Origin of the sequence: Tardiphaga sp. 768_D3_N2_1, assembly GCF_052076105.1 — a bacterium.
Lineage (GTDB): Bacteria > Pseudomonadota > Alphaproteobacteria > Rhizobiales > Xanthobacteraceae > Tardiphaga.
This window is the reverse complement of sequence record NZ_CP197245.1, coordinates 3,622,476-3,737,818: the sequence shown is the minus strand read 5'-3', so window position 1 is coordinate 3,737,818 and position 115,343 is coordinate 3,622,476. Positions and strand designations below refer to the sequence as shown.

Annotated in this window: 93 protein-coding genes, 1 pseudogene and 2 riboswitches (2 of these 96 cut by a window edge); of the genes and pseudogenes, 51 read left to right on the top strand and 43 right to left on the bottom strand. The window is 62.2% G+C overall.

Features of this window, described 5'->3' with window-relative positions:
- The 7 genes from AB8A27_RS17585 to AB8A27_RS17555 all read right to left on the bottom strand — a co-directional run.
- A protein-coding gene (locus tag AB8A27_RS17585) for a molybdopterin guanine dinucleotide-containing S/N-oxide reductase (RefSeq protein WP_441243008.1) crosses the window boundary here: on the bottom strand, positions 1–2,108 show its 5' portion. Its footprint begins 235 nt before the window's first position; only the first 2,108 of its 2,343 coding nucleotides appear in the window; it begins with the start codon at positions 2,106–2,108; its stop codon lies beyond the left edge, outside the window.
- Between the two features lie 27 nt (positions 2,109–2,135).
- Entirely contained in the window at positions 2,136–3,764 is a 1,629-nt protein-coding gene (gene mdlC / locus AB8A27_RS17580; RefSeq protein ID WP_441243007.1) for a benzoylformate decarboxylase, read from the bottom strand.
- A gap of 355 nt (positions 3,765–4,119) precedes the next feature.
- Positions 4,120–4,971 (bottom strand): FAS1-like dehydratase domain-containing protein, encoded by an 852-nt coding sequence (locus tag AB8A27_RS17575; RefSeq protein ID WP_441243006.1) that lies wholly within the window; start codon positions 4,969–4,971, stop codon positions 4,120–4,122.
- Positions 4,972–4,996: 25 nt separating this feature from the next.
- Positions 4,997–6,091, bottom strand: coding sequence for a CaiB/BaiF CoA transferase family protein (locus tag AB8A27_RS17570; protein ID WP_441243005.1), 1,095 nt, complete (start codon positions 6,089–6,091; stop codon positions 4,997–4,999).
- A gap of 9 nt (positions 6,092–6,100) precedes the next feature.
- Positions 6,101–7,276: an acyl-CoA dehydrogenase family protein gene (locus AB8A27_RS17565; protein WP_439092019.1), complete on the bottom strand. Its 1,176-nt coding sequence runs from the start codon at positions 7,274–7,276 to the stop codon at positions 6,101–6,103.
- 66 nt (positions 7,277–7,342) lie between these two features.
- Complete coding sequence (locus AB8A27_RS17560; protein ID WP_441243004.1) at positions 7,343–8,614, bottom strand: cytochrome P450; 1,272 nt, start codon at positions 8,612–8,614, stop codon at positions 7,343–7,345.
- Between the two features lie 45 nt (positions 8,615–8,659).
- Complete coding sequence (locus tag AB8A27_RS17555) at positions 8,660–9,856, bottom strand: cytochrome P450 (RefSeq protein ID WP_441244943.1); 1,197 nt, start codon at positions 9,854–9,856, stop codon at positions 8,660–8,662.
- Between the two features lie 260 nt (positions 9,857–10,116).
- On the opposite strand from AB8A27_RS17555, the gene AB8A27_RS17550 reads away from it, so the two are divergent.
- Positions 10,117–11,289 (top strand): isovaleryl-CoA dehydrogenase, encoded by a 1,173-nt coding sequence (locus AB8A27_RS17550; protein ID WP_441243003.1) that lies wholly within the window; start codon positions 10,117–10,119, stop codon positions 11,287–11,289.
- A 971-nt stretch (positions 11,290–12,260) separates the two neighbouring features.
- Entirely contained in the window at positions 12,261–13,334 is a 1,074-nt protein-coding gene (locus AB8A27_RS17545) for an NAD(P)-dependent alcohol dehydrogenase (RefSeq protein WP_441243002.1), read from the top strand.
- Positions 13,335–13,384: 50 nt separating this feature from the next.
- Here the strand turns inward: AB8A27_RS17545 and AB8A27_RS17540 are convergent, their stop codons facing one another.
- Positions 13,385–14,128, bottom strand: coding sequence for an SDR family oxidoreductase (locus tag AB8A27_RS17540; protein WP_441243001.1), 744 nt, complete (start codon positions 14,126–14,128; stop codon positions 13,385–13,387).
- 105 nt (positions 14,129–14,233) lie between these two features.
- Here AB8A27_RS17540 and AB8A27_RS17535 point away from each other — a divergent pair, with 105 nt between their 5' ends.
- A complete protein-coding gene (locus AB8A27_RS17535) occupies positions 14,234–15,514 on the top strand; it encodes a Zn-dependent hydrolase (RefSeq protein ID WP_441243000.1) in 1,281 nt (426 codons plus the stop codon).
- Here the strand turns inward: AB8A27_RS17535 and AB8A27_RS17530 are convergent.
- Positions 15,511–17,496 (bottom strand): putative bifunctional diguanylate cyclase/phosphodiesterase, encoded by a 1,986-nt coding sequence (locus tag AB8A27_RS17530; RefSeq protein WP_441242999.1) that lies wholly within the window; start codon positions 17,494–17,496, stop codon positions 15,511–15,513. The genes AB8A27_RS17535 and AB8A27_RS17530 overlap by 4 nt on opposite strands.
- Positions 17,497–17,766: 270 nt before the next feature.
- Here AB8A27_RS17530 and AB8A27_RS17525 point away from each other — a divergent pair, with 270 nt between their 5' ends.
- A complete protein-coding gene (locus AB8A27_RS17525) occupies positions 17,767–18,279 on the top strand; it encodes a tyrosine phosphatase family protein (RefSeq protein WP_441242998.1) in 513 nt (170 codons plus the stop codon).
- Here the strand turns inward: AB8A27_RS17525 and cobS are convergent.
- Both cobS and cobT read right to left on the bottom strand, forming a co-directional pair.
- Positions 18,272–19,036, bottom strand: a complete 765-nt coding sequence (cobS, locus tag AB8A27_RS17520) for an adenosylcobinamide-GDP ribazoletransferase (protein WP_441242997.1) — start codon at positions 19,034–19,036, stop codon at positions 18,272–18,274. The two genes, AB8A27_RS17525 and cobS, sit on opposite strands and share 8 nt — an antisense overlap.
- On the bottom strand, positions 19,037–20,092 hold the full coding sequence (gene cobT, locus AB8A27_RS17515; RefSeq protein WP_441242996.1) for a nicotinate-nucleotide--dimethylbenzimidazole phosphoribosyltransferase: 1,056 nt from the start codon (positions 20,090–20,092) through the stop codon (positions 19,037–19,039).
- A gap of 99 nt (positions 20,093–20,191) precedes the next feature.
- Positions 20,192–20,382: riboswitch (cobalamin riboswitch) on the top strand.
- 109 nt (positions 20,383–20,491) lie between these two features.
- Here cobT and AB8A27_RS17510 point away from each other — a divergent pair.
- From AB8A27_RS17510 to AB8A27_RS17485, 6 genes are all read left to right on the top strand, one after another.
- Positions 20,492–20,941, top strand: a complete 450-nt coding sequence (locus AB8A27_RS17510; RefSeq protein WP_441242995.1) for a DUF1636 domain-containing protein — start codon at positions 20,492–20,494, stop codon at positions 20,939–20,941.
- Positions 20,938–21,468: a bifunctional adenosylcobinamide kinase/adenosylcobinamide-phosphate guanylyltransferase gene (cobU, locus tag AB8A27_RS17505; RefSeq protein ID WP_441242994.1), complete on the top strand. Its 531-nt coding sequence runs from the start codon at positions 20,938–20,940 to the stop codon at positions 21,466–21,468. Before AB8A27_RS17510 ends, cobU begins: the two co-directional genes overlap by 4 nt.
- Positions 21,469–22,482 carry a cobalamin biosynthesis protein CobW gene (gene cobW, locus AB8A27_RS17500; RefSeq protein WP_441242993.1) on the top strand — a complete coding sequence of 338 codons (1,014 nt, stop codon included), beginning with the start codon at positions 21,469–21,471 and terminating at the stop codon, positions 22,480–22,482.
- Positions 22,483–22,497: 15 nt separating this feature from the next.
- Positions 22,498–26,220 carry a cobaltochelatase subunit CobN gene (gene cobN / locus AB8A27_RS17495; RefSeq protein ID WP_441242992.1) on the top strand — a complete coding sequence of 1,241 codons (3,723 nt, stop codon included), beginning with the start codon at positions 22,498–22,500 and terminating at the stop codon, positions 26,218–26,220.
- A complete protein-coding gene (gene cobO, locus AB8A27_RS17490) occupies positions 26,217–26,846 on the top strand; it encodes a cob(I)yrinic acid a,c-diamide adenosyltransferase (protein WP_441242991.1) in 630 nt (209 codons plus the stop codon). Before cobN ends, cobO begins: the two co-directional genes overlap by 4 nt.
- A 167-nt stretch (positions 26,847–27,013) precedes the next feature.
- Complete coding sequence (locus AB8A27_RS17485; protein WP_441244942.1) at positions 27,014–28,477, top strand: cobyric acid synthase; 1,464 nt, start codon at positions 27,014–27,016, stop codon at positions 28,475–28,477.
- Here AB8A27_RS17485 and cbiB read toward each other — a convergent pair.
- Together cbiB and AB8A27_RS17475 are read right to left on the bottom strand one after the other, a co-directional pair.
- Entirely contained in the window at positions 28,474–29,442 is a 969-nt protein-coding gene (gene cbiB / locus AB8A27_RS17480) for an adenosylcobinamide-phosphate synthase CbiB (protein ID WP_441242990.1), read from the bottom strand. The two genes, AB8A27_RS17485 and cbiB, sit on opposite strands and share 4 nt — an antisense overlap.
- On the bottom strand, positions 29,442–30,326 hold the full coding sequence (locus AB8A27_RS17475; protein WP_441242989.1) for an ABC transporter substrate-binding protein: 885 nt from the start codon (positions 30,324–30,326) through the stop codon (positions 29,442–29,444). The genes cbiB and AB8A27_RS17475 overlap by 1 nt, the downstream gene beginning before the upstream one ends.
- On the opposite strand from AB8A27_RS17475, the gene cobD reads away from it, so the two are divergent.
- Positions 30,318–31,304 (top strand): threonine-phosphate decarboxylase CobD, encoded by a 987-nt coding sequence (cobD, locus tag AB8A27_RS17470; protein ID WP_441242988.1) that lies wholly within the window; start codon positions 30,318–30,320, stop codon positions 31,302–31,304. The two genes, AB8A27_RS17475 and cobD, sit on opposite strands and share 9 nt — an antisense overlap.
- A 12-nt stretch (positions 31,305–31,316) precedes the next feature.
- Here the strand turns inward: cobD and AB8A27_RS17465 are convergent, their stop codons facing one another.
- From AB8A27_RS17465 to AB8A27_RS17445, 5 genes are all read right to left on the bottom strand, one after another.
- Positions 31,317–32,099: an ABC transporter ATP-binding protein gene (locus AB8A27_RS17465; protein WP_441242987.1), complete on the bottom strand. Its 783-nt coding sequence runs from the start codon at positions 32,097–32,099 to the stop codon at positions 31,317–31,319.
- Entirely contained in the window at positions 32,096–33,121 is a 1,026-nt protein-coding gene (locus tag AB8A27_RS17460) for a FecCD family ABC transporter permease (RefSeq protein ID WP_441242986.1), read from the bottom strand. Before AB8A27_RS17460 ends, AB8A27_RS17465 begins: the two co-directional genes overlap by 4 nt.
- Positions 33,115–35,070, bottom strand: coding sequence for a TonB-dependent receptor plug domain-containing protein (locus AB8A27_RS17455; RefSeq protein WP_441242985.1), 1,956 nt, complete (start codon positions 35,068–35,070; stop codon positions 33,115–33,117). The genes AB8A27_RS17460 and AB8A27_RS17455 overlap by 7 nt, the downstream gene beginning before the upstream one ends.
- Positions 35,071–35,102: 32 nt before the next feature.
- Positions 35,103–35,306, bottom strand: a riboswitch (cobalamin riboswitch).
- A gap of 48 nt (positions 35,307–35,354) precedes the next feature.
- Complete coding sequence (locus tag AB8A27_RS17450) at positions 35,355–36,143, bottom strand: alpha/beta fold hydrolase (protein WP_441242984.1); 789 nt, start codon at positions 36,141–36,143, stop codon at positions 35,355–35,357.
- A gap of 3 nt (positions 36,144–36,146) precedes the next feature.
- On the bottom strand, positions 36,147–37,442 hold the full coding sequence (locus AB8A27_RS17445; RefSeq protein ID WP_441242983.1) for an O-acetylhomoserine aminocarboxypropyltransferase: 1,296 nt from the start codon (positions 37,440–37,442) through the stop codon (positions 36,147–36,149).
- A gap of 137 nt (positions 37,443–37,579) precedes the next feature.
- Between AB8A27_RS17445 and AB8A27_RS17440 the strand changes: the two genes are divergently transcribed.
- The 6 genes from AB8A27_RS17440 to AB8A27_RS17415 all read left to right on the top strand — a co-directional run bounded on the left by AB8A27_RS17440 (position 37,580) and on the right by AB8A27_RS17415 (position 42,625).
- Positions 37,580–37,795 (top strand): hypothetical protein, encoded by a 216-nt coding sequence (locus AB8A27_RS17440; protein ID WP_092152131.1) that lies wholly within the window; start codon positions 37,580–37,582, stop codon positions 37,793–37,795.
- A 69-nt stretch (positions 37,796–37,864) separates the two neighbouring features.
- Positions 37,865–38,212 (top strand): hypothetical protein, encoded by a 348-nt coding sequence (locus tag AB8A27_RS17435; RefSeq protein ID WP_441242982.1) that lies wholly within the window; start codon positions 37,865–37,867, stop codon positions 38,210–38,212.
- A gap of 1,163 nt (positions 38,213–39,375) precedes the next feature.
- Positions 39,376–39,789 carry a DUF3830 family protein gene (locus tag AB8A27_RS17430; protein ID WP_441242981.1) on the top strand — a complete coding sequence of 138 codons (414 nt, stop codon included), beginning with the start codon at positions 39,376–39,378 and terminating at the stop codon, positions 39,787–39,789.
- The gene (gene puuE, locus AB8A27_RS17425; protein ID WP_441242980.1) at positions 39,789–40,724 is read left to right on the top strand and encodes an allantoinase PuuE; all 936 of its coding nucleotides are present in this window, start codon (positions 39,789–39,791) and stop codon (positions 40,722–40,724) included. The genes AB8A27_RS17430 and puuE overlap by 1 nt, the downstream gene beginning before the upstream one ends.
- Before the next feature lie 24 nt (positions 40,725–40,748).
- Positions 40,749–41,636 (top strand): 2-oxo-4-hydroxy-4-carboxy-5-ureidoimidazoline decarboxylase, encoded by an 888-nt coding sequence (uraD, locus tag AB8A27_RS17420; protein WP_441242979.1) that lies wholly within the window; start codon positions 40,749–40,751, stop codon positions 41,634–41,636.
- Between the two features lie 215 nt (positions 41,637–41,851).
- Positions 41,852–42,625 (top strand): substrate-binding domain-containing protein, encoded by a 774-nt coding sequence (locus tag AB8A27_RS17415; protein WP_441242978.1) that lies wholly within the window; start codon positions 41,852–41,854, stop codon positions 42,623–42,625.
- Between the two features lie 185 nt (positions 42,626–42,810).
- Here AB8A27_RS17415 and AB8A27_RS17410 read toward each other — a convergent pair whose 3' ends face one another.
- On the bottom strand, positions 42,811–44,205 hold the full coding sequence (locus AB8A27_RS17410; protein WP_441242977.1) for a nucleobase:cation symporter-2 family protein: 1,395 nt from the start codon (positions 44,203–44,205) through the stop codon (positions 42,811–42,813).
- Between the two features lie 219 nt (positions 44,206–44,424).
- Here AB8A27_RS17410 and pucL point away from each other — a divergent pair, with 219 nt between their 5' ends.
- Positions 44,425–45,264: a factor-independent urate hydroxylase gene (pucL, locus tag AB8A27_RS17405; protein WP_441242976.1), complete on the top strand. Its 840-nt coding sequence runs from the start codon at positions 44,425–44,427 to the stop codon at positions 45,262–45,264.
- Between the two features lie 169 nt (positions 45,265–45,433).
- On the opposite strand, the gene AB8A27_RS17400 is transcribed toward pucL, so the two are convergent.
- Positions 45,434–48,040: a molybdopterin-dependent oxidoreductase gene (locus tag AB8A27_RS17400; RefSeq protein WP_441242975.1), complete on the bottom strand. Its 2,607-nt coding sequence runs from the start codon at positions 48,038–48,040 to the stop codon at positions 45,434–45,436.
- Positions 48,037–48,858 (bottom strand): FAD binding domain-containing protein, encoded by an 822-nt coding sequence (locus tag AB8A27_RS17395; protein ID WP_441242974.1) that lies wholly within the window; start codon positions 48,856–48,858, stop codon positions 48,037–48,039. The genes AB8A27_RS17400 and AB8A27_RS17395 overlap by 4 nt, the downstream gene beginning before the upstream one ends.
- Positions 48,859–49,015: 157 nt before the next feature.
- Here AB8A27_RS17395 and AB8A27_RS17390 point away from each other — a divergent pair, with 157 nt between their 5' ends.
- The gene (locus tag AB8A27_RS17390; RefSeq protein ID WP_441242973.1) at positions 49,016–50,365 is read left to right on the top strand and encodes an 8-oxoguanine deaminase; all 1,350 of its coding nucleotides are present in this window, start codon (positions 49,016–49,018) and stop codon (positions 50,363–50,365) included.
- Between the two features lie 66 nt (positions 50,366–50,431).
- Here AB8A27_RS17390 and AB8A27_RS17385 read toward each other — a convergent pair whose 3' ends face one another.
- From AB8A27_RS17385 to AB8A27_RS17370, 4 genes are read right to left on the bottom strand one after another with little or no spacing between them, the layout of a single operon-like run.
- Positions 50,432–51,511, bottom strand: coding sequence for a BMP family ABC transporter substrate-binding protein (locus AB8A27_RS17385; protein ID WP_441242972.1), 1,080 nt, complete (start codon positions 51,509–51,511; stop codon positions 50,432–50,434).
- 50 nt (positions 51,512–51,561) lie between these two features.
- The gene (locus AB8A27_RS17380) at positions 51,562–52,479 is read right to left on the bottom strand and encodes an ABC transporter permease (protein ID WP_441242971.1); all 918 of its coding nucleotides are present in this window, start codon (positions 52,477–52,479) and stop codon (positions 51,562–51,564) included.
- A complete protein-coding gene (locus AB8A27_RS17375) occupies positions 52,466–53,557 on the bottom strand; it encodes an ABC transporter permease (RefSeq protein WP_441242970.1) in 1,092 nt (363 codons plus the stop codon). Before AB8A27_RS17375 ends, AB8A27_RS17380 begins: the two co-directional genes overlap by 14 nt.
- Positions 53,541–55,109, bottom strand: coding sequence for an ABC transporter ATP-binding protein (locus AB8A27_RS17370; RefSeq protein WP_441242969.1), 1,569 nt, complete (start codon positions 55,107–55,109; stop codon positions 53,541–53,543). Before AB8A27_RS17370 ends, AB8A27_RS17375 begins: the two co-directional genes overlap by 17 nt.
- Positions 55,110–55,702: 593 nt before the next feature.
- Between AB8A27_RS17370 and AB8A27_RS17365 the strand changes: the two genes are divergently transcribed.
- Positions 55,703–56,749 carry a hypothetical protein gene (locus AB8A27_RS17365; protein ID WP_441242968.1) on the top strand — a complete coding sequence of 349 codons (1,047 nt, stop codon included), beginning with the start codon at positions 55,703–55,705 and terminating at the stop codon, positions 56,747–56,749.
- A gap of 67 nt (positions 56,750–56,816) precedes the next feature.
- Here the strand turns inward: AB8A27_RS17365 and AB8A27_RS17360 are convergent, their stop codons facing one another.
- Positions 56,817–57,314, bottom strand: a complete 498-nt coding sequence (locus AB8A27_RS17360) for a nucleoside deaminase (protein ID WP_441242967.1) — start codon at positions 57,312–57,314, stop codon at positions 56,817–56,819.
- A gap of 144 nt (positions 57,315–57,458) precedes the next feature.
- Here AB8A27_RS17360 and AB8A27_RS17355 point away from each other — a divergent pair, with 144 nt between their 5' ends.
- The 4 genes from AB8A27_RS17355 (at position 57,459) to AB8A27_RS17340 (ending at position 63,303) form a co-directional block, all read left to right on the top strand.
- Positions 57,459–58,727 carry an allantoate amidohydrolase gene (locus AB8A27_RS17355; RefSeq protein ID WP_441242966.1) on the top strand — a complete coding sequence of 423 codons (1,269 nt, stop codon included), beginning with the start codon at positions 57,459–57,461 and terminating at the stop codon, positions 58,725–58,727.
- A 4-nt stretch (positions 58,728–58,731) separates the two neighbouring features.
- Complete coding sequence (locus AB8A27_RS17350; RefSeq protein ID WP_441242965.1) at positions 58,732–59,607, top strand: dihydrodipicolinate synthase family protein; 876 nt, start codon at positions 58,732–58,734, stop codon at positions 59,605–59,607.
- 143 nt (positions 59,608–59,750) lie between these two features.
- On the top strand, positions 59,751–62,078 hold the full coding sequence (locus tag AB8A27_RS17345; protein WP_441242964.1) for a xanthine dehydrogenase family protein molybdopterin-binding subunit: 2,328 nt from the start codon (positions 59,751–59,753) through the stop codon (positions 62,076–62,078).
- Positions 62,079–62,235: 157 nt separating this feature from the next.
- A complete protein-coding gene (locus AB8A27_RS17340) occupies positions 62,236–63,303 on the top strand; it encodes an alcohol dehydrogenase (RefSeq protein ID WP_441242963.1) in 1,068 nt (355 codons plus the stop codon).
- A gap of 67 nt (positions 63,304–63,370) precedes the next feature.
- Here the strand turns inward: AB8A27_RS17340 and AB8A27_RS17335 are convergent, their stop codons facing one another.
- From AB8A27_RS17335 to AB8A27_RS17325, 3 genes are all read right to left on the bottom strand, one after another.
- Entirely contained in the window at positions 63,371–64,693 is a 1,323-nt protein-coding gene (locus tag AB8A27_RS17335; RefSeq protein ID WP_441242962.1) for a dicarboxylate/amino acid:cation symporter, read from the bottom strand.
- A gap of 162 nt (positions 64,694–64,855) precedes the next feature.
- On the bottom strand, positions 64,856–65,227 hold the full coding sequence (locus AB8A27_RS17330; RefSeq protein WP_089265251.1) for a helix-turn-helix domain-containing protein: 372 nt from the start codon (positions 65,225–65,227) through the stop codon (positions 64,856–64,858).
- Between the two features lie 630 nt (positions 65,228–65,857).
- Positions 65,858–67,114, bottom strand: coding sequence for a serine hydrolase domain-containing protein (locus AB8A27_RS17325; RefSeq protein ID WP_441242961.1), 1,257 nt, complete (start codon positions 67,112–67,114; stop codon positions 65,858–65,860).
- Between the two features lie 152 nt (positions 67,115–67,266).
- On the opposite strand from AB8A27_RS17325, the gene AB8A27_RS17320 reads away from it, so the two are divergent.
- A complete protein-coding gene (locus AB8A27_RS17320; RefSeq protein ID WP_441242960.1) occupies positions 67,267–68,178 on the top strand; it encodes an intradiol ring-cleavage dioxygenase in 912 nt (303 codons plus the stop codon).
- Positions 68,179–68,205: 27 nt separating this feature from the next.
- Here AB8A27_RS17320 and AB8A27_RS17315 read toward each other — a convergent pair whose 3' ends face one another.
- Positions 68,206–68,721 carry a hypothetical protein gene (locus tag AB8A27_RS17315; RefSeq protein WP_441242959.1) on the bottom strand — a complete coding sequence of 172 codons (516 nt, stop codon included), beginning with the start codon at positions 68,719–68,721 and terminating at the stop codon, positions 68,206–68,208.
- Positions 68,722–69,137: 416 nt separating this feature from the next.
- Between AB8A27_RS17315 and AB8A27_RS17310 the strand changes: the two are divergent.
- The 7 genes and pseudogenes from AB8A27_RS17310 (at position 69,138) to AB8A27_RS17280 (ending at position 77,162) form a co-directional block, all read left to right on the top strand.
- Positions 69,138–70,453 (top strand): annotated as a pseudogene (locus AB8A27_RS17310) (CmpA/NrtA family ABC transporter substrate-binding protein).
- Between the two features lie 53 nt (positions 70,454–70,506).
- Complete coding sequence (ntrB, locus tag AB8A27_RS17305; protein WP_441242958.1) at positions 70,507–71,400, top strand: nitrate ABC transporter permease; 894 nt, start codon at positions 70,507–70,509, stop codon at positions 71,398–71,400.
- Between the two features lie 24 nt (positions 71,401–71,424).
- Positions 71,425–72,219, top strand: coding sequence for an ABC transporter ATP-binding protein (locus AB8A27_RS17300; RefSeq protein ID WP_092146288.1), 795 nt, complete (start codon positions 71,425–71,427; stop codon positions 72,217–72,219).
- Between the two features lie 74 nt (positions 72,220–72,293).
- Complete coding sequence (locus AB8A27_RS17295; RefSeq protein ID WP_115029961.1) at positions 72,294–72,719, top strand: globin family protein; 426 nt, start codon at positions 72,294–72,296, stop codon at positions 72,717–72,719.
- 85 nt (positions 72,720–72,804) lie between these two features.
- Complete coding sequence (locus tag AB8A27_RS17290; RefSeq protein WP_441242957.1) at positions 72,805–73,230, top strand: globin family protein; 426 nt, start codon at positions 72,805–72,807, stop codon at positions 73,228–73,230.
- Positions 73,231–73,239: 9 nt separating this feature from the next.
- Positions 73,240–74,457, top strand: coding sequence for an NAD(P)/FAD-dependent oxidoreductase (locus tag AB8A27_RS17285; protein ID WP_441242956.1), 1,218 nt, complete (start codon positions 73,240–73,242; stop codon positions 74,455–74,457).
- Positions 74,457–77,162, top strand: coding sequence for a molybdopterin-dependent oxidoreductase (locus AB8A27_RS17280; protein WP_441242955.1), 2,706 nt, complete (start codon positions 74,457–74,459; stop codon positions 77,160–77,162). The genes AB8A27_RS17285 and AB8A27_RS17280 overlap by 1 nt, the downstream gene beginning before the upstream one ends.
- A gap of 18 nt (positions 77,163–77,180) precedes the next feature.
- On the opposite strand, the gene AB8A27_RS17275 is transcribed toward AB8A27_RS17280, so the two are convergent.
- The 9 genes from AB8A27_RS17275 to AB8A27_RS17235 all read right to left on the bottom strand — a co-directional run bounded on the left by AB8A27_RS17275 (position 77,181) and on the right by AB8A27_RS17235 (position 89,449).
- Positions 77,181–77,993, bottom strand: a complete 813-nt coding sequence (locus tag AB8A27_RS17275) for a carbohydrate ABC transporter permease (protein WP_441242954.1) — start codon at positions 77,991–77,993, stop codon at positions 77,181–77,183.
- A 2-nt stretch (positions 77,994–77,995) separates the two neighbouring features.
- A complete protein-coding gene (locus AB8A27_RS17270; RefSeq protein WP_441244941.1) occupies positions 77,996–78,862 on the bottom strand; it encodes a carbohydrate ABC transporter permease in 867 nt (288 codons plus the stop codon).
- A gap of 89 nt (positions 78,863–78,951) precedes the next feature.
- Entirely contained in the window at positions 78,952–80,274 is a 1,323-nt protein-coding gene (locus AB8A27_RS17265; protein ID WP_441242953.1) for an ABC transporter substrate-binding protein, read from the bottom strand.
- A gap of 171 nt (positions 80,275–80,445) precedes the next feature.
- On the bottom strand, positions 80,446–81,231 hold the full coding sequence (locus AB8A27_RS17260) for an IclR family transcriptional regulator (protein ID WP_441242952.1): 786 nt from the start codon (positions 81,229–81,231) through the stop codon (positions 80,446–80,448).
- A gap of 27 nt (positions 81,232–81,258) precedes the next feature.
- The gene (locus AB8A27_RS17255) at positions 81,259–82,026 is read right to left on the bottom strand and encodes an SDR family NAD(P)-dependent oxidoreductase (RefSeq protein WP_441242951.1); all 768 of its coding nucleotides are present in this window, start codon (positions 82,024–82,026) and stop codon (positions 81,259–81,261) included.
- Positions 82,026–83,753 carry an FAD-dependent oxidoreductase gene (locus AB8A27_RS17250; RefSeq protein ID WP_441242950.1) on the bottom strand — a complete coding sequence of 576 codons (1,728 nt, stop codon included), beginning with the start codon at positions 83,751–83,753 and terminating at the stop codon, positions 82,026–82,028. Before AB8A27_RS17250 ends, AB8A27_RS17255 begins: the two co-directional genes overlap by 1 nt.
- 6 nt (positions 83,754–83,759) lie before the next feature.
- Positions 83,760–84,965 carry an ABC transporter substrate-binding protein gene (locus AB8A27_RS17245; protein ID WP_441242949.1) on the bottom strand — a complete coding sequence of 402 codons (1,206 nt, stop codon included), beginning with the start codon at positions 84,963–84,965 and terminating at the stop codon, positions 83,760–83,762.
- Positions 84,966–85,161: 196 nt separating this feature from the next.
- Entirely contained in the window at positions 85,162–86,085 is a 924-nt protein-coding gene (locus tag AB8A27_RS17240) for a response regulator (RefSeq protein WP_441242948.1), read from the bottom strand.
- The gene (locus tag AB8A27_RS17235) at positions 86,075–89,449 is read right to left on the bottom strand and encodes a hybrid sensor histidine kinase/response regulator (protein WP_441242947.1); all 3,375 of its coding nucleotides are present in this window, start codon (positions 89,447–89,449) and stop codon (positions 86,075–86,077) included. Before AB8A27_RS17235 ends, AB8A27_RS17240 begins: the two co-directional genes overlap by 11 nt.
- 176 nt (positions 89,450–89,625) lie before the next feature.
- Between AB8A27_RS17235 and urtA the strand changes: the two genes are divergently transcribed.
- From urtA to AB8A27_RS17175, 12 genes are all read left to right on the top strand, one after another.
- Entirely contained in the window at positions 89,626–90,885 is a 1,260-nt protein-coding gene (gene urtA / locus AB8A27_RS17230) for an urea ABC transporter substrate-binding protein (protein WP_441242946.1), read from the top strand.
- Positions 90,886–91,034: 149 nt separating this feature from the next.
- On the top strand, positions 91,035–91,961 hold the full coding sequence (gene urtB, locus AB8A27_RS17225) for an urea ABC transporter permease subunit UrtB (RefSeq protein WP_441242945.1): 927 nt from the start codon (positions 91,035–91,037) through the stop codon (positions 91,959–91,961).
- Between the two features lie 34 nt (positions 91,962–91,995).
- Positions 91,996–93,141 carry an urea ABC transporter permease subunit UrtC gene (gene urtC / locus AB8A27_RS17220; RefSeq protein ID WP_441242944.1) on the top strand — a complete coding sequence of 382 codons (1,146 nt, stop codon included), beginning with the start codon at positions 91,996–91,998 and terminating at the stop codon, positions 93,139–93,141.
- A 10-nt stretch (positions 93,142–93,151) separates the two neighbouring features.
- Positions 93,152–93,907: an urea ABC transporter ATP-binding protein UrtD gene (urtD, locus tag AB8A27_RS17215; RefSeq protein ID WP_441242943.1), complete on the top strand. Its 756-nt coding sequence runs from the start codon at positions 93,152–93,154 to the stop codon at positions 93,905–93,907.
- Between the two features lie 10 nt (positions 93,908–93,917).
- Positions 93,918–94,607, top strand: a complete 690-nt coding sequence (gene urtE / locus AB8A27_RS17210; protein WP_441242942.1) for an urea ABC transporter ATP-binding subunit UrtE — start codon at positions 93,918–93,920, stop codon at positions 94,605–94,607.
- 49 nt (positions 94,608–94,656) lie between these two features.
- Positions 94,657–95,886: a formamidase gene (gene fmdA, locus AB8A27_RS17205; protein WP_441242941.1), complete on the top strand. Its 1,230-nt coding sequence runs from the start codon at positions 94,657–94,659 to the stop codon at positions 95,884–95,886.
- A 77-nt stretch (positions 95,887–95,963) separates the two neighbouring features.
- Positions 95,964–96,305, top strand: coding sequence for an FmdB family zinc ribbon protein (locus AB8A27_RS17200; RefSeq protein ID WP_441242940.1), 342 nt, complete (start codon positions 95,964–95,966; stop codon positions 96,303–96,305).
- A gap of 205 nt (positions 96,306–96,510) precedes the next feature.
- Entirely contained in the window at positions 96,511–97,350 is an 840-nt protein-coding gene (locus AB8A27_RS17195; protein ID WP_441244940.1) for an aldo/keto reductase, read from the top strand.
- A gap of 188 nt (positions 97,351–97,538) precedes the next feature.
- The gene (locus tag AB8A27_RS17190; RefSeq protein ID WP_441242939.1) at positions 97,539–98,492 is read left to right on the top strand and encodes a DMT family transporter; all 954 of its coding nucleotides are present in this window, start codon (positions 97,539–97,541) and stop codon (positions 98,490–98,492) included.
- A 247-nt stretch (positions 98,493–98,739) separates the two neighbouring features.
- Complete coding sequence (locus AB8A27_RS17185; RefSeq protein WP_441242938.1) at positions 98,740–101,154, top strand: bifunctional diguanylate cyclase/phosphodiesterase; 2,415 nt, start codon at positions 98,740–98,742, stop codon at positions 101,152–101,154.
- 535 nt (positions 101,155–101,689) lie between these two features.
- Entirely contained in the window at positions 101,690–102,448 is a 759-nt protein-coding gene (locus tag AB8A27_RS17180; RefSeq protein ID WP_441242937.1) for a helix-turn-helix domain-containing protein, read from the top strand.
- 127 nt (positions 102,449–102,575) lie between these two features.
- Positions 102,576–103,109: a cupin domain-containing protein gene (locus AB8A27_RS17175; RefSeq protein WP_092147099.1), complete on the top strand. Its 534-nt coding sequence runs from the start codon at positions 102,576–102,578 to the stop codon at positions 103,107–103,109.
- 37 nt (positions 103,110–103,146) lie between these two features.
- Here AB8A27_RS17175 and AB8A27_RS17170 read toward each other — a convergent pair whose 3' ends face one another.
- Positions 103,147–103,608: an Lrp/AsnC family transcriptional regulator gene (locus AB8A27_RS17170; RefSeq protein WP_441242936.1), complete on the bottom strand. Its 462-nt coding sequence runs from the start codon at positions 103,606–103,608 to the stop codon at positions 103,147–103,149.
- Positions 103,609–103,763: 155 nt separating this feature from the next.
- Here AB8A27_RS17170 and AB8A27_RS17165 point away from each other — a divergent pair, with 155 nt between their 5' ends.
- Positions 103,764–106,148, top strand: coding sequence for a transketolase (locus AB8A27_RS17165; RefSeq protein WP_441242935.1), 2,385 nt, complete (start codon positions 103,764–103,766; stop codon positions 106,146–106,148).
- A gap of 194 nt (positions 106,149–106,342) precedes the next feature.
- On the opposite strand, the gene AB8A27_RS17160 is transcribed toward AB8A27_RS17165, so the two are convergent.
- On the bottom strand, positions 106,343–106,579 hold the full coding sequence (locus tag AB8A27_RS17160) for an Lrp/AsnC ligand binding domain-containing protein (protein WP_068735543.1): 237 nt from the start codon (positions 106,577–106,579) through the stop codon (positions 106,343–106,345).
- Positions 106,580–106,732: 153 nt separating this feature from the next.
- Between AB8A27_RS17160 and thiD the strand changes: the two genes are divergently transcribed.
- On the top strand, positions 106,733–107,533 hold the full coding sequence (gene thiD, locus AB8A27_RS17155) for a bifunctional hydroxymethylpyrimidine kinase/phosphomethylpyrimidine kinase (protein ID WP_441242934.1): 801 nt from the start codon (positions 106,733–106,735) through the stop codon (positions 107,531–107,533).
- Positions 107,534–107,559: 26 nt separating this feature from the next.
- Here thiD and AB8A27_RS17150 read toward each other — a convergent pair whose 3' ends face one another.
- Entirely contained in the window at positions 107,560–109,287 is a 1,728-nt protein-coding gene (locus AB8A27_RS17150) for a methyl-accepting chemotaxis protein (RefSeq protein ID WP_441242933.1), read from the bottom strand.
- Between the two features lie 492 nt (positions 109,288–109,779).
- Between AB8A27_RS17150 and AB8A27_RS17145 the strand changes: the two genes are divergently transcribed.
- Genes AB8A27_RS17145 through AB8A27_RS17130 form a run of 4 tightly spaced genes read left to right on the top strand, consistent with a single transcriptional unit; the run spans position 109,780 to position 113,397 of the window.
- Entirely contained in the window at positions 109,780–110,439 is a 660-nt protein-coding gene (locus AB8A27_RS17145) for a class I SAM-dependent methyltransferase (RefSeq protein WP_441242932.1), read from the top strand.
- Between the two features lie 56 nt (positions 110,440–110,495).
- The gene (locus AB8A27_RS17140; RefSeq protein WP_441242931.1) at positions 110,496–111,293 is read left to right on the top strand and encodes a UDP-2,3-diacylglucosamine diphosphatase; all 798 of its coding nucleotides are present in this window, start codon (positions 110,496–110,498) and stop codon (positions 111,291–111,293) included.
- Between the two features lie 14 nt (positions 111,294–111,307).
- Positions 111,308–112,357, top strand: coding sequence for a glycosyltransferase family 4 protein (locus tag AB8A27_RS17135; RefSeq protein ID WP_441242930.1), 1,050 nt, complete (start codon positions 111,308–111,310; stop codon positions 112,355–112,357).
- A 53-nt stretch (positions 112,358–112,410) separates the two neighbouring features.
- Positions 112,411–113,397, top strand: a complete 987-nt coding sequence (locus AB8A27_RS17130; RefSeq protein WP_441242929.1) for a threonine ammonia-lyase — start codon at positions 112,411–112,413, stop codon at positions 113,395–113,397.
- A gap of 15 nt (positions 113,398–113,412) precedes the next feature.
- Here AB8A27_RS17130 and AB8A27_RS17125 read toward each other — a convergent pair whose 3' ends face one another.
- Positions 113,413–114,666 (bottom strand): hypothetical protein, encoded by a 1,254-nt coding sequence (locus AB8A27_RS17125; RefSeq protein WP_441242928.1) that lies wholly within the window; start codon positions 114,664–114,666, stop codon positions 113,413–113,415.
- Between the two features lie 76 nt (positions 114,667–114,742).
- Here AB8A27_RS17125 and AB8A27_RS17120 point away from each other — a divergent pair, with 76 nt between their 5' ends.
- Positions 114,743–115,343, top strand: the 5' end (the start) of a protein-coding gene (locus AB8A27_RS17120) for an MFS transporter (RefSeq protein WP_441242927.1). Its footprint extends 617 nt past the window's final position; 601 of the gene's 1,218 nt are visible here — the first part of the coding sequence; the start codon lies at positions 114,743–114,745; its stop codon lies beyond the right edge, outside the window.

Sequence of the window (115,343 nt, the reverse complement as noted above, 5' to 3'; positions counted from 1 at the left end):
GTCGGCAACTGGATCACACCGGCCATCACGTCTTCGGTGACGGTGACGGAGGCTAGGCAGGCGCCGCGCTGGTTGAACAGCCTGATGATATCGCCGTCCTTGATGCCGCGCGCGTCCGCATCGATCGGATGCATGCGTGCGACCTCGCGGCCGCGGCGCTTCTCGGCGCTGCTATGCCCGCCAAAATCGAGCTGGCTGTGCAGGCGTGACGCAGGCTGGTTGGCGACGAGCTGCAGCGGATTGGTCGCATCGATCGCGTCTTCCGGCGGCAGCCAGACGGGATGGCCCGGGCAGTCGTCGTAACCGAAGCTGGCGATGGTGTCGGACGTGATCTCGATCTTGCCGCTGGTGGTCGGCAGCGGCTTGCCCTCGGGGTCTTCACGGAACGCGCGCAGCGTGCCGCCGTCGAGCGGCAGTTGCGGCAGCAGCACTTCGCCCGCCGCCCAGAAGGCGTCGAAGTCCGGCGCCTCATAGCCCTTGGCTTTGAGCCCGTCATAGGTCGGCTGATAGAGATGCTGCAGCCACTCACGCGGCGTGCGGCCTTCGGTGAACTCATCGGCCTTGCCCAGCCGCTCGGACAGGCCAGTGAAGATCGTATAGTCGTCGCGCGCATCGCCGAACGGCTCGGCCATCTGATGCATCGCGACCATCAGCGGATCGGTCTGCGACGAGCCGATGTCCTCGCGCTCCAGCGACATGGTGCAGGGAAGTACGAAGTCGGCATGGCGCGCCGTCGCGGTCCAGGCGAGGTCGTGCACCACCAGCGTATCGACGCGTGCGAAGGCCTTGCGCAGGCGATTGAGGTCCTGGTGATGGTGGAACGGATTGCCGCCGGCCCAATAGACCAGCTTGATATCCGGATAGGTCATGTGCGCGCCGTTATATTCGAACGGTGCGCCGGGATTGAGCAGCATGTCGCTGACGCGCGCCACCGGGATGAATTCGGTGACGTTGTTCTTGCCCTGCGGCAGGCCGGCGATCGGCACCGCGTTCTGCCGGCGCCCATAGTTTGCGATGGCGCCGAGCGCATAGCCGAAGCCGCCACCGGGCAGGCCCGATTGTCCGAACATCGCTGATAGCACCGAGGCCATCCAGACCGGCTGCTCGCCATGCTTCGCGCGCTGCAGCGAATGCGCGACCACGAATAGCGCACGCTTGCCGGGCAGGCGGCGCGCGAGCTTGAGGATATCGTCGGCCTTGAGGCCGGTGATGCCGGCAGCCCAGGCCGCATCCTTCGGCTGGCCGTCGCTGCGGCCCATCAGATAGTCTTCGAAAATATCCCAGCCATGGGTATGGCTGGCGAGGAAGGCGCGATCATGCGTGCCGTCCATCACCGCGGTATGCGCGATGCCGAGCATCAGCGCCACGTCGGTACCCGGGCGCGCGGCGACCCAGTCCTGGTTCACTTCATCCGGCAGGTCGCTCTTCAGCGGCGAGATCAGCACGAGTTCGGCGCCGCGCTTGCTCAGGGCCACCATGTCGCGATGTTCGGTATGCTTGCTGATACCGCCGCCGGCGACGCGCGAATTCTTGGTGTTCATGCCGCCGAAGGCGAGAATGATATCGGTGTGTTCGACGATCTCGTCCCAGCCGATATTGCGGCGGGTCATGTCTTCGTAGTTGCCGAGGATGTGCGGAATGAGAACCGTCGATGCGCCGGCCGAGTAGCTGTTGACCGACTTCACATAGCCGCCGAGTGCGACGTTCAGAAAGCGATGGATCTGACTCTGCGCGTGATGGAAACGTCCCGCGCTCGACCAGCCATAGGAGCCGCCATAGATCGCCTTCGCGCTATGGGTATCCTTGACGCGCTTCAGCTCGCCCGCGAGCAGGTCGAGCACCTCGTCCCATTCCATCTCCACGAACGCGTCGCGGCCGCGGCGGTCGTCCGGGCCGGGACCGTTTTCGAGCCAGCCACGGCGCACCATCGGCTTGGCGATGCGCGCCTTGTGGCGAAGCGCCTCGGGAAAATTCTGGATGATCGGATTCGGATCGGGATCGATCGGATGCGGCGTGATGACCAGCTTGCCGTCGACCCACTGTCCGGAAAAGGCACCCCAGTGTGAGCTGTGCGATTTCTTGGCGTTGTCGTTCGGCAGCTTTGTCATGCCTGACCTTCCGTCATGATGGCGTCATCAGTGCTTCTGTCCATAAAGCACGGGAACGGCCGAGTCGACGATGACTTCCACAAGGCTGACGCCCGGATGTTGCAGGCTTTGCCCGAACGCGGCGGCGAGTTCCGAAGACTTGCTGACACGGGCCGCATGCGCGCCCATGCCTTCGGCAATTTTGACGAAATCTATTCCGGGCAGGTCCAGCCCGGGAACATTGCGCACCTGCATTACCTGGCTGAACGAGCGCATCGCGCCGTAACCGGAATTGTTGATGACCACGACCGTTAAAGGCAATTTGCGCTGCGCGGCGGTCCACAGCGCCTGGATCGAATACATCGCCGAGCCGTCGCCGATCAGACACAGGGTGCGGCGATCCGGATAGCCCAGCGCCATGCCGACAGATGCAGGCAGCGAGTGGCCGAGACCGCCTGACGACATGGTGTAGAAACTGTTTGCACCGCGCATCGGAAGATACTTCTGCATCGCCGGGCGATGCGAGGGTGCTTCTTCCACCAGCATCGCATCCGATGGCATGGCCCGCGATAGCGTATGCAGCAGAAAATCTATCGGAATCGGGTCAGCCCCCGCAGGCGGCGGCGGCAGGATGCGACCCTTGGCGACTGGGCGCTTCGTCTCCGGCAGCAGATCAAGCAGCAGCGTCAGCGCCGGCTTCATGGTCGCGATGATGCTGGTGCCGATCGGCGCCACGGCGGCGGAGTCTGCATCGTCGGTGATCTGGAAGATCGTGGTATCGCCATCGAAGATTGCGGCATGGCCTTCCACATGGAAGGTGAAGACCGGGGCGCCGATGACGACGACGAGATCATGCTCGCGCAATGCGTCGGAGAGCTGGGCCGGCGAGGCATGCAGGAAGCCGGCGAATTGCGGATGACGCTCCGGGAAACTGCAGCGTGCCGAGAACGGGCTGACCCAGACGGCGGCCTTGGTTTTCTCCGCGACTGATATCATCAGATCGACGGCTGCTGCACGGTCGATACCAGGGCCGACGATGAGCGCCGGGTTCTTGCTCTTGCCGAGTGCGGCAACGAGTTCCTGCATCGCCTGCGGATCCGGCCCGAGCTCGCGGCTGACATGGCGCGCCTCGATCGGTTGGGCCTGATGCGTCCAGTCGTCGATCGGCACCGAGACGAAGGTCGGGCCACAGGGCGGCTGCATCGCCACGTAATAGGCGCGCGCGATCGCGGCAGGCACATCCTCGGCACGTGCGGGCTCAACGCTGTATTTGACATAGGGCCGCGGAAATTCCGAGGCGCGCTCGGCATAGAGAAACGCCTGCAGCGGCAGGATGCTGCGCGCCTGCTGGCCGGCGGTGATCACCATCGGCGTCTGGTTGCGATGCGCGGTATAGATATTACCCAGCGCATGGCCGACGCCCGCTGCGGAGTGCAGATTGACGAAGGCGGCATTGCGCGTCGCCTGCGCATAGCCATCGGCCATGCCGATGACGGAGGCTTCCTGCAGGCCAAGCACGTAGTCGATATCGTCCGGCCAGTCGGACAGGAACGGCAATTCGGTGGAACCGGGATTGCCGAACACTTTGGTGATGCCGAAGCCGCGCAACAGGTTCAGCGTGGCGTCCTTGACGCTCACGGGAGTACGGGCGGCGGTTGTCTTGCTGTCGCGGGCCAAGGCGGTTTCCTCATGCGTCCAGGCAGTTGTCTGCCGTGTGGTGTTGACTCATCAACAGCAGGAGGGGGCGCGGAGTCAATCGGGGACGTGGGGGCAAGACCGCAGGGAGGCAGCGGAGGCGCGCTGTCGCTCCCTCTCCCCGCTCTTGCGCGGGGAGAGGGGTGGGGTGAGGGGCGTGGCACAGGGCCAGCGAAACGTGGGGAATATGCAAGTCGGAAAGAGGAGCGATCCGATAGGTGGGAGGCTGGTGCTTCGACAGCGTGCCGCCCCTCACCCGACCGGCTTCGCTGCGCTTCGCCGGTCGACCTCTCCCCGCGCAGAGCGGGGAGAGGTTAAGTCAGCGCGTCGTTGCGGTTTACCAGCTCGCCGTCGCCTTCATGGTCGGCGCGCCCTGATGATTGGCGGTCCAGACCTCGAGACCATCAGCGGTCTCATTCGCATTCACCGTGAAATCCGCGCCATCGAACAGCGGCGACACGCCGCGATAGCTGAATTTCGCGGGCGCCTTGCCACCCTTGAGCTTGGCTGCGAACTCCACCAGCAGCGCCGCCTGCAGCGGCCCATGAAACACCAGACCGGGATAGAATTCGACCTTGGTGACATAGTCGCGGTCGTAATGGATGCGGTGGCCGTTGAAGGTCAGCGCGCTGTAGCGAAACAGCAGCACGGGATCGGCATAATGCGTTTCCTGATGCTTGGCGGCCGGAACTTCCTTCGGCGCGGGAGCCGGCGGCGCCATGCTGGTCGGCATGTCCCTGTAGACGATGTCCTGCCGTTCGCGGATGGCGAGGCCGCGCTTGGTGGTGATCAGGTGCTCGACATTGACGAAGCACAGCGCCCCGGTGGAGCCGGTCTTCAGATTGACGTCGAGGATTTTCGAGGAGCGCGTCACCTCATCGCCGACAAGCAGCGGCTCGATGAACTGCACTTCGCCGCCCGCCCACATGCGGCGCGGCAGCGGCACCGGCGGCAGGAAGCCGCCGCGCGCGGGATGACCGTCGGGCCCGAGCTTGTCCATCGCCGCGACCGGCTGCGCCAGGCACCACTGCGTGGTGAAGGGCGCGGCGTCGCCGGGCTTCGGCGTGCCGATGTCGAGAAACAGCGTCGCGCGTAGGCCCTTCACGAGCTGCGCGGTGACCACATCGGAGGCCTCGTCGGTGCGACCGATCCACTGCTTGAGATGATCGATGTCGAGTGTGTCGGTCATGACGACCTCCGTGTGATCTTGAAGATTACTTCTGCACTTCGCCGATGCCGGGCACGGCGCCATAGCTGCGCGGCGCGTCGACCCAGATCGCGGCGGGCGCCGGATAGGACACTTCGCCATTCGGCGTGTTGACGGTGATGCGGCGCAGATGCGGATGGGTGGTGAGATCCGCCATGGTGTTCACTTCGGCAAAGGCGATATCGGCGTCGGTCAGGCGCTTCAGGAGTTCGTCGCGGCTGAGCGATCCGAAGATGTCGCTGACGGTCTGATCGGTGAAGGCACGGTTGCGCACGCGCTCGACGCCGTTGACGAGGCGCGGATCGGCGGCGAGGTCGGCATTGCCCAGCACCTTGGCGCAGAGCACCTTCCATTCGCGCTCGCTCTGGATCGAGATCAGGATGTCCTTACCGTCCTTCGAGCGAAACACGCCATAGGGCGCGATGGAGGGATGCGCGAGACCCATGCGCTTCGGCTCGTTGCCGGCCTCGGCATTGAGCAGCGGCACGGTGAGCCAGTCGGCCATCACGTCGAACATGGAGATGCGGATATCGGCGCCTTCACCCGACACCGAACGGCCGATCAGCGCTTCCAGGATCGCGGCATGCGCGGCCGCGCCCGTGGCAACATCGACGATGGAAACGCCGACGCGCGAGGGGCCTTCGGGACCGCCGGTGATCGACGCCAATCCGCTCTCTGCCTGGATCAGGAGGTCATAGGCCTTGCGATGGGCATAGGGGCCGGTGTCGCCATAGCCGGTGATAGTGCAGCAGATCAGCCGCGGATAATCCTTGCGCAAGCGTTCGCGGGTGAAGCCGAGCTTGTCCATCGAGCCCGGCTTGAGGTTCTGCAGCAGCACGTCGGCATTGGCGATCAGCTCTTCCATCGCCTTGCGGCCTTCCGGCGTCGCAAGATCGACCACGACGGAATCCTTGCCGCGGTTGAGCCAGACGAAGTAGCTGCTCTGGCCTTTCGCCGCGGCATCGTAGCCGCGGGCAAAATCGCCTTCGGGGCGCTCGATCTTGATGACATGCGCGCCGGCATCCGCGAGACGCGAACTGCAGAATGGTGCAGCCACCGCCTGTTCAACGGCGATGACGGTCAGTCCCTTGAGCGGCAGCATATGTCTATCTCAATACGAGCGCGGCATGCCGAGCACATGCTCGGCCACGAAGGACAGGATCAGGTTCGTCGAAATCGGCGCCACCTGATACAGACGCGTTTCGCGGAATTTGCGCTCGACGTCGTATTCCTCGGCGAAACCGAAACCGCCATGGGTCTGGATACAGGCATTGGCCGCCTCGAAGGACGCATCGGCCGCGAGCATCTTGGCCATATTGGCCTCGGCGCCGCATTCCATGCCGGCTTCATATTTGCGCAGCGCTTCCTTCACCATCAGCTCGGCCGCACGCATATTGGCGTAGGCCTTGGCGATCGGGAACTGGATGCCCTGGTTCTGGCCGATGGGTCGGCCGAACACCTGGCGCTCCTTGGCATAAGCGCTCGCCTTGGCGATGAACCACTTGGCATCGCCGACGCATTCGCTGGCGATCAGGATGCGTTCGGCATTCATGCCGGAGAGAATGTAGCGGAAGCCCTTGCCCTCTTCGCCGATCAGGTTTTCCTTCGGCACCTTCATGTCGGTGAAAAACACTTCGGTGGTGGCGTGGTTCATCATGGTGCGGATCGGGCGGATCTCGAGGCCGTTTTTCTTGGCCTCTTTCATGTCCACCAGAAACACCGACAGGCCGTCGGTGCGCTTCGCCGCCTGTTCCTTCGGCGTGGTGCGTGCGAGCAGCACCATCAGGTCGGAATATTCGGCGCGGCTGGTCCAGATCTTCTGGCCGTTGACGACGTAGTCGCCGTTGTCGTCCTTCTTCGCCACCGTCTTCAGCGAGGATGTGTCCGTGCCCGAGGTCGGCTCGGTGACGCCGAAGGCCTGCAGGCGAACTTCGCCGGTCGCGATCTTCGGCAGCCACTTGGCCTTCTGCTCGTCATTGCCATGACGCAGCACCGTGCCCATCGTATACATCTGCGCGTGGCAGCCGCCGCCGTTGCAACCGGCGCGCTGGATCTCTTCGAGGATCGCAGCAGCAGCCGACAGCTTGAGGCCGGAGCCGCCATATTCCTCGGGGATCAGCACCGACAGGTAGCCGGCTTCCGTCAGTGCGTCGACGAAAGCCTTCGGATAGGCCATTTCGCGGTCGAGCTTGCGCCAGTATTCACCGGGGAACTGTGCACACAGTTTGGCAACGGCATCGCGGATATCGTGGAATTCGTCCTGTTCCGCGGGATGGTGTTTCGTCAAGGAATTGAGCTTCTCTTCTTGAGGGGAAAATTATGATCCTGACCGGCATTACGTGATCCTCCGGTCTTACGTAATTTTAACCGGGAGGGTCTCGTAGCCTTTAACGAAGCTCGAATACACGCGCTTGGGTTCCCCCACAACTTCGATGTTCTCGAACCGTTTCAGTATCTCCTCCCAAACGATCCTCAATTGCAACTCCGCCAGGCGCATGCCCACGCAACGGTGTATGCCAAAACCGAATGACAGGTGAATCTTGGGCCGTGCGCGGTCGATGATGAATTCGTTGGGGCGCTCGATCACCTCCTCGTCGCGGTTGCCCGAGACGTACCACATCACCACCCGGTCGCCCTTCCTGATGGTCTTGCCGCCGAGTTCGGTATCCTGCAGGGCGGTACGGCGCATATGCGCCAGCGGCGTCTGCCAGCGGATCACTTCGGGGACCATGGTCTCGATAAGCGACGGATTGTCGCGCAACTTCTGATACTGATCGGGGTTCTCGTTCAGCGCCAGCACCGAGCCCGTCATGGTGTTGCGGGTGGTATCGTTACCGCCGACGATCAGCAGAATGATATTGCCCATCAGCGTGTCGGCGTCCATGAAGCGCGTGGCGTCGCTATGCGCCATCATGGAAATCAGGTCATTCCGCGGGTCGGAATTCACGCGCTCGTTCCAGAGCTTCTGGAAATAGGCGGCGCATTCGTCCATCTCGCGGCGGCGCTCTTCCTCGGACGAGACGATGCCACTCTTGGGCAGCGCGGTGGACACGTCCGACCAGCGTGTCAGCTTGCGGCGCTCTTCCCACGGGAAGTCGAACAGGGTCGCCAGCATCTGCGTGGTGAGTTCGACCGAGACGCGCTCGACCCAGTCGAAGGTCTCGCCGCGCGGCAATCCGTCGAGCACCTTGCACACGCGCCCACGGATCAGCACCGCCATCTCGTCGAGATGGGTTGGCGTGAACATCGGCGTCACGGTCTTGCGCTGTGCGCTGTGCTTCGGCTCATCCATGGCGATGAAGCTCGGCCAGTCATAGCCTTCCGGCACGTCGCGGATCGCGATGCCGCCATGCTTCACGTCGGACGAGAAGATGCCGTGATTGGTGTCGACATGCATGATGTCGTGATACTTGGTCACCGACCAGTAGGGCTCGATCGGCGCATTGGTGCAGTAATGCACCGGCTCTTCCTTGCGCAGCCGTTCGAAGAACGGCCACAGCGTATCGGTCGCGAACAATTTCGGCGCGCCGGGATGGAAGTCCTTCAGCGGCATGGAATAGGCGATCTCGCGCGCGACGCGCTGGATCTCGGCTTTGTCAGGATTGATCCTGGCTTGGATATTCATGGCGTCTGCTCTCCGAAAATCGATCCTTCGCCGTTGCGCTCGCGGTTAGCCCGCGATGCGCACCGGCAGTGTTTCGTAGCCCTTCACAAAACTCGAAAAGACGCGGCGCGGCTCGCCGACGACTTCGATCCTGTCGAAACGCTTGATGATTTCTTCCCACACAATCTTCAATTGAAGTTCGGCAAGTCTGAGGCCGACGCAGCGGTGGATGCCGAAGCCGAATGACAGGTGGCGGTTCGGGCGCACGCGGTCGATGATGAATTCGTTGGGGTTTTCGATGACCTCGTCATCGCGGTTCCCCGAGACGTACCACATCACGACCTTGTCACCCTTCCTGATCTGCTTGCCGCCGAGCTCGGCGTCCTGCAGCGCCGTGCGTCGCATATGTGCGAGCGGCGTCTGCCAGCGGATGATCTCCGGCACCATGCTCTCGATCAGCGCTGGATTGGCGCGCAGCTTGTCATATTCGCCGGGGAATTGATTGAGCGCATAGACGCCGCCGGACATCGAATTGCGCGTAGTGTCGTTGCCGCCGACGATCAGCAGGATGATGTTGCCGAGGAAGTTCTCGGGATCGAGATGTCGCGTCGCCTCGCTATGCGCCATCATCGATATCAGGTCGCTCTTTGGCGGCGCGTTGAGCCGTTCCTGAAACAGCCGGCCGAAATATTCGCCGCATTCGCCGAGTTCCTTCTGGCGCTGCGCTTCGGCTTCCGCTGTCGGCGGCAGCATGGTGGCGACGTCGGACCAATGGGTGAGCTTGCGGCGGTCTTCCCACGGGAAGTCGAACAGGGTTGCCAGCATCTGTGTGGTAAGTTCGATCGAGACGCGGTCGACCCAGTCGAAGGTCTCGTTGCGGGGCAGGGAGTCCAGCACCTCGGCGGTGCGACTGCGGATCAGTCCCGAGAGTTCGTCCATATGGTGAGGCGCGAACATCGGCGCCACGGTCTTGCGCTGGGCGCTGTGATGCGGCGGATCGGTGGCAATGAACATCGGCCGGCGAAATTTCACGCCGGCGTCGCGGATGGTGATGCCGCCGAATGCCGCAGCGGACGAGTAGGTCGCGTGATTGGTCTCGACCGCCATGATGTCGTTGTATTTGGTCACCGACCAATACGGTCCGAACATGCTATCCTTGCAATAGTGGACGGGATCCTCGCGGCGCAGCCGTTCGAAATAGGGCCAGAACGTATCGGTGCGGAACAGTTCGGGATTGCCGGGATCGAACTCATCGAGCGGCATCCCGTAAGCTTGGGCGTGGGCGGCGGCTTGGGCGGCTTCGTTGCTGTCGGAATCCTGGACGCGATCGAGCATCGGTTCTCTCCCCTGGCATGCCTTCCGTGGTTGGTCCCGGAGGGCTTATTTGGATGAATTACAACCCGTTGCGGGGCCAAGAGCAAGGACCACTTTATGCCTCTTCTCAGCCCGTTCGGCCCGTGACATGGTGATTTCAATCAACAAAACCGGTGCGCTTGCGCGCCGTTCTGACCGGAGGCGACCCTGTGATTTCGAACGCTCAACGGATGTTCAATTTCGATCTCGGCGAAACCGCGGACGCGATTCGCGAGACCGTGCGTGACTTCTCCCAGAACGAGATCGCGCCGCGCGCCGAAGCCATCGACAAGACCAACCAGTTTCCCATCGATCTCTGGCCCAAACTGGGGTCGCTCGGGCTGCACGGTATCACGGTGGAGGAAGAGTTCGGCGGCGCCGGGCTCGGCTATCTCGAACATGTCATCGCGGTGGAGGAAATCTCGCGCGCCTCGGCGTCGGTGGGCCTGTCCTATGGCGCGCATTCCAATCTCTGCGTCAATCAGCTGCGTCGCAACGGCAACGAGGCGCAGAAGCGCAAATATCTGCCGAAGCTGATTTCCGGCGAACATGTGGGATCGCTGGCCATGTCCGAGCCGGGTTCGGGCTCGGACGTGGTGTCGATGAAGACCCGCGCCGACAAGAAGGGCGATCGCTACGTTCTCAACGGCAGCAAGATGTGGATCACCAACGGTCCTGTCGCTTCGACGCTGGTGGTCTATGCCAAGACCGATCCGGCTGCCGGCCCGCGCGGCATCACGGCCTTCATCATCGAAAAGGGGATGAAGGGTTTCTCGACGGCGCAGAAGCTCGACAAATTGGGCATGCGCGGCTCGGATACTTGCGAACTCGTCTTCGAGGATTGCGAAGTGCCCGAGGAGAACGTGCTCGGCACCGTCGGCCGCGGCGTCAATGTGTTGATGTCCGGCCTCGATTATGAGCGTGCGGTGCTCGCGGCAGGTCCGCTGGGGATCATGCAGGCCTGTCTCGATGTCGCGCAGCCTTATGTGCATGAGCGCAAACAGTTCGGCGAGCCCATCGGCAACTTCCAGCTCGTGCAGGGCAAGATCGCCGACATGTATGTCGCGCTGAGCTCGGCGCGCGCTTATGTCTATGCGGTGGCGAAAGCCTGCGATCGCGGCGAGACCACCCGCGAGGATGCCGCCGGCGCCATCCTCTACGCGTCGGAACGCGCCACCCAATGCGCACTCGACGCAATCCAGCTGCTCGGCGGCAATGGCTATATCAACGACTATCCCACCGGCCGCTTGCTGCGCGACGCCAAACTCTACGAAATCGGCGCCGGCACCAGCGAGATCAGGCGAATGCTGATCGGGCGGGAGCTGTTTGCGAAGAACGGGTGAGGTTTCTCGCGCCGGCATCCCGGGACGTGGGCCTTGGCTCGTCATTCCGGGGCGCACGAAGCGGCAAAGCCGCGTAGTGCGAACCCGGAATCCTCGAGTGTTTGGCGCGGTCGACGACTCCCATGCTGGGATTCCGGGTTCGCGTCCGGCAAGAGCCGGCCGCGCCCCGGAATGACGAGTATGGGGCGGGTCCGCGCTTGACGTGCCCAAACATTTTTTCCTATTCATCGTTGACAATATTCCATTAAGGTTTATATTCCCCTCTGTCCTGCCCCACCGAGAGGGGCGATCGCGATCGTCACGTTCGCGGGGCAGGGTGCGGTGGACGCCGGAGATGCGGCGTTACGCGGTTCATGGGTGACGTCTGTCTTCGGGCAGGACGGATCTGCGCCAGCACTGCCACTGGCAAGGACACGACCGGTCTTGAGATGGAAAGATCCCTGGACAGTGTGACGGACGACCAAGTCAAAATGCGTCCGGCCTAAGTGCTTGAGGCTCCCTTCCCATCGCCTTGGGACTTTAATTCGGTGATCGGATCGTTCGCTGAGGCAAAGTGCAAGCAAGTCGAAAAAACACCGCAGGCGGAACGCTGGGCACTTGCCTGACGCTTCCGAAAGTCCTGATGCACACTCACTTGCGGAAGACCGCATTCGCATCAGGCCCAAGGGTGCAACGGGCACCCGGCGTTCCGCACGCCCTCTTTCAGGAGGGTGGGAATGCGAAACACGACGGCGCCCCCGCGCCGCTAACAACAGGGGCGATGAGGCATGTCTGAAGAACAGGACTCTCCGGAACAGTGGCTGTTTGACAAATTGAATCAAGAGCGACGCAGAAGCGCGGCTGTTTGTCTGCACTTCAGAGAAATTCAAAAGGCACCGCCGCTTGATCCACCTCAATCCTGTCACGGCAAAATGCGCAGATGATGGGCTCATCGCGTCGATCGACGCAGCGTCGCAAGCAGGAGCAGGATCATGCCGAAAATGAAGGCTGCGATATTTGTCGAACCGGGTCGTATCGTTCTGGATGACAAGCCGATCCCCGATGTCGGCCCACTCGATGCGTTGATGCGCATCACGACTACCACGATCTGCGGCACCGATGTGCATATCCTCAAGGGTGAGTATCCGGTCGAGAAAGGGCTGACCATCGGGCACGAGCCGGTTGGTATCATCGAGAAGCTCGGCAGTGCCGTCACCGGCTATCGCGAGGGCCAGCGCGTCATTGCCGGTGCGATCACGCCGAGCGGCCACAGCTACGCATGTCTCTGCGGCTGCTCATCGCAGGATGGCGCTGGAACGAAGCACGGTTTCAAGGCGGCCGGCGGCTGGCGGTTCGGCAACACGATCGATGGCGCGCAGGCCGAATATGTTCTGGTGCCCGATGCCATGGTCAATCTCAGTCCGGTGCCCGACGCGTTGACGGATGAGCAGGTGCTGATGTGTCCGGACATCATGTCGACGGGATTTGCCGGCGCGGAGCGCGGCGGCATCAGGATCGGCGACACGGTGGTAGTGTTCGCGCTGGGGCCGATCGGCCTCTGCGCGCTCGCCGGTGCGAAGCTGATGGGCGCAACCACGATCATCGGTGTCGATACGGTGCCCGCGCGCATCGAGGTCGCCAAACGGCTCGGCGCCGATATCGTCGTCGACTTCAAGAAGGGTGATCCGGTCAAGCAGATCATGGATCTCACCGACGGCCGCGGCGTCGATGTGGCCATCGAAGCGCTCGGTACGCAAGGCACTTTCGAATCGGCGCTGCGCGCGCTGCGGCCGGGCGGCACCCTGAGCAGCCTTGGCGTCTATTCGACGGATCTGCAGATTCCCCTGAGCGCCTTTTCAGCAGGCCTTGGCGATAACACGATTGTCACCAGCCTGTGCCCCGGTGGCAAGGAGCGGATGCGACGGCTGATGAACGTCGTCGCCTCCGGCCGCGTCGACCTGACACCGCTGGTCACGCATCACTACAAACTGGACGATATCGAGAAAGCCTACGACCTGTTCTCGCATCAGCGCGATGGCGTGCTGAAGGTCGCAATCACGCCATGAGGCGGAAGGCAGCCGGCGCGAACAGGTTGCGCCGGCTGCCTTTGATGCGCTCACATGGCTAGGAACGAGCGATTCCAGGTCGGGCTGATCAGCACCTCATTGATACAGACATGCGGCGGCATGCTGGCGATGAAGGCGATGGTCTTGCCGAGATCGTCCGGCTGCAGCATCCGCGCCATCACCTCGTCGCTCGGCGGCACCGGGCGGTTCTTCATGATGTCGGTGGCGACCTCGCCGGGCGAGAGACAGCAGGCGCGCAAGCCGTTGACGCATTCGTCCATGTTGAAGGAATGGGTGAGCGCCAGCACGGCGTGCTTGGTGGCCGTATAGGCCGGCCCCGTCATCTTCGACACGATGCGCCCGGCCCATGAGGCGACATTGATGATGCAGCCGTCCTTCTGCGCGCGCATCGTCGGCAGCACCGCGCGCATGCAATACATCACGCCGTTGAGATTGATGTCGACGATCTGGTCCCAGCCGTCCTGCGTCACATCTTCCCAGCTGCGTTTCGGCAGATTGACGCCGGCGCTGTTCACCAGAAGGTCGATACGGCCATGTTTGGCGAGGATGGCTTGCGCCACCTTGTTGACGTCGTCGACATTGCTGACATCCAGCGCCATCGCCTCCACCGGCTTGCCGCCGGCGCCGAGTTCATCGGCGACGCTCTTCAGCACATCGGCACGGCGGCCTGAAATGACGACCGTCCAGCCATCCGCCAGCAGCGCCGCTGCGCCCGCCTTGCCAATTCCGGTGCCGCCGCCGGTCACCCATGCGATCCTGGTCTTGCTGCTCACGATTTTCTCCCCGATCGTTTCTTGCTTCACGATGTCCATCGTTTCTTGCTTAACGATGGCCAAAGTGTTCAACAATAATTGCGCCGGCGCCAGTGCCGCCAACTCATGAGCCTCATGCCGATCATGCCGACCGATACCAAGCCGCCCATCGATCAGAACCGCCTCTGGGACGACCATATGGCGCTTGCCGCCATCACCGATCCCGACAAGCCGTGGACGCGGCGATCGTTCTCGCAGCGCTTTCTCGACGGGCGCGCCTGGCTGCGCGAGCAATTCATCGCCACTGGCATGACGGTGCGCATGGACGCCGGCGCCAACATGATCGCCCGGCTTGAGGGCAGCGTTCCCGGCCTGCCGCCGATCATGCTCGGCTCGCATTCCGACACGGTGCCATCCGGTGGTCGCTTCGATGGCATTTCCGGCATCCTCACGGCGCTGGAGGCCGTGCGTGCGCTGCAGGCGTCCGGCTATACGCCCCGGCATCCGATCGAGATCGTGGATTTCCTCGCCGAGGAACCCAGCGAATATGGTCTGTCCTGCGTCGGCAGCCGCGCCATGGTCGGCGAGCTCGATGCGAAAATGCTGACTTACACCAACGCGGCCGGTGAAACGCTGGCCGATGCCATCAAGCGCGTCGGCGGCGATCCGGCGGCCATCGCCGCGATGCAGAAGCCGGAATTTGTCGGCTATCTCGAATTGCATATCGAGCAGGGCGTGGTGCTGGAAAGCAAGAAGCTCGATCTCGGTCTCGTCACCGGCATCGCCGGCATCACCCGCGTCGAGATCGTGCTGCAGGGCGCTGCCGATCATGCGGGCTCGACGCTGATGGAATATCGCAGGGATGCGAGCCTTCCCGCCGCCGAGCTCGTGCTGCTGGTCGCGCAGCAGGCCAATGCCTTTGCCGCGCGCAAACAGGGGCACTTCGTTGCCACCACGGGAATCCTCGAGATCAGCCCGAACGCCGCCAATGTCGTGCCCGGTGGCGCGCGCATGATTCTCGATATTCGTGCCGAGAAGGCCGCGCTGGTCGATGAATTCGTGGCACTGCTCGACCGCGAGAGCCTTGCCATTGCGGGGCGTGCCAGGGTCGCGCGCGAACGCTTCGCACTGATCTCGCAAAATCCTCCCGCGCCTTGCGACGATCATCTGCTCGATGTTCTCGGACGCAGCGCCACCAAGCTCGGCTATTCAACGACACGGCTGGCCTCGGGGGCAGGTCACGATGCGGCTTTCATGTCGCATATCGGCCGCAGCGCGATGCTGTTCATTCCGTCAAAGGACGGCAAGAGCCATTGCCCCGAGGAATGGTCGGAGCCGGAGCAACTGGCCGTCGGGGCGGCAACGCTGTTCGAGGCGGTGCGGCTGCTCGACGGACAGAACGACTAGCTGGCGGTGCGGTCGGCCAGCATGCTGGATTGAGCAGAGGCGAGATAACCCCCGACCTGCTCGATGTTCATGGGCTTGGCGAAGAAGTAGCCCTGCATGAAACGGCAGTGCTCCCTGCGCAGGAAGTCGACCTGTTCACTGTTCTCGACGCCTTCGACGATGCAGTCGTGACCGAGGCCGTTGCACAGTCCGAGCATGGTGCGCAGGATCAGGCGCGCGGCAGAATCCGTCTCGATCTTGCTGATGAAGCTGCGATCGATCTTGACCTTGTCGAGCGGCAATTCGCGAATACAGCTCAGGCTCGAATAGCCGGTGCCGAAATCGTCCAGCGAGATGCGGGCGCCCAGAGTCTTCAGGGCATTCAATGCTTCGGTCGCCTGTGCGAGATTGCCCATCACGGCCGTTTCGGTGATCTCGAAGTCGATGCGGCTGGCCTTCACCTTGCTTTGCTGGACAACGGCAATGATCTTGAGGATCGACAGGGGAGAGGCGACGTCGACCGCTGAGAGGTTGAACGAAATCCGGATGTGCTCCGGCCATGTCGCTGCGCCTTCCAGAGCCTTGCGAAGTAGCAACGGGGTCAACTGGCCGATCATGCCGGAGCGTTCGGCGGCGACAATGAAGCTCATCGGCGGAACATTGCCGAGCTCCGGGCTCTTCCAGCGCGCCAGGGCTTCGAAGCTCGCGGGTTGTCGTGTTTCTGCGTCAATGATCGGCTGATAGGCGATCCACAGTTCCTGCTCGAGGTTGGCACCGGCCAAAGCCCGGCTCACAGAGGAGGCCTCGCGGATATCGGCTTCATGTTCTGCAGAAAACCGGACGGCCTTGCCACGCTTGTGCTGCTTGGCAAAGAACAGCGCATAATCGGCGCGCTCGAACAAATCCTGCGCGGTCTTGGCTGCGTCCGGAAATTCCGCATATCCGATCGAACAGCTGATGCGTACTGTAATGTCATCAATCTCGAACGGGACGTCGAACAGGTTTTCGATGCTTTCTTCCGCTTCAGCAATTGCGTCCGGGTCCAGCAATTGTTCGCTGAACATGACGAATTCGTCGCCGCCCAGTCTGGCCAGAAACACGTGAGGAGCGAGATGCGCGCGCAGCCTGTCCGCAACTTCGACCAGCAGGCGATCACCCATGCGGTGCCCGTGGATGTCGTTGATCGGCTTGAAGCCATCAAGATCCAGGATACCAAGCAGCAGGCCGCCGGTATGCGCAGAGTTGATGATGCCGCGCTCAAGCTCGGCAAAGAAATTCCGGCGATTGGGGAGACCGGTGAGGCTGTCGATATTAGAATTCCGAAAGTTCCTGTCGCTCAGCACCTGCAGTTCGGCCTGCTTGATACGCAGCGCTTTCTCCGAATTCACCCGCTTCTCGAAATCGGAGTAATTGCCGAGCAGCATGAAGAGAATGGCAAAGATGACCACGACGAAGTTGAAGGCGATGGAGGTAAAGACCGTATTGTCGCTTGATCCGAAGAAGAACGCGAAGGGCACGACAACAAGCGTCGTCACGATGAGCGCTGCCGAGCGTAGATGCATGAGGCAGAAACTGCAGCCGATCGATGTCACGGCCATAAAGAAGGCAACGTGACTTTTGCTATAGGCGTCGCCGTAGGGAAAAAGGCTGAGGCTCCAGGCAGAGAACGCGACGCCGAGAATGCTGGCGAAGATGATCGAGCCGGTAAGTTTCTCCACGGCCTGGTCGAGTGACAGCGTGATGTTCCGCGCTCTCAGCCAGCTCAGCATCCGGATCACGCAGATTGCAACGAATGCAGCGGGGAGATACACGGTCAGTAGATGCGGCGCAGTACCATAAAAGGTAATCGCAAGTGCCGTCGTGTTGACGACCACCAGCGCATACATGATCGGCACCTGACGGGTGAAGGCAGCGAGCTTCGCCTCCACCAGTTCGGGGTTTTCGCGGGGCACGCGGAAGATCGTTCCGATCTGTGATGCCGCCATTTCGAAGTAGTTCAGCATCGTGCCGTCCTGGACTCTGCGTTGGTGAGTTAGATACCTATCGCAACTTCTTTAAAATTGGCCTGCCTCGGTCGCCGAAAGTTCGAGTGAGTAATAGATTGTTTTGATTGGTGTATTTTCCCTGTTTGCGATAACGCAGGTGCGAAAAGGTCGGGAGTGGTATTAAGAAACCGACCTTGCATCAGCGACATCGCTGCGGCATGAGGCTGAAGGAGGTCTATTTGCTGCAGGTGCGAGAAGAGGCATGACAACAGCGAGCAGGATGTTCGAATGATCTATGTGAGCTCGCTCGGAGGCCTTGCTGCTGTGGCAAATGCGCTGCCAGCCTTCGATCTGTTGACCCTTCTGTCACCTACAGCGAGCGAGCGCGACTGGAGCGGGTTGGCGCGTGAGCGGCATGTGGAGCTGGCTTTTCACGATATCGTCGAAGCGACGCCGGACCTGATCGTGCCCGATGCTGATGCCGTAAATGCGATTCTCGAATTCGGTCGCAGCAGCGTCGCCGATCGCCCGATGCTGATTCACTGCTGGGCTGGTATCAGTCGCTCAAGTGCCGCGGCTTACGCCATCGCCTGTGATCGGAATCCCGGCTATGAGGCGGCGATTGCAGATGAACTACGCAAACGTTCGCCTTATGTGACTCCGAACAAACTGATGGTGCAATTGGCTGACGAACAGCTTGGCCGCGAGGGACGTATGATCGAAGCCATTGCGCGCATCGGTCGCGGTGCGGACGCCTTTGAAGGTGAGCCTTATCGCTTGCCGTTGAACTGGCCTATTTGATCAGGGCTGCGACGCCGAGCAGAAAGCCAATCTCGAACAGCTGCTCGACGGCACCGAGCACGTCGCCAGTGTAGCCGCCGATCATCCGGCGCGACCATAGCGCGAGAAGTGCGGCAAGCGCTGCGCCGAGCAGAAGACCCGCAGAAAGCGATGCGACCGAGATGAGCGCAAGCGGGGCCGATGCGAGTGCGACGACGGTGAGCGCAAAGATCAATTCCTCGGACCGCACGGGTGCGTCGGCATAGGAGACCTTCATCGCACTGGTATCGCCGCTATAGGGCAGGCGGTTCATCACAAAAGCGGGGACGGCGCGTGCAGCGGCATGGGCGGCGATCAACGCCGCCGCACCTGCCCACATCGGCAATATGGCGAGCGCCGCAATACGCAGTGCCACGCCGAGGCCGAGTGCCAGCGCCCCATAAGTGCCGATGCGGCTGTCCTTCATGATCGCGAGGCGCTTCTCGACAGTCCACCCCCCGCCGAAACTGTCGGCTGTGTCGGCCAGGCCATCTTCGTGTAGCGCGCTGGTGATGACCATACTTGTTGTAATCGCCAGCAAAGCCGCGATCAGCGGTGACCAGAATTCGCTGGCAACGAGGAGCACGATCGCGGAGGCGGCGCCAATGCCGAGGCCGACGATCGGAAAATACTTCATTGCACGCGCAAGCCAGTCAGCCTCCTGCGCGTCGCCAGTTGCCGGTACCGGCAGCACCGTCAGGAAACGGATCGCATTCAGCAGATGCGGATCCGGTCTCATCTAGATCTTTCCGGCCAGTACGTCGTCGAGGCTGGCGACATCGGTCAGCATGCGCGCGGCGGCACGGACCAGCGGCACCGCAAGCAGTGCACCGGTGCCTTCACCGAGGCGCAGGCCGAGATCGAGCAGCGGCCTGGCATCGAGCGCGCTGAGTACGATGTCGTGGCCGCGTTCGGCCGAACGGTGCGCGAAGACGCAGTAGTCGCGTGCAGCCGGACGCAGGCTAACGGCGAGCAATGCCGCGGCGCTGGAGATGAAGCCGTCGATGATCACCGGCCGCCGTTGCGAAGCCGCGCCGAGGATCGCTCCGGCCATGCCTGCGATTTCCAGTCCGCCGAATTGGGCCAGCACATCCAGCGGCGCGGTTGCATCGCTGCGCGCCGCCGCCTTCGCGATCGCTGCGCGCTTGCGCGCCATGCCGGCGTCATCCTGCCCGGCGCCAACGCCGATACAGTCATTCAGTAGCGCTGGCGCAAGCCGATGAACGACCAAAGCCGACGAAGCCGTATTGCCGATTCCCATCTCGCCGAGCGCGATGATGTCTGCGCCGGCCTTGATCTCGCCGACGGCGATCCGGTAGCCGCGCGATAGCGCATCGGCCGCCTGTTCTGTCGTCATTGCCGGCTCGCGTGCGGCATTAGCCGTGCCCATACGCACCTTGGCGTCGATCAGCTTTGGATGCACGGGCAGTTCGGCAGCGACACCGATATCGATTACGCGAACGTCGATGTTATTCGCCATGGCGAAAGCATTGGCCGTGGCGCGGCCGGCCAGATAGGTCATCACCATCGCGACCGTGACCGCCGACGGATATTGCGACACGCCTTCGGCCACGAGTCCGTGATCTCCGGCAAATACCAGCAGCACGGCATTGTCGCCGCGCGGCTCGCCGGGATGCCGGATCATGCCGAGCTGCAGCGCCAGGTCCTCGATTCGTCCCAGCGAGCCCGGCGGCTTTGCCTTGCCGTCGATGACGGCGCGGATACCTGCCGCGATCTGCGGGTCAACAGGCGCAATGGCGGGCGGTTGCCACAATGGCTGGGAATGGGCGGGCATCGGGTTCCTTTTCGCGGCCTAACTGACGCAAGACGACCTGCAAGGTCAACAGGTCCGGACGACAGTCCGCCGGCGCGGTTGACCCCGGCGCACCCGGCAGATAGCGTCTTTGGCGATGGTCCTTCCGCGTGGAAGGTGAAAAGGGAAGCCGGTTTGAAGCCGGCGCTGCCCCCGCAACTGTAAGCGACGAGCCCGCGCCGGTGCCACTGGGAATTCTTCAGAATTCTTGGGAAGGCGGCAGCAGGCTGTGACTCGCAAGCCAGGAGACCTGCCATCACGAACTGTGCTTTGGAGGCGTCGTCGGGGCGGGGTGCACCGGACGGGAGCGAACCGACGGCCAAGCCGTCGGCGCGATCCAACAAAGCTCGTAGGCCCGCGAGGGCATGAACTGAGCATGTAATGGATCACGACAGCGCCGATATCTCTGGCGAACAAATTTCGGTCGAACCGCCACGCCCTGTGCCGTCCGGTCCCGTTGTCGTGAGCGTGTGCATCAGCTGCAAGGCCGCCGAAACCGGCATGATCGTCGGGCCGGACATGTTCGATGCTGTGAAGGCCGCGCTCGGCGATGGCGATGCCGCCGTGATGGTGCGTCCGGTGCAGTGCCTCAGCGTCTGCAAGCGGCCGGCGACGGTCGCGGTGACAAGCCCTGATGGTTACACGTTCCTGTTCGGCGATCTGCAGACCGATAGCGGCAGCGCGGCGCTGGTGTCCTTCGTCGAGTCCTATCAAAGGGCCGATTACGGTCTTGTACCGTGGCGTGAACGTGCCGAGGTGCTGCGCAAGGGCATGGTCGCGCGCGTGCCGCCGCTGCGCTGGTCGCCTGAAGATGGGCGTGCGCCGAAATGACCGCCGCGACAACGACACTGGTGCTGGGTGGTGCGCGTTCCGGCAAGTCGGCTTTCGCCGAGAGACTGGTTGATGGCATCGGCCTGACGAAAATCTATCTGGCCACCGCAACGGCCGGCGATGATGAGATGCAAAATCGCATCGCGCAGCATCGCAAGCAGCGCGGCGAGGGCTGGATCACCGTGGAAGAGCCGCTGGCTCTGGTCGATGCGCTGACGCGTGAAGCGACGGTCGGCCGCGTCGTGCTGGTGGATTGCCTGACACTGTGGCTGTCGAACCTGATGTTAGCCGAGCGCGATCCAGAGATTGAAGCGAAGCGTCTGGTGCGCTTCCTCGATGTCTCGCGCTATCCGATAGTCTTCGTCTCCAATGAAGTTGGCCTCGGCCTCGTGCCGGAGACACCGCTCGGCCGCGCCTTTCGCGATGCGCAGGGCCGGCTCAACCAGATCATCGCGGCCGCCGTGCCGAATGTTGCTTTCATCGCAGCCGGGCTTCCGCTCTGGCTCAAGCGTTCCCAGGAGAATTGAATGTCCCGCGTTCCCGTCACCGTCCTCACCGGATTTCTCGGCGCCGGCAAGACCACGCTGCTGCGTTCGCTGCTGACTCAGGCCGATGGCCGCCGCATCGCCGTGATCGTCAATGAATTCGGCGATGCCGGTTTCGACGGTGGCCTGGTCGAGGAATGCGCGGCGAAGGCCTGCGCTCCCGGCGATATCGTCGAACTCACCAATGGCTGCATCTGCTGCACCGTGGCCGATGACTTCGTGCCGACCATGGACAAGCTGCTGTCGCGTGAACGCCCGCTTGACGCCATTGTCATCGAGACATCCGGTCTCGCACTGCCGCAGCCGTTGCTGAAGGCATTTGCCTGGCCCGTGGTAAAGACCCGCGCGACCGTCGATGGCGTCGTCACCATCGTCGATGCGCTGGCTTTATCGGAAGGCCGCGTCACGCTGGATGAGGACGCCGTTGCCGAACAGCGCGTCAAAGACGAGGGCATCGAGCACGACGATCCGATCGAGGAAGTGTTCGAGGATCAGCTTGCTTGCGCCGATCTTGTCGTACTGTCGAAGAGCGATCTGGTTGCTCCGGAGAAACTTGCCGAGATTGAAGCCAAGCTGAAGACTGTGCTGCGTCCGGGTGTCAGCATCGTGCGCTCCAAGGGCGATCTCGCGCCCAAGGTGCTGATCGGCCTGAATGCCGCAGCCGAAGACGACATGGCTGCCCGTGTCGGTCATCACGGTGAGGAAGAAGAGCACGACCATGACGATTTCGACAGCATCGTCGTCAAGCCGACGGCTGCGGCCAGCATCGACGCAATGCGCGCGCGCATCAGCGACGCGCTTGGCCTCGATGGTGTTTTGCGCGTGAAGGGTCATGCGCGCATCACCGACAAGCCTGCGCCGATCGTCGTTCAGGCCGTCGGCGCCCGCGTCGACCTCGCCTTCGCGCGGCCGGACGTGACACAAACCGAACATCTGGTTGTGATCGGCCTCAAGGGATTTGACGGCGACGCGGTGCGAAAGGCTCTCGCCGGGTAACGCAGGTTCACCCGCATGCATCTGAAGCTCGACACGTCCGGCAGTATTGACGACGGCGACGTTGCCCGCGATCTCGGGCAGGACACCGCCGACATCGTCGTGCTGTCGGCGGCAGACAGCGACTTGGCAGCGTTCAATGCCGCGCATGCCATGCTGCCTGGCGATTTCCCGAGCGTGCGGCTCACAAATATGCTGGCGCTCGGCCATCCCGCGTCGATCGATCTCTATGTCGAGCGTACGCTCGCCAGGGCGAAGATCGTGGTGTTGCGCATGCTTGGTGGCATCAGCTACTGGCCACATGGCGTCGAAAGCCTGCGCAGCGACGCGCTGAGCCGCGGTGCCAAGTTCGCGTGCCTCCCCGGCGAGATGGACTGGAATGCCGAACTGGCTGCGCGTGGTACGGTCAGTAGCGATGACACCCACGCGCTGTGGCGCTATTGCAGCGAAGGCGGCGTCGATAACGCGCAACTGGCGCTGCGCTATGCCGCACATCTGATTGGCCATGGCGAGCAACCTCCTGCCGCGCGCCCGATGCCCTCGGCCGGCTTCTGGCCGAATGAGCCTGCGACGAGTGATCGACCCAACGCCATCGTAATCTTCTATCGCGCGCTCGTCGCTGGTGGCGACACCGCTGCGATCAACGCACTGCGTCTGTCGCTGCGCGCGCGCGGTCTGAATGCCGTCTGCCTCTACGTCACCAGCCTGAAGGACGAGCGCTCCGCCGCCTTTCTGCGTGCCGCGCTGGCGGCCTATCCGCCCGATATCATCATCAACGCGACGGCTTTTGCGACGGCAACGGCTCATGACGATGCGGGCGTCCTCTCCGCCTCAGGCTGTCCGATCCTGCAGGTCGCACAGGCCGGTATCTCGCACGCCAGCTGGGAAGCCTCGACGCGTGGTCTCACGCCGCGCGATCTGGCGATGCATGTGGTGCTGCCGGAAGTCGATGGCCGCATCTTCGCCAATGCCATCGCCTTCAAGGAACGCGGCATCAGCGACGGCGGCTTTGTGCCGACGACGCTGCAGCCGGTGCAGGATCGCATCGATGCGACGGCCGATCTCGCAAGGGCATGGGTGCGCTTGCGACGGGCCTCCGCGAGCGAGCGGCGCGTTGCGCTAATCCTCGCGAATTATCCCAATCGCGATGGTCGGCTTGCCAATGGTGTTGGGCTCGATACACCGCAGAGTCTGATCGATGTGATCGCTGCGATGGGTGAAGCAGGATACCTCACGGATGGCGCGCCCGACACGGCGACCATTATGATGCAGCTGCTGCAACAGGGGCCGACCAATGCGCTTAACGGGCGCGCTGAGCGAAGCGGTGGCGTGACTTGGCCGCTGGCTGACTATCACGCGGCCTTTGCGACGCTGCCGGCTACAGTGCAGTCCGCCATCGAAGCGCGTTGGGGTAAAGCCGAGAATGACCCGCACGTTATCGATGGCGCCTTCCGTCTCGGCCTGCACCGCTTCGGCAATATCACCGTCGGCGTACAGCCCGCGCGCGGCTACAATATCGATCCGAAAAGCACCTATCACGATCCCGATCTGGTGCCGCCGCATCACTATCTCGCCTTTTATCTCTGGCTACGCAGCGACTTTGATACGCATGCGGTGGTCCATCTCGGCAAGCACGGCAATCTCGAATGGCTGCCGGGCAAGAGCGCTGGGCTTTCGGCCGAGTGCCTACCGGATGCGGTGCTCGGTCCGCTGCCGCATCTCTATCCTTTCATCGTCAACGATCCCGGCGAAGGTATTCAGGCCAAGCGCCGGGCGTCGGCCGTAATTATCGATCATCTGACGCCGCCGATGACCCGCGCCGAACTGCACGACGATCTGGCGCAGCTGGAGAACCTGGTCGACGAATACGCCATGGCGAGCGATCTCGATCCCAAGCGCGCGGCGGTCATCGCCGAGGACATCCTATCGCTCGCCCGCGCGCAGCAGATCGATGCCGACGTCAATGTCACCCGCGACACGCCGACCGGCGAAGCGCTGCGTGCGCTCGACGCGCATCTGTGTGATCTCAAGGAAATGCAGATCCGCGATGGGCTACATATCTTCGGCCGCTTGCCGGAGGAGGCATCGCGCAACGATTTGCTGGTTTCGATCGCCCGGCTGCCGCGTTCCGACATCAAGCCGCAAGATGCGTCCTTGCATCGCGCGCTGGCCGCCGATCTCGGGCTTGGTGCGTTCGATCCGCTCACCCGCGATATGGCCGATGACTATCTCGGCCCGCGCCCCGGTATTCTTGTCGATATCAGCGATGCAGTGTGGCGTACCACAGGTGACACCGTTGAGCGGATCGAAGGGCTGGCGTTGCAGCTTGTCTCCGGCAAGCTCGATTGCGATCCCGTATGGACCCGCACAGCACAGGTTCTGGATTGGATCGCTGCGAAACTGCGTCCAGCCATTGATGCCTGTGGCAGCGCCGAGATGACGGCCTTTCTCGAGGGCCTCGACGGCCAGTTCGTTCGCCCCGGCCCATCCGGCGCGCCGACGCGCGGGCGCCCCGATGTATTGCCGACGGGGCGCAACTTCTTTGCCGTTGATGTCCGCGCGGTGCCGACGCCCTCGGCGTGGCGTATCGGGCAACTCGCGGCCGAACGGTTGATCGAGAGCTATTGGCAGGAAGCCGGCGAGTGGCCGCGCGCGATCGCGCTGTCGGCCTGGGGTACGGCCAATATGCGCACTGGCGGCGACGATGTGGCTCAGGCGCTGGCGCTGATCGGCGCCCGGCCGCTGTGGGAGGAAACCTCGGGCCGCGTCACGGGCTTTGCGATCACGCCGCTGTCTGAACTGAAACGCCCGCGCGTCGATGTGACCTTCCGTGTCTCCGGCCTGTTCCGCGACGCGTTCCCGACCCAGATGGATATCATCGGCTCCGCCGTGAGTGCCGTGGCCGAACTCGACGAACCCGATGACGCCAATCCCATTGCGGCCAATGTCCGCGCGCGCGCCCGCACGCTTGAAGCCGGCGGCATGACTTGCGAGATCGCTCGGCGACAGGCAACGCGCCGTGTGTTCGGCTCCAAACCGGGTGCCTATGGCGCAGGATTGCAGGCGCTGATGGATGAAGGCGGCTGGAGCAATCGCGCTGACATTTCCGACGTCTATCTCGATTGGGGCGGCTATGCCTATGGCAGCGGAACCGACGGTGAGGATGCACGCGGTGAATTTGCCGAGCGGCTGAAAAGCGTCGACCTCGTTGCGCAGGCGCAGGACAACCGCGAGCACGATATTCTGGATTCCGACGACTACTACCAGTTCATCGGCGGTCTCGCGGCGACAGTGCAGACATTGCGTGGCTCGGCGCCGCGCATCGCCCATATCGATACGTCACGTCCGGAAGCGCCGATTGCCCGGCCGCTCGCGCATGAGATCTCGCGTGTCGTGCGCGGCCGCGGCGCCAATCCGAAATGGATCGCTGGCGTGATGCGTCATGGCTATAAAGGCGCGTTCGAGATTGCGGCCACGGTTGATTATTTGTTCGGCTTCGCGGCCTCCACCAATGCCGTCGCCAATCACCATTTCGATCAGCTGTTCGCGTCCTATCTGGAAAACGATGAGGTTCGTAGCTTCATGGCCTCCGCGAATCCCGCGGCGCTGCGCGAGACGGCAGCACGCTTTGCCGAAGCCATTCGTCGGGGCCTGTGGACGCCGCGCTCCAACAGCGCGCAACATCTGATCACCGAAATTCTGCCGCAGGCACATCAAGAGATCGCAAAGGAAATCGCATGACCGGGACCGCCCACGACGAAGCCGCCGAGAACGCGCGCCACAAGGAGAAGGCTGCCAAGCACAAGGTGGCGAAAGACAAGATCATGGCGGGGAAGACCGCCGAGAAGGGCCTGTTGATCGTCCATACCGGGACCGGCAAGGGCAAGACATCGGCCGCGCTTGGCATGGTGTTCCGTCATATCGGCCACGAGATGCCGGTCGCCGTCGTGCAGTTCACCAAGTCGCCGTCATGGGACACCGGCGAAGCGCGCGTGTTGGCGAAATTTCCCGAACTCGTCACGCTGCACATCATGGGCGAGGGATTTACCTGGGAGACGCAGGACCGCGAACGCGACATCGCCGCGGCAACCGCCGGCTGGGAACGCGCCAAGGAACTGATTCGCGATACCCGTCACCGCATGGTGCTGCTGGATGAACTCAACATCGTGCTGCGTTACGACTATCTCGACCTCAATGAGGTGCTGACCTTCCTGCGCGACGAGAAGCCGGCGGATAAACACGTCGTCATTACCGGCCGCAATGCCAAGCCCGAACTGATCGAAATGGCTGACCTCGTCACGGAGATGATGCTGGTCAAACATCCGTTCCGCGCCGGCATCAAGGGCCAGAAGGGCGTGGAATTCTGAACCTTGGGCGCGCAGAACCTCTCCATCTGTCATCCCCGCGAAGGCGGGGATCCATAACCACGGTCGCGATAAATGAAACTGCTTTGCTCGTGCCGAGTGAACATGAACTCGGTGTTTATGGGTCCCCGCCTTCGCGGGGACGACATGCTGAAAGGCCTGTGACCATCATGAACCTCACCACGCCCGCGCTGATGATCCAGGCGACCGGCTCCAATGCCGGCAAGTCGACGATCGTTGCCGGGCTTGCGCGGGCGCTGGTGCGGCGTGGCCTCAAGGTCGCGCCGTTCAAGCCGCAGAACATGTCGAACAATGCAGCGGTCGCGGTCGATGGCGGCGAGATCGGGCGCGCGCAGGCGGTGCAGGCGCGCGCGGCGAAGCTGCCGCCGAGCGTGCACATGAACCCTATACTGCTGAAGCCCGAGACCGATACCGGCGCGCAGGTCATCGTGCAGGGGCAGCGTTGGGGCACGCTGCGTGCAAAGAACTATCTGGAAAGAAAATCCGCATTGCTCCCCGCGGTGCTGGAGAGCTTCTCGCTGCTTGCCGACGAGGCTGACATCGTTCTCGTCGAAGGTGCTGGTAGCCCGGCCGAGATCAATCTGCGCAAGGGCGACATCGCCAATATGGGGTTCGCAGCGGCAGCCAATATTCCCGTGGTGCTCGCCGGTGATATCGATCGCGGCGGCGTCATCGCGAGCTTGGCCGGTACGCATCTGGTGCTTGAGGCCGAGGAACGCGCGCGCATCCACGGTTTCATCGTCAACAAGTTCCGTGGCGATCCCAGCCTGTTCGACAATGGTCTCACGGCAATCACGCGACTAACGGGATGGCCGTCCATCGGCGTGTTGCCATGGCTGCCGCAAGCTGCGTTCCTGCCTGCCGAAGACGCGGTCGATCTCGATCGCCGCCATGTTTCATCATCGACACGCATCATTGCGGTGCCGGTGCTGGCACGCATCGCCAATTTCGACGATCTCGATCCGCTGGGCATGGAGCCGGGTGCGAAGCTGGTCTTCGTGCGGCCCGGCGAAGCCATTCCCGGCAATGCCGATGTGGTCATCCTGCCGGGCAGTAAATCCACCATCGGCGATCTCGCCTTCCTGCGCGCGCAGGGCTGGGACATCGACATCAAGGCGCATATGCGCCGCGGTGGTCATGTGCTCGGCCTGTGCGGCGGCTATCAGATGCTCGGCCGAACGATTACCGACCCCGAAGGTGTCGATGGTTCGCCGGGCACCGTCGACGGGCTGGGTCTGCTCGATATCGCGACGCTGATGAGGGCTGACAAGTCGACGACGTTTGTGTCCGGTACGCATTGCGCAACGGGAGCTGCAATCGAGGGCTATGAAATTCACCTCGGCCGGAGTGAAGGAGCCGATTGCGCGCGGCCTTTGGTTATGATCGATGGACGGCCTGATGGCGCAGCTTCAGTCGATGGGCGCGTGCAGGGCACTTATGTCCATGGACTGTTCACCGGCGATGCCTTCCGCAAGGCGTGGCTGGCCAATCTCGGCATTGCCTCCTCGCTGGCCTATGATGCGCAGATCGAAGCCGCGCTCGATGCGCTGGCCGATCATTGCGAAAAGCATCTGGATATCGATCGGCTGATCGAGATCGCCCGCAGCCGTTAGAGCAATAGCGCCAGCGCGGCATAGATCGCCACCTGCAAGACGCAGGCGGCGACGAATACGCGAAGTGCGCGGCCGATGTCGTCGGGCGCTGCGGTTCGACCTTCTGCATTGAGATAGGGATCGTTGACGGCGCCCTCGGCATAGACGCGAGGTCCAGCTATTGCGATTCCGAGCGCGCCGGCCATGGCGCTTTCCGGCCAGCCGGCGTTGGGCGAGCGATGTTTGGAGGCGTCGCGTAGCATGACACGGAACGATGTCGTGATCGATCCTTTGACGATCGGGGCGACGATAGCTACGAGCAGTCCCGACAGGCGCGCAGGGATCAGATTGACGAGATCATCCAGCCGCGCAGCAGCCCAGCCAAAATCCTGATATCGCGCGCTGCGATGACCGATCATCGAGTCCGCGGTATTGATCGCCTTGTAGGCGATCAGGCCGGGCAATCCGAGCAGCGCCAGCCAGAACACCGGCGCGACAATGCCGTCGGAGAAATTCTCGGCGGTGGATTCGATGGCGGCGCGCGACACACCGGATTCGTCGAGCCGCTCGGGATCGCGCCCGACAATCATCGCGACAGCCTGCCGTGCCGCAGGCAAGCCGCCGTCGGCGAAAGCGCGATGGACGCGGGCCACATGCTGATACAGGCTGCGCTGGGCAATCAGCACGGAGGCGATCAGACCCTTCACCAGAATTCCGAACGGACCTGGCTCAAATACGTCCTCGAGCACGCCGTCGATGACAATGGCTCCCGCGACCAGCAAGATCACGGTTACTACACCCATGGCCCTGCGCCTGGCACGTGACCAGTTCTCCCGATTGAACCGGCTTTCCAGATATCCGATGACATTGCCGATCCAGACGACCGGATGCGGAACGCGTCGCCATAGCCAGTCGGGATCGCCGATCACCGCATCGAAGGCGAGAGCCGCGATGACGACGTAGAGCGTGTCATCCGAGGCCAGCATCAATGGTCCACACGCTGAAGCTCTGTGGCCAGGCGATCCAACGCCTGCGCCAGAGTAGGGCCGCCGCAAACAGTGAGCTTTTCCGGGATCACGATACGTTTGGACGCGGGATAGAATTTCTCCAGCGCCGGATGCAGCAGGAAGGCGCGGCCTTCGTCTTCGGCATAATCGTTGCTGTCGGTCACCAGCAGAAAATCCGGCTTCAGGCTGACGATCGCTTCCAGCGAGGCATAACCGCCGGCCTTGAGACCGAGTTCACCGCCAGCATTTGTCAGGCCAGCCGCCGAGAGCAGTGATGTCGTAAGATTGTCTCCGCCAGATACCCAGCCACGGCGCGAGACCGCCAGAACGCGAAATGGTTTGCGCCGCGCCGTTTCCCGCGCATGCGCCATCGCAGCATCGAGTTTTGCGATCTCCGCATCGGCACGGTCCGGATGTTTCACCAGGGCACCCATCTGGCGCAGCTGCTTCTTCACGTCCTCGAATGAGCGCGCCGGATCGAACTCGACCACGCGCAGACCTTTGTCCTTCAACAATTCGCGCGTCGCGCGTTTGGTATACCGGCCTGCCACGACGATATCGGGCTTGAGAACCAGCACGTCCTCGGCTTCGCCTGACAGATGCGGAAATTGCGCAGCTTTTGTCGCGTCCCAGGATCGCGCGGGATCGCGCGCATAGGGACTGAGACCCAGGATCTGCTCGGGATCGGCAAGGGTGGCGAGCAGTTGGTCGGTACAGAGATTGATCGACGCGATGCGTGGTTGCTCGGCTGAATATGCGGGAGCTGATGCGCAGACGCTGCCGAGCAACGCTGCAGCCATGAGCACGTCACGTACCCCCTCGCGCTTGGCGCTGGAAAATGGCATGACACGCGCATGAAACATGGTGGCGATCTCACGCAGGCGATGGCGGAATTCGGCGGTGCGCCGGATCAATGGCTCGATCTCTCGACCGGGATCAATCCATGGCCGTGGCCCATTGCTGTTAACCTGCCGAGCCATCTTTGGGAACGCTTGCCGGCGCGCACCGATGAACAGCTGTTGCTGTCCGCCGCGCGTAGCGCTTACCACGTGCCCGATAACGTCGATGTCGTTGCCGCAGCTGGTACGCAGTCGCTGATCCAGTGGTTGCCGCATCTCGCCGCGCCCGGAGCTGTCGCCATTGTCGGGCCGACCTATAACGAGCATGTCGCGGCCTGGCGTGCCGGCGGACATGAGGTTGGCGTGATCGGCAGCCTCAGCGCGTTGCCTGATCATGCCAAGCATGTGGTGATCGTCAATCCCAACAATCCCGACGGGCGCGTCGCCACGCGCGATGAACTCGCCGATGTTGCGGCGATCCTGCAGCGGCGCGGCGGCTGGCTGGTGATCGATGAGGCCTTCGTCGATGTCGATCCAGCGCTCAGCGCCGTCAATCTGTGTGCGAAGTTGCCGGTGGTGATCCTGCGCTCGTTCGGGAAATTCTACGGCCTTGCAGGTCTGCGTCTCGGTTTCGCGCTTGCGGCTCCGCTGATCGCGCAGCGCATCGCAACTGCTATCGGCCCCTGGGCCTGTTCCGGTCCGGCACTGTTCATTGGCGCGGCCGCATTGCGCGACGAGCTCTGGGCTTCGCGCGCCCGCGTCGCGCTGGTCGTCCAGGCTATCAAGCTCGACAAGGTTCTGTCCGATGCCGGTTTCGAGATTGTCGGCGGCACGCCGCTCTACAGGCTGGCGCGACATGCCGACGCCCTGAAATGGCATTCGGCGTTGGCCCGGCAGCAGATCTGGTGTCGCCGCTTCGACTGGGGCCATGAGCTGCTGCGCTTCGGCTTGCCGCCCGATGCGGCTGCTCTGAGCCGGCTTGCTTCTGCGCTGGCGAAATAGCCGCCACATCGCTCAGACTCCCGCCCAGGGCAGGATAATCGTTTCGTCTCGATGTTCGGCGCGATAGGTGCTGATGCGAAATACATCGGCCACGATATCATCGGACAGCGCCTGCTGTGGCGCACCCTGTGCGGCGAGGCGCCCGTCGGACATCACCAGCACCGTATCGGCGAAGCGCGCGGCTAGTCCGAGATCGTGCGTCACCACGATCACCAGCACGCCGCTGTCGGCGACGTCGCGCAGATTTTTCATGACATCGATCTGGTAACGCGGATCGAGCGATGCGGTCGGCTCGTCGGCCAGTACGATCGGCGCCTCGACCGCAAGGACGCGTGCAAGCGCGACGCGGCTGCGTTCGCCGCCGGAGAGTTCGGTGACGCGGCGATTGGCAAAGGCGACGATGTCGGTCGCCCGCATCGCGCGTTCGACCGCAGCCTTGTCGGATGATGTCAGCCGCGCCGGATCGGTTGCGCCGTGCGGATAGCGGCCGAGGGCGACGACGTCCTTCACGTCGAGCGGCCAGTGGACGACATGGCCCTGTGGCAGATAACCGAAGCGCTTTGCGCGCTCGCGCAGCGGCAGCGAAGCCAGTGTATCGCCGGCGACATGGATCGCGCCGGTGGACGGCTGCAGTCCTGCCAAAGCGCGCAGCAGCGTCGTCTTGCCGGCGCCGTTCGGGCCTACCAGGGCGACGAGGTGCTGTCGGTATAGCGAGAGCGAGACATTGTGCAGCACTTCACGCCCGGAGAGCGTGACGCTCAGATGGCTCGCGGTCAGCAGCGCCTGATCGCTCATGCGACGCCTCCGCCCAGAGCGCGACGCTCGCGCATGATGAGATAGAGGAAGAACGGTACGCCGATGATCGAGGTCAGGACGCCGACCTTGATATCGGTGGTCGATGGAATGATGCGCACGGCGATATCCGCGGCCAGCAACAGCGCTGAGCCGGTCAGCGCGCTCGGGATCAGCAGGCGCGCGGGATCGTGGCCGATGATCGGGCGCATCAGATGCGGCGCCACGAGACCGATGAAGCCGATCGTGCCCGTGACTGCGACAGCGCCACCAACGCCGAGCGCAACGCCGAGGATCACCAGCAGGCGCAGACGGCTCACATTGACGCCGAGGCTCTGCGCAGTCTCTTCGCCAAGGCTGAGCGCACGGAAGGCCGAACGCTGGCTCATCAGAATGATCGCGCCGGCGACAATGAATGGCAGCGCCAATGTGACGTGACGGAAGCTGCGGTCTTCCAGCGAGCCGAGCAGCCAGAACGCGATTTCGAGTGCGGCGAACGGATTGGGCGAGAGGTTCATCACCAGTGCCGTCGCGGCACCCGCGAGGCTGGAGATTGCGAGACCGGCGAGGATCAGTAGCAACAGGCCGGCATTGCGGCCGGCGATCCCAAGCAGCACGAAGACGGACAAGAATGCCATTGTAATGCCGGCAACCGGCAAGGCCCATGAGCGGACATCGGCCCAGCCGAGCGAAATCATCAGCACCGCACCGAACGCTGCGGCTTGCGGCGCACCGAACAGCGAAGGCGAGGCGAGGGGATTGCGCAGCAATCCCTGCAGCGCGGCACCGGAGAGACCGAGAATCGCACCGATGGCCAGTGCGAGGACCGCGCGCGGAAGGCGGATCTCGCGCACGATGGTCTGCTGCACGTCGCTGCCGCCGCCGAACAGTGCATCGAGCACTGTCAGCGGCGAAAGTTTGACTGGTCCGGTACCGAGCGAGCCGAGGGCCAGCAGCGTGACGAGGCCGACGAGCGCGATTGTCGCGATCGTCCGGCGGCGTGCTGCTGGCGCCGTGCTCACCATGTGGCGTTGAAGCCTGCGTAAGCCGCAGGTCCTGTGGTGCCGAAGTTCAGGACTTCCTGATAATGCTCATTCAGGATGTTCTCGCCGCGAGCGAAGACCTTCCAGTTCGCATCGATCTTGTACTCGGTATAGAGGTCGACGCGGGTATAGGCATCAACCTGACCGACCTGATTGGCGCTGCTGAAACGCTTCGACACGGTGGTGACACGCGGCTCGATCATCCACTTGTCGGTGGGCGTGATCGTGAGTGCGAAGCGGGCGAAGTTCTTCGGCCGCCGCGCCAGCACCGTGTCGGTGCCGAGGTCCTGGGCGTGCAGATAGGTGTAGGCCACGTTGAACTTCACCCAGCCCGGAATGACGTCGATATTGCCACCGACTTCGAGGCCGCTGGTCTCGGCGCGGGCGACGTTGACATAATAGCCAAGTGGACGAGACGCATCGGAAACAAAGTTGATCAGATTGCTGTAGTCGGTGGAAAAGCCTGTGACCGACAGCACGACGCGGCCGTTGAACAGGCTCTGGTCGATACCGGCATCGTAGCCGAAATTGGTTTCCGGCGTGAGGTTCCTGCTGCCATAGGTCACGTCGTAGAGCTGGAATAGCGTTGGCGCTTTCGCGCCGGTGCCGGCGCTGGTGTGAAATTTGGTGCCGGTTTCCGCAATATTGTAGGCGGCAGTGGCGCGCCACGTCTCGAAGCGGGCGACGTCGACGACGTCGTCGACGCGGCCGCCGAGCGTGACGTTGAGCCGCTCGCCGATCGGCACCGACCACAACGCGAAGAGCGAGTTAGTATCCTGCTGTTTTGACAGCAAAGGTGTCTGAGGACCCGCGATAGGCGTGATGTTCGTGCTGTAGGTCTGCGCAGTCTCTGTCTGCGTCTTAGCGCCATAGACGAGGGAGCCGAATGCGCCGAGCTTCAGGGTTGCCTGATATTCGGCACCGAGACTGTTGCCGACATAATCCGAGATCTTCGTGGTGGTGTTCTGCGGCAGCATGTTGGTCTTGTAGCTGACGTCGGTGAACGAGCGCTCGGTATGGGTGTTCGACACGGTGACATTGTGAGTCAGAATGCCACCGAATGAATCGATGCCGACGCGGCCATAGACGGTCTGCAGCAGACGCGTTGCTGCAGACGGCGTATCCGGAAGCGTTCCGGTTGCCGCGTCATAGGCCGAGCGCGTGAACGAGTGGACGATACCCGACTCCAGCCGGATGCCTTCGCCTGCATCGTAGCCGATGCGGGCCGAGCCGCCGACGCGGTCGAAACTGTCGTTTTCGAGATTCGGAAACTTCGCTTCAAGTGCAGGGATACGGTAGCCGTAACGCGAGAAGCCGTTGCTGTGCTGGCCGCCGCCGGTGAAGGCATAGGACCACGGGCCGTTGGAGCCGGTCAGCGATCCCTGCGTCACGACCGTGCCGTAGCTGCCGGCTTCGGTGCGGACGTTGAATTGCGCGGGACCGGAGCCCTTCTTGGTGATGATGTTGACCACGCCGCTCATGGCGTCCGAGCCATAGAGTGCGCTCTGCGGTCCCTTCAGGACTTCGATGCGTTCGATGGCCGAGGGCGTGAACATCGCGAATTCGAAATCGCCCGATGCTGCGGTGGGATCGTTGACGCGGATGCCGTCGATCATCACCAGCGTCTGGCCGGTATTGCCGCCGCGCAGGCGCACATTGGCGGTGCCGCCGGGACCGCCGTTCTCCGTGATGTCGAGACCGGGCACGGTGCGCAGCGCATCGACCAGCGAGCCAGGATTGCTGGTCGCGATGGTTTCGCCTGACACGACGCTGATCGAACTGCCGGTGCGATTGAGCTGCTCGGGTGTTCTGTCCGCAGTCACCACGATCTCAGAGAGCTGCTCGGCACTGGACTGCGCATGCGCAGCACTGTGAGAACAGGACAGAACAACAACGGCTGCAGTGCCTGCAGCCAAATTCCGGATAGTCATTTAACCCCTTCCGTCGACCCACCGTCGAACGAGTGTGAAACTCGTTACCGGCCGGTCTCCTGGCTCGCGGTGGTCTCCCGGTCCGCCTTCCCGAATCTGCGTTGCAAATTCAGTGGCTTTGTGGACCCGGAATGGCCGCTTACAGTTGCGGGGGCAGCCGCGGCATTGGGGATATCTCCCCGCACCGCATTCCCGTTTCACCTCCTCGCGGAGGCACCGATAACTGAGAGGACAGGAAGCACAGCGCGCAGCGCGGTGCAACAGCCATCGACCCGTTCCAGACTCTATTGCGCGATCTGTAGCGCGGCGAGCACGTCGTCGGGACGTTCGACCATCATCATGTGGCCGGTGCCGGGCAGAATCACCGTCCGGGCGTTTTTCAATGCGGCGGCGAGGGTTTTGCCGGCCTTGGCGGGAGTCATCATGTCCCGCTCGCCGAGGATGAGCGTGACGGGGATATCGAGCTGGCCCGCAGCGGTCAGCGCATTCTGGTATGTATTGCAGGCGTTGAGATCGGCGAACAACACGCCCGGTTTTGTGGCTTCGAGCACGCGCTGCGCACCGCTATGCATCCACAACCCCGGCGCGAGGCTGCCGCCGAGCTCGGCGCGAAAGCCGAGACCCCAGATCGACACCATGTCGATGGCCGAATGCTGGTTGGCTTCGGCGTCCTTCAACAGATCCGGACCGACGGTCATCGTCCCTGCCGTGCCCATCAGATCGAGGCGCGTGACTTTACTGGGATGCCGCGCTGCGGCCTCCAGCGCGATCAGCGAGCCCATGGAATGGCCGATCAGTCGTGCGGTCTTTGCGCCGGATGCGTCGATCAATGCTGCAGTCCAGTCGGCGAGATCGGCGATGGTCGTGATCGCTTCGCCTTTCGAGCGACCGTGGCCCGGCAGATCCGGCGCCAGCACGGCGAAGCCGTGATGCGCGAACCAGCGGGTATGCAGGGCCCAGGTCGAGTGATCGAAGCCGGCGCCGTGGATCATCACGACGACCGGGAGCGATGGATCGAATGTGCGGCCGCCATTCGCGATATAGGTCTCGTGACCGTTGACGGTGAGTTGCATCGCTCAGCCCTTCTGCGAGATGCGCAGCGCCTGCGCGAGGTCATCGATGATGTCATCGGCGGATTCGATGCCGATGGAGAGGCGGATCAGCTCCTCGCCGATGCCGGCAGCCTTGAGCTGCTCCGCGTCCATCTGCTGATGCGTGGTGCTTCCGGGATGAATGACCAGCGTCTTGGCATCGCCGACATTGGCGAGATGGCTGGTCAGTTTCAGCGCCTCGATGAATTTGCGCCCGGCATTGCGGCCGCCCTTGATGCCGAAGGAGACGATGGAGCCGGCGCCGCGCGGCAGCAGGCGTTTCGCCAGCGCATAGTCCGGATGAGTCTCCAGCGACGGATGCAGCACCCAGTCGACCGCCTTGTTTGCCGTGAGCGCCGCCAGCACTGCATGTGTATTGGTCATGTGGCGCTCCATGCGGATACCCAGCGTCTCGACGCCTTGCAGCAGCTGGAAGGCATTGGTCGGCGAGAGACACGCGCCGAAATCGCGCAGGCCTTCGGTGCGGGCGCGCATGATGAAGGCGGCATTGCCGAATTGCTCGTCGAAGACGATGCCGTGATAGCCGGCATAGGGTTCGGTGAGTTGCGGGAACTTGCCGGAGGCGTGCCAGTCGAAGTGGCCGCCGTCGACGATGACGCCGCCGATGGCGATGCCGTGGCCGCCGATCCACTTGGTGGCAGAATTCATCACGATGTCGGCGCCGAGCTCGATCGGCCGCGACAGGAACGGCGTCGCGAAGGTGTTGTCGATCAGCAGCGGGATCTTCGCGGCATGGGCGATGTCGGCGACGGCGGGAATGTCGAGCACTTCGAGGCCGGGATTGCCGATGGTTTCGCCGATGATGAGTCTGGTGTTCGGCTTGATCGCCGCCTTGAAGGCGTCGAGATCGCGCGGCTTGACGAAACTCGTGGTGATGCCGAAACGCGGCAGCGTATGCGCCAGCAAGTTGATGGTGCCGCCATAGAGCGAGGACGATGCCACGATGTGATCGCCGGCATTGAGCAGCGTGGCAATGGCGAGATGCAACGCCGCCATGCCTGACGCGGTGCACACCGCGCCGACGCCATTCTCGAGCGCGGCGAGGCGCTCTTCCAGCACTGCCGTCGTCGGATTGGAGATGCGCGTATAGATGTGGCCGGCACGTTCGAGATTGAACAGCGCAGCGGCGTGATCCGAATCCTGAAACACATAGGACGTGGTCTGGTAGATCGGCACGGCGCGCGCGCCGGTGATCGCGTCCGGATGCTGGCCGGCATGCAGACTCAGCGTTTCGAAAGCGGGCGGTTTGGGTGCTGGCATGGTGATTTCATCCCTGGACGCGATTTGCGCCATCTATGGCACGAATCGGATGCGAGTGTGAGTCGGCGATCTTTCAACGCATGGAACGAAATGCGGAGTGGCGACTTGTATGGGGTCAATCATGCGGGGGATTCGTCGTGAAGAAATTGCTGCTGTGCACTGTGGTTGCGGCTCTCGCGTTCTCGTCGGTTGCGGCCGAGGCGAAAGGCTGTATCAAGGGCGCGATCATTGGCGGAATCGCCGGCCACTATGCGGGACATGGCAAGGTCGGCGTTGTTGCGGGATGCGTGATCGGACGCCACGAGGCCAACAAGGCCGATGCCGAGCGAGCGCAGAAGGCGCAGCATCCATAAATACCGAACGAGAATGATCGCATCTGGATCAGCGTTGTTCTCAACGCTGGACGATGTTGCTAAAATTTGATGGACTGGACCGGTTCAGTAGAGCCTCACCTTCATCGGTCGGGGGTCTTTTCGTCTCTGTTACGAGGCCGGACGAAAATGGGCGTAGACGTAGTGCTGCATCGGGATGTGTTTTGGCTCGGCAAACAATGGGCCGTCACCGGCTATGGAATTCAGGCTGTCAGCCAGAAGTACAAAATGAAGTTCGATATCGAAGTGTCGCAGATCTGGAACGAGGATCTGGATGCATTGATGCGCGATGAGCCATGGTTCGACGCAGCGGATTTTGCAGAGGCCGTCAGCATTGCGCGCAAGCGAGCGCAGGAAAGTCCGTTGACGTTCAAGCCACCGTTGAGTGATGAACGATAGCGCTTCGTTGCGAGGTGTTGTTGTCATGGCCGGATGGCGCGAAGCGAGCTTCGCGAGATGTTCCGGCCATCCAACCAGAAGCACCGTCCTTATGAGTCGTCATGGCCGGACTTGTTCCGGCCATCCACGTCTTCCTTCGTGTGTGGCCAAGGCGTGGATACCCGGCATTCGCCGGGCATGACGGCGGAGTGTGAGGTGACGGCTGTGCGTCGTTGCCTATTCGAATTTCAAACAGCCACTGTTCTGGAGAGCCTTGTCCTTTAGACATGCGACATCACCCCTGTTGTTAGCGGCGCGGGGGCGCCGTCGTCTGTTGCATTCCCGCCCCCTTGTGAGAGGGCGTGCGGAACGCCGGGTGCCCGTTGCACCCTTGGGCCTGATGCGAATGCGGTCTTCCGCAATCTGGAGTGCATCAGGACTTTCGGAAACACGAGCAATTGCCCGACGTTCCGCCTGCGGTGTTTTTTCGACTTGCTTGCACTTTGCCTCAGCGAACGATCCGATCACCGAATTAAAGTCCCAAGGCGATGGGAAGGGAGCCTCAAGCACTTAGGCCGGACGCATTTTGACTTGGTCGTCCGTCACACTGTCCAGGGATCTCTCCATCTCAAGGTCGGCCGTCTCCTTGCCAGTGGCAGTGCTGGCGCAGATTCGTCCTGCCCGAAGACAGACGTCACCCATGAACCGCGTAACGCCGCATCTCCGGCGTCCACCGCATCCAGCCCCGCGAACGTGACGATCGCGCTCGCCCCTCTCATCGAGGCCGGACGAAGGGGAATATAAACCTTGTAGGTATACTGTCAACAAGAAATAGGAAAAAATGTTGGCCGACTTCTGGCCGCCTTCAACTCGTCATTCCGGGGCGCGGCCGGCGCTTGCCGGACGCGAACCCGGAATCCCAGCATGGGAATCTACAGACAGTGCAAAACACCCCGGGATTCCGGGTTCATGCTCTGCCGGCTTCGCCGGCGACGCACGCCCCCAAGGCAAACCAATTGGTTTGCCCCGGAATGACGAGAGTGGGTCGGAGCCCCCGGAATGACGAGCGGGAGAAGGAACGCAGTCTTCGGGCACACCGATGAAAACTGCGGCTTGCTTCTTTCGCCCCCTGCTGCAATCTGGATGGATCACTGTCAGTCACTCCAATGTACGAGACCCCACGGATGAGCCAGCTCAAAGTCCATGTCGGCGATTTCACCTTCGACGCGAAGTTCGAGGAGAAGGATGCTCCGAAGACCGTCGCCGCCTTCAAGAAGGCGATGCCGTTTGTCAGCCAGGCCATCCATGTGCGCTGGAGCGGCGAGGGCGTCTGGATGCCGCTCGGCGATCTCGATTTCGGCGTGCCCTATGAGAACCACACCTCGTTCCCGGCGCCGGGCCACATCATCCTGTATCCGGGCGGCATCAGCGAGACGGAGATCCTGCTGGCCTATAGCGGCGTGCATTTTGCCAGCAAGATGGGCCAGCTCGCCGGCAACCACTTCATTACGCTGACCTCGAACCTCGAAAACCTCAAGGAAATGGGCAAGACTGTGCTCTGGAAGGGTGCGCAGAACGTCCGTTTCGAGATGGTCTGATGACCGCAGGCGATTATCCCCGCGATCTCCGCGGCTACGGCCGCAATCCGCCCGATCCGAAATGGCCGGGCGGCGCCCGCGTGGCGGTGCAGTTCGTCGTCAATTTCGAAGAGGGCGGCGAGAACAACATCCTGCATGGTGACCGTGCCTCGGAAGCGTTCCTCTCGGACGTGCTGGGTGCACAGCCCTGGCCGGGCCAGCGTCACGCCAATATCGAATCCATGTTCGAATATGGCTCGCGCGCCGGCTTCTGGCGGCTGTGGCGGATGTTCACCGAACGCAACATGCCGACCACGGTGTTCGGCGTGGCGACAGCTCTGCAACGCAATCCCGAAATCGTCGCCGCCATGCAGGAGGCGAAATGGGATATCGCCAGCCACAGTCTGAAGTGGATCGAGCACAAGGACATGTCGGAGCCTGAGGAGCGCTTCGAGATCGCTGAGGCGATCCGCGTGCATACGGAGGCCACGGGCGCGCGCCCGACCGGCTGGTACACCGGGCGCAGTTCGATCAACACCATTCGCTTGCTGATGGAAGCCGGCGGCTTCAAGTATCTGTGCGATTCCTATGCGGACGATCTGCCTTACTGGATCAAGGGGCCCAGCGAACCGCAGCTCATCATTCCCTATACGCTTGATGCCAATGACATGCGTTTCGTCAATCCGCAGGGTTTCGGCGGCGGCGACGAGTTCTTCACTTACCTCAAGGATTCGTTCGACGTGTTGTACGCCGAAGGCGCGACGTCGCCGAAGATGATGACGGTGGGCCTGCATTGCCGCGTCGTCGGTCGTCCCGGCCGTGCGGCCTCGCTGATGCGGTTCCTCGACTACATCGGCAGCTTCGAGCGCGTCTGGGTGCCGACGCGTCTTGATATCGCCGAACACTGGCACGCCAATCTGAAACATCTCGCCGCCGACGCCCGTGCCATCGGATAGACCAGGATTGGGATAAGCCCCGTCATGACAGAGAAGACGCTCGACGAACTCAACAGCTGCAGCAAAGCGGATTTCGTCGCAGCGCTGGCGAATATTTTCGAATATTCGCCATGGATCGCGGAGAAGGCCGCCGACAGCCGGCCTTTCGCGGGTGTGAAGCAGTTGTTCGCCGCTATGCGCAAGGTGGTGGAAGAAGCAGCGTCAGGCCAGCGGCTGGCGCTGATCAAGGCGCATCCGGACCTTGCCGATAAAACGCAGCGCGGCGATCTCCTGACGGCGGAATCCAATGCCGAACAGAACAGCGTCGGGCTCGACCGGCTGTCGGAGGCGGAATATGTCGCCTTCGATCGCGTCAACAATGCCTATCGCGCGAAGTTCGGCTTCCCCTATATCGTCTGCGTGCGGCGCCACACCAAGGATTCCATTCTGGCGGATTTCGAGAAGCGATTGCCGAACGATCCGGCCGCCGAGGTGGCGGCGTCGATCGACGAGATCTGCAAGATCGCGGCATTGCGTACCGATCTCTTGGTCGACGGGCCGGATCGCCTGCAGGTCCATGGCCGGCTCTCCACCCATGTGCTCGATACCCATAGCGGCCGGCCCGCAGCGGGCATTTCAGTCGAGCTTGTCGAATTGTCGAAGCTCGGTATCAGCCGCATGATTGCGCGCACGCTGACCAATCACGACGGCCGCACCGATGTGCCGCTGATCGGCGGCAGGCCGGTGCCGATCGGATGTTATGAACTGACTTTCAAGGTCGGGAGTTATTTTGCGGAACGTGGCGTGTCGATGTCGGATCCGCCGTTCCTCGACGAGATCCCGCTGCGGTTCTCGGTCTATGAGCCCGAAGGCCATCTCCACGTCCCGCTGCTGGTGACGCCGTGGAGCTATGGGACCTATCGGGGAAGCTGAGGGCGTTCTTTCTCCGCTTGTCGTCCCCGCGAAGGCGGGGACCCATACACGCTGGAGAGGCGGTGAAGACGTTTTCGTTGTGGCTCTGCCGCTTTACTCACTCTGACCGTGGTTATGGGTCCCCGCCTTCGCGGGGACGACAGATTGAGAGGACCCATCCTACATTCGACCCAAATCGGTCGTCTCATAACAAATAAAAATCAGGGAGAAACACCATGCGCCACATTAGCCGCCTGCTGCTGGTCGCGGCATTTGCGTCCATCACCACAGCCAGCGCCTTCGCCTCCGAAGTCCATGTGATGATCTCCGGCGGTTTCACGGCGGCCTACAAGGAGCTGGTGCCGCAATTCGAGAAGGCGACGGGCCATACGGTCGTCACGGCCTATGGGCCGTCGATGGGCGAGACGCCGCAGGCGATCCCGATGCGGCTGGCGCGCGGCGAGCCGGCCGATGTGCTGATCATGGTGGGCTATGCGCTCGGTGATCTTGTCAGCAAGGGCAAGGTGATTGCCGACAGTCGCGTCGATCTCGCGGATTCCCCGATTGGCGTCGCGGTGAAGGAGGGCGCGCCGAAGCCGGACCTGTCCTCGGCGGATACGCTGAAGGTGGCGCTGCTGAAGACCAGGGCCGTGGCCTATTCGGACAGCGCCAGCGGCGTCTATGTCAGCAAGGAGATGTTCGAGAAGCTCGGCATTGCAGACGCCATGAAGGACAAGGCGCGCAAGATTCCGGCGACGCCGGTGGGCGAGATTGTCGCCAGGGGCGAGGCGGAAATCGGCTTTCAGCAGATCAGCGAATTGAAGCCGGTCAAGGGCATCGAGATTGTCGGCCCGCTGCCGGCTGAGCTGCAGAAGATCACCGTGTTCTCCGCGGGCCTCGCGAGCAATGCGCCGCAGCCTGATGCGGGCAAGGCGCTGATCGCGTTTCTGTCATCGAAGCAGGCTGCGCCGGTGATCGTGGCGAGTGGGCTTGAGCCCAAGGTGAAGTAGGGCAAAGCGTGCGTTAGGCCGCACGCGTTGTTCTCTCGTTCGTCATGCCCGGGCTTGACCCGGGCATCCACGCCTTGACGGGAGGAAAAGACTTGGCTGCGGGAAAGTAAGACGTGGATGGCCGGGACAAGCCCGGCCATGACGTGGAGAGGGAAATGCGTCGAGGTGAGCTGGACGTCAACTCACTAATGCGTCGCAGCCGCCGCCACACCAGCCGCTTCGGCCTTCGCAGTCTCCGCGCTGCTGACGCCGTTGAAGAATGCATTCAGGATCACGGCGACCAGCGCACACAGAAGAATGCCCGACTCCAGCAGCGGATGCAGGTCGTGCGGCAGGTTCTTGAAGAAGTTCGGCGACACCAGCGGGATCATGCCGAAGCCGACGGAGATGGCGACCACGAACAGGTTGCGCTGGTTGGTCTTGAAATCGACCGCAGTGAGGATGCGCGCGCCGGTCGCAGCGACCATGCCGAACATCACGAGGCCTGCACCGCCGAGCACCACCTGCGGTACGGACTCCACCAAAGCGGCCATCTTCGGCAGCAGGCCGAGCACCAGCATGATGCCGCCGCCGGCAATGGTCACCCAGCGCGAGCGCACGCCTGTGACGCCGACAAGGCCGACATTCTGCGAGAACGACGTATAGGGAAAGGTGTTGAAGATGCCGCCGAGCAACGTGCCGACGCCGTCGGCGCGCAGGCCCTTGGTCAGTGCGTCCCTGTCGACTTTCCGGTCGGTCATCTCGCCGAGCGCCAGGAACATGCCGAGCGACTCGATCATCACCACGATCATCACGATACACATGGTGACGATCGGGACGAGATGGAATTGCGGCATGCCGAAATGGAACGGCAGCACGATATCGACCCAGCCGGCGGTGCCGACCTTGTCGAAATGCATCACCCCGAGCAGGCTGGCGAGGATGGCGCCGGCGACGATGCCGAGGAGCACCGAGACATTGGCCAGAAAGCCGGTGCCCCATTTGATGAGAGCGAGGATCACGACAAGCACGAACAGCGCGATGCCGAGGCCCTGCAACTGGCCATAGGCGGGATTGGGAAATGTATGCGGAACGCCGTCGATCATCTTGGTGAACATGGGTAGTCCGCCACCCGCCCAGTTGATGCCAACGCGCATCAGGGAGATGCCGATCACCATGATGATGGTGCCGGTGACCACGGGGGGAAACAGCGGCAGCAGCCGGCTGATGAAAGGCGCGACAATGATGCCGAAGATTCCGGCAGCGATGACCGAGCCATAGATACCGAGCAGGCCGATATCCGGGGCGGCGGCCATGGACAGCATCGGGCCGACCGAGGCGAAGGTGACGCCCATCATGACCGGCAGGCGGATGCCGACGCCGGGAAAGCCGATACACTGGACCAAAGTCGCAAGGCCGCAGGCGAACAGGTCGGCGGAGATCAGGAAGGCGACGTCCTGAGGTGGCAGCTTCAGGGCGCGGCCGATAATGAGCGGCACCGCCACGGCACCGGCATACATGACCAGAACGTGCTGCAGGCCGAGCGCGAGCAGGCGCGGCGTCGGCAGCATTTCGTCGACGGGATGGACGCTCACTGTCATTGATCTAGCCCCTTGCTTAGGTGATGAAATATCGTGGCAATATGATCGTCAGATACAAACCCCGTGCCAGACGCCGCCGAACGTCATTCCGCCTCGGTGCTGTGGTGAGCGGTGGCACGAAGGTTGCTCGAAAGTGAGCATTGCTCAATATATTGCCCGGCGACCGGGGTTTCCTGGTCGTCAACAAGGCTGGTCGCCAACACAGACTGGAGGTCGCGCGTGCCGCTCATCAAGAACAGATATGGAAAAGGCCGTGTCCGCATCATGCGGATCCATCGCGACGGCGACAAGCAGGACGTCAGCCAGCTCAGCCTCAAGGTGATGCTGGAGGGCGATTTCGGCCGTGCCTATACCGATGCCGACAACTCCACCTCGACATCCACCGACACGATCAAGAATATCGTCAACGTGACGGCGCGGGAGAATACGGGCCTGCAGACCGAACCGTTCTGCCAGGTGCTGGCCAAACGCTATCTCGATCTTTATCCGCAGGCGGCGTCGGTCACCATCACCGCGCACGAAACCAAGTGGACCCGGCTGTCCATCGACGGCGTGCCGCATCCGCATAGCTTTGTGCGCGACGACAATGGCAAGCCATTCGTCGAACTGTTCGCAACGCGCGATGGCATGGCCATGAGCTCGGGGCTCGACAATTTCGTCTTCATGAAGTCGACCCAGTCCGGCTGGGAGAACTACTACACCGACAAGTATTCGACGATCCAGCCGACCAATGACCGTATCGCCGCGACGTCCATGGTCGCGTCATGGAAATGGTCGGGCGTGCCGTCGGACTACAAGGCGACCAATGCCAGGATTCTCGATGTGCTGCTGAAGGAATTCGCGACGACCTATAGTCCGAGCGTGCAGAACAGCCTGTATCGCATGGGCGAGAAGGCGCTGGCGGCCGTTCCCGAGATTTCCGAGATCAGCATGGCGTGCCCGAACCTGCATTTCATCCTGATGAATCTGTCGGCCTTCGAACTCGACAACAACAACGACGTCTTCCTGCCGACGGAAGAACCGCACGGGCAGATCGAATGCACGGTGGGGCGGGGGTAGCAGGCAGACCGGACCCTGCGCTCTCCAGGCGTCGTCCCCGCGTAGGCGGGGACCCATACACGCGGGAGGGTTGATAAAGGCTAGGTCGTGGTGGCTCTGCCGTCTCAATCACGCTGACCGTGGCTATGGGTCCCCGCCTTCGCGGGGACGACACCTTTACTGATGTCGACTACTTCCCGAACTTCTTCCGCAGCTCCGGAAAAATCCTGTCCGGCTTGAACGGCACCTGCGTGAACCGGATGCCCGTCGCGTCGAACAGTGCGTTGCCCATGGCGGCCGCAACGGGATTGTAGGGGCTTTCGCTCATCGACTTCGCGCCCAATGGCCCGATCGCATCATGCGTGTCGGCGAAGTATACTTCGGTGCGCGGCACGTCCGCGAATGACGGCAGATGATAGTCGCGGAATTTCGGATTGACGACGCGGCCGCGGTCGTCGATCACCATCTCCTCATACAGCGTGGCGCCCAGCGACTGCGCAGCGCCGCCTTCGATCTGGCCGCGGAGCTGCATCGGATTGGCGACGGCGCCGGCGTCCGCAGCCTGCACGCTCTTGAGAACCTTGATTGCGCCGGTGCCCTTGTTCACCGCGACGCGAAATCCCTGGACATTGAAGGCGACGGAACGCGGGGTGCCGCCTGACGTTCCGGTGGCGCTGCGTGCATTGCTGTCCGCCTTCATAGCCGCCACCAGCTTTTGCGCGGCGTCATGGGTGGCTTTGCCGGCGACGAATGTGCCGGCGCTGCCATAGGCGCCGGTGTCGTGGCCGCCGTTCCGCGTATCCGACTGGTGCAGATGAATCTGCTCGACCGTGCAGCCGAGTGTCGTGGCCGCGATCTGCCGATGCACCGTCGCGGTGCCATTGCCGAATTCGGCGGTGCCGACCGTGAGATCGTAACCGCCGTCGTCGCGTCTGGCGATGACGACTTCGGCGATATGGCCCTGCGGCGGCACGGTATCGATCATGGTGAGCGCGATGCCGTCGCCGATCAGCCAGTCGTCATCGAGATCGTGTTTGGTCTGGATCTCCATCGCGCGCTCGACGAGGTCGAGGCACTGGTCAAGGCCATAGCTGCCGATCTTCACGTCGTCATAATGCGTGCCGGCTGGCGACAGCATGGGATCGCCGGGCTTGATCACGTTGTGGCGGCGGAAATCATACGGGCTGATGCCGAGCTGCGCGGCGAGATCGTCGATGGCGGCTTCCACCGCGAACAGCGTTTGCGGCAGACCGTAGCCGCGAAACGCACCGGCCGGCACCGTATTGGTATAAGCGACGACTGCATCGACCTTCTTGTTGGCGCAGTTATAGACGCCGAGCGATTCACCGCAGGCGTGAAACAGCACCGGGCCGGCGTGATTGCCATAGGCGCCGGTGTTGGAGAGCACATCGAGCTGCAGCGCGGTGAGCTTGCCATATTTATCGGCGCCGGCCTTGACTGTGACGCGCATTGGATGCCGCGTCGATGTGGCGATAAACTGCTCCTCGCGGGTCAGTTCCCATTTCACCGGGCGACCGGTCTTGAGTGCGGCCAGCGCGAGAATGTCCTCGACGAACATTTCCTGCTTGCCACCGAACCCGCCGCCGACGCGTTCGCAGAACACGCGGACCTTGTCGGAGGGAAGGTCATACAATTGAGCCAGCGCACGGCGTGTCAGGAATGGCGTCTGCGTGCTTGAGCGAATATTGAGGATGCCGTCTGCATCCAGCCAGGCCATGCCGCCATGGGTCTCGAGATGGCCGTGCTGCACGCGCTGTGTCGTGAAGGTGCCCTCATAGATGACGGCGGACGCCGCCAGTGCCGCGGCGACGTCGCCGAATTCGCCATGCGTTTCGGCGACGATGTTTCGGATAGCATTGCTGACGCGATGCACCGGGGTCTTGTCGGGATGGATGAGCGGCGCGCCAGGAGCGATGGCGGCGACGGGATCGAACACCGCAGGCAGGATGTCATAGACGACATCGATCTTACGACATGCTGCCTCCGCAATCGCTTCGCTCTCCGCGACGACGGCAGCCACCTTCTGGCCGATGAAGCGTACGGTATCGTCCAGCACCCGCGTATCCTCGGGGTCCATGGCATCGATCTCGTGGCGCGCGGTCGAGAACAGCGTGGTCAGAGTATCCGCATGCGTCAGCACTGCATGGACGCCCGTCATCGCAATTGCTGCCGACGCATCGATCGAGAGAATACGGGCATGCGGATGCGGCGAGCGCAGCATCTTGATATGCAGCAAGCCGTCCATGGCGACGTCGAATGTGTAGCGCGCTTTGCCCGTGACCACCTGGGGACCGGCGGGCGCGGGCAGGCTGCGGCCGAAGGCGGTGCCGGGCGCGGCGTCTTCCACATTCGACTTGCCGTCGAGCGCGTCCTCGATCGTGCGATAGCCTGTGCAGCGACACAGATTGCCCTTCAATGACGCTCCGAGATCGGCGCGCTGTGCCTGATTGAGCGAGGCGCAGGTCACGATCATGCCGGATGTGCAGAAGCCGCACTGGAATCCCTGCGCGTCCAAGAACGCCTGCTGCATCGGATGGATGCCGCCTTCGGACGCGAGACCTTCGATGGTGGTGACGGCATGACCTTCGGCGCGGAAGGCAGGAATGATGCAGCTATGTACCGGTTCGCCATCGAGAAGCACCGTGCAGGCGCCGCAGTCGCCGGCATCGCAGCCTTTCTTGACGCCGAAATGGCCGAGCTGGCGCAGGAATGTGCGCAGGCATTGGCCGGCTTGCGGCTGCTGTGAAAAGCTGTGGCCGTTGATCTCGAAACTCATGGCTTGGCGCCCTGCAGCTCGGCGCGGATCGCTTCCGCGAGCCGCAGCGTCATCTGTTTGCGCCAGGCCGGTTTGCCGTGAACGTCGTCGTGATAGAGATTGTCAGGAATCTGGTCGAGGATCGCTTCCTCGAGCGTGTCGGCATCCGGCAGCGCTGGCAGCGCAATCCGGATCGGACGTTTTGTCGATGCCGTGATCGTCAGCCGCAGGCCATCCTCATCAAGGCTGCCTATCAGCAGTGCGGCAGATCGCCCGACCGGCGTCAGCGAGATTTGTCGGAACGCGGAGCGGCGCCTGAATGCCGCGAGAGGAATGGCAATGCTGCGCAAGAGATCGCCTGGCATCAGCACGTTAGTTTGATTGCCGGTGACGAAGTCCGCCACGTCGATCGTGTCTGCGCTGCCATCGGCCTTCCAGATCGTGCAGACACCGTCGAGCGCGGCGGTGAGCGCGATCATCGGGCCGGCGGGCAGCGACATGCAGAGATTGCCGCCGACTGTTGCGGTCTTCCAGATCTTGAAAGAAGCAAGGAAAGCACGGCAACATTGATTGATCAGGGGCGATGCGATCCAGTCGGGCGGACAGGGCAGCGCGTCGAGCTGTGCCACCGTGCAGGTCGCGGCGATCTGCAATTCAGTATTGGTGACGGTAAGGGCCGGCCATTTGAGATCGGTGAGGTCGATCAGCCGCGTCAGGTGGGTCTGTGGTTCGGAGAAAAGCCAGGTGCCCCCGGCGAGCCATGCATCCCCGGCACTCCATGTCGGTAGCTGTTCCCGCGTCGTGGGGCGGGCAACGGACGTGACCGTATTCAAATCCATAGGGCGGTTATGCTTTCACTCGGCAATGACCCCTTGAAGTATCACTGTGAACCTTGCAAGACCGACGCCAAGTCGCCGACAATTGCAGAACAAATTGAAGTATTCGTGGCTGGTCCCTGAATTGCAAGACGGGGGCAGTGAGCGAAGGAGACGAGCCATGACAGAAACGCAGGCCATCTGGATCAAGGATCCGCTCGGCATTTTCGCCGAGGGCGCCGAGCGCGGCATTGTCGTTCGGGGCGGTCGGATTGTCGAACTGGTACCTGCCGGTGGTACGCCCGCGACGGTCGATATCGCGACCTATGATGCCAGCGCCCATGTGGTGCTGCCAGGGCTGATCAATACGCATCACCATTTCTATCAGACGCTCACGCGCGCCTTGCCGGCGGCTCTGGACCGCGAGCTGTTTCCATGGCTGCAGGCGCTCTATCCGGTCTGGGCGCGGCTGACGCCGGAAAATCTCCATCTCGGCGTCAGCGTGGCGATGGCGGAATTGCTGCTGTCGGGCTGCACCACGACCACGGATCACCACTATGTGTTTCCTGCCGGCCTTGAACAGTCCGTCGATATCGAAGTGGCGGTGGCGCAGCGGCTCGGCATGCGCGTGCTGCTGACGCGGGGATCGATGAACCGCTCGGTGAAGGACGGCGGATTGCCGCCGGACAGCGTGGTGCAGGACGAAGACACGATCCTGGCCGACAGCGAACGTGTGGTGGCGACATTCCATCAGCGCGGCGAGGACGCCATGGTGCAGATCGCGCTCGCGCCGTGCTCGCCGTTTTCGGTCACGACATCGCTGATGGCGAGCACTGCGGCACTGGCCGACAAGCTCGACGTCCGCCTGCATACGCATCTCGGCGAGACCGAAGACGAGAACCGCTATTGCGAGGAGATCTATGGCTGTCGTCCGCTGGATTATCTGGAACAAACCGGCTGGCTGAACAGGCGCACCTGGCTGGCCCATGGCATCCATTTCAATGGGGCGGAGATGCTGCGGCTCGGCAAGGCCGGCACCACCATCAGTCATTGCTCCTGCAGCAACCAATTGCTGGCCTCCGGCTGCTGCCCGGTCTGCGAGATGGAGGACGCGGGCGTCGGTATCGGCCTCGGCGTCGATGGCTCCGCGTCGAATGACGGATCGAATCTGATTCAGGAAGTGCGTGCCGCATTTCTGCTACAGCGGGCGCGTTACGGCGTCGGGCGTGTCAGCCACAAGGACGCATTGCGCTGGGCGACGAAGGGCTCGGCGGCTTGTGTGGGACGGCCCGAGCTCGGCGAGATCGCGGTCGGCAAGATGGCCGATCTCGCATTGTTCAAGCTGGACGAGCTGCGCTTCTCCGGCCATGGCGATCCCCTGGCGGCGCTGGTGCTGTGCGGTGCGCATCGCGCGGATCGGGTGATGGTGGGCGGTGCGTGGCGCGTCATCGACGGCGCGATCCCGGGGCTGGACGTCGGCGATCTGATCCGCCGGCATAGTGCTGCGGCGAAGGCGATGCAGACGGGGTAGCTGTTGTGGTTGTCACCAGCCCCTCGGTCGTCATGGCCGGGACAAGCCCGGCCATGACGGAGTCGCCTACTTCCCCGGGATCTTGTCGTCGATGCCCTTCACATAGAAGTTCATGCCGAGCACCTGGCCGGGGTCCAGCGCGTCGCCGCCCTTGCATTCCACTTCCTTGCCGTCCTGACCCAACACCGGGCATTTGAACGGCTTCAGCGTGCCGGCGATGATGGCGGCTTCGGTGTCCATGGCCATCTTCTTCACGTCGTCCGGCATGTTGGTATAGGGCGCCATCACGACCATCTTCTCCTTCAGGCCGGCCCAGGTGTCTTCCGACTTCCAGGTGCCGTCGAGCGCTGCCTTGACGCGTTCCACGTAATAGGGACCCCAGTTGTTGGTGACGGCTGTGAGCTGCGTCTTCGGGCCGAACTTGATCATGTCGGAGTCCTGGCCGAAGGCGAGGGCGCCGCGTTCGGATGCGACCTGCATGGCGGCCGGCGAGTCCGTGTGCTGCATGATCACGTCGGCGCCCTGATCGAGCAGCGCCTTGGCGGCATCGGCTTCCTTGCCGGGATCGAACCAGGTGTTGACCCAGATGATCTTGATCTTGATATCCGGATTGATCTTCTGCGCCGCCAGCATGGTGGCATTGATGCCGGAGATGACTTCCGGGATCGGGAATGAACCGATATAGCCCAGCACGCCCTTCTTCGACATCTTGGCGGCGATCTGGCCCTGGATGTAGCGGCCCTCGAAGAAGCGGCCGGAATAGCTCGACATGTTCTTGTCGCGCTTGAAGCCGGTGGCGTGTTCGAACATCACCTTGGGATGGCGCTTGGCGACCTTCAGCGTCGGGTCCATATAGCCGAACGACGTGGTGAAGATCAGCTGGTTGCCGGCACGCGCGAGCTGTTCGATGGAGCGCTCGGAGTCAGGGCCTTCGCTGACATTTTCGAGATAGGTGGTCTCGATCTTGTCGCCGAATTCCTTGATGAGCATCTGGCGGCCGACTTCATGCTGATAGGTCCAGCCGAAATCGCCGACGGGACCGATATAGACGAAGCCGACTTTCAGCTTGTCGGCAGCGACGGCTGCACCCAATCCGAGGCCGGTGGCCAGCAGCATGGCGGCCGCTGCAAGTGCTTTCCTGTTCATACGCGTCTCCTGTCTGTCGAAAGATGTTCTGTCGTGCGTCGTCGAATGTGTTAGCGGTCAGGTACGAACACGGTGCCGAGTGCAGCTGGCGCCGTGGAGCCGCCGCTGCGGGTGCGCGAGATCAGCACCAGCACGACGACCGTTGCGAGATAGGGCAGTGCGGACATCAGTTGCGAGGGCACGCCGACGCCCCAGCCCTGCGCATGCAGTTGCAAGATCGATACCGCGCCGAACAGATAGGCGCCGATGACCAGTCGGCCCGGCAGCCATGAAGCGAACACCACCAGCGCCAGCGCGATCCAGCCGCGGCCGGCGGTCATGCCCGGCACGAAGAACGGCGTATAGGCCAGCGGCAGATAGGCGCCGGCCAGACCTGCGCAGCCACCGCCGAACATCACGGCCAGGGTCCGTATCTTCAGCACGGGATAGCCGAGCGCATGCGCCGAGACGTGATTGTCGCCGATGGCGCGCAGGATCAGTCCGGCACGGGTGCGATAGAGGAAGTACCAGATGGCGACGATCAGTGCGATCGAGACATAGACGAAGGCGTCTTCACCGAACAGGATCTTGCCGACGAAGGGGAGCGTGGTCAGGCCGGGAATATACAGACGTGGTGCGGTGGCGATGCGCTCGCCGACGAAGCCGGCGCCGATCAGGCCGGAGACGCCGACGCCCAGGATCGTGAGCGCGAGACCGGTGGCGACCTGATTGACGGCAAGGCCGAGCGCCATCAGCGCGAATACCAGCGACAGCGCGATGCCCGCGAAAATTCCGCACAGCGCTCCAATGAGCGTCGAGCCGGTTGCCCACGCGCCGGCAAAGCCGCAGGCGGCGCCGACGATCATCATGCCTTCGACGCCGAGATTGAGCACCCCGGCGCGCTCCACCAGCAGCTCGCCGGATGCGGCCAGCAGCAGCGGTGTCGACGCCGCGAGGACGGCAAGAATGATGGCCTCAAGCAGCTCCATCGGCGGCCTTTCGCTGCGGCACAATGAGCCTGATCCGGTACAGGATCAGGCTGTCACAGGCGAGCACATAGAACAGCAGGATGCCCTGAAACACCTTGGTGATATCGAGTGGGATCTTCATGGCGATCTGCGCTTGCTCCCCGCCGATAAATGTCAGCGCCAGGAAAAGCCCTGCAATTAGTATTCCAACCGGGTTGAGCCGTCCGAGAAATGCAACGATGATCGCGGTGAAGCCGTAGCCGGGCGAAATGCCGGGCTGCAGATGGCCGACGGGACCGGCGACCTCGATGATCCCCGCGAGGCCCGCCAGCGCGCCCGAGATCGCGAAAGTCAGCAATACGAGCTGGTTCGACGAGAAGCCGCCGAAGCGCGCCGCGCGGGGCGCCGCGCCAACCACGCGGATTTCAAAGCCCTTGATGGTGCGGCCGAGCAGGACAGCGGCGGCAACGACAATCACGAGCGCGATGACCGTGCCGAGATGCAGCCGCCCGCCCTCGAGCAGCAAGGGCACGGTGGCGACCGGATCGAATTCGGCCGTGGTCGGGAAGTTGAAGCCGGCGGGATCGCGCCATGGGCCGCGGACGAGATAGTCGAGCAGCAGGTCGGCCACATAGACCAGCATCAGGCTGACCAGAATTTCACTGGCGCCAAACCGCACCTTGCAGATCGCCGGGATCAACGCATAGAGCGCGCCTGCGATAGCGCCGAGCAACAGCATGGCCGGCAGCACCCAGGCGCCCGCGTCGGTGCCATGGGTCTTCACCGCGAGCCAGCTCCCGGCCACGGCGCCGACCAGGAATTGTCCCTCCGCGCCGATGTTCCAGACATTGGCGAGGTAACAAAGTGAGAGGCCGATGGCGATCATGACCAGCGGCGCGGCTTTCACCGCGAGCTCCTGCAGCGAATAGGCATCGGTGAGCGGCGTGATGAAATAGACGTTGAGCGCGGCGATCGGATTCTTGCCGATGATCACGAACAGGATGCTCATGGTCACGATGGTGAGCCCGATGGCGATGAGCGGCGATACCAGTGCGATGACCGTCGATCGCTCCGCGCGCTTCTCAAGCACCAACTGCATCGGGCACGTCCTTTGGCGTGAGTGCGCTGCCGCCCATCAGCAAGCCCAGCGTTTCCCTGTCCGCGTCTGCCGTCATCAGTGGCTCAGACAGATGACCGTGGAACATCACGGCGATGCGGTCGGCGATTTCCACGAGTTCGTCAAGGTCCTGACTGGTGACGAGGATGGCCGCGCCGGCAGCGGCGAGATCAAGCAGCGCCTGACGGATGACGGCGGCGGCGCCGGCATCGACGCCCCATGTCGGCTGGCTGACCACGAGCACGATGGGATTGCGCAATATCTCGCGGCCGACGATGAATTTCTGCAGGTTGCCGCCGGAGAGGCTGGCGGCTTCCGGATCGCGCTTGGCCTTGCGGACATCGAAACTTTCGGTGGCGCGATCAACGGTCGCGAGGGTCGCCGCCGTATTGATGAAACCGTTGTGCACCATGCCCGATGCGGCATGGCCGGTGAGCAGCGCGTTCTCCGACAGCCGCATGCGCGGTGCCGTGCCGTGGCCGAGGCGTTCCTCAGGCACGAAGGCCGCGCCGAGCTTGCGGCGTGCAGTAATCGACAGATGCCCGGCGGCGTGGCCATCGATGACAATGGTGCCGGGATCCCTGGACAGTCGCTCGCCCGACAGCGCCGCGAAGAACTCGTCCTGTCCGTTGCCGGCGACGCCTGCAATGCCCAGGATTTCGCCGCCCTTGAGTTCAAGCGAGATGTTCTTCAGATGCACGCCGTGCGGTTCGTCGGGCGTGAGGCTGAGATCGTTGACCACGAGCCTTGGCACGGTGGTTTGTCTGTTGGCGGCAGCCTTCACCTGCTTGATCTCGGTACCGACCATCATGCGCGCCAATGACGCGGCAGTTTCCTCGCGCGGCAGACAGGTCGAGATCTTCTTGCCGCCGCGCAGGATGGTCGCGGTGTCGCAGAGCCGCTTCACCTCGTCGAGCTTGTGGCTGATGTAAAGGATCGCGCGACCTTCCGACTTCAGGCGCTCCAGCACGACGAAGAGCTGATCGGCTTCCTGCGGCGTCAGCACGGCGGTGGGCTCGTCGAGGATCAGGAATTTCGGATTTTGCATCAGCACGCGTACGATCTCGATGCGCTGGCGCTCACCGACGGAGAGCTGCCAGACCTCGCGCTTCGGATCGAGCGGCAGACCATATTGCTGCGACACCTGTTCGAGCCGCGCCGACATCGCCTTGAAGGATTCCTTGCCGTCGAGCCCGAGCGCAACGTTCTCGGCGACGGTCAGATTGTCGAACAGCGAGAAATGCTGGAACACCATGCCGATGCCGCGCGCGCGTGCGTCATGCGGGCCGGCAAGCACCATCTTCTCGCCCTGCCAGAGCATCTCGCCCTCGGTCGGCTGGATCAGGCCGTAGATGGTTTTGACCAGCGTGGATTTGCCCGCGCCGTTCTCGCCGAGCAGCGCGTGGATTTCCTGCGGACGGATCGCGATGTCGATGGCGTCATTGGCGAGAAAACTGCCATAGCGCTTGGTCAGACCGATGGTCTGCAGAAGCACTGTTCCCGAACGCGCGTGTCCCGATCCCGAATCCAACATTCGCTACTCACGCGTGAAAAGGATGTTTGCGGCAAGTGTGTGCCGGATTGGAATGCAGCGTAAATCTCGAATAAGCGCCAGCGTCTGCCTTATTTTTGAACTGGATCGCTTTCTTGGGCGATTCCTGTCGATGCGATCATGTGAGGATCGGGTTTTTCATTGATTGAACGACGTTTATTCGACTTTCGCATTGTATACTTGGTCCGAAGTGTTGCAGTTCTGGTACACGTGCAACGAATTCGATATCCGGATTTTCTCGCGTGTCGAGAAGTTGGGCAGTGATTTTCTTGCGCTGCAAACACGAAATCAGGGTGTGAATTCACTGTCGGAGCTTCGCTCGAAAGCCTGCGACAGAACGTCGCGAAATGCCAATCTTTACAGCCTCTAAGGGCGTGTCCCGCATGAGCCGGCATGGTGCCATTTCACCGCTCCGAAAACGCGATGCTTCAAGCATAAAATACTGATTTCGCTAGGCATCCCTGATGAAATCGATGGCAACTACTGGAAAAAGTTGAGGCTTCTCCCCCGGACTGATTGCAACAACTCTCGCGCGAGACGCACGCAATCATTGTCAACAGGTGGGGGTAATTCCAATGGCCAATCGTTTCCGAGCAATCGCAGCCGCGACGTTGCTGTCGCTGACAGCTCTGGTGCCGACAGGCTCGGCAGGCGCCGCCGACATGGCGACCATGCCGGTCAAGGCAAAGCCGATACCGGATCTGCCGTTCTTCCTGCTGATCGATAACCGCTTCACCTATGCCTATCAGTGGGGGGCGGTCGATCCCGGCGTCACCGCCAAGACCACCAAACAGGTCTTTGCGTTTACGCATTTCGACGTCTGGACCTACGGTACCAACTTCTTCAACATCGGTCTCGAAAAGGCTGGCAAGGACAGCCCGGCCAATCCATGCGCCGATCCGCTCCGTCCGATGACCGGGTGCGAAGGCGCGACCGAAATCTACGGGCTCATCCGCAGCACGATTGGCTTCAACGAGGTCTTCAATACCAAGGCCTTCTCGATGGGGCCGCTGCGCAACGTGTCGTTCGTCATCGGTGCGGATGGCAGCACTGAAAACCGGTTCTTCTCCGCATCGAAGCGCGACGTCGTGACCGGTCTGCAGTTTGCCTTCGATCTTCCCTACAAGGGCTTCTTCAACGTCAACCCGCTGCTCTATTACGAATTCGCCAATCGCAGCACGTTCACCCAGTGCGGCTATGCCGGTGCGCCCGGCCAGATTCCCGGCGTGTCCTGTAACATCGATGGCAATCGCCAGTTCAACCCGACCTGGGCCGTTGAACTCAACTACTACATGGATCTCGGCTTCCTGCCGCCAAGCATGGACTATTTCGCGATCAGCGGCCGCGCCGGCTTCTACGGGCCGAAAGGTTCGGAAAACGGCCAGATCATCGGCACGGCAACCAAGATGGAGATCAACGCCGAACCGATCCGTCTGACCTTCGACGCCAGCAAGGCGATCTGGGGACCGAAATACACTCACAATGTCGACGTGTGGGTGGCCTATCGGCTCTGGAGGAACAAGTTCGGCCTGGATGAGAATGCCAGCCTGCCTTGCACCACCTTCGCGCCGGGCTCCTGCCGCGAGGACTCGCTGTATTCGGGCATCACCGTCAAGTTCTGATCCGGCCTGATATCAACACGCAAATGGCGCCGCATGAATTGCGGCGCCATTTTCAGGTCGACACGATCTAGCCCTGCTGTGCCCAGAAATTCTCGTGCTGCGCGGCTGCCTCGTCCTCCAGCAGGGGGCCGACGACCTCGATACTCTTCTGTCCTGCTGCAAACACGTTGCGGCAAGGCAGATCCAGTGTGGGATTTTCCGGATGGTCGCCGGTGATCGTCTTGAGCCTTGCTTCACCGAGCCCGTAAACCAGCCGTCCGATGCCGACCCAATAGATCGCGCCGGCGCACATGGCGCAGGGTTCTGCCGACGAATACAGCGTGAAGGTCTTCAGCTCGGTCTCGTCATAGGCAATCGAGGCCTCCGTGCACAGCAGCCGCTCTGCATGAGCGGTACCGTCATGAGAGGGCATGAAGGCGTTACCGGCCTCCATCAGGACCTTGCCGTGCGCATCGACCAGGATCGCGCCGAACGGATGGTTGCCGCGCTCCATGGCTTTGCGTGCAGCGTCGAAAGAAAGCCTGAGAAGGGCCTCATCCCTGCGCGACGAGTCTTGCTTGGCCATCAGTGGCTCCTGTCGTCCGGGTGTCGAAATCTGCTAGTTTTCCGCGAGGCCAGGCGCGGATTCGCCTTGGCACGCCGGCCGCACTAGTATTTGCGACCTAAATCGTTCAAGTCCCGGCCGGGCCTACGGTCTGAACAAAGAAGCATGATTGCGATGGAAGAGAAAGTCGTCGGAGCTTCCGGCCAATCGCTCGGCAGCGAGATCGTCGAACGCATCAACGCGCTGGCTGCGATTTCGGAAGTGCCAGGCAACATCACGCGAATATTCCTTACGCCGGAACATCGTGCGGCCGCCGAACTGATCATCGGCTGGATGCAGGCAGCCGGTATGCGGGCGCGTGTCGATGCGATCGGCAATGTCTGCGGACGCTATGAAGGCGAGCGGCCCGGTCTGCCATGCCTGATGCTCGGCTCGCATTACGACACCGTGCGCGATGCCGGCCGATGGGACGGGCCGCTCGGGGTCATCACGGCGATTTCCTGCGTCGGCGATCTCAATCGCCGTGGCGTGCGCCTGCCATTCGCCATCGAGATTGCCGCCTTTGCCGACGAGGAGGGCGTGCGCTTCGCCTCCACACTGCTCGGCAGCCGCGCGGTGGCCGGGACTTTTGTCGAGAGCGTGCTCGGCGCCCGCGACAAGGCCGGCATCTCGATGCGCGAGGCGATGATCAGTTTCGGCCTCGATCCCGATCACATCGGCGCCGCGGCGCGCGCGCCGGGCGAATTGCTCGCCTATCTCGAACTGCATATCGAGCAGGGGCCGGTACTCGAAGCGCAGAAGCTTCCGGTGGGTGTCGTGACGGCCATCTCGGGCGCGACGCGTCTTGCAGTCGAGTTGCACGGCATGGCCGGTCATGCCGGCACGGTGCCGATGGCGATGCGGCGCGATGCATTGGTGGGCGCTGCCGAATGTATCGTGGCGATCGAGGAGTTCTGCCAGTCGGATCGCGGCGGTCTTGTCGGCACCGTCGGTTATATCAATGCGATGCCGGGGGCGACCAATGTCATTCCCGGGCTGGTATCGTTCACCATGGATATCCGGTCGCCGAAGGATTCCTATCGCAAGCTCGCCATCACCGACTTGGTGCGCGAGATCGAGTCCATCGCCAAACAGCGCAAGCTCGATCTGCAGATCAACATCACCCATGAGAACCGCACGGTGCCTTGTGCGCCCTGGCTGCAGAAGCAGATCGCCGATGCAATTACGGCCGAAGGCTATCGCGCGTTCGAACTGCCGAGCGGCGCTGGCCATGATGGCATGGCGATGACCGATATTGCCGATGTGGCGATGCTGTTCGTGCGGTGTCGCGGCGGCATCAGCCATAATCCCGCCGAGCATGTCGACGATGCCGATGTTGAAGTCGGTGCGCGGGTGCTGCTGCGCGTGATCGAGAATTTCCAGCCGAAAGCCTGATGCGATGGCAGATTTCCACGGCGTGTTTCCCTATCTGGTCTCGCCGGCCGATGCCGAGGGGCGTATCCGCACCGATGTGCTGGGCCGCCTGTGCGGCGATCTCATCAGCGCGGGCGTGCATGGCCTGACGCCGCTCGGCTCGACCGGCGAATTCGCCTATCTCAACCGCGAGCAGCGCAAGACGGTGGTGCAGACCACCATCGATGCGGCAGGCGGGCGCGTGCCGGTGGTGGCGGGTGTGGCCTCGACCTCGACGGTGGATGCGGTGGCGCAGGCGAAGTCGTATCAGAAGCTTGGTGCCGACGGCATCCTGGCCATTCTCGAAGCGTATTTCCCGCTCAAGGATGCGCAGATCGAATCCTATTTCCGCGCCATCGCGGATGCCGTCGATATTCCGGTGGTGATCTACACCAATCCGCAATTCCAGCGTTCGGATCTGACGCTCGATGTTGTGGCGCGGCTCGCCGAGCATCCGCGCATCCAGTATATCAAGGATGCCTCCACCAATACCGGCCGGCTGCTGTCGATCATCAACCGCTGCGGCGACAAACTGAAAGTGTTTGCCGCCTCGGCGCATATTCCGTCAGCCGTCATGCTGATCGGCGGCGTGGGCTGGATGGCGGGCCCGGCCTGCGTCGTGCCGAAGCAGAGCGTCGAGCTTTACAATCTCTGCAAGGCGCAGCGCTGGGACGAAGCCATGGCGTTGCAGCGGCGGATGTGGCGGCTCAACGAGGCCTTTGCGCGCTATAATCTGGCGGCCTGCATCAAGACGGGCCTCGCGATCCAGGGCTATGAGGTCGGCGATCCCGTGGCCCCGCAACCGGCGCTGACGCCGGACGAGCGCAAGGTGATCGAGGCTGTTTTGCAGAATGTGAGCTGATCGGTTTGTCGGCAGCAGAATGCGCAAACCGGCAGCCCCGGCATGCGCATTCCGTCGCTGAGCCCTGTGCGGCGGGCCTGTTGGCTCACGCGGTATTTCTGGGCTAGAACGGTTCCAGCCAGTTTGCACTTGAAGGACGTCTGATGAACATTCTGCCCGGCAATATGCGCTTCGGCGCGGGTCTTTCTCCCAAGCGTCTCGAAGATCAAAGACTTCTCACCGGGCAGGGCAAATTCATCGACGACAAGCCGGAAGACGGCGCGCTTTGGCTGCATTTGCTGCGTTCGCCGCATGCCCATGCGAAGATCACCGCCATCGACGTCACCGCCGCCAAGGCGATGCCCGGTGTCGAGGCGATCTACACCGGCGCGGATCTCGTGGCCGACGATGTCGGCACGCTGCCGACGCTGCCGATCTTCAAGCGTTCTGACGGCTCGGCAGCGACCTTCCCGCCGCGCCGGCTGCTCGCGCATGAGGTGGTGCGGTTCGCTGGCGAAGCAGTGGCGGCGATTGTCGCCACGTCGCGCGCCGCTGCCCAGCTCGCGGCCGAGGCGATCGACATCAGCTATGACGTCCTGCCTGCGGTGGTCGATCCCGTCGAGGCGATGAAGCCCGGTGCGGCGGTGGTCTGGCCGGAAGCGCCGGACAATATCGTTGCAGCCACCAGCTATGGCGATCCTGCCAAGGTGGAGGCTGCTTTTGCCGCTGCCAAACATACGGTGTCGCTGGACATCGTGAGCCAGCGTCTCGTGCCATCGGCCATGGAGCCGCGCTCGACTATCGCTGAAGTCGACAAGAAGTCCGGCAAGCTGACACTGTACGTACAGTCGCAGACCCCGGCATCGACGCGCGATATTCTTGCCGATGCGGTGCTCAAGCGTCCGAAGGAATCGATCCGCGTGGTGGTGGGCGATATCGGCGGCGGTTTCGGCCAGAAGACGAGCCTGTATCCCGAAGACGGCATCGTCGCCTATGTGGCCGTGAAGCTGAACAAGACGATCCGCTGGCGCGGCGATCGCACCGACGAATTCGTCGGCGGGACGCATGGCCGAGATCTGACCTCGACGGCAGAGCTGGCGCTCGACGCCAAGGGGCGCATCCTGGCCTATCGCGTGCGTTCGCTCGGCGGCACCGGCGCCTATATGTCGGCCACCGCTGTCATCATTCCGCTGGTGCTGGGGCCGTTCGTGCAGACCGGTGTCTACGACCTGCAGAACGTGCATTACGACATCAAGGCCGTCATCACGCATACGGCACCGGTCGGTGCTTATCGCGGCGCCGGCAGGCCGGAAGCCGTGTTCATCATCGAGCGTCTGATGGATGCTGCCGCACGGCAGATGGGCATGGATCCGCGCGCCATCCGCAAGGTGAACTACATCAAGCCGACGCAGTTTCCCTACAAGAACGCCGTCGGCCAGACCTATGACAGCGGCGCCTTCGCGCACATGCTCGACCGCGCCACCGAACTGTCGGACTGGGACGGCTTCGCCGCCCGCAAGAAAGCGGCGAAGAAGAAAGGCCTTCTCTACGGCCGCGGCCTGACCAGCTATATCGAATGGACTGGTGGCCCGGGCACTACCGAGAAGGTCAGTCTGCGCGCCACGGCCAATGGCCGCGTCATCCTGCATTCCGGCACCATGGCGATGGGGCAGGGCTTGCAGACCGCCTATTCGCAGCTCGTCTCTGAAGCCCTTGGCATTGGTATCGACAAGATCGATGTGATCCAGGGCGATACCGATGTGATCGTCGGCATGGGCAGCGTCGGTTCGCGTTCGCTGTTCGTCGGCGGCACCGCGGCGGTGGTGTCGGCCGCCGACATGATCGCCAAGGCGCGCGAGAAGGCGGCCAACATGCTCGAAGCCTCGGTTGAGGACATCGAATATTCCGCAGGTTTCCTCACCGTCGTCGGGACCGACAAGCGCGTTGGCCTGTTCGAGATCGCGAAGGCCGAGGACGGCGAACAGCTCAGCGTCGAGTCCACCGGCGTGGCGGATGGCCCGACCTGGCCGAACGGAACGCATATCTGCGAGGTCGAGATCGATCCGGAGACCGGCATCACCAATGTCGTTCGCTACACCACGGTCGACGATGTCGGCGTGGCGGTGAATCCGATGCTGGTGACCGGCCAGATCCATGGCGGCGTCGCGCAGGGCATCGGCCAGGCGCTGTTCGAGAACGTTCACTACGACGAGGACGGCCAGCTCATCACCGCGAGCTATCAGGACTACTGCATTCCGCGCGCGGGTGACTTGCCGCTCCTGTCAGTGACATTGGATGGCTCGGCACCCTGCGTCACCAATCCGATCGGCTCAAAGGGCTGCGGCGAATCCGGCGCGATCGGTGGTCCGCCCTGCATCGTCAATGGCGTGCTGGATGCGCTGCAGCCGCTGGGCATCACGCAGCTCAATACGCCGTTGTCGCCCGTCAAGGTGTGGGAAGCGATCAGGAGCGCAAGCGCAACGCATGGCTGAGAACCTGCAGGATGGGTGGAGCGTCTTCGCGAAACCCATCATGATCGGGTTCTATGCGATGGGTTTCGCGGAGTTTATCATCGGGCGCGCTTCGCGCGACCCGTTGGCTCTACCCATCTGCGGATAACAAGAAACTTCAACCGGGAGAGAAAACACAATGAAGAGCTTCAAGGTTCTCGAATTCAACGAACCGCTCGGCGAGATCGACGAGCAGACCCCGCAGCCGACCGGCACGCAGGTGCTGATCCGCGTGAAGGCCGCCGGCGTCTGCCATAGCGACCTGCACATCTGGGAAGGCGGTTATGAACTCGGCCACGGCCGCAAGAAGCTGTCGCTGAAGGATCGCGGCATCACGCTGCCGCGCACCATGGGTCACGAGACCGTCGGCGAAGTCATTGCCTTCGGTCCGGACGCGCCGCAGGAAGCCGGCGGCGTCAAGATTGGCGATATCGCACTGGCCTATCCGTGGATCGGCTGCGGCAAATGCGCGGTCTGTCTCGCTGGCGATGAAAATCTCTGCCTCGCGCCGCGCTGCCTCGGCGTGCATTGCGACGGCGGTTACTCCGATCACCTCATGGTGCCGCATCCGCGCTATCTGATCGACCTCAAGGGCATGGATCCGGTCATCGCTGCGCCTTACGCCTGCTCGGGCGTCACCACCTATAGCGCGCTGAAGAAGATCGAGAGCGATCTCGGCAATCCGATCGTGATCTTCGGCGCTGGTGGCCTCGGCCTGATGGCGCTGAGCCTGCTCAAGGCGATGGGAGGCAAGGGTGCGATCGTCGTCGACATCGACGCGAAGAAGCGCGAAGCGGCCATCAAGGCAGGCGCGCTTGCAGCCGTGGACGGCAATGCGCCCGACGCGCTGGCGCAGCTCGCGCAGGCGGCGGGGCAGCCGATCCTGTCGGTGATCGACCTCGTCGGCAACGCGCAGACGACGCAGCTCGGCTTCGACGTGCTCTCCAAGGGCGGCAAGCTGATCATGGTCGGCCTGTTCGGTGGTGGCGCCACCTGGGCGCTGCCGCTGATCGCCATGAAGGCGCTCACCATCCAGGGCAGCTATGTCGGCAATCTCCGCGAGACCAAGGAACTGCTGGAGCTGGTGCGCACCAAGAAGGTGCAGCCGATCCCGACGAGCCCGATGCCGCTCGCAAAGGCCAATGCCGCGCTGAACGACCTGAAGGACGGCAAGCTGGTCGGCCGCGCGATCCTGACGCCGGCGTAAGGTTGAAGCATTCGTCCTGACATAGAGAAGCGGCCTTCGGGCCGCTTCTTTTTTGTCTCGACGGCAATCAGCCCGCCGTCACATCCACAAGCTCTTCGCCATCCAACACGCGCTTCGCCTTGGCATGGTCGAGATCGCCTTCCCATGCGCCGACCACGACGGTGGCAACGCAGTTGCCGATCAGGTTGCCGAGCGCGCGGGCCATGCCGATGAACCAGTCGACCGACAGCACCAGCACGAGGCCGATGGCGGGAATGCTGGGCACGGCATTCAGCGTCGCGGCAAGGATCACGATCGCCGAGCCTGGTACGCCGTGGGCGCCCTTCGACGTCACCAGCGAGACGCCCAGCACCAGCATGAGGTCGCCGAAGGACAGGGGTGTATTCGTGGCCTGCGCGATGAACACCACGGCCAGCGTCAGATAGATCGAGAACGCGTCGAGATTGAACGAGTATCCGGTCGGGATCACGAGGCCGACCACATTGTCCTTGACGCCGAGCCGTTCGAGTTTGCGCATGATCTGGGGCAGCACCGCATCCGATGACGCGGTGGCGAGCACGATGGTGAGCTCCTCGCGCAGATAGTTCAGGAATTTGACGATGTTCAGCCCGGCCAGCGTCATCACGCCGCCGAGTATGGCGAAGACGAAGATCGCCACCGAGACATAGAACAGCACCACCAGCGAGACGAGTTGCTTCAGCGATCCGACGCCATACCGTCCGACGGTATAGGCGACGGCGCCGAGCACACCGATCGGAGCGAGGCGCACGATCAATCCCATGGCGCGGAACAGAACGGTCGACACGGCATCGATGAAACTGGAGATGCGTTCGCCTTTCTCGCCGCCGACCAGCGCCAGGCTGGTACCGAACAGGATGGCGAAGAACAGCACCTGCAGGACGTCATTGCGCGCCAGCGCGTCGAACGAGGTGGTCGGAATGATGTTGAGCAGGAAGCTGCCGATGCCGCCGCCCTGCAGCTTGTGAGCGTTGTCGGCGACCGTCGTGAGGGCCTTGCCGTCGAGCGAGGCCGGATTGATGTTCATGCCGTGGCCCGGGCCGAACAGATAGGCCAGCACCAGGCCAACAATGAGCGCCAGCGTGGTCATGGCCTCGAAATAGATCAGCGCCTTGACGCCAACCCTGCCAACCTTCTTGAGGTCGCCGGCGCCCGCAATGCCATGCACCACCACACAGAACACGATGGGGGCCACAATCATTGAGATGAGTTTGAGGAACGCGTCGCTGAAGACCTTCAGGCCGACCGCGAAGTCCGGTGCGGCGATGCCAAGAACGATGCCGAGCAGCAGGGCGACGAGCACCTGCACGAAGAGCGACTGATAGAGAGGCTTTCGGACTGGCTCGATAGCGGTAATCGTTGCTGTAGACATGGTTCGCTCCCCCTGAGGTTCGCGAATATTCCAGCAAACACCGTGCCACCGCTAGGTGAAGACGCGCAAAACCTCGCCGCGGTTACGGCGAGCTCTTTCGCGTTGGGGGGGATTGAAATCGAGCTGATCGGCGGCCGCGTCGCTCCGGCGGCCACGCGACGATTACTTCTCTTCGTCGGCAATCGCTTCCATCAGGACGACCATCTGGCGCTGGACCGTCTGGCTCTTGATGCGGCTGTAAGCACGAAGCAAGCGGAGGCTGAAAGCGCTATCGAGGAACAGCAGGCTTTCAACTTCGCGGCTCTTGCCATCGCCATCGTAGAAGAAGGTGACCGGCACATCGAGCGCCGTCGCAATCTGCTGAAGACGCGCAGCGCCCACGCGATTGACACCCTTTTCATACTTCTGAACCTGCTGGAAACTGACGCCCAGCTTTTCGCCTAAATCCGCCTGCGAAATTTTCTGCTCAACACGACGCAGACGGATCCTCTTGCCCATCTCAATGTCGGGTTTGCCGGCGCTACGTTGCTTCATTCGTCACCATTCAGCTTGTTTGAATAAGGGAGTTTGGTTTTATTTTCTTGGTTAGAGCTTCTTAGCCCGAGAGCCCTTAAAGCTAACTTTCAAAGGCATCTCTGTTATACACATCGTCATGACGATTGGGATGGCTGAAATCGTCGCGATACTTGAACTGGTCGATACGTAATCGCGAGGTCATCCAATCGTACAAAAAACCTTGCGGTATTCCGTTGCTACTTCACATGGTCTGCAAAACTTCCAACAAACACCGCAACTCAATTTCTATCGACACGCGCCTTGCAGCGGAAGCGAAAGTACAAGTTGGTTATCATGCTATACACATGTGACTTGCCTGACGCACGCAGGATAACTGAGAGTCGTTCGCATTCGTAAGCGGCAAATCTCTGGCATGCAGCATTCCATGCGATTTCCAGCTGCAATTTCGCACTTTACGATCTCCTGTGTAGCACCGGCATGATATCACAATTCCGTGGGTGGTTGTTGCTACGTTCGATGCGCACCGGAAGTTTCATTCCAAATTCTCACTGGGAGAGAATTTCGTTTGATTCGTGCTCGATGTGGTGAATGCCACTGGGGGCCCGGTGGTATGCGCCGACTGTGCAATATTGATCATGTCGTTCGTTACTAAACATTGCTGTCGGTAATCGCGGAGTAGAGCATGGTGCGCAGCTCGCGCCGGATCGGATAGGCGCTCGATGGCAACAGCTGCGTCATGAAGATTGCGATCAGCTGTTCGGCCGGATCTATCAGGAATGCCGTGCTTGCCGCGCCACCCCACGCATACTCACCGGCGCTGCCGGGGATCATGGTCTTGGCCGGATTCATCGTCACCGAAAATCCGAGTCCGAAGCCGATGCCGGCATAGCTTGCTTCACTGAACATCGACTTTGACATTTCGGTGAGATCGCGGCCGCCGGGCAGGTGGTTGCTGGTCATCAATGCGAGGGTCTTTGGGGACAGCAAGCGCACGTTGCCAAGCACGCCGCCATTGAGCAGTGCGCGGCAGAAGGTGAGATAGTCTGACGTCGTCGAGCACAAGCCGCCGCCGCCGGAAATCATCGAGGGTGCGGACAGGAATGAACTCGTCGTGGGATCGTCCTGCAAAGTGAAGCCACCCTTGCCATCAGCGGCGTAGCAGGCCGCGAAGCGATGCGCCTTGTCGGAAGGTACAAAGAAGCCGGTATCAGTCATGCCGAGCGGATCGAAGATGCGCTCCTGTAGAAATTGTTCGAATGGTTTCCCGGCGATCTTCTCTACGAGATAGCCGATCACATCGGTCGAGACCGAATAATTCCACGCGTCGCCTGGCGAGAACTCCAGGGGGATTTTGGCGAGATCTGAAATCATTGACGTCAGCGTACCGGATTTTTCGACCTCGCCGATCTTGAGCGCACGATAGGCGGCATCGACATTGGTGCGCTGCTGGAATCCGTAAGTGAGTCCGGATGTGTGACGCAGCAGGTCGATGATCTGCATCGGACGGACCGGTGGCTTCGTCAGAAATGGTGCCGTCACGCCAGCCTGGAATACGCCGAGATTTGCCCATTCAGGAATATATTTGTGAACGGGTTCATCGAGCGCGACACGTCCTTCCTCCACCAGCATCATGAAGGCGACTGTCGTGATCGGCTTGGTCATCGAATAGATGCGGAAGATCGTATCGCTCTTGACCGGAATCTGTCGTTCGACATCGGCAAAGCCCTGCGCCGTGTTGTGCACGATTTCACCGCGGCGATAGATCAGTAGCCGTGTGCCGGGAAAGCGGCCGGCATCGACATAGCGCTGCTTGAGATGTGCTTCGAGGCGGGCCAGTGCGGCGGTCGACATGCCGACCTGTTCGGGTGATGCAGACGAAGGGCTCAGGCTTTGGGACGACGGCATTGCAACATCACTCCGATGTGTGGACGCGGTTCGTTTCTATGGATGAAAGTCAGTCGCCGTCCATATGTATTTGTAGCATCGCGAGCTTACGCGAAGCTCTGTTTCGTGTATCGTTAAAGCTGCAATTGCTTGGCGTTGCTCAGGATGGAATTATGACCCAATTCAATGACACTGAACTCACTGCGGCCGTCATCCAGAGCTTCGACAAGACGTCCGATCCGCGCACGAAATTCCTGCTGCAAGAACTTGTGAAGTCATTGCACGATTATGTGCGCAAGACCGATCTCACCTTCGGTGAATGGGAAGTGGCGATCGATTTCCTGACCCGCACGGGCCAGAAATGCACGCCGATCCGGCAGGAGTTCATCTTGCTCTCTGACGTGCTGGGTGTCTCGATGCTGGTCGACGCCGTCAATCACAGGGAGCGTGAGGGGGCCACACAGACGACGGTGCTCGGACCGTTCTATGTCGGCGAGCATCCGGTGATGGTGCATGGCGCCGATATCTCTCCGGGCCTCACGGGTGAGCGGATGTTCGTGCAGAGCCGCGTTACCGATCTCGACGGCAAGCCGCTGGCCGGCGTGCCGGTTGATGTTTGGCATGCCGATGATGATGGCTTCTACGACTCGCAGAAGGCCAGCTATGCCACGCAGGGCCCGTCGTCGCGGGCGCGCTTCATCACCGACAGCGATGGCCGGCTGTTTTTTCGCACCATTCTGCCATGCAGCTATCCGATCCCGACCGATGGTCCGGCCGGAGATCTCGTGCTGAAGACGGGGCGTCATCCGATGCGTCCGGCGCATGTGCACTTTCTCGTCGCGGCGCCCGGCTATGAACCGCTGATTACCCACGTCTTCATCGAGGGCGACGAATATCTCGACTCCGATGTCGTGTTCGGCGTGAAGGACGATCTGATCGCCACTGTCGAGAAACGCAACGATGCCTTCATGCCCGATGGTCAGCCTGCCACGGGGCCGTGGCATCTGATGACCTATAATTTCCGGATGAAGCCGGGCGAGGGCACGGTGCCGCAGCCCATGATGCCGGAAAAGGCCGGGGCGTAAGCGATCCCGGCCATCTGTGATCTGCGGTCAGGTCGCGCTCCAGTCGCGTTGCGAGAGTTCCTGCAGCGACTCCAGGAAGAACTGATCGAACAGGAACGGTGTGTCGCCATGCGCGGCCGATGGCGCGATGAGGGTGACCATGGCTAACAGCGCACGGCCGAGTTCGCCGATGCGCTCGGCAAAGGCCTCAAGCCCGTTGCGCTCGGAGCTTTCGACGACGGCGTGGAGTGCGTCTTTGGTCTGTGCGATCTGGTGATCGACATCGTGGACGACACGATCGAGTGCGTCGATATCGACATTCACGGTGACGGCGTTGTCTTTGGCCGGAGTCAGCGCGTCTTCAAGGGCACTCTTTCGGAATATATGAAGTTGCCGCGAGACATCCTCGAAATGACCGAGCGCGGCTGCCGCATTCGCTTCGAGATCGCTTTTGCCCTGAGATAGGATCGCCGCGGCGGATACCACGGCGGCAGCTTTCAGGGTGCTCAGCGCCTTTTGCAGCGACGCGAGGGCGGGGTCGGTGATCACCGGAATGGTCGGCATGAGGCGGTCCGCTCGCAAGAAATTGGAGCCGGTTGATAGCACCGATCCGCCGGCCGGCACGCCTGCGAAGTCAGCAAAATAGTACCTCGTAAGTCACTGCCTATTCCGCGTGCGTCGCACAATAAATAAGCGTCCCGCAAATTTTCGATGCGCGTGGTTCTCGGTGCTGGCTCCGCTGCCTTTAGGTAAGTGGCTGCAATTGATCGAAATTTCCATCTGGCAGCGATTGGCACGAACTTTGAATAGTTCTTAGCGACGCCATTGTAGCCGTCACCATCAATCACCAGCCAGCATTGCCATCATGGGGCCTCCCCCAGACGCGCCGCTATGTCCGTACGCCTTCGACCGAGGTGCGCAGTGACGAGGGGCCGATGACGATGCAGGCGATCCGAGGCGCGAAAGGACGACATCAGCACATGACGAAGTCAGAGACCAACAAGCCAGGCCGTAAGATCAGTCGCCGTCAGCTTCTCAAAGCCGGCGCGGGAACCGCTGCCTTGCTCGCGGCCGCCAAGCTCAACTTCCCCGCCGGTGCCTTCGCGCAGGGCGCTGGCCCCGAAGTGAAGGGCGCCAAGCTGGGCTTCATTGCACTGACGGACGCGTCGCCGCTGTTCGTCGCCAAGGAAAAGGGCATTTTCGCCAAGTACGGCGTGCCGGATACCGAAGTCCTGAAGCAGGCCTCGTGGGGCACCACGCGCGATAACCTCGTGCTCGGCTCCGAAGGCAATGGCATCGATGGCGCACATATCCTGACGCCGATGCCGTACCTGATTTCGGCAGGCAAGGTCACGCAGAACAACGTGCCGACGCCCATGTACATTCTCGCGCGCCTCAATCTGAACGGCCAGTGCATCTCTGTCGGCAAGGAGTACGAGGATCTCAAGGTCGGCCTCGACACCGTTCCCTTCAAGGTCGCGCTGGAGAAGAAGAAGGCGACCGGCAAGTCGGTGAAGGCCGCCATGACCTTCCCGGGTGCACCCACGATCTCTGGATCCGCTACTGGCTCGCCGCCGGCGGCATCGATCCCGACAAGGACATCGAAACCATCGTGGTGCCTCCGGCGCAGATGGTGGCCAACATGAAGGTCGGCACCATGGACGCGTTCTGCGTCTGCGAGCCGTGGAATCTGCAGCTCATTCACCAGAAGATCGGCTACACCGCACTCACTACCGGCGAGCTCTGGGACAAACATCCGGAGAAGTCGTTTGGCATGCGCGCTGCGTTTGTCGACAAGTATCCGAAGGCTGCCAAGGCACTGTTGATGGCCGTCATGGAAGCCCAGCAGTGGTGCGAGAAGCCGGAGAACCGCGAAGAGACCGCGGCGATCTGCGCCAAGCGCCAGTGGATCAATGTGCCGGTGGAGGACGTTACCGATCGTATGAAGGGGAAGTTCGACTACGGCACCGGCCGCGTTGTCGACAACAGCCCGCATCAGATGCGATTCTGGAAGGACAACGCCTCCTACCCGTATCAGAGCCACGATCTCTGGTTCATCACCGAAGACATTCGCTGGGGCAAATATGAAGCCGGTTACGATGCCAAGGCGCTGATCGCGAAGGTCAACCGCGAAGATCTCTGGAAGGATGCCGCAAAGGAGATCGGCGTTGCCGCATCGGATATCCCGACGTCCACGTCACGCGGCAAGGAGACCTTCTTCGATGGCAAGGTGTTCGATCCTGAAAGCCCTGCCGCCTATCTGAAATCGCTCGCCATCAAGCGCGTCGAAGTCTGAGACCTCGATCTCGGACCCGTGCAGGCAAGTCTGAAATGACGGAGATCAGTGCGATGAACATGCAAGTTATCAAGACCGAGCCGGCAACGGCACTGGCGAAGCCGCCGGTGGCCAGCGTCGCACTGGCTCCCAAGCAGGCGCCGAACTACGACAAGTACATCAAGGCAACCAAGGATGCTGCAGCGCGCATTATTCCGCCGCTCATCGTCTTCGCACTGCTGATGGTGTTCTGGGAGTTGGTGTGCCGGCGTGCAGGGTCGACCCTGCCGCCGCCATCCAGGGTCTATCAGGACACCAAGGAGCTGATTTTCGATCCGTTCTTCGATCGCGGCGGCATCGACAAAGGTCTGTTCTGGCATCTCTACGCCAGCCTCAAGCGCGTCGCGCTCGGCTATTCGTTTGCCGCCGTTGCCGGCATTGCGCTGGGCACGTTGGTCGGTCAGTCGGTCTGGGCGATGCGTGGCCTCGACCCCATCTTCCAGGTGCTGCGTACCATTCCGCCGCTGGCCTGGCTGCCACTGTCGCTTGCGGCCTTTCGTGATGGTGAGCCTTCGGCGATCTTCGTGATCTTCATCACCTCGATCTGGCCGATCATCATCAACACGGCTGTCGGTATCCGGAATATTCCGCAGGACTATCGCAACGTCGCCGCTGTCGTGCAGCTCAATCCGCTAGAGTTTTTCTGGAAAGTCATGCTGCCATCCGCAGCGCCTTACATCTTCACCGGTCTGCGCATTGGCATCGGCCTGTCGTGGCTCGCTATCATCGCGGCTGAGATGCTGATCGGCGGCGTCGGCATCGGCTTCTTTATCTGGGACGCCTGGAATTCCTCACATATCAGCGAGATCATTCTGGCGCTGTTCTATGTCGGTATCATCGGCTTCGTGCTCGATCGCATGATCGCCGGGCTCGGCAAGCTCGTCACCCACGGCACGTCTGTCAGCTAAGTTGGTCAGCTAAGGAGAGATACCATGACGCCATATCTGAAGCTCGACCACGTCGACAAGGTCTTCACCCGCGGCAAGGTCTCGTCGGAGGTGTTGAAGGACATCAACCTCAACCTCGGCAAGGGTGAATACGTCTCCATTATCGGCCATTCCGGCTGCGGCAAGTCGACGATGCTCAACATCATCGCCGGCCTGACACGTGCAACGATCGGCGGCGTGATCCTCGAGGATCGCGAAGTCAATTCGCCCGGCCCCGATCGCGCCGTCGTGTTCCAGAACCACAGTCTGCTGCCGTGGCTCACGGTCTATCAGAACGTCCGTCTTGGCGTGGACAAGGTGTTTGCCAAGACCAAGTCCCGTGCCGAGCGCGACGAATGGACGATGCACAATCTCAACCTCGTGCAGATGACGCATGCCAAGGACAAGCGCCCCTCGGAAATCTCCGGCGGCATGAAGCAGCGCGTCGGTATTGCCCGTGCGCTGGCGATGGAGCCGAAGGTGCTGCTGCTCGACGAACCGTTCGGTGCGCTCGACGCACTGACCCGCGCCCATTTGCAGGACTCGGTCATGGCACTGCATCAGAAGCTCGGCAATACCATTGTCATGATCACCCATGACGTGGACGAAGCCGTACTGCTGTCGGACCGCATCGTGATGATGACCAACGGGCCATCAGCGACCATCGGCGAAGTCCTCGACGTGCCACTGCCGCGGCCGCGCCAGCGTCTCGAACTGGCGAGTAACCCGGTCTATCTCGACTGCCGCAAGCGGGTGCTCGAATTCCTGTATGAGCGCCACAAGTTCGTCGAAGCCGCGTAAGCGTCCTATTACGTCTTGACTTCCGAGGGTAAACCGAATGAATGCGGTGGGTGCATTTCGGATAACTTCAGATCATGAGTCGCTCGATAGGCCTGACGCGCGAGGAAGTCATGCGCGTGCAATCCTCATTCGATCAGATGTGGCCGAACTCCTCGGTCATGGTGGATCTGTTCTATGCCCGGCTGTTCGAGACAGTGCCGGAAACGCGCCCGCTGTTTCGCGGCGACATGGCGCAGCTGAAGCACAAGTTCATCGCAACGCTTGCGGTGATCGTCGGCAGCCTCGACAATATCACAGGTCTATTGTCGGTGATCGGCAAGCTCGCGAAAGACCATGTGCATTATGGCGTAGAGGCCGCGCATTACGAGTCTGTCGGCGAGGCACTGTTCTGGAGTCTGGAGCAGGGGCTTGGCGAGCGGTGGACACCCGAGGTCGAAGCCTCGTGGCACAAGGTTTACAATTTCCTCGCGGCGCGCATGATTTCGGCGGCCTATCATTAGAATCACATCGCATTTTTTCGCGCGCTGAACATTTGCTCACGCGGCGCGACACACAAGCTCACCTTCCAACGCAAGGAGAGTTAGCATGAATGCGTCCGACGTCACTCTGGTTCAGGATAGTTTCAAGAAAGTCGCGCCGATTTCCGAAGTGGCTGCGGAATTGTTCTACGGCCGTCTCTTCGAGATTGCCCCGCAAGTGAAGCCGATGTTTCGCGGCGACATGAAGGAGCAGGGGCGCAAATTGATGGCGACGCTTGGCGTCGTCGTTACCGGCCTGACGCGCCTCGAAACCGTATTGCCTGCAGCGAGCGCGCTCGCCAAGCAGCACGTGGCCTATGGCGTGAAGGCTGAGCACTATCCGATCGTTGGCGGTGCGCTGCTGTGGACCTTGGAGAAGGGCCTCGGCGATGCCTGGACGCCCGAACTCGCAGCAGCCTGGACCGCGGCCTATGGCACGCTGTCCGGCTACATGATTTCTGAAGCCTACGGCACTGCACAGGCGGCCGAGTAAGGATATGACGTGAGCGAGCCGCTGGTCATCATTGGTAACGGAATGGCAGCGGCTCGGCTCGTGGACGAGCTGGCGAAATGCGCGCTTGGTCGATACGCCATTGCCATCATCGGAGACGAACCGCGGCTCGCCTATAATCGCGTATTGTTGTCGTCGGTGCTGGCCGGTGAGGCAACATCCCAGGAAATCGAACTGAAGCCCGCCGCCTGGTGGCGCGACCGCGGCGTCACGCTGAAATACGGCGCCACGGCGACCGCCATCGATATGGCCGCGCGTCAGGTCACCACATCGACCGACAAGCATGTCCCGTTCTCAAAACTGGTCATCGCCACCGGTTCGTCTGCATTGCGGCTGCCGGTGCCGGGTGGTGATCTCAAGGGCGTGCATGTGTTCCGCGACAGCCGCGATGTGGACCTGCTGCTCGAACTCGCCGCGCAGAAGAAGCGCGTCGTCGTGGTCGGTGGCGGCCTGCTGGGCCTCGAAGCTGCCTATGGTCTCGCCAAGGCGGGCGCTGACGTCACGCTGATCCATTTGATGGACCGGCTGATGGAACGCCAGCTCGATGCACCCGCAGCGAACCTTCTGAAAACGCTGGTCGAGCGCAAGGGCGTCCGGATTTTGCTCAACGCCAATACGGCGCGCATCCATGGCAGCGATTGCGTCGAGAGCGTCGAGCTCGCCGATGGCCGTACGCTCGAGGCCGATGCGGTGATCTTTGCCGCCGGCATCCGGCCCAACACATCGCTGGCCAGGGATGCAGGCATCGCCGTCAATCGCGGCATTGTCGTCAACGACCAGATGGCAACCGGCACCGACGACGTCTTTGCACTCGGCGAATGCGCCGAGCATCGCGGCACCTGCTATGGGCTCGTCGAGCCCGCTTACGAACAGGCCCGGGTGTTGGCGCGCCATCTCGCGGGCAAGGATGCTGCCTATGCGGGCAGCGTGCTCTCTACCAATCTCAAGGTCTCCGGGGTCAGCGTTTTCTCCGCTGGAGATTTCATGGCGGCCGAAGGTAGCGAAACACTGCTGCTCAACGATGTCCGCCGCGGCACCTATAAGAAGCTGGTGATTGCGGGTGGCGCGCTCACTGGCGCGGTGTTGGTCGGCGATACGCAGGATGCGCTGTGGTATCTCGAACTGATCCGCAGCGGCGCTGATATTTCCGATATCCGCGCCGAGATGATGTTCGGTCGCGCGCTCGCGGTCCGCGCGGAGGCGGCGTGATGAATGCGATCGATCCGCATCTGCACGCCACGCGCACCACATGCCCTTACTGCGGTGTCGGTTGCGGCGTACTGGCGACGCCGGACGGCAACGGTGGCGCAGCGATTGCGGGCGATCCCGCGCATCCCGCCAATCTCGGTCGGCTCTGTTCGAAAGGATCGGCGCTCGGTGAAACACTGAGCCTCGGCGAGCGCCTGCTGTATCCGATGATGCGCGGTGACGACGGCGAGATGGTGCAGGTTGCCTGGAGCGATGCGCTGGATCACGTCGCCGAGGGATTTCAGAAGGTCGTCGCTGAACATGGTCCCGGTGCCGTAGCATTTTATCTCTCAGGCCAGTTGCTGACCGAGGATTACTACGTCGCCAACAAGCTGATGAAGGGCTTTCTCGGCAGCGCTAATGTCGATACCAATTCGCGGCTCTGCATGGCCTCGTCTGTGGCTGGCCACAAGCGTGCGTTCGGCGCCGATACGGTGCCGGGATGCTATGAAGATCTCGACCAGGCCGATCTACTGGTGCTGGTCGGCTCCAATGCCGCCTGGTGTCATCCGGTGCTGTATCAGCGCATGCTGGCCAACAAGAACAGCCGCGGTGCGCGCATCGTCGTGATCGATCCGCGCCGCACCGACACGGTCGGCGATGATGATCTGTTTCTCGGTCTGAAGCCGGGCACCGACACGGCGCTGTTCAGCGGGCTGTTCGCCTATCTCGCCGACAACGGGGCGCTCGACCGCAGCTATATCGATGAGCATACGTCAGGCTTTGACGATGCGCTGGCGCGGGCCAGAACCATCGCCGGCAGCGTGGCGGCGACGGCAAAGGCGACCGGACTTGACGAGATCGATGTCGCGACCTTCTTCCAGATGTTCAAGGCGACGCCGCGCGTGGTCACGCTGTATTCGCAGGGCGTCAACCAGTCGGCGCAGGGCACCGACAAGGTCAATGCGATCCTCAACTGCCATCTCGCCACCGGCCGGATCGGCAAGCTTGGTGCGTCTCCGTTCTCGCTCACCGGCCAGCCGAACGCCATGGGCGGCCGCGAGGTCGGCGGCCTCGCCAATCAGCTCGCCGCCCATATGGGTTTCACGCCTGTTGAGATCGACCGTGTGCGCCGCTTCTGGAAGGCGCCACATATAGCCACCCATGAAGGCCTCAAGGCGGTGCAGATGTTCGAGGCCATCGGCCGCGGCGAGATTCGGGCGTTGTGGGTGATGGGTACCAATCCCGTGGTGTCGCTTCCCGATGCCGATGCCGTGCGCGCGGCGCTGAGCGGGCTCGATCTGTTCGTGGTGTCGGAAAATGTGCGCTCCAACGATACCGTGAATGCCGGTGCGCATGTGTTGCTGCCCGCGCTGGCCTGGGGCGAGAAGTCCGGTACGGTCACCAATTCCGAACGTCGCCTGTCGCGGCAGCGCTCGTTCCTGCGGGCGCCTGGCGAGACCAGGCCGGACTGGTGGGCGCTGAGCGAAGTCGCCAAGCGCCTGGGTTATGGCGAGTCGTTTGCCTACAGATCGGCCGCCGAGATTTTTCGCGAACACGCCGCCCTTTCGGCCTTCGAGAACAATAGCAACCGCGATTTCGATATCGGCGGGTTGATGAAGGTCTCGGATGAGGCCTTCGATACCATGGCCCCGGTGCAATGGCCGGTGCGTGAGGGGACCACGAAGCCGCAGGCGCGCTTCTTCGCCGATGGCCAATTCTACGCCAATGACCGGCGCGCGCGTTTCATCGCGCCGGAGGCACCGGAGCTGCGCACGAAGGTGTCGACCGAGCGCCCGCTGCGGCTCAATACCGGCCGCGTGCGTGACCAGTGGCACACCATGACGCGCACGGGTCTCAGCCCGCGGCTTGGTCAGCATATTCCGGAGCCCTTCGTCGAGATTCATCCTGACGATGCCGTAGCGTTCGCGATTGTCGATGGCGGCCATGCGCGGCTGACCACCGACTATGGCGAATGCGTGCTGAAAGTGATCGTCAGCGAACGCCAGCAGCGCGGCATGCTGTTCGCTCCAATTCATTGGAATGACGAGACCGCGGGTTTCGCGCGTGTCGGCGGACTTGTTGCGCCGATCACCGACCCGTTCTCCGGTCAGCCCGAGAACAAGGCGACACCGGTGGCGATCGCACCTGCGGTGTTCGCACAGCGTGGCTTCGTGCTGTCGCGCAGTCCGCTGGAGATGCCGCTCAGCGTGCAATGGGCGCGCGTCGCGGTCACGGGCGGCGTCGGCTATCTGCTCTCGGACAATGCCGATGTCGAGACCTGGCAGAGCTGGTTGAAGCCGCTGCTGGGCGATGACGCCGCTGAATATGAAGATATCGGTCGTGGTGTCTATCGTGCTGTGTCGTTCAAGGATGACGGGATCGAGACCTGTCTGTTCATCGGCCCGACGGAGGGGGCGCTCTCCTGGGATGCCGTGAAGGACTTGTTCGCCGCCGAGACCGTCAGCGACGACCAGCGCCGTACGCTGCTCTCTGGAAAGTCCGCCGATGGCGCGGCCAGTGCCGGTCCGATCGTCTGCGCCTGCTTCGGCGTCGGCCGCAACACCATCTGTGACGCCATCGCGGCGGGGGCGGGGACGGCTGCCGAGATCGGAGCCAGGCTCAAGGCCGGCACCAATTGCGGCTCGTGCATTCCCGAGCTCAAGCGCCTGATTGCCGCGAGCGAAACAGCGCCGGATGAGCAGAGGAAGGTGGCGGCGAGCTAGAACGCCGGCTTCCCGCCGTCACTTCACCGCGCCCGCCGTCAGCCCCGCCACGATCTGCCTTTGTGCAAACATGGTCAGCAGCAGCACCGGCAGCGTCACGATGAGTGCCGCCGCCGCCAGCGGCCCCCAGCTCAACTGATCGAACGAGATCATGTTGTAGACCGCGACCGGCAGTGTCCGCGTCTCGCGGCCGGCCAGCACGATGCCGAAGACGAAGTTGTTCCAGGAGAAGATCACCGAGAGGATGAAGGCAACGGCGATGCCTGAGCGGGCAATCGGCAGTGCGACGTGGCGGAACACCTGCCAGCGATTGGCGCCGTCGATGATGGCGGATTCTTCCAGCTCCATCGGCGTCGTCTCGAAATAGCCGATCATGATCCAGATCACGATGGGGACGGTAACCACGAGATGGATGATGATCTGCGGCCACAACGTGCCGAGCAGGCCGAGCCACTGGAACAGCAGGAATAGCGGGATCAGATAGGACAGGCCGGGGGTGATGCGCGCGATCAGGATCACGATGGCCGATTTGCGCGCGCGCATGCGCGCGATGCCGTAACCGGCAGGCACGCCGACGATGAGAGCGAACAAGGTGGCCGAGCCGGTGACGATCAGCGTGTTGAAGAAATAGGTCATGAACCGCTTGGATTCGATGACGGCGGCGTAATTGCCCCAATTGACACGGTCGGGGATGAAGACCGGCGGATAGGACGCGTTGTCGATCTCGAATTTCAGCGACAGCGACAGCATCCAGAGGAAGAACAGTACCGCCGGCGAAACGATCACGATGAAGGCGAAAGTCAGGCCGAGTTTGTTGAGAAAGCCCCGCATGGTCAGGCACTGCCTCCGGCTTCGTTCCAGTGGGTGCGCTGGCGCAGATGCAAGAGCGCGCCGGCGAGGGCGACGATAAGTGCGAAGAACACCACCACGATCGCGGAGGCATAGCCGACGTCGTAATAGACGAAGGCGACGCTATAGAGATAGAGATTGATGGTTTCCGAGGCGCTGCCCGGGCCGCCTTGCGTAATGGCGAAGATGATGTCGAAACTCTTCACGGCGTCGATCATGCGGATCATCGCTGCGATAAAGAGAAACGGCATGATCATCGGCAGCGAGATGTAGCGGAAGGTCTGCCACGGTGTCGCGCCGTCGATCTGGGCGCTTTCATAGGGCTCGGTCGGAATCGCGCTGAGGCCACCGAGCACGATCAGCATGACCAGCGGCGTCCATTGCCACGTCTCCACCAGCACCAGCGACGGGATTGCGGTGGCGGGATGGAATACCCAGAGCGATGGAGGCAGGCCGAACAGCGACAGCAGATAGTTCAACACCCCGAGCTGCGGGTGGAACATCATCGTCCACACCAGTGCGATGGCAACCGGCGTCGCCATCATCGGCAGGATGAACAGACCGCGGAAGAAGCCACGCAGCGGAAACTTGTTGTTGAAGATCACTGCCGCCAGTGTGCCGAGGATCAGCGGCAGCGCGACTGATAGAGCCGTGTAGACCAGCGTATGCCCCACGGATTCCACAAACCGCGCATCGCTTGGCAGCCTGAGATAATTGGCGAAGCCGACAAAGGTCGGCGCCTGGCCGACCTTCCATTCGTGCAGGCTCATCCAGATCGTATAGACCCACGGGAAGATGATGACCGCCATGACGACGATCATCGCTGGAATTACGAACGGCCAATAGGAAATTGGCCGCCACTCGTTCTTTTGCGCAGTCGCCGTGTCGGCCGCGACCGTTGCGGTCGTTTTGGCGACTGCCTTTCCCGCTGTCAGTTCGCTCACGACTTTTCGCTGCGCTCCAGAATCGGCCGGAACTGTTCGTGGGCCTTCTTCAGCTCGCTCGCCGGATCGGCGCCTGCCAGCGTGGCGGTGACGGCGGCACCGACAAGGTCGCGGAATTCGGCGACAGGCACGATGACCGGGAGGCCGAGCTTGCTGATCTTGGCGGAGGCGATCACCGAATCCAGCCACTCCTGGTTTTTCACGCCCTTGCGCACCGTCTCGTCGTTGAGGATCGAATTGCGGAACGGCACGCCGCCGCCGCTCTGCAACAGCCGGGCGCCCATGGTCTTCGACACCGCCCATTGGCAATAGAGATAGGCGGCTTCCTTCTTCGTCGAGGTTTTGGCGATGCCGATGCCGTCGCCATAGGCGGCGGAGAATTGCCCCTTTGGTCCGGCGGGTACGACGGTGTAGCCGATCTTGCCGACGACGCGCGATGCATTGGGGTCCTCGATCGGCGGCGCCCAGCCGACGCCGTCGATCCACATGGCCGCGCGGCCCTGTGTCAGCGAGGCCATCGACTCCATCCAGTTGAAGCCGGCGACGCCGGGAGGCGCGGTCTTGGTGAGGAGGCGCTGATACATCTTGGTGGCTTCGATCGCCTCGGGTCCATCGGTCAGGATGTTGCCCTTGGCATCGAGGAATTCGCCGCCATAGTTGAGGAAGAAATTGGTCCACAGCGTCATGTTGGCGTTGCGTAAGCCCCGCCCGGTGAAGCCGTAGATGCCGTTGGCGGGATCGTTGAGCTTCTCGGCGGCTGCCGCCATCTCATCCATGGTCTTCGGAACTGCGACGCCTTTCTTGGCGAACATTTCCTTGTTGTAGTACAGGATGAAGTAATCCACCGACCACGGCAGCGAATGCATCTCGCCTTTGTCGTTCTGTGCAAACTGCAGCCCGCCCGCAGAGAAGTCTTCCACCTTCAGATCCGGCGCGGTGAGGTTCGGGTCCTTCATAAAGCCCGTGAGATCGGCGAGCCAGCCAGCCTTTTCGAACTGGCGCTTCTGGACGTGGTAGCTGACATGCACGACGTCGAAGCTGGGCTTGCCGGAGGTGAGTTCGATGACGGCCTTCTGGCGTTGTTGCTGCTCCGGGATTATCTCGGACTCGACCTTGATGCCGGTCAGTTCGGTGAATTCGGAGGCGTATTTCTGCAGCAGTTCGCCGCGCGGGCCCTTGATCAGATTGGCCTCGATCGTTGTGCCCGCATATTTTTTCCAGGCGGGATCGGCGAAAGCCGGAATGCCGGTGAGACCAAGCGCGCTGGTGGCGAGTGCCCCCTGCACAAAGGCGCGACGAGTCGGGCCGTGAAAAGCCATGTGTCATCCTCCCTCAAGCCGCCTTTACCGGCGGTGATTTTATGGTCGCTCCCCGTGGACCGGAGATGCGCCTCAGGGATCGTAACACGATGGAGGGAGGCGACAAGGCCGCGCGGCAGTTGTCAGACAACTTTGCACACCGCATGCATCTTACGCAGATTGCTGTGCCGCTCAGTCCTTGACGTCGCGGCCGAGCCGGCGAGAGATCGCATTGGTGCAATCGAGCAGGGCCTTGGCAATCGGGCTGTTCCAGTTGACGTCGAACGTGCCCACCGGGCCCATGGCGGTGACGGCCAGGACGACCGCGCCGCTATGATCGAATACCGGTGCGGAGAAGGCATTGACGCCGCGCAGGGGCTCGCCGACAGCGCGGGCTAGCCCCCGCGTGCGGATGTCGGCGAGGATCTTGTCGATGGCCGGGCCTTTTATCTTGCGGTCCGGCTCGTAGCCGATCGAGAGCCGATCGAGATCTTCCGCGAGTGCGGCATTGATGGTCGCAGGTGGCATGAATGCCGCGAAGACGCGCCCCGTTGCGGTTTCGAGCAAGGACACCGTGGAGCCCACGCGCATCGCGATGTGCACGGGATGGCTGGGTTCTTCCAGCCGTACCACGGTCGGTCCGTGGGTCCCCCAGATCGCCAGCGAGACGGAGTGGTCGATCGTACCCGCGAGAGCGGTAATGGCCGGCGTTGCGACACGGACGGCCGACAGGCGACGCAGCGTCACGATGCCGAGTTCGAGGGCGAGCGCACCGAATTCATAGCGGCCGGTGGACGGGTCCTGCTCGATCAGGCCGATGCGGGAGAAACTGGCGAGATAGGGATGCGCCTTGGCCGGTGACATGCCGGCCTCGCGCGCCAAATCCCGCAACATCATCGGTTCGCCGTTGCGCACCAGCGCTTGCAGCAATTCACCCCCGACCTCGATCGACTGAATCCCGCGACTCTCTTTAGCCATGCTTGCCCCAAACCAGTGCCGCGGACACTACACGGCCAGGAAGCCTCCATCCACTGGCAAGGTCACGCCTGTGACATAGGACGCCATAGGTGAAGCGAGGAATACAACAGGGCCGATCAGCTCCTCGGGCTGGCCGACGCGCCCCAGTGGCGTGCGACCGAGGAAACCGGCCAGCCGCGCGGGATCGTTGCGTGTCGCTTCGGTCATGGCCGTCTCGATCACGCCCGGCGCGATGGCATTGACGCGCACGCCGTCTTTGGCAACTTCGCGCGCCAGCGCCTGCGTCAGAAGCTTTACGCCGCCCTTGGAGGGCGAATAGCCCAGCGTATCGGCGACCCCGACGAAAGAGGCGATGGAGCCAAGATTGATCACGCTGCCGCGTCGTGCGCGCAAGGCCGGCAGAAACGCGTGGGTGACATTGAATACGCCATTGAGATTGACGTCGAGCACGCGCCGCCAGTTCTCCACCGCGCGTTCGGAATCGATGCCTTCGCGAATGATGATGCCGGCATTGTTGACCAGGATCGAGGTGTCGCCGGCACTCGCTTTGACGGTCTGTGCAAGCTGTCGGCAAGCGTCGACGTCTGTAACATCGAGATGATGATGCCATGACTGCCGTCCAGCTGCTGCGATCTCGCTCGCCGTGCGCAAGGCGCCATCGCGGTCGATATCGGTCACGATGATATCGGCGCCATGTGCAGCCAGACCCAGCGCAATCGCACGGCCGTTGCCGGCGCCGGCCCCGGTCACCAGCGCAAGCTGGCCCTTCAAGAGATCGGGGGCGAAGCTGGCCATCACGCGGCCTTCACCGGCGCGCCGGCGAGATGGCGACCGGCGATATAGCCGAAGGTCAGCGCGGGGCCGAGCGTAATGCCGGCGCCGGGATAATTACCGCCCATGATGCTCGCCATGTCGTTGCCGGCCGCATAGAGGCCATTGATCACCTGCCCGCTGGCATCGAGCGCACGCGCCTGCGCATCGGTCCTAATGCCGGCGTAAGTGCCGAGATCGCCGATCACCATCTTGATGGCGTAGAACGGCCCCTGTTCGATCGGAGCAACGCAGGGGTTGGGTCCATGGTTCGCGTCGCCCTGGTAGCGATTGTAAGCGCGGGAGCCCTTGCCATAGGCGGGATCGCGGCCTTCGGCGGCGGTGTTGTTGAATTGCGCGACAGTGGTGACGAAGCCGCCGGTGTCGATGCCGGCCTTGCCGGCGAGCTCTTCGAGCGTATTGCCTTTGATGAGATAGCCCGAGTTCAGATATTGGCCGATGGGCATCGGGAAGGGCGGCACGGCCCCGAGCCCGTATTGCCGCAGCGCGCGGTGATCGCAAACAAGCCAGGCCGCGATTTCCTCGCCGGGCTTCGCCGCTTTCATCATCTGCTGGACGAAGGCGTGGTAGGAATTGCCTTCATTGGCGAAGCGGGCGCCGTCGCGCATCACGGCGATCACGCCTGGTTTGGCACGGTCGATGAAATGGGGCATCACGCCTTTACTGCCGTCCTTGCGATGGGTAACGGAGACCGGCACCCAGGCGGCGGCATTCGGCAGCGAGTCCTCGACGCGCCCGCCGGCGGACTCGGCGAGGCGAAGACCATCGCCGGTATTGCCGGTCGGACCTGGCGAGGTGTGCTCTCGACCGGTTGGCGCATGCGGAAACATCGCCTTGCGCCGTTCGATGTCATGTGGGAAGCCGCCGCATGCGAGCACCACGCCGCGTCTCGCATAGATGCGGACGCGCTTGCCATTGCGTTCAACGATGGCGCCACGAACCGTGCCGTTTTCCATGATCAGCTCACGCACCGGGGATGACAGCCACAGCGGAATCTTGAGGTCGAAGGCGGACTTGGCGAGCCGGCCGGCGAGCGCGTTGCCGTTGGTCAGCGTCATGCCGCGGCCATAGCGCAGCACGTTCATGAAATGCTTCGACAGCCGCTTAGCCACATAGACCGCCGAGGTCAGCGATTTGGTCGCGCGCATGAAGTGGATGATGTCCTTGCCGGAGCCGAGCATGATGCCGAACACCGTCAATTCGGGCAGTGGCGCGCCGATATCCTTGATGTGATCGCCAAGCTCACGCCCGTCGAACGGTCGCGCCACCATGGAACGGCCACCCTGTTTACCGCCGGGCGCTTCGGCATCGTAGTCGGGGAAGGTCAACGGCATGTCGAAGCGCACCGCCGTCTTGGAGGTGAAGAAATCCACCGCCTCAGGTCCTGCGGCGAGAAAGGCGTCGACGCGCGCGGCGTCAAAGCTGTTGCCGGCTTCATGGCGCAGATAAGTGCGCGCCTCGTCGGGGCTCTCATTGATGCCCCAGGCGCGCGCCAGCGACGTGCCGGGAATCCACAGCCAGCCGCCCGAGCGCGCGGTCGTGCCACCGAACCGCGGCTCCTTTTCGACGATAAGAACATCGAGCCCACTATGCTTGGCGGTGATGGCCGCCGACATGCCGGAGCAGCCGGAGCCGGCGACCAGCACGTCGCATTCGTAGAGCTCGATATTCGCCTTGGGATCAACAGCCATGAGACCTTACTTCTTCAGCAATGGGCATTTCGATTCAGAGACGGGCCGGAACGCGTCATCGCCCTTCACGGTCTTGACGATGTCGAGATAGTCCCAGGGCTCCTTGGACTCCGACGGCTTCTTGACGCGGGCCAGATACATGTCGCGGATGACGCGGCCGTCTTCGCGCAGTTTGCCGCCGTGGACGAAGGTGTCCTCGATGGGCAGTTCGCGCATCTTGGCCATCACCTTGGCCGGATCGTCGGTGCCGGCGGCCTTGATGGCCTTGAGGTAATGCAAGACAGAGCTGTAAACGCCGGCCTGGATCATGGTTGGCATCACCTTGGTGCGTTCGAAGAATTTCTTCGACCAGGCGCGCGTCTTGTCATCCATGTTCCAGTAGGACGCCGTGGTGAGATAAGTACCTTGCGCAGCGTCGAGGCCGATCGCATGCACATCCGTGTCGAACATCAGCAGGCCGACCAGTTTCTGGCCGCCTTTGACGAGGCCGAATTCGCCGGACTGTTTGATCGAATTGTCGGTGTCCTGGCCGGCATTGGCGAAGGCGACGACTTCCGCCTTCGAGCTTTGCGCCTGCAATGCGAAGGACGAGAAATCGGCCGTGTTGGTCGGATGGCGAACTCCGCCCAGCACCGTGCCGCCGCTTGCCTTGATGAAGCGCGTGGCGTCCTGTTCAAGCTGATTGCCGAAGGCGTAGTCGGCCGTGATGAAGAACCATGACTTTCCACCGCCGGCGACCACAGCAGAGGCCGTCACCTTCGCAAGCGCATAGGTGTCGTAGGTGAAGTGGACCGTGTTGGGGCTGCACAGCTCATCCGTCAGCGTGCTTGCGCCGGGGCCGGACAAGAGCGCGATCTTGTTGCGGTCTTTTGCGAGGTTATGAACCGCGATGGCGATGGCTGAGTTCGGAATATCGACCACGGCATCGACCTTGCCGGCATCGAACCAGTTGCGTGCGATCTGGATACCGACGTCAGACTTCATCTGATGATCGGCGCTGACGATCTCGATCGGCTTGCCGAGCACGGTCGGGCCGAATTCCTCAAGCGCCATCTTGGCGGCTTCAACTGAGCCGGGGCCGCTATTGTCGCGCCCCCAGCTTGAAAGATCTGTGAGGACGCCGATGCGGACGACGTCGTCGGAGACTTGAGCGGAAGCGGTGGATGTCCAAAGCGTGAGCGCGGCTGCGCACACCAGGAACTGGCGTGTCATCTGTTTCTCTCCCCAATGCGGCCTCGTGTCGGGCCAGTCATTCTCTGTTTTTCGATAAATTAGATATTGGCGAAAAAGTTTGTCAATAGCGAATTCGCAGGCGGAAAGGTTTGGGCACGCGCCGGGATGCCGCGCGTGCGGTGCAGTATCAGACTGATCGGAGCTGCGGTCGGACTACGCGACGGTCACGTTGGGGCTATTGCCGCCTGTGGCTTGCATTCACCGCAATTGCTGCAGCAGCTGTACGGTTCTCGACGCCAAGTTTTGCGTAGATCTGCTCGAGATGTTTGTCGACAGTGCGTGGTGAGAGGCCGAGAATCTGCGCGATGTCGCGATTGCTCTTGCCCTTGCTGAGCCAGGACAGCACTTCGCCCTCGCGGCCGGTGAGGCCGAGCTCCTTGCTGAATTCGGCAGGAGCGGTTGGCGCGTTTTCCTTGGCGAGCCGGAGCAGGAATTCGTCGGAGCCCACTTTCCCCATATATTGCAGGCGTAGTAGTTCGTTTTTGGGAAAGCCCGATGACGGCGCCGGCTTTGCGCCCGGCCGCTGCATCTGCTCCAGCCATTGCATCATGATTGGCGGCAGCAGCAATTCATCATTGGGCGCGGCGATCAGGTGATCGTTGAGCAGCTTCTGCGCCTGCGGCGTGGCCCACAGGATGTTGCCCTTGCTGCTCACCGCGAGGAGAAAGCGTCCAGAGACATCGAGCGCGGTGCGTGCGCTCTGCGTCAGTCGCGCATTGGCGAGATGTACGCGGATGCGCGCCAGCATCTCCTCGATAATGATGGGCTTGGTGACGTAATCGACGCCGCCCGCCTCGAGCCCTCGCACGATGTGTTCGGTCTCGGAGAGTCCGGTCATGAAGATCACCGGCACGTCGCCGAGACCTGCATCGCGCTTCAGCCGGCGACAGGTTTCGAAGCCATCGATCCCCGGCATGACGGCATCGAGCAGGATGATATCGGGTGTGATCTGCTCGACGATGCGCATCGCGGCGGCGCCGTCCATGGCCACCATCACGGTCATGCCGGCGCCATCCAGCGCATCGGTCAGCAGACGCAGTGTTTCCGGCGAGTCGTCGACCACCAGCGCGACGTCGCGTTTCTTGTTGTCAGTGGTCATAGGTGTACAGCGTCTTCAGGGTGGCCATGTATTGATCGAGGTCGAAACGGTCGATCAGCGAGCGCATCTGGGCGACGAAGTCGGCATGTTCGGGGTGATCATTGCCGATCTCGTCGAGCTTGAGCTGAATGGCGCGGATGTGGCCCATCTGCCCGAGGCTGATGAGTTCCTCCACATGATGCACTGGCGGCCTTGTGCCGGTGGTGGGTGTCCATTGCGGTAGGGGCGCCACTTCGTCGCGTTCGTATTGCCATTCGATTTTCAGGAGCTGTCCGATCTGTTCGAGCAGCCGCGGCAGTTCGATCGGCTTCATGAGGTAGCCGTCATGGAAGGGCTGGGCAAGCGGCGCTCCATGGGCTTCCAGGGCACTGGCCGAGACCATCAGGATGCGCGCCTGGTGGTGACCCGATGATCGCAGCTTTTCGGCGACGGTCCAGCCATCCATGCCGGCCATGGAGATGTCGAGTAGGAACAGGTCAGGACGGCAATGCTGGGCGAGGCTGAGGCAGGCCGGGCCATCCGGCGCACTGAGCAGGATGAAGCCGAGCGGTGTCAGGACCTGACGCAACAGGTCGCGCTGCGTCGGATCGTCATCGGTGACCAGGATGGTCTTGCGCGGGCCATGATAGCCATAGATCGGCGCATCCACCGGCGCGATGCGCGTCGGGTTGGTGACTTCGGACAGCAGCATCTTGACGCGGAACGTGCTGCCGGTGCCGACCTCGCTGGAGACGCGGATATCGCCGCCCATCACGCCAGCCAGCAGCTTGGAAATGGTGAGGCCAAGACCCGTACCCGTATGCGGCTGTGCAGCGCCGAGTGCGCCACGCTCGAAGGGCGCGAAGATCAGCTCGAGGTCATCCGGCCGGATGCCGGGTCCGGTATCGATAATCTCGAATTCGGCCACCGGGCTGCGATAATGGATCACGAACTGCACGCTGCCGGTCTGCGTGAACTTGATGGCGTTGGAGAGCAGGTTGATCAGGATCTGCCGCAGCCGCTTCTCGTCGGCATAGACGACGGTGGGCAGGATGTTTGGTCGCCGGAATACGAAATCGATGCCCTTGGCGGCAGCCTGCAAGCGGAACATGCCGACGAGCTGATCGAGGAAGTCGGTGAGACGAACCTCGTCGCGTGACAGATAGAGACGCCCGGCCTCGATCTTGGAAATATCCAGAATGCCGTCGATCAGGCCGGACAGATGATCGGCGCTACGCTTGACCACGCGAACCTGATCTCGCGGGCGGGTCTGCAGGCTGTCGTCCTGCTCCAGGAGCTGCGCATAGCCTGATATCGCATTGAGCGGCGACCGCAGCTCGTGGCTGAGGCCGACGACGTAACGGCTCTTGGCGAGATTGGCGGACTCCGCGACTTCCTTGGCGCGCTGCAGCTCGGCATCCGTGCGCTTGTGGGCGTCGATTTCCTGCATCAGCAGGGTGGTCTGCCGCTTGGTCTCGGCTTCAGCGGCGCGGCGGCTTTGCTTGGCCAGCACGAACAGCCATGCCACCACGCCGATGATGATCGCCAGCGCGAAGAACACTTTCCACAGCACTTCCGAGACCTGCGCGCTGTCTCCCGGCGATGCGGCGGAGGTTTGCAGATAGATCAATCCCAGCGTCAGGCCGACGAGGCCGGCAGCGATCATGAAGACGCCGAGATAATGGCCGAGCTGCGAATTGAGCCGGGCCAGGATCGGTTCCGGCAGCAATTTGCCGAACGTCGCCGACATCTGTGCGTCGATCCGCGCATGCGGCTTGCAGAGATCGTGGCAACGCGCATCGAGCGAGCAGCACAGTGAGCAGATCGGGCCGGCATAGGCCGGGCAATGGGCCATATCCTCGGGCTCGAAGGAATGTTCGCAGATACAGCACTGGATCGCTGCCACATTCTGCCAGGCGCGCTTCGGCTTGCGGGCGATGTAGTACTTGCCCCCTGTCGCGAAGGCGATGATGGGGGCGGTGGCGAGCGCGGTGATCAGCGCCACGAAAGGCGACAGCGCCTTGGCCGTGGGTCCAAACAATCCATAGAAGGCGCTAACCGACATCACGGTTGCTGCGAGCATCGCGCCGACGCCGACCGGGTTGACGTCGTAGAGATGCGCGCGCTTGAACTCCATCTGCTGTGGGCGCAGTCCGAGCGGTTTGTTGATGACCAGATCAGCGACCAGCGCGCCGACCCAGGCAATCGCAACATTGGAGTACAGCGCCAGCGTCTGCTCCAGCGCCTTGTAGACGCCGATCTCCATCAACAGCAGCGCGACCATCACGTTGAACACCAGCCAGACAACGCGGCCGGGATGGCTGTGGGTGAGGCGGGAGAAGAAGTTCGACCAGGCGATCGAGCCCGCATAGGCGTTGGTGACGTTGATCTTCAGCTGCGACAGGATCACGAAAGTGCCAGTCAAAGCCAGCGCCAGATCGGGCTGCGACAGCACATAGCGAAACGCTTCGAGATACATATGGGCGGGCTCGGCGGCGTGTTCGGCCGAGACACCGTGCGTCAGCGCGAAATAGGCGAGGAACGAGCCGGCCAGCAGTTTGACCGCGCCGACGATGATCCAGCCCGGGCCGGCGCATAGCAGCGCCACCCACCAGCTCGCACGCGAGCTGCGGCGGTCGCGCGGCAGAAAGCGCAGGAAGTCGACTTGTTCGCCGATCTGGGCGACCAGCGAGAACACGACGGATGCGGCGGTGCCGAACAGCAGGAGATCGAGATGGCCGGCGGCGCTGCCGTGCTCGCCGGGAAATTTTGTCCATGCCACGAAGGAGTCGCGGCTCGCATAGGCGATCGCTGCGAAGGGCAGCAGGTTGAGCACCAGCCAGATCGGCTGGGTCCAGAGCTGGAAACGACTGATCAGCGTGATGCCGTGGGTCACCAGCGGGATGATGACCACGGCCGATATCAGGTAACCGATCGGGCGCGGAATATCGAAACACATCTCCAGCGCGGAGGCGAGAATGACAGCCTCGATGGCGAAAAAGATGAAGGTGAAGGACGCGTAGATCAGCGACGTGACCGTCGAGCCGATATAGCCGAAGCCGGCGCCGCGAGTGAGGAGGTCGATATCGATGCCGCATTTGGCGGCGTGATAGGCGATCGGCAATCCGCAGCAGAAGATGATCACGCTGACCACCAGGATCGCCGCGGTGGCGTTGGTCATGCCGTAATTGATGGTGATGGTGCCGCCGATGGCCTCAAGGGCCAGAAACGAAATGGCGCCGAGGGCCGTATTGGCGACCCGCGCGGCGGACCAGCGCCGGGCGCTCTTCGCCGTAAAGCGGAGTGCGTAATCTTCCAGGGTCTGGTTGGCGACCCATTGGTTGTACTGGCGTCTGACGCGGTCGATACGCTGCCGCCCTGCCACTACCTCGCTCCTGACCCTGTTAAACTTAGAAGACCCGCCAACTACGCATATTTGCGTGATGCAAAAATCTACGTCGGCATTTTGCGGTGCAGTATACGCGATCTCGCGTATCCGGGTAGCGCTCAAGTTCAGCAATGCTTGCCTCACCAATAAGCGTCCAAACCAGTGGGGTTGTCATGTCAGACGAGAAGAAACCGGGCCTGCAGTCGCCGTTACGGCGCAAATTGCTGATGGGAATGGCCGCGTTGCCAGCGATGTCCATGCTTCCGCGCACATCTTTTGCGCAGGCACCGGCCACCTCGGCCATCAACACCACGGGCCTTGCGGTCACTGATACGGAAGTCACCGTCGGTATCCTGCACTCGGTCACCGGTACCATGGCGATCTCGGAAACTGGCTCGGTGCAGGCCGAAAAGCTCGCCATCGACCAGATTAATGCGATGGGCGGCGTGCTCGGCCGCAAGATCAAATTCATCCAGGAAGACGGTGCATCGGACTGGCCGACCTTCGCCGAAAAGGCCAAGAAGCTACTGGTCAATGACAAGGTTGCGGCCATCATGGGCTGCTGGACCTCGGCCTCCCGCAAGGCCGTGCTGCCGGTCGTGGAACAGTATAACGGCATGCTCTACTACCCGACCTTCTATGAAGGTCTCGAGCAGTCCAAGAATGTCATCTATACCGGTCAGGAAGCGACGCAGCAAATCCTCGCCGGCCTCGACTGGGTCTCCAAGACCAAGAATGGCAAGAGCTTCTACCTGATCGGCTCGGATTATATCTGGCCGCGCACGTCGATGAAGATTGCGCGCAAGCACATCGAGGGCAAGCTCGGCGGCAAGGTCGCCGGCGAAGAATACTTCCCGCTCGGCCACACCCAGTTCAACTCGGTGATCAACAAGATCAAGCTGACCAAGCCGGACGTGATCTATGCCGCTGTCGTCGGTGGCTCCAACGTCGCTTTCTACAAGCAGCTCAAGGCCGCCGGCATCGATCTGTCGAAGCAGACCATGCTGACCATCTCGGTCACCGAGGACGAAATCGACGGTATCGGCGGCGAGAACATCGCGGGCGCCTATGCCTGTATGAAGTACTTCCAGTCGCTCGACAATCCGAACAACAAGGAATTCGTCGCCGCCTTCAAGAAGATGTGGGGCGAGAAGACCGTGATCGGCGACGTGACGCAGGCCGCCTATCTCGGCCCGTGGCTGTGGAAAATGACGGTCGAGAAAGCCGGCTCGTTCGACGTCGACAAGATCGCGGCGGCGTCAGCTGGCATCGAGTTCACTAAGGCGCCGGAAGGCTACGTCAAGATCCATCCGAACCACCATCTGTGGTCGAAGGCCCGCGTCGGCCAGGCCCAGCTCGATGGCCAGTTCAAGGTGGTCTACGAGACACCCGAACTGATCGAGCCGGATCCGTTCCCCAAGGGCTACCAGTAAGAGGGCTACCAGTAAGCCTTCCTCCCCGAGCGCGGCGTGATCGCCGCGCCCCACCTCTCCCTGGCGCGGACGACCTATCCGCGCAAGACGACCCCGCGTCGCGTCTCCATGCGCGGCGCGGGATCCTTTCCCTGACGGAGGACGGATCGATGTTCGGCGACTATTCGATTGGCGATCTTGGCGCCATCTTTGCGATGCAGGGCTTTGCCGGCCTGATCCTGTTCTCGGTCTATGTGCTGATGGCCCTCGGTCTCGCAATCATCTTCGGCCAGATGGGCGTCATCAACATGGCCCATGGCGAATTCATGATCCTGGGCGCCTACGTCACCTGGATGACGTCGAGCTTCTTTCAGTCGCATCTCCCGTCGCTGTTCTCCGGCTACTTCTTCGTCGCCATGATCCTCGCCTTCATTGCCTCAGGTGCGCTGGGAATGCTGGTCGAATGGGGACTGATACGACATCTCTACAAGCGCCCGCTCGACACGTTGCTGGCGACCTGGGGTCTCAGCCTGATCCTGCAGCAGGCCTATCGTTCGGTGTTCGGTGCCCGCGAAGTCGGTGTTGAGCTGCCGCAGTGGATGATGGGCTCGAAGCAGGTCACCGACACGATCGAAGTGCCGATCAACGGTATCTTCGTGATGTGCCTGACAGCGGCGATCACAGCGGTCGTTGCCTGGATCATGTTCAAGTCGCGCTGGGGCAAGCAGGTGCGCGCCGTGGTGCAGAACCGCGTGATGGCGGGTGCCGTCGGCATCAATACCGAGAAGGTCGATCGCTATACCTTCGGCCTCGGCTGCGGCATCGCCGGCATCGCGGGCTCCGCCTTCACGATGATCGGCTCCACCGGTCCGACCTCGGGTCAGCTCTACATTGTCGATACGTTCCTCGTCGTCGTGTTCGGCGGCGCGGCCAGCCTGTTCGGCACCATCGCCTCGGCCTTCACCATCTCCCAGGCACAGTCGACCATGGAATTCTTCATGTCCGGCTCGATGGCCAAGGTGCTGACGCTGCTCACCATCGTCGCGATCCTGATGATCCGGCCACAGGGCCTGTTCGCCCTCAAGGTCCGCAAGTAAGCGCGAATTACAGAAAGAGCAGGGCATACGCATCATGATCAATTCTCGCTTCTTCAACCGCTCGGAACTGATCGGCTTCCTGTCGCTGCTATTGTTGCTCGCGGTGATCCTCCCGCTGTTTCTCGACGTGTTCCGTCTCAACCTCGTCGCCAAATATCTGACCTATGCCTTCGTCGCCATCGGCCTCGTGATGTGCTGGGGCTATGGCGGCATTCTCAGTCTCGGGCAGGGTGTGTTCTTCGGCCTCGGCGGCTACTGCATGGCGATGTTCCTGAAGCTGGAGGCGTCCAGCGTCGAGAACACCAAGATCCAGTCGACTCCGGGCATTCCGGATTTCATGGACTGGAACCAGATCACGTCGTTGCCGATGTTCTGGAAACCGTTCCACTCGCTGCCGCTGACCATCATCGCCATCCTCGTGGTGCCGACGCTACTCGCCTTCATCATCGGCGCCGCAATGTTCAAGCGCCGCGTCGGCGGCGTCTATTTCGCCATCATCACCCAGGCCATTGCCGCGATCGCGACCATTCTGATCATCGGTCAGCAAGGCTATACCGGCGGCATCAACGGCATGACCGACCTGCGCACGCTGAACGGATGGGATATCCGCACCGACCACGCCAAGGTCATTCTCTACTTCTTCGAAGTGTTCGTGCTGTTCGCCTGCATCATCACGGCGCAATTCATCCGGCTGACCAAGCTCGGCCGCATTCTGGTGGCGATGCGCGAGCAGGAAGACCGCGTGCGGTTCTCGGGCTACAGCGTCGCCAATTTCAAGATCTTCGCCTTCTGCGCTGCTGCGATGTTCGCCGCGATCGGCGGCGCCATGTTCACGCTGCAGATCGGTTTCATGTCGCCATCCTTCGTCGGCATTGTGCCGTCGATCGAAATGGTCATCTACACCGCCGTCGGCGGCCGCATGTCGATCTTCGGCGCCGTCTACGGCACGCTGCTGGTGAACTACGCCAAGACGATGCTGTCAGAATCCTTCCCCGAACTCTGGCTGTTCGGCCTCGGCGGTCTGTTCATTGCGGTGGTGTTGTTCTTCCCGAATGGACTGTCAGGCATCTGGCGCGATCACGTGGCACGCCATGTGGACCGGCTGTTCGCCATGCGCTCGTCGGCATCGCGCAAAGCCTGGGCCAGCAAATCCGTCGCCGACGGCGCACCGGCAGAGTAGGGGACAGATCATGCTTATTGGACATCAGCCCAAGGATTTCCTGCTCGCGGTCGAAGGGCTCACCGTTTCCTTCGATGGCTTCAAGGCTGTCAATGATCTGTCCTTCTATGTCGAGGAGAACGAGATCCGCGTCATCATCGGCCCCAACGGCGCCGGCAAGACCACGGTGCTAGATCTGATCTGCGGCAAGACCAAAGCCACCTCGGGTTCGGTGCAGTTTCGCGGCACGGAGCTGACCAAGCTGAAGGAAAACCAGATCGTGCAGGCCGGCGTCGGCCGCAAGTTCCAGACGCCGTCGGTCTACGAGGATCTCACGGTGTTCGAGAATCTGGAGATCTGCTATCCGCGCGGCCGCTCGGTTTTCGGCTCGCTGATGTTCAAGCGCGACGCCGCGGTGAAGGAGCGCGTCGAGGAAGTCGCCGAGATGATCTTCCTCAAGGATCGCCTCAACATGTATGCCGACGTGCTGTCGCACGGCCAGAAGCAGTGGCTCGAGATCGGCATGTTGCTGATCCAGGACCCCGATCTTTTGATGCTCGACGAGCCCGTCGCCGGCATGAGCGTCAGCGAGCGCGTCAAGACCGCCGAGCTGCTCAACACGATCATCAAGAACCGTTCGGTGCTGGTGATCGAACACGACATGAAATTTGTCGAGGACATCGCCCACAAGGTGACCGTGCTGCATCAGGGACAGATCCTGTCCGAAGGCACCATGGAAAAGGTTCAGAACGACCCCAAGGTCATCGAAGTCTATCTGGGTCATTGAGGAGATCATCATGTTTGCGATCAACGATCTCCATGTTGCTTACGGCCAGAGCGAAGTCCTGCATGGCCTGAACGTGTCGGTGCAGCCCAACGAAATCGTGGCCATCATGGGCCGCAACGGCATGGGCAAGACCACGCTGATGAAATCGCTGATGGGCATCGTGCCGACCAAGTCGGGCTCGGTGACTATGGAAGGCAAGGAGCTCGGCGCGCTGAAGAGCTATGAGCGCGTCGCGCGCGGCCTCGCTTACGTGCCGCAGGGCCGCATGATCTTCTCCCACATGACGGTGAAGGAGAACATCGAGACCGGCCTCGTCGCTTCCGGCGAGAAGGAAGTCCCGGGCGATCTCTATGAGCTGTTTCCGGTGCTGCTGGAAATGAAAGGCCGCCGCGGCGGCAATCTGTCCGGTGGCCAGCAACAGCAGCTCGCCATCGCGCGGGCGCTCGCAACCAAACCGAAAGTGCTTCTGCTGGACGAGCCGACCGAAGGCATCCAGCCATCGATCATCAAGGACATGGCGCGCACGCTGAAGCACATCCGCGACACGAAAGGCCTGTCGATCATCGTCTCCGAACAGGTGCTGAGCTTCGCGCTCGATGTCGCCGATCGCGTTCTGGTGATCGAGAACGGCGAAATCGTTCGCGATGAAGCGCGCGAAGGAATCGATGCCGCTCAGATCGCCAAATACCTGTCCGTCTAATTCATCACGCGTCCAACCACCAAGACCAGTAACCGAAGGGGAGCACTGAATGCCAGATACACTGATCAAGGTCGACCTTACGCAATCGGCCTACGACAACGACATGATTCACAACCGCTGGCATTCGGACATTCCCATGGTCGCATGGGTCAATCCCGGCGATGACTTCATCGTCGAGACCTATGACTGGACCGGCGGCTTCATCAAGAACAATGACAGCGCCGACGACGTGCGCGATATCGATCTGTCCATCGTGCATTTCCTGTCCGGTCCGATCGGCGTCAAGGGCGCCGAGCCCGGCGATCTGCTCGTGGTGGATCTGCTCGATGTCGGCCCGATGAAAGATTCGCTCTGGGGCTTCAACGGTTTCTTCTCAAAGAAGAACGGCGGCGGCTTCCTCACCGATCACTTCCCCGAAGCGCAGAAGTCGATCTGGGACTTCAAGGGCATGTACACCTCGTCACGCCACATCCCGGGGGTGAACTTCGCCGGTCTGATCCATCCTGGCCTGATCGGCTGTCTGCCCGATCCGAAGCTGCTCGCCACCTGGAACGAGCGCGAGACCGCACTGATCGCCACCAATCCGGAGCGCGTGCCTGGCCTCGCCAATCCGCCGTTCGGCCCGACCGCGCATATGGGCCGCATGAAGGGCGAAGCCCGCGACAAGGCTGCTGCCGAAGGCGCCCGCACCGTGCCACCGCGCGAACATGGCGGCAATTGCGACATCAAGGACCTGTCGCGCGGCTCCAAAATCTATTTCCCGGTCTATGTGCCCGGCGGCGGTCTCTCGATGGGCGACCTGCACTTCAGCCAGGGCGACGGTGAAATCACCTTCTGCGGCGCCATCGAGATGGCGGGCTGGCTGCACATCAAGGTCGATGTCATCAAGGACGGCGTGTCGAAATACGGCATCAAGAATCCGGTGTTCAAGCCGTCGCCGATGACGCCGAATTACAACGACTTCCTGATCTTCGAAGGCATCTCGGTGGATGAGGCCGGCAAGCAGCATTATCTCGACGTGCATATCGCCTATCGTCAGGCCTGTCTGAACGCCATCGAATATCTGAAGAAGTTCGGCTATTCCGGCGCGCAAGCCTATTCGATCCTCGGCACCGCGCCGGTGCAAGGCCACATCTCCGGGGTCGTCGACGTGCCCAATGCCTGCGCCACGCTCTGGCTGCCGACGCAGATTTTCGACTTCGATATCAATCCGTCGTCGGCCGGTCCCGTCAAACACATCAAGGGCGACATCCAGATGCCGCTCTCGCCGGATAAGTAACGCGGTCAACTCGGCTGCGGGGTAGTGTCACGACCCCGCAGCCACTTTTTCTGATGTGCGAACGAGAGCGAAGCGCCATGCCGGTCTATGAATATCTCTGCGACAATTGCGGCCCCTTTACCGACATGCGGCCCATGGCGGAATGCGACGATCCGCAGGACTGTCCGCATTGCGCGACACGGGCACCACGCGTGATCCTGACGGCGCCCGCCTTTTTCTGTATGCCCTCCGACAAGCGCAAGGCCCACGCCACCAACGAGCGCAGCCGCAATGCGCCGAAGACATCGGCGGAGTACAAGGCCGCGCATGGAGCCGGCTGCGGTTGCTGTTCCGGCAAGAAGCCGTCGCGATTGGTCAAGAAGACGGCAACCGGCGCCAAGAGCTTCCCGACCGCGCGGCCATGGATGATCAGCCACTGACGGTGCCGGCGACTTCATCCGCCCCACGCCGTCATTCCGGGGCGCAGCCGGCCCTTGCCGGGTTCACGCCGATCCGCTGCGCGGCTCGACGCGCCCCGGAATGACGAGTTTGGGGAGCCATTCGGCGCTCCCGCGACATCGTAGTCTCAATGCGCTATCGTCCACTTCCGCGCGCCTCACTGCCGCGGGCAGACGGAGGCGCATGATGCGACACAATCCATTCGGCCACACCACGCGCGACGTCTCGGTCATCGGGCAGGGCACCTGGTATATCGACCACAGTGACCGGGCTGTGGCGGTCAGGGCGCTACGGGCCGGCCTCGATGCCGGCATGAGCCATATCGACACTGCCGAAATGTATGGTGACGCCGAGCTCGTGATTGCAGAGGCCATCGCCGACCGCCGCGACGACGTGTTTCTGGTCTCCAAGGTGTTGCCGAGCAACGCGTCGCGGAAGGGCACCATCGCCGCCTGCGAGCGCTCGCTGAAGCGGCTGGGGACCGACCGGCTCGATTGCTACCTGCTGCACTGGCGCGGTCAGGTTCCGCTTGCCGAGACTGTCGCGGCCTTCGGAGAGTTGAAGGCGGCCGGCAAGATTGCCTCCTGGGGTGTCAGCAACTTCGATGTCGACGATCTCAACGAACTGTCGAAACTCGCAGGCAAGGGCGCCATCGCCTGCAATCAGGTGCTCTATCATTTGCAGGAGCGCGCCATCGAACACCGCGTGATCCCGTGGTGCGAGAGCCACGGCGTCGCCGTCGTGGCCTATTCGCCGTTCGGTCATAATGATTTCCCGTCGACGCGCTCGCCGGGCGGCAAAATCCTGCAGCAGATCGCCGATGCCCATCAGGCCACGCCGCGTCAGGTGGCGCTGGCCTTCCTGACCCGCCGGCCATCGGTCTTCGCGATTCCGAAGGCGTCGTCAGCCGCTCATGCCGCGGACAATGCGGCGGCGAGCGCGTTGACGCTCAGCGCGGCCGAACTGGCCGACATCGAAAAGGTATTCCCGCGCGGCCGGGAGCCCTCTAGCCTGCCGATGCTGTAGGGGATGCGGTAAAATCGATGCTGCGCTGCACGCTGGCCGCTGATGTGTTGGCCGGCATAGGCTTTTTTGCCTGCCTGCATATCCGTGTCCTGATATCGGCAGTTGTCCCGGCCTCGTGATCGTCGTTTTGTGATCCTTGTTCGATTCGGCTCGCATGCACCGACGAGCCCGCATATTGGTCCCCGCTCGTGACAAGCCATGTTCCGCCGCCGAAGACTGCTGCCCCTGTATCGGCTCATCGCCATACCGACCGGCCGCTGCACGGCATTCTGATGATCATTTGCTCGACGGCGTTTCTGGCATCGTCGGACGCGATGGCGAAGTATCTGTCGCGCACGGGCATGCCATCGGTGGAGATCGCCTGGATCCGCTTCCTTGTGTTCGTCGTGATCCTGCTGCCGATCGTCCTGGCGCCAGCCTCGGGCAATCCGATGCGCTCGGCGCGGCCGCTGCTGCAGGTGTTTCGCGGGCTGGGCCTGTTATGTTCGTCGATCTTTTTCATCATGGCGCTCGGCTATCTCCCGATCGCGGAAGCGACGGCAACCGGCTTCATCTCGCCGCTGTTTGTCACCGGACTATCGGTTCTTTTCCTTGGCGAGAAAGTCGGCCTGCGCCGCTGGACTGCCACCATCGCCGGGCTCGTAGGCGTGCTGATCATCGTGCGGCCGGGCACTGCGGCGTTTCAGCCTGGCACCATCTTTCCGATTATTTCGGCACTGGGCTGGGCGACCGCATTGGTGCTGACGCGCAAAATCAGCGGTGCTGATCGTGCCATCACCACGATGGCGTTCTCGGCGATCACCGGCTTTCTCGTGCTCAGCGTCATCGTGCCGTTCTACTGGATCGCGCCGAGCTGGACGCAGATCGCGCTCGGCGTTGGTATTGGCGTCGCCGCTACTGTCGGCCACTGGATCGTGGTGCTCGCTTTTCGTTTCGCGGACGCGTCCGTGCTGGCGCCATTCTCCTATGTGCAACTGGTGTGGGTGACGCTGATTGGATTCTTCGTGTTTGGCGAAGCGCCCGATGCCGTCACTTTCGCCGGTGCTGCAATCATCATTGCCAGCGGCGTCTACACCGCACATCGCGAACGCGTGCGCCGCGCGCAGGTCACTGCACCCGCGGAACCTTATCCGAGCGCCTGATGACGAGCTGTTGATCGAACAGGTCGTCCCCACTGCCCGATTTTCCCCAAGCCATCGCGCTTGCGGTGGATACATCCGAATGTGTTGCATATCTTTCCGCAAACATGGACGATGATACGCGGGCATATTTCGGGCTTTATCGCGGCTTAAGAATAGTGTTCTTCCGTGCAATTTTTCCGTGAGTTTTAAACATTCCGAATATTGCACGCACTATGCTTTCGATATCGCGTCAGATGTTGGTATCTTTATGCTACGAGTCTGGAATTGCATCGAGTTGCAGCATGACTGGCGGCAGATCCTGCTGGCGGCAGCGGTGTGTTTTCTCACCAGCCTTGCTGCCGTCAACCTGTTCACGCGTGCGCGCACCGCATTGCCCGAGACGCGCCTTGCGTGGTTGATCACCGCAGGCGCGGTCACCGGATTCGGCACATGGGCGACGCATTTCATCGCGATGCTCGCATACACGCCTGGTTTCGAACTTCGCTACGATCTCATCATCACCGCCTGTTCGCTCGTCGCCTCTGCAGTGATGACCACGGCCGGCTTCGCCATCGCGCTGTTTAATCCAACCAGACGAAACGCGCTGGCCGGCGGCGCGGTGATCGGCCTCGGCATCGCCTGCATGCACTATATGGGCATGGCGTCGCTGCGCATTCCCGCCATCATCCAGTGGATGCCTGACCTCGTCACGGCGTCGGTTGTCGGCGGCATGGTGATTGGCGCGTTGGCGCTCCTCGTCGCACAGGCCGCCGACCGGCCGGGCAAGCTGCTCGTTGCGGCACTGCTTTTGACGCTCGCGATCTGCGTACATCACTTCGTTGCCATGGGCGCGATCAATCTGACCTATGACGCCGCAGCCGCTGAGAACCAAAGTCTGCTGTCGCCGATCGAACTGTCGCTGGCCATCGCGGCCTTCACCGCCGCCGTGGTGATCGCGGGCCTCGTCATTGCCGTAACAGATCAGCGCACCCGTCGCAGCATGAGCAAGCGCAATCTGCAGCTCGATGCGGCGCTCAACAATATGGAGCAGGGGCTATGCATGTATAGCGCCGATGGCCTGCTCGAATTGTGGAACGAAAGTTACATGCGCATGTATCATATCCCGCCGGCGAAGATGTTTGCCGGCGCGACCGAGGATCAGGTGCTGGCGATGCGCGCGGCAACTGGCACGCTCTTCGTCGATATGGATAGTTATGAGATGAAGATGCGGGCGGCGCTCGCGGATCGTGTGCCGAGCAGCCAGAGCGCCGAGTTGCCGGATGGACGCACCATCAACCTGCGCTACCGGCCGATGAAGAATGGCGGCTGGGTCGTGACCCATGCCGACATCACCGACCGCAAGCTCAGCGAGGCGAGGATCGTGCATCTCGCGCGGCATGATCCGATCACCGATCTGCCCAATCGTGTTGCCTTCAATGAACATCTGACCCGCGTCTTCAGCGAGGCCTCGGCGGGACACGGTTCGTTCGCCATCGCGCGGATCGATATCGATCGCTTCAGAGAGACGAATGATGTATACGGCCAGGCTAGCGGCGATGCCGTGTTGGCCGAGCTGGCGAAGCGGCTGGCGCAAGCCTGCAACGGTGCATTTCTGGCGCGGCCGAGTGGCGACATCTTCTCGATCGTGTCTCATCTCGGTGCGGATTCGCAAACAGCGGAAGACTTCTGCGCGCGGTTGTCGGGCATTCTCGATAATACGTTTCAGATCGACGGCCAGCATATCAATGTTCGCTGCAGTATTGGCATTTCCGTCTATCCGCAGGATGGCCAGAATATCGAAGCTCTCATTGCGCATGCGGATCTGGCGCTCTATCGCGCCAAGGCGGAGGAGGGCGGGGCCATCCGCTTTTTCGAACCCGCAATGGATCAGCACATTCGCGAGAAGCGGCTGTTGCAACGTGATCTCGTGGTTGCGATCGAGAACAAGCAATTCCAGCTCTATTTTCAGCCGCAGGCGACTGCCGAGGGTGCTGTCGTTGCCTTTGAGGTTCTGCTGCGCTGGCGGCATCCCGAGCGCGGCATCATCTCGCCGACGATCTTCATTCCGCTGGCAGAGGAGACCGGCCTGATTGGCGCTATCGACGAATGGGTCGTGCGGGAAGCCTGCCGCGAGGCGGCGACCTGGGTTAATCCGCTGTCGATCGCCATCAACCTGTCGCCGGTCAATTTCCAGCGCGGCGATGTACCCGGGATGCTCGCCGCCATTCTGGCGGAGACCGGTCTCAGCCCGAAGCGTGTCGAGATCGAGATCACCGAGGGCGTGCTGATTGACGACTTTGCTGGTGCCATCGCGATCCTGCACGCCATCAAGGAACTGGGCGTTCGCGTGGCCATGGACGATTTCGGTACGGGTTATTCGAGCCTGAGCTATCTGCAGGCTTTCCCCTTCGACAAGATCAAGATCGATCAGACCTTTGTGGCCAAGATCGAGGACAATCCGCAGTCCGCGGCTATTGTCCACGCCATCATCGGGCTCGGCCGCTCGCTGAAGCTCCCGGTGATTGCCGAGGGCGTTGAGACCATTGCCCAAATGTCGTTTCTTGCGAGTGAAGGCTGTGCGGAAATCCAGGGCTTCCTGATCGGCCGGCCACAGCCGATTGCGCATTATCAAAGCGTCGTGGCCAATCCCGGCGGCGGCATTGCAGCGAAGCGCGCCAGCTGACGCATTTGATAGTCTAAAGCCGCACTTTTCGTAGTTCTGTGATGATTGGATATGGTTGAGATCTTCTCATCCATTGATAACGCAGTGCTGTGCGAAGCACCCAGGCTACAATTCTCGTCAAATGAACCGAAACCCACCCGCGCATTCGTGATTGATCGTGAAGTCCCGTCCAGGTTGTTGAGTCCGATTTCAACAATACTTGGATGTTGCTTTGCACCTAAGTTGTGCCGGTCACGGAAAGTGACGCGACGAATAAACGAGTGTTCGTTTCCAGCGCGTGGAGACGCGCGATCGGCCTCACTGCCGTCGAGGCTGATGCCACGGGTCTTGGAGCTATCTTCCCATGTATGAGATGAGTTCGTCTAAGCCGTTTGCGGGCGACAGAATTGCAAGCGGCTCTGAGTTTTGCGGCGCTGAGTACACAAGCGCAACGGAAGCTCTTGGACTGCAGGTCTTCTGCCCACATCCATTGTTATCGGACATCGTCGAAGACATCTGGGATTGGGATCTTCCCGATGGCTCCGCTGCACAGAGCATGACGGTACAATTGGCTCCCAGCGCCTATGGCGTTCTGGTGATGCAGTATCGCGCTCCCCTGAGCGCTGACTGGACCTTCGGCAGCGAAAAAGTCATGCGCGTCTGCCAGCGGCATGTCGCGGTGAAGATGCGGACCGGCATTGTGACGGTGCGTCCGGTCGGTCCGATCGGCGCTGTCATCATTCGCGTCAAGCCGGAGGCGTCGGAGCGGATCAGTCAGTTGCCGTTCTCCGAATTTCGCGATCAGAAGATCGAGCTGTGTCACATCTTTCGCAAAAGCGCATTGATGCAGATCGAGCGGGACCTTGCGCAGGCTCCGGACGCCGAGGCGCGGGTCGCGCTCGTGGAGGAATTCTTGCTGCGCCATATGCGTCCGGCGCGGCCACCCAGCCTGCTGGCTCAGGCGGCATCCAGCCTGCGGTTTGATCCATCGATATCTGTGAGCGATCTGGCGACCCATCTGGATATCAGCGTCCGGCATTTGTCGCGTGGCTTCAAGGCGGCATTCGGCGTCGGTCCCAAGCAGTTCGCGCGCCTCGTGCGCGTGGAGAAAGCGGTCGCAGCCCGGCGCGAAGGTTGTGGCTGGAGCGATATCGCGCAGTCCTGCGGCTTCGCCGATCAGGCGCATTTGATCCATGACTTCCAGGCGATCATCGGCACTGCTCCCGAAGAAATTTTCCATCCACCTGGAATGAAAACGGTCCGGCCTCCGAATTCATCGCGGGGCCGGCTGTTCTTCAATCTGTTCGTCGATTAGCCCCATGCTTCTTTATATGCTGATCGCGACTCTGCTGCACTGCGTGGGCATTTTGCGCCTGCAAGGCATCGGTATTCGTGCGTCGTCCTATATCGAAGCGACTCGCCGATTGAGAAGGAGAGGTGCCATGAAGGCAAGAGTCGTGCGGTTACCTGAGGCCGTCGTTGGTTGCGGCAAGGATCTCCATTGGTTTGAGACTACGCCGGGAGATCTGATCGCCCTGCGGATCCATAGCCGGGATGTGGCCGGCGCGTTCACCATTGTCGAGGCACGCGTGTTGCCGCTCAGCGGACCACCGATGCACATCCACAAGGAGCGTGACGAGATCTTCGAGGTGCTCACGGGCGTCTTCCGTTTTCAATGCGGCGATGATGTCTTCGACATTTCCGCGGGCAGGACCGTTGTGGTGCCGCGCGGCGTGCCGCATGCCTGGGTCAATCTCGGATCGCACCCGGCGCGATTGCTGTTTTCCTTCGTTCCAGGCGGCATTGACGATCTGTTCGAGCAGATCGGCAAGACGCCGCCGGACCAATGGGCCGCGCTCGCAGCGCTGCACGATAGTTTCATTACCGGACCGCCGATCGTGATCGAGGGCGCGTCGGAACCATGTCGCGGAACCAAGACGACCAATGTCACCTTCCTGGTGCCGCGGTCATCGTGAGCCCGGCTGGGGGCCGGCGGCGTCGCCTCATACTGTCTTACACCGGCAGTGCGATCGAATACTTCACCTGGCTGAGGGCGAAGCTGGATTCGATCGAGGCGATGCCGTCGAGCCGCGTCAGCTTGTTCTTCAGGAATGCCTCATAGGACGACAGATCCGCCGCGACGACGCGCAAGAGATAGTCGCGGTTGCCGGTCATCAGATAGCACTCCAGTACTTCCTCCCATTTCGAGATCGCCTTCGCAAAACGGTTGAGGTCTTCCTCCTTCTGCCTGACAAGCTTGATGGAGATGAAGACGCTGACTGGCAGCCCGATCGATTTCTGATCGACCAGGGCCATGTAGCGGGTGATGACGCCGCGTTCTTCCAGCAATTTTACCCTGCGATGGCACGGCGAGATCGATAGCCCGACTTTGTCGGCGAGCTCCTGCATGGTGATGCGACTGTCGATCTGGAGCGCGGCGAGAATCTTGCGGTCGATTGCGTCGAGGGCTGACATTGGGAAAATTCCATGAAATTGGAGCCAGAACCATTCGTTTATCCCAATATGGCCGTGGTTGTCGCGTTGAATTGAGAAAATCCCGTGAGGCTGCCTGCTAGAATGGCGACCTCATCACGAACCAGCACAACAGCTGGCCGACGCGGGAGTCCATCATGCCGATCGATCACAATCGCCTGCAGACCCTGACCGCATTGGCGCGCAAGGTACTCTGGCTCTCGTCATGGACCATCCATAACGCCAACCACATCCGCCCCAATGCCGATGGTCTCAAGGTCGGCGGTCATCAGGCCTCAAGCGCCTCGCTCGCGACCATCATGTCGGCGCTGTATTTCTCCGTGCTGAAGCCGGAGGATCGCGTCGCGGTGAAGCCGCATGCGAGCCCGGTGTTCCATGCCATCCAGTATCTGTTCGGCAACCAGACGCGCGAGAAGCTGGAAAACTTCCGCGGCTTCAAGGGCGCGCAGAGCTATCCGTCGCGCACCAAGGATATCGACGATGTCGATTTCTCCACCGGTTCGGTCGGCCTCGGCGTCGCGCAGACATTATTCTCGTCATTGGTGCAGGACTACGTCTTGGCGCATGGCTGGATGAAGGATCGCCGCGAGGGGCGCATGATTGCGCTGGTCGGCGATGCCGAGATGGACGAGGGCAATATCTTCGAGGCGCTGCTGGAAGGCTGGAAGCACGGACTGCGCAACACCTGGTGGGTCGTCGACTACAACCGCCAGAGCCTCGACGCAGTCGTTCGCGAAGGCCTGTGGGAGAAGTTCGAATCCATGTTCCGCAATTTTGGCTGGGACGTGGTGATCGTGAAGTATGGCCGCCTGATGCAGACGGCCTTTGCCGAGCCCGGCGGTGCCGCGTTGAAGACCTGGATCGACAATTGTCCGAACCAGATCTATTCGGCGCTGTGTTTTCAGGGCGGCGCGGCGTTCCGCAAGCGGCTCAATGACGAGATCGGCGATCAAGGACCGGTGTCGCGCCTGATCGAGGCGCGCAGCGACGACGAATTGCTGGCGTTGATGTCGAATCTCGGCGGCCACGACATGGCCAGTATGGTCGAGGCCTTCGAGGCGATCGATCACGACCGTCCGGTCTGCTTCATCGCCTACACCATCAAGGGCATCGGCCTGCCGTTCCAGGGCCACAAGGACAACCACGCCGGCCTGATGACGCCGACGCAGATGGAGACCTGGCGCGCGGCGCAGAACATCCGGCCTGGTTATGAGTGGGACAAGTATGAAGGTTTGACACAGGACGCGGCGACGCTGGATGCGTTCCTGAAGGATGTGCCCTTCGTGCAGCAGGGCACGCGGCGCCTGAGCGCGCCTGCGATCGATGTCCCCGCGCATCTGTCGTTCAAGCCGTCGCCGGAAATGTCCACGCAACAGGGCTTCGGCCTGGTGCTGCACGAGCTGGCGCGGGGCGATACCGAACTGGCGTCGCGCATCGTGACCGCGTCGCCCGATGTCACCGTGTCCACCAATCTTGGCGCCTGGGTCAATCGCCGCGGGCTGTTCGCGCGCGCCGAGAAGGCCGATCACTTCCGCAGCGAGAAGATTCCGTCGACCTTCAACTGGGACTTCTCGCCGAAGGGCCAGCATCTCGAACTCGGCATTGCCGAGGCGAACCTGTTCATCCTGATGTCGGCCCTGGGCCTGTCGAGCAGCATCAATGGCGTCCGCCTGCTGCCGGTCGCGACGCTGTACGATCCCTTCATTGAACGCGGTCTCGATCAGCTCAACTATGCCTGTTATCAGGATGCCCGCTTCATGGTGGCTGCGACGCCGTCGGGCATCACGCTGGCACCGGAAGGTGGTGCACATCAGTCGATCGCAACGCCGCTGATCGGCATGGCGCAGGATGGGCTCGCCTCGTTCGAACCGGCTTTCGTCGACGAACTCGCTGTGATTATGGGCTGGGGCTTCCAGCACATGCAGCGCGACGCGGGCACCGATGAGGCCGGGCAACGCATGGGCGGTTCGGTCTATCTGCGGCTCTCCACGCGCACCATCGAACAGCCGCAGCGCATGATGACGCCGGAGCTGCGAGAGGGCATCACCGATGGCGCCTACTGGCTGCGCAGGCCCGGCGCCAATTGCGATCTGGTGATCGCCTATACCGGCACGCTGGCGCCGGAGGCGATCGAGGCAACGGGATTGCTCGGCGACAGCCATCGCGACATCGGCCTCTTGGCGATCACCTCGGCCGACCGTCTCCATGCCGGCTGGACATCGGCGCGGAAAATCCGGCGCGACAGGCGTAACCCGCAGCATCTGAGCCACATCGAGAAGCTGCTGCAGCCGCTACCGCGCGATTGCGGTATTGTCACCGTGCTCGACGGTCATCCGGCGACACTTGGCTGGATCGGCAGCGTGTGCGGTCACCGTATGGAAGCGCTGGGCGTCGACCAGTTCGGCCAGACCGGCACGATCGACGACCTCTATCGCCATCACGGCATCGACGCGAATGCGATCGTCGATGCGGCGGAGGAGCTGAGCGGCATTCCGGTCCTGCACCGGAAGATGGCGGTGTAGTTCTTCTGCTCCCCATGGGAAGAGGCAGGGCGGATGCGCTGACCTCTCCCATGTCGTCCCCGCGTAGGCGGGGACCCATACACGCTGGAGAGCTGGTCAAAGCAACGTAGATGTAATTCCGCTGCTTATCTTTCGCGGACCGTGGTTATGGGTCCCCGCCTTCGCGGGGACGACACCTGAGTTTTGGTCTCGTCTCAAAATGCCTTGAACGTGATGATCGTGTGGGTGTCCTGGATGCCCGGGATGGTTTGCACCTTCTCGTTCACGAAATGGCCGATGTCGGTGGCGTTATCGACGTAGAACTTCACCAGCAGGTCGTAATGCCCGGCCGTGGAATAGATCTCCGAGGCGATTTCGGCTTCGGCCAGCGCGTTGGCGACGGCATAGGACTGGCCAAGCTTGCACTTGAACTGGACAAAGAAGGGGACCATCGGGATTCTCCGGAAACGGGCGATTTTAGAGATCATCAAGCCCAAAACAGGGGGCGGCGCAAGCCGCCAGCATGTCGCCACCTTGTCGGTCCGGCAATAGAGGGCTAGGACTGAGGCGCCCGCTTATCCCTTGATCTCGCGCGAGTTTTTCCGATGCCCACACCCATTGCCCTGACCATTGCCGGGTCGGATTCCTCAGGTGGCGCCGGCATCCAGGCAGACCTCAAGACCTTTGCGGCGCTCGGCGTCTACGGCGCCTCGGTGATCTCCGCGCTGACAGCGCAGAACACCAAGGGCGTCACCGGCATTCATCAGGTGCCCGCGGAGTTCGTCAGTGAGCAGATCAATGCCGTGTTTGTCGACCTTGCCGTCGGCGCGGTGAAGATCGGCATGGTCGCGCAGCGCGATGTGATTGAGGCCATCTCCGCCGGCCTCGCGACATGGCAGCCGAAACATGTGGTGCTCGATCCGGTGATGGTCGCCACATCAGGCGATCGCCTGCTGGCGCCGGATGCCATCGCGGCGCTGCGCAGCACGCTGATCCCGCTGGCGCAGATCATCACGCCGAACCTGCCGGAGGCCGCCGCACTGCTCGACGAGCCGATGGCAGAGGGCGATGCTGCGATCGAGGCGCAGGGCAAGCGTCTGCTCGCGCTCGGCTGCAAAGCTGTGCTGATCAAGGGCGGCCACGGGACCGGCCCGGAGAGCACCGATTATTTTATCACCGCAGACCGCACTATTGCCTTGCCGGCAGCGCGCGTGTCCACGAAGAACACCCATGGCACCGGCTGCACGCTGTCATCAGCGATCGCGGCCGGCCTCGCCAAGGGGCAGGACATGGAAGCCGCCGTGCGCGCGGCGAAAGCCTATGTCACGGCTGCGATCGCTGCGGCGGATCGTTTTACGGTCGGCCACGGCCACGGCCCGGTGCACCACTTCCACGCCTCTTACTGATCCCGTCACGTCGCCCGCGCCGGGCCTCAGGCCGCCTTGGCGTGAGCGGTCGGCGTTTCGCGCAGGGTGACAAAGAACTGTTTCACCTGTTCGGCGAGATCGCCAGCGGCCGAGGAGACGTTGCCGGAGGCGCTGAACACGCCATCGGCCGAGCGGTTGGTTTCGCTGATCGCCACGTTGACTGCCGAGATGTTGGACGCCAGCATCTGGGTGCCGGATGCGGCCATCTGCACGTTCTGGGAAATTTCGCGCGTCGCTGCGCCCTGCTGCTCCATGGCGCTGGCGATTGCGGTGGTGACCTCGTCGATCTCACGCATGGCCAGTGCAATCTCCTTGACCGAGGCCACGGCCGTCGTGGTTGTAGCCTGAATACCGGCGATCTGCTGTGCGATCTCGTCCGTTGCCTTCGCGGTCTGGCTGGCCAGTGATTTGACCTCGGATGCGACGACGGCGAAGCCGCGGCCGGATTCGCCGGCGCGGGCTGCCTCGATGGTGGCATTGAGCGCCAGCAGGTTGGTCTGTGCGGCGATGGCCTGGATCAGGTCTACCACGGATCCGATCCGCTGGGCGGCCTCGGCGAGGCCTTCGATCTCCGATTCGGAACGGCTGGTCGTGGCGCCCGCCGTTGTGACGGTCAATGTCGCGCGCTCGATCTGGCGGCCGATCTCCATGATCGAACTCGTCAACTCCTCTGCTGCTGAAGCGACGGTCTGAACGTTGGTTGCCGTTTCCTCCGATGCACCTGCTGCAGAAATAGCCTGCTGCGCGGCGTCGCTGGCAATCCCCGTCAGAGACTGTGCGGTGTGCTTGAGTGTGCCGGCATTCTCGTCCACCGTCGCCAGCAATCCGTTGGCGGTGACGCGGAAGCTCTCAACGGTGCGTTCGATGTGACGATTGCGCGCCTCGCGCTCAGCCACTTCGAGCGCAATGCCTTTCGCGGCTTCCTGCTGGGCAATGACATTGTCGCGGAACTTGGCGACGGCGCCGGCGACCGTGCCGATCTCGTCGGCACGCCGCGCGGTGTCGAACGACGCGGTGGTATCGCCGCCCGACAGGCGCACGGAATCTCTCACCAGCTCGATCATCGGTTTGACGATTCCGAACCGGCCGATCAGGAATCCCGACGCCAGTCCGAACAGCACGCCGATTATCGTTGCCAGTATCAGCAGCCGCGAGGTCGTGACATATTCCTCCGCTGCGGCCTGTGTGTAGAGATCCACGCGATCGAGCAGGCGGTTCGAGACGGCGCGCATCGCGGTCCGCACTTTCTCCGCAGCCTCGCGGCCCTTCACGGCGGCCTCACGCAGCCGATTGGTCTGCTCGTCGAGCTGTACATCGGTGGCGGCGCTGGCGAGCTTGATGGTAGTTTCCAGGTTGTTCCTGTACGCTGCGAGTGCTTCGTTCACGGCCGGCAACATGGCGCGTGTCTGCTCGTCGCGGGTTTCCTGGATGTTGGCGATGCCGGCTTCCAGCGACTTCAACTGCGCCTCGATATCCTGTTTGGTTTGCGCGACGTTCTGCGGCCGGGGGTCCAGCGCAAGACGGAATTCGGCGCGATTGAGCCCGATGACTTCCTGGTTCGCGCGTGCGCCCGTCAAGGCGCGCTTCGACGCCTTGCTCATATTGGTCGCGCCTTCATCGAGCCTGGCCATCGCACTGATGCCGAGCCAGCTCAGACCGATGGAGATCGACGCCATCAGGCCGACAATTGCGAGGATTTTGGTGAGTACGTTGAAACGGGCGAGAAACGTCACGAGCGCCTCCAGGTGTTGGCTGAGGATGGCATGCCCGTTTGGTGTCGCGGACATCGATCACGCTGACTTTGGCAGCGGGAGATTAATCTTCGATGAAACCGAAAGTAGTGTGGTTTTACGCGGCATCTTGTGGTGGTGGTATGCTTCTGCGCATCGCCTTTGTGTGCAGCCTGGCAATGCTGAAGGCGTATTTCACACCGGCCGCTGCGCCTTCCGATTACGCACGGGCAGCTTGATAGTGGCGGAGATTCAGGTCAGCAAAGCGCGTGCGCCAATAGGATAGTCCGCCGGGATAAATGCCAGCGGCTGCGCTTGCCGCGTTATCCTCAGCCATCGCCGTCAAGCTGCTAAAAACATCTCCCACCGAAGCGCCTGGGGCCCTTGCAGAGGCTTCCTGCGACACTCTGTCGTCGATCTGTCATCCCGGCTTGATATCAGCCGAACAGCAAACGGGTTGTCCGATTCTATGGGACACGCTGGACGGAACCTCCGATGACGACGCTGGATCTGGAAAAATCCATTGTTGAAACAGCCTATGCGCGCTGGGCTCCGATCTATGATGCGGTGTGCGGTCCGGTGATGCTGAAGGGCCGTCGCGCCGCTGCCGAAGCCGCGCGTGCTGTGGGCGGCAAGGTGCTTGAAGTCGGTGTCGGCACCGGCCTGTCATTCGATGACTACGATACGAGCACCGAGATTACCGGCATCGATCTTAGTGCACCCATGCTCGCCAAGGCGCGCGCCAGGATGGCAACGGGCCGCTATCCGTGGGTCAAGGGCGTCCAGGAGATGGACGCGCATGCGATGACCTTCGCCGACGCCACGTTTGACTGTGTCGTCGCGCAGTTCGTGATCACACTCGTCGAGAATCCCGAACAGGTGCTGTCGGAGTGCCACCGCGTGGTGAAGCCGGGCGGCCGCATCATTCTCGTCAATCATCTGTATTCGGAGACGGGTCTGGCAGCTGCCGTGGAGCGCTGGGCCGCCGTGAAGACCCGTTCCCTCGGCCTGCGCCCGGAATTTCCGTTCGCGCGGCTGCAGGCGTGGTCGCAAGCGAATGCTGAATCGATCCTCGTCGAACGCCGCAAGGTGGCGCCGTTCGGTATCTATACATTGGTAACTTTCGAACGAACCGCGGCGGCACTGGCGGCGTAAATCGTCATCGCCGTGTCATGCAAATCAGTTAGCTGCTCGACATGGAAAGAGACGTGATGAGTGAAGGCAACGAAAAGCGCTTTCGCACCTTGTTTATCTCCGACGTCCACCTCGGCGCCCGCGGATCGCAGGCTGACCGGTTGCTGGACTTCCTCCGCACTCACGACGCTGACACCATCTATCTCGTTGGCGATATCGTTGATGGCTGGGCGCTGAAATCTGGCTGGCACTGGCCGCAATCCCATAACGACTTCGTCCAGAAGATGCTCCGCAAAGCGCGCAAGGGCGCCAAGGTCGTTTACATTCCCGGCAATCACGACGAATTCCTGCGCAATTATTACGGTACGCATTTCGGCGGCATCGAGGTTGTCGAGACCGCGACGCATGAAGGCGCGGACGGCAAGAAATACCTCGTCATCCATGGCGATATCTTCGACCTCGTGGTGCAGAACGCGCGCTGGCTCGCCCATCTCGGTGACAAGGCCTACGACCTCGCAATCCAGATGAATCGTCTGGTCAATGCGCTGCGTAAGCTGTTCGGCTTCCCTTACTGGTCGCTGTCGAAATGGGCCAAGATGAAGGTGAAGAACGCCGTCAATTATATCGGCGCGTTCGAAGAGACGCTGGCCGGCGAGGCCCGGCGTCACGGCGCTGACGGCGTGATCTGCGGTCATATCCACTACGCGACGATCCGCGACGAGCATGGCATCCGCTACATGAATTGCGGCGATTGGGTCGAAAGCTGCACCGCGCTGGTAGAACATGAAGATGGCCGCTTCGAGATCATCACCTGGACTGATCCGGTTCGCCGCGGCATGCCGGTGCAGGCGCTCGCACCAGCCAAGGCAGCTTGAAGGATGCCGGCCTGATGCGCATTCTCGTCGCCACTGATGCCTGGCATCCCCAAGTCAACGGCGTCGTGCGGACACTGACGATGATGGCAGAGGCGGCGAAGGGCTTTGGCGTCGATGTGAGTTTCCTCACGCCGGAATCGTTTCGCACCGTTGCACTGCCGAGCTACGCGGATTTGCGTGTTGCGATCCCGAGCCGCCGCAAGATCGCGCAACTGATCGACGACGCGAAGCCCGACAACATCCACATCGCGACAGAAGGCCCGATCGGCTTTTCGGTGCGCGCTTATTGCCGCCGCCGGAGCATTCCGTTCACGACCAGTTTCCATACGCGCTTCCCCGAATATATCTCGGCGCGTTTTCCGATTCCGGAGTCATGGGTGTGGGCAGGCCTGCGCCGATTCCATGGCGCGAGCTCCGCGGTGATGGCAGCAACGCCGGCGCTTGCGACTGAACTGCGCGACCGCGGCTTCCGCAATGTCGTGCTGTGGCCGCGCGGCGTCGATGCCAGTCTGTTTCATCCGCGCCATGTCGATCTCGGCAAGCCGAAGCCGATTTTCCTCTCGGTTGGCCGCGTCGCCGTCGAGAAGAATCTCGAAGCCTTCCTTGATCTCGATCTGCCGGGTACGAAGGTCGTGGTCGGCGACGGCCCGGCCCGTGCCGCGCTCGAAGCGAAATATCCCGATGCGCTGTTCATGGGCGCGTTGCAGGGCGAGGCGCTGGCCGTTGCCTATGCTTCGGCCGATGTCTTCGTGTTTCCGAGCAAGACCGACACCTATGGTCTCGTGTTGCTCGAAGCGCTGGCGAGCGGCGTGCCGGTGGCAGCGTTCCCGGTGACGGGGCCGAAGGACGTAATCGGCTCCTCGCCGGTCGGAGTGTTGTCGGATGACTTGCGGCAGGCCTGTCTCAAGGCGCTCGAAATCTCGCCGCAGGAATGTCTCAGCTTTGCCGCAGGCCACACCTGGGAGGCCTCGGCGCGTGCTTTCGTCAGCAATATCAGCCATGTGCGGGCTGAAATCGCCGCCCGTGCACCGTCTGCAGCGAAGCATCCGCGTTTCGCTGCCTGATCTGCGATTGGTATAGCTTGCCCGCCGGTTGTGTCGCGCGATAAAATGCGCGCATGACAAACACTCCATTGCCGATCACATCCGCCGATATCGATGCCGCCGCGCGCGTTATCGCGCCCTATGCGGCGCGCACGCCCTTGCTCCGTTCACCTGCGCTCGATGCGCTGACCGGCGCGAAAGTGTTTCTGAAGCCGGAAGTGCTGCAGCGAACCGGTTCGTTCAAGTTTCGCGGCGCCTTCAACAAGATCTCCTCGATCCCCGAGGGTGAGCGCGGAAGGGGCGTCGTTGCATTCTCCTCCGGGAATCATGCGCAGGGCGTTGCCGCCGCCGCGCAGATTCTCGGCATGAAGGCGACCATCGTGATGCCGTCCGATGCGCCGGTGTCGAAGGTCGAGCGAACCAGGGGCTATGGCGCCGAAGTCGTGTTGTATGATCGCGACAAGGAAGACCGCGAAGCCATCGCGGGCGACATCGCCGGCAAGAGCGGCGCCACGGTCGTGCCGCCCTATGACGATGTGTTCGTAATGGCCGGGCAGGGCACCATCGGCCGCGAGATCGTGGAGGACATGGCTGCCATGGGGATCGTGCCGGACATAGTGTCTGCACAGGCCTCCGGCGGCGGCCTGATCGGCGGCATCGCGACCGCCGTGAAGGCGCGTTTCCCCGAGACCTCGATCATCGTCGCTGAACCCGCGGGCTTTGACGATCACGGCCTCTCATTGCGCGCCGGCAAGCGCGTCGCGCACAGCAATGCGGGGCGTACGATCTGCGATGCGCTCATGGCCCTGAAGCCCGGTGAAATCACCTTCGCCGTCAATCAGCATCTGCTGTCGGGCGCTGTCACCGCCACTGACGATGAAGTCGGCAAGGCGATGGCCTTTGCGTTCCGCGATTTGAAGCTGGTGGTCGAGCCCGGCGGTGCCGTGGCACTGGCTGCGCTGATGAACGGACGTTTCGATGCGCGCGGCAAGACTGTGGTGATCGTTTTGTCCGGCGGCAACGTCGATGCAGATCTCTACGCCAGGATCATCAACGCCTGAGCAGGACGGAAGCGCCTACGAGAAGAATGCGATCTTCTCGGCCTGCGTCATCTTGCGGATCGGCATCAGCGGGTCCGATGCCGGCGCACTCGGATCCGCGATTACGCCGCCGGCGATCAGGGCTGCGCCCAGCGACGGCGCGGCAGCTTCCACCTGAGGGACCAGGTCTGGCTGCGGCGGCTCGGGTGCCAGCGCGACCTCTGCGATCTGCGCCAGCGTCATCAGGTCGGTGTCGAGAGCTTCGGGCTCGGTTGGCTGAACAGCGGCAGCTTCGACCTGCATCACCTCAGGCTCAACGTATTGAGGCTCGGCAAGCTGAGGCTCAATAACGTCAGGGTCGCTCAGATCGAGCGCGCCCATCTCGGCGGCGACCATATCGAGCACGGCGAGGTCATGTTCCTCCTCGGCATCGCCCGTCGTTTCAGGCGCCTGCGGGAGATCGTCTGCGGCGACGGCCAGGGAGGCCTCAGCCTTTGTCGCGGCAAGCTCCGCGGTGGCTTCTGCGACAGGCGCGGCTGTTTCGGCGACGGTCTCTACGACGACCGTCTCTACACGGGCCGGCTGTACAGCGGCGCGCGGCGGTTCGACGCTCGAGATCGTGACCGTCTCAGCCAGCACTTCGCTCGCCTGCGACTTGAACAGCGGCGTCACGGATGCTTCGCGTGTCTCGGCAACAACGGGCTCGGGCTTTTCAGCAACCGGAGTCGTTTCGGCCTGCGCAGTCGTCGCTACGCTGCCATCGACCATCTGCTCGATGTGCTGCATCAGCAAGTCGTAGCTCGCCAGCACCTCCTCACGCCCATTGCCGTTGAGCGCCTGCTGGCCGGCCTCGATGGCCTTGACCTGCGTGTCCAGGAGATCGCAGATTCGCGTGTCTGCGCCGCATTCACGCAGCGTCCAGGCGATCTCGCGGATAATGCGGGTGCCGTTGCGGGCACCGGTCAAAACCTCATCGGTGTCGATGCGTGGCATCGCCTCGATGGCGGTCGCCTTGGCCTGACGGACGGCTGAGCGGATGGCGCCGAGGGCCGCGACCAGGCTGAGCGCCGGCGCCTGCTTCTGGGCGGCGAGATTGGCTTCGAGCCGCGTGACGGCTTCGAGCACCAGGCTGGTGTCGGCCGTGCGGTTGCGCTTGGCATATTCGGCGAGAAACCAGCGGCCGCGCGCGGTCTCCATGAAAGCTTCGCGGATCGCGTCATAGTCTGCCTCGCCCGGCACATTGGGGCGGGCGGAGATCGGCGACAGGGCAAATGCTTCTTCGGCCATCATGATAACTCGTGGCGCGCACAGGGATGCGCGATATGTAACCATCACCACGATCCCGTAGCGAATCGCAGTTCACCTCATGATAGCCGAATCCGCCACCCATAGCGCCCCGCAAATCCGCCGCAAATTCGCGCAGCGGCTGGCGATGTTCTACGGCACGGTGTTCGGCTCCAGCGGTTTCTATCTGCCGTTCTTTCCGGTCTGGCTGAAGGCGATCGGGATCGATCCGACCTGGATCGGCGCCATCCTGGCGGTGCCGTCGATGACGCGCTTCACCACGCTGCCTTTCATCACCGCCTTCGCCGAGCGGCGTCACGCCCTGCGCCAGACCATGATCGCCTGCGCCTTCCTCACCATGATCGGCTTCGCGGTGGTCGGCACGCTGCGCGAGCCACTCGTCGTGCTCCTGGTGTTCGCGCTGACTGCAGTGGTGTGGACACCGCTCACGGCGCTGACCGATGGCTATGCGCTCAAGGGCGTGGTGCGCTTCGGCTTCGATTACGGGCCATTGCGACTATGGGGCTCGGCCGCCTTCGTGGTTGGTGCGCTTGCCTGCGGTCTGGTGGTCAACTGGCTCGACGGTGAGCATCTGATCTGGGTGATTGTTGCAGCGATGGTGCTGTCGGCTGTCGTCAGCCTGGGTCTGCAGCCGCTTGGCGCGCCGACAGGCGACGGCACGG

Excerpts from the sequence above, each read along its gene's own strand:
- AB8A27_RS17575 (WP_441243006.1), bottom strand. The coding sequence starts at position 4,971 with ATGACCGACACACTCGACATCGATCATCTCAAGCAGTGGATCGGTCGC.
- AB8A27_RS17570 (WP_441243005.1), bottom strand. The coding sequence starts at position 6,091 with ATGCTGCCGCTCAAGGGACTGACCGTCATCGCCGTTGAACAGGCGGTG.
- AB8A27_RS17560 (WP_441243004.1), bottom strand. The coding sequence starts at position 8,614 with ATGAATATCCAAGCCAGGATCAATCCTGACAAAGCCGAGATCCAGCGC.
- AB8A27_RS17555 (WP_441244943.1), bottom strand. The coding sequence starts at position 9,856 with ATGCCGCTCGATGAGTTCGATCCCGGCAATCCCGAACTGTTCCGCACC.
- AB8A27_RS17545 (WP_441243002.1), top strand. The coding sequence starts at position 12,261 with ATGCCGAAAATGAAGGCTGCGATATTTGTCGAACCGGGTCGTATCGTT.
- AB8A27_RS17535 (WP_441243000.1), top strand. The coding sequence starts at position 14,234 with ATGAGCCTCATGCCGATCATGCCGACCGATACCAAGCCGCCCATCGAT.
- AB8A27_RS17530 (WP_441242999.1), bottom strand. The coding sequence starts at position 17,496 with ATGCTGAACTACTTCGAAATGGCGGCATCACAGATCGGAACGATCTTC.
- AB8A27_RS17525 (WP_441242998.1), top strand. The coding sequence starts at position 17,767 with ATGATCTATGTGAGCTCGCTCGGAGGCCTTGCTGCTGTGGCAAATGCG.
- cobS (WP_441242997.1), bottom strand. The coding sequence starts at position 19,036 with ATGAGACCGGATCCGCATCTGCTGAATGCGATCCGTTTCCTGACGGTG.
- cobT (WP_441242996.1), bottom strand. The coding sequence starts at position 20,092 with ATGCCCGCCCATTCCCAGCCATTGTGGCAACCGCCCGCCATTGCGCCT.
- AB8A27_RS17510 (WP_441242995.1), top strand. The coding sequence starts at position 20,492 with ATGGATCACGACAGCGCCGATATCTCTGGCGAACAAATTTCGGTCGAA.
- cobU (WP_441242994.1), top strand. The coding sequence starts at position 20,938 with ATGACCGCCGCGACAACGACACTGGTGCTGGGTGGTGCGCGTTCCGGC.
- cobW (WP_441242993.1), top strand. The coding sequence starts at position 21,469 with ATGTCCCGCGTTCCCGTCACCGTCCTCACCGGATTTCTCGGCGCCGGC.
- cobN (WP_441242992.1), top strand. The coding sequence starts at position 22,498 with ATGCATCTGAAGCTCGACACGTCCGGCAGTATTGACGACGGCGACGTT.
- cobO (WP_441242991.1), top strand. The coding sequence starts at position 26,217 with ATGACCGGGACCGCCCACGACGAAGCCGCCGAGAACGCGCGCCACAAG.
- AB8A27_RS17485 (WP_441244942.1), top strand. The coding sequence starts at position 27,014 with ATGAACCTCACCACGCCCGCGCTGATGATCCAGGCGACCGGCTCCAAT.
- cbiB (WP_441242990.1), bottom strand. The coding sequence starts at position 29,442 with ATGCTGGCCTCGGATGACACGCTCTACGTCGTCATCGCGGCTCTCGCC.
- cobD (WP_441242988.1), top strand. The coding sequence starts at position 30,318 with ATGAAACATGGTGGCGATCTCACGCAGGCGATGGCGGAATTCGGCGGT.
- AB8A27_RS17475 (WP_441242989.1), bottom strand. The coding sequence starts at position 30,326 with ATGTTTCATGCGCGTGTCATGCCATTTTCCAGCGCCAAGCGCGAGGGG.
- AB8A27_RS17465 (WP_441242987.1), bottom strand. The coding sequence starts at position 32,099 with ATGAGCGATCAGGCGCTGCTGACCGCGAGCCATCTGAGCGTCACGCTC.
- AB8A27_RS17460 (WP_441242986.1), bottom strand. The coding sequence starts at position 33,121 with ATGGTGAGCACGGCGCCAGCAGCACGCCGCCGGACGATCGCGACAATC.
- AB8A27_RS17455 (WP_441242985.1), bottom strand. The coding sequence starts at position 35,070 with ATGACTATCCGGAATTTGGCTGCAGGCACTGCAGCCGTTGTTGTTCTG.
- AB8A27_RS17450 (WP_441242984.1), bottom strand. The coding sequence starts at position 36,143 with ATGCAACTCACCGTCAACGGTCACGAGACCTATATCGCGAATGGCGGC.
- AB8A27_RS17445 (WP_441242983.1), bottom strand. The coding sequence starts at position 37,442 with ATGCCAGCACCCAAACCGCCCGCTTTCGAAACGCTGAGTCTGCATGCC.
- AB8A27_RS17435 (WP_441242982.1), top strand. The coding sequence starts at position 37,865 with ATGGACTGGACCGGTTCAGTAGAGCCTCACCTTCATCGGTCGGGGGTC.
- AB8A27_RS17430 (WP_441242981.1), top strand. The coding sequence starts at position 39,376 with ATGAGCCAGCTCAAAGTCCATGTCGGCGATTTCACCTTCGACGCGAAG.
- puuE (WP_441242980.1), top strand. The coding sequence starts at position 39,789 with ATGACCGCAGGCGATTATCCCCGCGATCTCCGCGGCTACGGCCGCAAT.
- uraD (WP_441242979.1), top strand. The coding sequence starts at position 40,749 with ATGACAGAGAAGACGCTCGACGAACTCAACAGCTGCAGCAAAGCGGAT.
- AB8A27_RS17415 (WP_441242978.1), top strand. The coding sequence starts at position 41,852 with ATGCGCCACATTAGCCGCCTGCTGCTGGTCGCGGCATTTGCGTCCATC.
- AB8A27_RS17410 (WP_441242977.1), bottom strand. The coding sequence starts at position 44,205 with ATGACAGTGAGCGTCCATCCCGTCGACGAAATGCTGCCGACGCCGCGC.
- AB8A27_RS17400 (WP_441242975.1), bottom strand. The coding sequence starts at position 48,040 with ATGAGTTTCGAGATCAACGGCCACAGCTTTTCACAGCAGCCGCAAGCC.
- AB8A27_RS17395 (WP_441242974.1), bottom strand. The coding sequence starts at position 48,858 with ATGGATTTGAATACGGTCACGTCCGTTGCCCGCCCCACGACGCGGGAA.
- AB8A27_RS17390 (WP_441242973.1), top strand. The coding sequence starts at position 49,016 with ATGACAGAAACGCAGGCCATCTGGATCAAGGATCCGCTCGGCATTTTC.
- AB8A27_RS17385 (WP_441242972.1), bottom strand. The coding sequence starts at position 51,511 with ATGAACAGGAAAGCACTTGCAGCGGCCGCCATGCTGCTGGCCACCGGC.
- AB8A27_RS17380 (WP_441242971.1), bottom strand. The coding sequence starts at position 52,479 with ATGGAGCTGCTTGAGGCCATCATTCTTGCCGTCCTCGCGGCGTCGACA.
- AB8A27_RS17375 (WP_441242970.1), bottom strand. The coding sequence starts at position 53,557 with ATGCAGTTGGTGCTTGAGAAGCGCGCGGAGCGATCGACGGTCATCGCA.
- AB8A27_RS17370 (WP_441242969.1), bottom strand. The coding sequence starts at position 55,109 with ATGTTGGATTCGGGATCGGGACACGCGCGTTCGGGAACAGTGCTTCTG.
- AB8A27_RS17365 (WP_441242968.1), top strand. The coding sequence starts at position 55,703 with ATGGCCAATCGTTTCCGAGCAATCGCAGCCGCGACGTTGCTGTCGCTG.
- AB8A27_RS17360 (WP_441242967.1), bottom strand. The coding sequence starts at position 57,314 with ATGGCCAAGCAAGACTCGTCGCGCAGGGATGAGGCCCTTCTCAGGCTT.
- AB8A27_RS17355 (WP_441242966.1), top strand. The coding sequence starts at position 57,459 with ATGATTGCGATGGAAGAGAAAGTCGTCGGAGCTTCCGGCCAATCGCTC.
- AB8A27_RS17350 (WP_441242965.1), top strand. The coding sequence starts at position 58,732 with ATGGCAGATTTCCACGGCGTGTTTCCCTATCTGGTCTCGCCGGCCGAT.
- AB8A27_RS17345 (WP_441242964.1), top strand. The coding sequence starts at position 59,751 with ATGAACATTCTGCCCGGCAATATGCGCTTCGGCGCGGGTCTTTCTCCC.
- AB8A27_RS17340 (WP_441242963.1), top strand. The coding sequence starts at position 62,236 with ATGAAGAGCTTCAAGGTTCTCGAATTCAACGAACCGCTCGGCGAGATC.
- AB8A27_RS17335 (WP_441242962.1), bottom strand. The coding sequence starts at position 64,693 with ATGTCTACAGCAACGATTACCGCTATCGAGCCAGTCCGAAAGCCTCTC.
- AB8A27_RS17330 (WP_089265251.1), bottom strand. The coding sequence starts at position 65,227 with ATGAAGCAACGTAGCGCCGGCAAACCCGACATTGAGATGGGCAAGAGG.
- AB8A27_RS17325 (WP_441242961.1), bottom strand. The coding sequence starts at position 67,114 with ATGCCGTCGTCCCAAAGCCTGAGCCCTTCGTCTGCATCACCCGAACAG.
- AB8A27_RS17320 (WP_441242960.1), top strand. The coding sequence starts at position 67,267 with ATGACCCAATTCAATGACACTGAACTCACTGCGGCCGTCATCCAGAGC.
- AB8A27_RS17315 (WP_441242959.1), bottom strand. The coding sequence starts at position 68,721 with ATGCCGACCATTCCGGTGATCACCGACCCCGCCCTCGCGTCGCTGCAA.
- ntrB (WP_441242958.1), top strand. The coding sequence starts at position 70,507 with ATGAACATGCAAGTTATCAAGACCGAGCCGGCAACGGCACTGGCGAAG.
- AB8A27_RS17300 (WP_092146288.1), top strand. The coding sequence starts at position 71,425 with ATGACGCCATATCTGAAGCTCGACCACGTCGACAAGGTCTTCACCCGC.
- AB8A27_RS17295 (WP_115029961.1), top strand. The coding sequence starts at position 72,294 with ATGAGTCGCTCGATAGGCCTGACGCGCGAGGAAGTCATGCGCGTGCAA.
- AB8A27_RS17290 (WP_441242957.1), top strand. The coding sequence starts at position 72,805 with ATGAATGCGTCCGACGTCACTCTGGTTCAGGATAGTTTCAAGAAAGTC.
- AB8A27_RS17280 (WP_441242955.1), top strand. The coding sequence starts at position 74,457 with ATGAATGCGATCGATCCGCATCTGCACGCCACGCGCACCACATGCCCT.
- AB8A27_RS17275 (WP_441242954.1), bottom strand. The coding sequence starts at position 77,993 with ATGCGGGGCTTTCTCAACAAACTCGGCCTGACTTTCGCCTTCATCGTG.
- AB8A27_RS17265 (WP_441242953.1), bottom strand. The coding sequence starts at position 80,274 with ATGGCTTTTCACGGCCCGACTCGTCGCGCCTTTGTGCAGGGGGCACTC.
- AB8A27_RS17260 (WP_441242952.1), bottom strand. The coding sequence starts at position 81,231 with ATGGCTAAAGAGAGTCGCGGGATTCAGTCGATCGAGGTCGGGGGTGAA.
- AB8A27_RS17255 (WP_441242951.1), bottom strand. The coding sequence starts at position 82,026 with ATGGCCAGCTTCGCCCCCGATCTCTTGAAGGGCCAGCTTGCGCTGGTG.
- AB8A27_RS17250 (WP_441242950.1), bottom strand. The coding sequence starts at position 83,753 with ATGGCTGTTGATCCCAAGGCGAATATCGAGCTCTACGAATGCGACGTG.
- AB8A27_RS17245 (WP_441242949.1), bottom strand. The coding sequence starts at position 84,965 with ATGACACGCCAGTTCCTGGTGTGCGCAGCCGCGCTCACGCTTTGGACA.
- AB8A27_RS17240 (WP_441242948.1), bottom strand. The coding sequence starts at position 86,085 with ATGACCACTGACAACAAGAAACGCGACGTCGCGCTGGTGGTCGACGAC.
- urtA (WP_441242946.1), top strand. The coding sequence starts at position 89,626 with ATGTCAGACGAGAAGAAACCGGGCCTGCAGTCGCCGTTACGGCGCAAA.
- urtB (WP_441242945.1), top strand. The coding sequence starts at position 91,035 with ATGTTCGGCGACTATTCGATTGGCGATCTTGGCGCCATCTTTGCGATG.
- urtC (WP_441242944.1), top strand. The coding sequence starts at position 91,996 with ATGATCAATTCTCGCTTCTTCAACCGCTCGGAACTGATCGGCTTCCTG.
- urtD (WP_441242943.1), top strand. The coding sequence starts at position 93,152 with ATGCTTATTGGACATCAGCCCAAGGATTTCCTGCTCGCGGTCGAAGGG.
- urtE (WP_441242942.1), top strand. The coding sequence starts at position 93,918 with ATGTTTGCGATCAACGATCTCCATGTTGCTTACGGCCAGAGCGAAGTC.
- fmdA (WP_441242941.1), top strand. The coding sequence starts at position 94,657 with ATGCCAGATACACTGATCAAGGTCGACCTTACGCAATCGGCCTACGAC.
- AB8A27_RS17200 (WP_441242940.1), top strand. The coding sequence starts at position 95,964 with ATGCCGGTCTATGAATATCTCTGCGACAATTGCGGCCCCTTTACCGAC.
- AB8A27_RS17195 (WP_441244940.1), top strand. The coding sequence starts at position 96,511 with ATGCGACACAATCCATTCGGCCACACCACGCGCGACGTCTCGGTCATC.
- AB8A27_RS17185 (WP_441242938.1), top strand. The coding sequence starts at position 98,740 with ATGCTACGAGTCTGGAATTGCATCGAGTTGCAGCATGACTGGCGGCAG.
- AB8A27_RS17180 (WP_441242937.1), top strand. The coding sequence starts at position 101,690 with ATGACGGTACAATTGGCTCCCAGCGCCTATGGCGTTCTGGTGATGCAG.
- AB8A27_RS17175 (WP_092147099.1), top strand. The coding sequence starts at position 102,576 with ATGAAGGCAAGAGTCGTGCGGTTACCTGAGGCCGTCGTTGGTTGCGGC.
- AB8A27_RS17170 (WP_441242936.1), bottom strand. The coding sequence starts at position 103,608 with ATGTCAGCCCTCGACGCAATCGACCGCAAGATTCTCGCCGCGCTCCAG.
- AB8A27_RS17165 (WP_441242935.1), top strand. The coding sequence starts at position 103,764 with ATGCCGATCGATCACAATCGCCTGCAGACCCTGACCGCATTGGCGCGC.
- AB8A27_RS17160 (WP_068735543.1), bottom strand. The coding sequence starts at position 106,579 with ATGGTCCCCTTCTTTGTCCAGTTCAAGTGCAAGCTTGGCCAGTCCTAT.
- thiD (WP_441242934.1), top strand. The coding sequence starts at position 106,733 with ATGCCCACACCCATTGCCCTGACCATTGCCGGGTCGGATTCCTCAGGT.
- AB8A27_RS17145 (WP_441242932.1), top strand. The coding sequence starts at position 109,780 with ATGACGACGCTGGATCTGGAAAAATCCATTGTTGAAACAGCCTATGCG.
- AB8A27_RS17140 (WP_441242931.1), top strand. The coding sequence starts at position 110,496 with ATGAGTGAAGGCAACGAAAAGCGCTTTCGCACCTTGTTTATCTCCGAC.
- AB8A27_RS17135 (WP_441242930.1), top strand. The coding sequence starts at position 111,308 with ATGCGCATTCTCGTCGCCACTGATGCCTGGCATCCCCAAGTCAACGGC.
- AB8A27_RS17130 (WP_441242929.1), top strand. The coding sequence starts at position 112,411 with ATGACAAACACTCCATTGCCGATCACATCCGCCGATATCGATGCCGCC.
- AB8A27_RS17125 (WP_441242928.1), bottom strand. The coding sequence starts at position 114,666 with ATGATGGCCGAAGAAGCATTTGCCCTGTCGCCGATCTCCGCCCGCCCC.